This is a genomic window from Roseovarius sp. Pro17 (assembly GCF_035599575.1).
Taxonomy (GTDB): domain Bacteria; phylum Pseudomonadota; class Alphaproteobacteria; order Rhodobacterales; family Rhodobacteraceae; genus Roseovarius.
Genome location: NZ_CP141179.1, coordinates 2,174,782 through 2,287,257, shown reverse-complemented (window position 1 = coordinate 2,287,257; position 112,476 = coordinate 2,174,782). Strand labels below are relative to the sequence as shown.

Sequence of the window (112,476 nt, the reverse complement as noted above, 5' to 3'; positions counted from 1 at the left end):
AGGGACAGGTCATGGCCAACGCGCGTGATCGCAACGCGGGCGTCGAGGTGTTCGGCATCACGCTGGACGATCTCAAGGGCATCCCGCGCATCGCCGATCCCAGCACGGGGCAGGGTGATATCGAGCGCTTTGGCGAGGGGATTGCCATTGGCTCGGGCGTGGCGCGCGAATTGGGCGTGGGCATCGGCGACAAGGTCAAGATCATCTCGCCCGGCGGCGTCAAGACGGCGTTCGGCACAACCCCGCGCGTCAATGCCTATGACGTTGCCTATATATTCAGCGCCGGGCGCTATGACATTGATCGAACACGAGTTTACATGCCGTTTGGCGAGGCTCAGAGCTTCTTTAACCGCGAGGGCAAGGCGGACGAGCTGGAGGTCATGGTGACCGACCCTGAGCATCTGGACAATCTGGTGATGCCGCTGATGGAGGCGGCTGGGGACGGCGCGCTGCTGTGGACGTGGAAGGACCAGAGCGGAGGATTTTTGCGCGCGCTGGAGGTCGAGGACAACGTGATGTTCATCATCCTGTCGATCCTCGTGTTGATTGCGGCCATGAACATCACCAGTGGTCTGATCATGCTGGTCAAGAACAAGGGTCGCGATATCGGCATTCTGCGCACAATGGGCCTGACCGAAGGTTCGGTCCTGCGAGTATTTTTTATCTGCGGGGCGTTCACGGGCATCATCGGCACGGCGATGGGCGTGATCCTGGGCTGCCTCTTTGCCATCTATATTGACCCGCTCTTTGCCTTTGTGAACTGGGCAATGGGGGGTGAAATCTGGGATCCGTCGGTGCGCGGCATCTATTATCTACCTGCCAAGCTGCAATTCGGCGATGTCATGTCGGCAGTCGCACTGTCGCTGACGCTGTCGTTTATCGTGACGATTTTTCCTGCGCGCCGCGCCGCGCGCATGAACCCGGTGGAGGCGCTGCGCTATGAGTGATCCCGTGCTGCGCCTCAGGGGCATCGAGAAGATATATAATCGCGGCAAGGAGGCCGAGATCGTCGTTCTGCGCGGCGCGGATCTGGACATTGCGCGCGGCGAGATCGTGGCGCTGGTCGCGCCCTCTGGCGCGGGCAAATCCACGCTGCTGCACATTGCGGGCCTGTTGGACACTGCGGATGCGGGCGAGGTGGCGATTGGCGGTGAGGTGATGACCGGCCTTGGTGACCGACGGCGCACTATTGCGCGGCGACGCGACATTGGATTTGTCTATCAATTCCACCACTTGCTTCCAGAATTCACGGCGCTGGAAAACGTCGCGCTGCCGCAGTTGGCCGAAGGAGTGCGCCGCAGCGCTGCTGAGGCGCGCGCGCAGGAACTCTTGGATCATGTCGGCGTCGGGCCACGCGCGGGGCACCGTCCATCGACCATGTCGGGGGGCGAGCAGCAGCGTGTCGCTTTCTGCCGGGCCTTGGCGAACCAGCCGCGCCTTTTGCTGGCGGATGAGCCGACGGGCAATCTGGACCCTGCGACCTCTGATCAGGTCTTTGCCACGCTGATGGGGCTGGTACGCGAGACGGGGCTGTCGGCGCTGATCGCGACCCATAATCTGGAGCTGGCCGCACGGATGGACCGGGTGGTGCGTCTGGATCACGGGCGGCTTGTCGCAGAGTGATTGACGCGCGCAGTGACCGGCTGCAAAAGACGACACGCAACGAGGAGCCGCACCCATGCCCATGATCGAAACATCAGAAATCGAAGCCCTGTCCAAGGCCGCATTAATCCGTCATGGCGCTGAGGACTGGATTGCGGCCAGTGTCGCAGATGCCATCCGCGAGGCAGAGGCGACGGGCAACCGGATATGCGGGCTCTATTACCTCGAGAGCTATTGCCAGCAGTTGAAAACTGGCCGGGTCAAAGGGGACGTCGTCCCCGAGGTGACGCGCCCCCGCCCCGGTTCGGTCCGGGTGGATGCGAAGTTTGGATTTGCTCAGGCAGCGTTCGAGCGGGCGCTGCCCGACGCGATTGCGGCGACCAAGGAATGTGGCACTGCGTCACTGGCGGTCTGCCATGCGCATACCTGCACGTCGCTGGGCTACTTTACCGGCCAGATCGCGCGCGCGGGGCTGATCGGACTGGGCCTGACCAACGCGACGCCCGTCGTCGCGCCGCCGGGTGGCAAAAGCCGCATCATCGGCACAAACCCTATCGCATTTTCGGTGCCGGACGGGCAGGGCGGCATTGCGATGCAGTTCGACCAATCGACCACCACAACCGCAATGGGCAAGATCACGATGGCGAAAGCGGCGGGTGAGAGCATACCGGAGGGCTGGGCCGTCGATGCGGATGGCCGCCCGACGACCGATCCTGCGGCGGGGCTGGCCGGATCGATGGTCAGCCTTGGCGGCAGTGCGGCTGGATACAAAGGTTGGGGCTTTGGCCTGATGGCCGAGATACTGGCAGCGGGTATGACCGGTAGCCTGGCCAGTCAGGACTTGTCGCCGCTGAAGGTGCCGGAGGGCGCGCCGCACGATCTGGGCCAGTTCTACCTGCTGATTGATCCGGATATGTCGGATCATTTTGCCGCCCGGCTGGCCCGTGTGGCCGAAGGCATCGCCGCTGACGAGGGCGCGCGGATGCCGGGTCAGGGGCGTCGCGAGGCAACCAGCGTCGATGTGCCGGATGCGCTGTGGGAGCAGCTGCGTGGGTTGGCTGGGGCCACCTGAGCGGCGCTGCACTACCGCAAAGTTTGCTTTGCGCCATCGGCGACGTATCTTTCCCTGAGGGAAGGATACTCTGATGAGACATTTTATCTTGGCGCTTTGCGCCGCCGCCGCGCTAAGCCTTGCCCCTGCTGCGCGCGCGCAAGAGGGGCCGATCCGCGCTGTTATAGAAGCGCAGATCGAGGCGTTCGAGGCGGACGATTTCGACACCGCCTTTACCTACGCCAGCCCGACCATTCAGGGCATGTTCGGCACCGCCGAAAATTTTGGCGCGATGGTCAAAGGTGGCTATCCGATGGTCTGGCGACCCGATGAACTGCGCTACCTCGCGCTGGAGGAACGCGGCGGCCTTCTGTTTCAGGACGTTATGGTGCGCGACGACAAGGGCGCGCTGCACATCCTCGAATATCAGATGCAGGAGGGCGCGGGCGGCTGGAAGATCAACGGCGTGAACATTCGCCGTGCCAGCGCCGGTAGCGCCTGAAGACGCGACCACCGTCACGGTGCTGCCAAGAGCCGTTAACCTTGCGGCTATATTTCCCTCGACCATCCGGGCGCGCCCCGGGCTGGCGTCAATTGTGACATCTGCGGCCCTGAGCAGGGCGGCGTGGATGCGAAAGGGAAATCAAGATGAACAAGGCAGTAACTGACGGAATCCTCTTTATGCCGCCCGCTTTTTCAGGCGATCTGGGCGTCTGGTCCAGCGGCGACGGCACGCCCGGATCGGACACCTATCAGAACGCGCCGAACGCAGTGTTCGCCCCCGCCGATCAGGATTTCGGCGGCGCGTTGGAACTGCAAAAGGCGCAAGCTGTGCAGAAGATGCGCTATATGGGTCAAACGCCGATCCTGCCGGGCTGTTATCTGCGCATCAGCGCACGGGTCAAGGCGCTGTCCGGCAACCTGCCGACCGTGCGTATCGCTGGCTGGGCAGGTGGTCCGGGCGGCGCGCATGTGTCCGGTCTGACCGAAACCGGCCCTGAGGTGACACTTCAAAGCTATGGCGAAGTGGTCGAGATCAGCGCCATTGTTGGCACTGGGGATCGGCGCGGCGTAAATATGGTCTGGGGCCCTGAACCCGTCTATGGGCATTTCGGCCTTGATCTGATCGGCGCGAATGGGGGCATCCTGCGCATCGACGATCTGGTCATTGAGGACGTCACCGGCGTTTTCCTGCGCGATCTGATCGACACGGTCGATGTGCGTGACTATGGCGCGCTGGGCGACGGGGTGCATGACGACCAGCCGGCCTTTGAGGCCGCCGATGCCGCCGCCGCCGGGCGCGACGTGCTGGTGCCGGACGGGACGTATTTTCTGGGCGACAGCGTGACGATGCAATCCTCGGTGCGCTTTGACGGCACGGTCACGATGGCGACGCCGCATATCTTTACGCTGACGCGCAACTACAATCTGCCCGCCTATATCGACGCGTTCGGTGACGAAGAGCTGGCCTTTCGCAAGGCGTTTCAGGCATTGCTGAACAATGCGGGCCACGATTCTCTGGACATGCAGGGACGGATCATTTCGCTGACCGGACCGATCGACATGGCCGCAGCTGTGCCGGACAAGAGCAGCTATTCGCAGCGCCGCCTTATCAAGAACGGCCAGATCTATGCGCTGGATCGCGAGGCTTGGGCGACTGAGGTCGTCACATCCCGCGCCACCTATTCGCCCGGCAACAGCCTGACGCTGACGAATGTGCTGGACGTGGCCAACATCCCGATTGGCGCGGTTGTCGAGGGCAATGGCGTGGGGCGCGAAGTCTATGTCTCGGGTGTCGACATCGCGGCGCAGGAGGTGCGGCTGAGCCAGCAACTATACGATGCGGCGGGCACGCAGGTATTCACCTTTCGGCGATTCAAATACATGCTGGATTTCAGTGGTTTCGAGAAGCTTAGCAAATTCTCGATCTCCAACGTCGAGCTTCAATGCAGCGGTGTTTGCAGTGCCGTAATGCTACCGCGCACGGGCACCGGATTTCACTTTCGGGACTGTTTCTTTACCCGGCCCATGGATCGCGGGATATCCAGCCTTGCACTTGGCGATCAGGGCATGATCGTGGATCGCTGTCAGTTCCTGTCCGACGAGAGCGACCAGAACGTGGCCGACCGCGTCGCTATCGCGCTGAACGCCAACGCCAATGACGTCAAGCTGCGCGACAACCGCATCGTGCGGTTCCGCCACTTTGCGCTGCTGGCCGGCTCCAGCAACATCGTGTCTGGCAATCACTGGTTTCAGGGCGATACCTCTACCGACGGCACGCGCAGCGCGGGTTTGATCCTGACGCGGACCAACTGCCGCACGACCATAAACGCCAACTATGTCGACAATTGTTTCATCGAGTGGAGCAATGAACATGACAGCGCGCCTGAATATTCAAGCGAGTTTTCGTTCAGCGCGCTGAACATTGTCGACAACGTGTTTCTGGCCGGTAACGTGGCGCCGTGGTTCACCTTTTTGGTGGTCAAGCCACATGGCGCGGGGCACTTCCTGAATGGGGTGAATGTCAGCGGGAATTCCTTTCGCATCATCGACACTCCCGTCGACAGGATCGAAAGGATCGACACCAGCTTTGCCGATCTGGACTATAACCGGCTCAAGAATATCGCGTTTTCCGACAATACCTTCGGCAACATTTACCACCCCGTCTCTAGCCCACTCTTGCTGGAGTATCAGGAAAACTCGCCGCAAGCGACATGGACCATCGACGTGGGGCAAAGCCTGCCGTTCGGTGCGTATGCGCAGACGGTCACGTCTGTGATACCTGCGGGTCCGCTGACTGACAGTGGTGGCGATATCGTTTACGTCGCGCCCTATTATCAGGCCAAGCAAGGACCGGACCGCAACCAGATCCGCCTGCAGTTTGGCACCCCGGTCAGCGGAACGGTGACGGCAGTGGTGCGGATCGACGATCCATTCTGAGCTGATCTGTCGGATGTGAAATGAAGAAAGAGCGGGCCTGCGGGTCCGCTCTTTTTTGTGGCATGGCTCAACGCGTTGGATCGTCCGGCGCCGGGCTACCTATCAAAATGTCGGCGGCGTGCAGGCGCTGATGATCTCGCATGGCTCGGGGCCAACCTGGCGAAAGCGGTGCGGATTGCGACTGTCAAAGTAGTAGGCGTCACCCGGCCCCAGCACCTTGCGCTGATCGCCCACTGTTACCTCTACGCGGCCCTTGACCACGACGCCGCCCTCCTCTGCCTCGTGGCCGATCATGGTACGGCCCGTATCGGCGCCGATCTCGTAGGTTTCTGACAGAATCATCATCGCTCGGCCAAAGAGCGTCGTGCCGATCTGGCGCAGCGAAACGCCGTTCTTGCCGATCTGAGTTAGCTCCTCAGCGGCGTAGAACACCTTGCGTTCGGCTTCGGGCTGGTAGGCGAAAAATTCCGACAATGCGATGGGAATCCCTTCGAGGATGCGTTTCAGCGCCGAGACAGACGGGTTCACCTTGCCCGCCTCTATCAGCGAAATGGTCGAATTAGGCACGCCCGTCTTCTTGGCTAGTGCACGTTGTGACAGGCCCGCCTGCGCGCGCACCGCGCGCAGGCGCGGCCCTAGTTCCAGATCGGTATTATTCGCCACCATGTTCAGCACCTTGAACGTTTTCAATTGGTGGCCATATAAATCAATGGCTTGCCTCGCGCAAGAAACAGACTTTTGCACGCTGGCGAAACGGCGTACAGCAAGCTGAAATCCAAGGAGGCAAACCCGCCTTGGGTATTGTCATTATTTCTCGAAAGGATGCGTCATGTTGAACGCCGAGATCGCAGAACGCCGCGCAGGCGCCATTTCGCAGGGTGTGGGCATGATGACCCAGGTCTATGCTGACCATGCCAAGAACTCCGAAGTGTGGGACGTCGAGGGCAACCGCTATATTGATTTTGCCGCCGGGATCGCCGTGGTCAACACTGGCCATTGCCACCCCAAGGTGATGCAGGCGGTGTCGGATCAGATCGCCAAGTTCACGCATACCTGCCATCAGGTTCTGCCATATGAGAACTACGTCCGTCTCGCCGAGCGACTGAACGAAAAGGTGCCGGGCGATTTCGAGAAAAAGACCGTATTCGTCACCACTGGCGCTGAGGCAGTCGAGAACGCGATTAAGGTCGCGCGTATCCACACGGGCCGCTCGGCCGTCATCGCATTTGGCGGCGCGTTCCATGGCAGGACCTTTATGGGCATGTCACTGACGGGCAAGGTGGCACCCTATAAAAAGGGCTTTGGCGCGATGATGCCCGACGTCTATCACGTCCCGTTCCCGATCGAGTTGCACGGTATCAGCACCGAGGACGCAATGGCGTCGCTGAACAAGCTGTTCAAAGCTGATCTCGACCCCGAGCGTGTGGCGGCCATCATCATTGAGCCCGTGCAGGGCGAGGGCGGATTTTACCCTGCGCCCGCCGATCTGATGCGCGGCCTGCGCAAGCTTTGCGACGATCATGGCATCGTGCTGATCGCGGATGAGGTGCAGACCGGGTTCGCGCGCACCGGGCATTTGTTTGCGATGGAAGCCTACGGCGTCGCCGCTGATATCACGACCATGGCCAAGGGTCTGGCTGGCGGTCTGCCGCTGGCGGCGTTGACAGGTAAGGCTGAGATCATGGATGCGGCGCATCCCGGCGGTCTGGGCGGCACCTATGGTGGCAACCCGCTGGGCATCGCGGCATCCAACGCCGTGCTGGACGTGATTGAGGAAGAGGATCTGTGCAATCGTGCGAACGAGCTGGGCTCGCGCCTGAAGCAGCGGCTGGAATCGATCCGGGCCAACACGCCCGAGATGGTCGACGTGCGCGGCCCTGGCTTCATGATCGCGGCCGAGTTCAACACCACGGACGGCAGCGCGCCCAACCCCGACATGACCAACCGTATCCGCATGGAGGCGCTCAAGCGCGGTCTGATCCTGCTGACCTGCGGTATCTATGGCAACGTTATCCGCTTCCTCGCGCCGATCACCATTCAGGATGAGATCTTTGCCGAGGCGATGGATATCCTTGAGGAATCGATCGCGGCAGCGCGGGCGGCGTAAGCTCACAACGATATGCGAACCGAAACGGAGCGGGCCGAAATGGTCCGCTCCTTTTTTTATGGTTTTCAAGCCCGTACACCAGACATTTAAAGCTTCAGCGCTTGGGTCGACCCATCTGCCATGCGTCAGTGACAGTGGCATAGTCGGCGTATCCCATCCGCGCTATGGGCCGGGCGCCAACGGTGTCGAACCGGCCTTCCTTAACGTATTCGTCCCGGATATGGGTCTGCACGACCTCGCCGATCACCAAGAACCGCTCCAGCAGCGCGCCGTGGCGGTCGCTTAGCTGGCGCACGTCCAGCGTGACGCATTCCAGTGCGGCGGGGCTGGCAGCCACGAAGGGAGTCTGAATGACGACGGACGCGCCTTCCTCTAGCCCTGCAAGCTCAAACTCGTTCACGCCGGAGGGTTCAGGCCCGGACGAGATGTTCACCTGCTCAGCCAACGCCTCGGTCGCCAGAGAAAAGGTGAATTCCCCCCGCTCGCGCGCATAGGTAGCCGAATGTTTCGCCCCCTCGCTAGAGAACATGACCATGTCGGGATCCGATCCAATCCCGTTAAAGAACGAGTAGGGCGCAAGGTTTGCCTGCCCGCCGGGGTCGAGCGTGCCGATCCAGCCAATGGGGCGCGGCGCGATGATCGCCTTGAAGGGGTTGTAGCGCAGCTCGCGCGGTCGGTCGTCGCCGTAATTCATGGGTCTCTCCTGTTCTCGGGGGCGCAGATAGCCCGCCATGGGCCTGCGTCCAGCGCCAAACTGCCCTGCCGGCCGACGCCAGAATCGCAGGAATTCCGCCCGGTGCAATCTGTCGGCATGTGGCACTTTGGACCAAAGGAACTATTTGACCCCGCGTCAATCATGGTGCCGTGTCCATTGGCGCGGATCTGCCAGATCACGCAGAGCATCGGCCAGCAACGTCGCCCCCAGCGCGGCGATCGTGATCAACGCGCCGGGCCAGATCGCGCGACCCGGATAGGCGCCAAGATGCGGTGTGCCTTCGTATAGCAGCCGCCCCCAACTGGGCAGGTCGGGCGGAAAGCCGAGGCCGAGAAAGCTGAGCGCGCTCTCCATCAGGATCGCCGAGGCGATTCCCAGCGCTACCGACACGCCGAGGGGGGCGGCGATGGCGGGCAGGATGTGGCGCCAGATCATCGGCCCGGTCCGTGTGCCGGTGCTGCGCGCCGCGCGGATGAAATCGCGCTGCATCAGGCTGCGCACTTCGCCGCGCAGGATGCGCGCCGCGCTCATCCAACTGGTCGCGCCGATGGCGATGGTGATGAGTGCGAATATGCCCGCCTCAGGTCCGAACCGCGCAGCGAGCGGCGCACGAAACAGCGTGGTAGCAATCAGCAGCAGCGGCAAAAGCGGTAGCGCAAGGAATAGATCGGTCAGCCGCATCAGAGGTCCGTCCAGCCGCCGCGACATGCCCGCAATGATTCCGATGCCAGCCCCGAGGCTGAGCGCTAGCAGCATCGCCGCCAGCCCAACGGCCAGCGATAGCCGCCCGCCCGCCATCAGCCGCGCCAGCGTGTCGCGACCCAGCTGATCAGTGCCGAGAGGGTGCGCCCAACTGGTAGTTTGATTGCGCGCGGCAAGGTCCATCTGGCCGGGGCTGATGGACCAGACGAGCGGTCCGATCAGAACGAATGCCGCGATCCCTGCCAAAATGGCGATGCCAAAGAGGGGCAGGCGCCGCCTATTCATCACGCAGCCTTGGGTCGAGCCATGGCAGCGCCAGATCTGCGGCAAGGTTCGCCAGCACGATCAGCGCTGCGATGAGAACCGTGATCGTCTGCACCACAGGCAGATCGCCGGCCCTCAGCGACGTGATCAGCAGCTGGCCGATGCCGTTCACGCCGAATATGGCCTCGGTGATGATCGCCCCGGCAAAGATCTGCGGCGCCCCCAGCGCGATGACTGCCGTGACGGGGATCATCGAATTGCTGAGGGCGTGGACCCAAATAACCGTTCGTTCGGGCAGACCCTTGGCGCGGGCAGCGCGGATATAGTCCTGTCCCAGCGTGTCCAGCATCGCGGCGCGCATATAGCGGGTGATCTGGGCCGTGGTTTGCAGGCTGAGCACCGCGATGGGCAACGCCATCTGACGCAGCTGCGCGATCATGCTATCCCAGCCGGTGACGCGCAGTGTCGTGTCGTAGATGGTCGGAAACCACCCGAGGCGGATCGCAAAGACATAGATTAGCACCGCAGCGGTAAAAAAGGGCGGCAGCGCATAGCCCATAGCGGCCAGCCCGGTGCCCGCCCGGTCGATGCCGCCGCCACGTCGCTGCGCCGAGGACATACCCAGAAGGATGGCGGCGAGGATGCCGATTACATAGGCCGATCCCATCACGATCATTGTTTGCGGCAGGCGCTGTGCGATCAGCGCCATCACCGGCCCGCGTGTTTGCCAACTGAGGATGCGCGTGGCGTCCTCATCGACCAGCCCCAGCGCAACTCCCGGCTCGACCACCGTCATCTGCCATAGCCACTTGGCGTAGCGCACCGGCGCAGACTGGCCAAGGCCGAGCGCCTCGCGCATGTCGGCGCGCACGTCCGCTGGAATGCTGGCGGGCAGCTGCGCCATCGGGTCACCCGGCGCCAGCTCAAGCAGGGCGAATATCACGACCGAGATCACTAGCAATGTGGGGATCGCCATTAGCAAGCGGCGAAGGGCGTGGGATCGCATCAAATCGGAGCGCCTTGAGTAGGGGTCGGACAGACGCAGCATAGGGAAGCCACGACAGGAGGCAATGCGCGCTCTGCCACGCTTATTCAGGGATGCGATACCACTCGGCGATATTCCACAGCTCGCTGTCCCAGGCGTTGATGCGCACGCCACCCAGCGAATTGGCATGGGCCGACACGCGCCCGCGATCGACCAGCGGCACGACGACATATTGTTGCACCAGCATGTCGTTGAGCGTGCGTGCCAGAGCGGCGCGTTCGGCGTTGCCCGATGTGCCCGAAAGCTCGTTCAGCAACGCGTCATAGGCCGGATCGCACCATGCGCCGACATTGCGACCCTGCCAGCTATTTACCGCGCGTGGCACATCGTTGCAGGCCCAGCCTGACAGATACGCCTCGGGATCCGGCCCGTCCGACGCGCTGGCATACATCTGCATGTCGGCGTTGAATTTCGCTAGTGTGTCGGGGCTATCGGGATCGCTGCTAAAGAACACCGAGGCGTCGATCGCACGCAATTCCGTCAGCGCTCCGATCTGGCGCCACCATTCCTTGGCCAGAATCTGAAAGTCCTGGCGCACCGCGTTGGTCGAGGTTTGAAAGACAAATTCCAGCCGTTTGCCGTCGCGCTCACGCACGCCGTCGCCGTTGGTGTCGATCCAACCCGCCCCGTCCAGAAGGGCGCGCGCGCCTTCGATGTCCTGCGTCTCGCAACCCTCGTTGGCGTCCGACGCATAGGCAGGTGGGCCGGGCAGGATGTTGCAGGTGGCGCGTCCGGTAGGACCATATCCGATCTGGGCCATCGTGGCCCGATCCAGCGCCATGGTCAGGGCGTGGCGCACGTCGATATTGGCCAGCGCGGGATGCGGAATCGGTGCCAGTTTGCGCAGGGTGCCCGGATTTGGCGCAGGCTCACGCAGGTTAAAGGCCATCCGCTCAACCAGCGTGGAAAACGCCGTGACGATGTGCCCCTTGCCGCGCTCAACCATCGCACCCAGCACCTCGGGGCTGAGTTGCAAGTTCCAAGCGTAGTCGAACTCACCCGTTTCCAGAACCGCCCGCCCGGCCGAGATTGCATCGCCGCCGCCCTTGATCAGCACCTCTGAAAAAGCGGGGAGGCCCGACGTGCGATACGCTTCGTTCGCGACAAAGAGTGCGGCGTCGCCAGGGCGAAACTCGGTCGCCGTGAACGGTCCGGTGCCGATGGGCGCGAAATTCGCGTCCGTGCAGCCCGCCGCTTGCGCCCCCATGCATTCGGCGAATTGCGCCGCCTGCAAAAGTGGTGTCTGGGGGCCGACAAAGGCCCCATAGGGGAACGGTCTCGGACGCGAGAACCGCAGCACGGCGGTCAGCGGATCTGGTGTGTCGATACGCTCAACATCGCGAAACTTGGCCGCTTGGGCACAGCCTGCCCCGGGCGCAGTGCAATATCGAAAGGTAAAGTCGATATCTGCCGAGGTGACCGCGCTGCCGTCGGACCACGTCAATCCGGGAAGCAGCCGCCATCTGATGCTGCGCAGGTCGGCGGCCACGCCGCCATTGGCCAAGCTTGGTATCTCGCGTACCAGCCACGGGATCATCTCGCCTTCGGGCGACAGACGCGCCAGCGGCTCCAGCACCAGCGATGCGGCCTCGATATCCTTGACCCCACCCGAGAGGTAGGGGTTCAACGTCGTTGGTGCCTGCCAATAGAGAACACGCAGCGTCTTGTCGCTGCCGCGGCTTTGCGGTTCGCTAGAGTGGTTGGTCGCCGTCGCCGGGAGTGGGCTGAAAATGCCCATTGTTATCAGTGATATGATGTAGGCCAACGTAGCCGTGGCTCTGGTGGTCATGAAGGCTCCTCTGAACGCCGGGAGGGCGTGGATGGATGCGCTTGTCTCTGGCGTGTGACACTTAATGATACACGGTTTATGGGAGGGCATGTAGACGATACTTGCTGGTCTTGATGATAACTGGTGGCAGTCTCATTCAATTTCGTCGAACTTTCTAGAGTGATTCGCGACAATACAGGGGGGGCTGGCGCTGCCATCGTTTGCGTCAGGGGTCTTTGCCGAGGAGAGTTTCGATCCTGCCACTTTTGGACATTCACGATCTGTCGCTGCGCCATGCCGGCGCAGTGCGCAGCGCGGTGGACGGGGTATCGTTTAGCCTGATGCCGGGCGAGGCGCTTAACGTTGTCGGCCCGTCTGGCGCAGGCAAATCGGCGCTTGCTGCTGCACTGATGGGGCTGGAACCGGGCGCGCAGGTCTCGGGCCGCGCGCTTTGGTCCCGGCGGGATCAATCAGGGGCGGACGGCGCGGCGCGCGATTTGCTGGTACTGGCTCCAGCGGACATGCGCGCGCTGCGTGGGCGCGAGATCGCCATGATCTATCAGGACCCGGCGGCGGCGCTAAACCCGGTGCTCAGCACAGGACGGCAAGTAGGCGAGTCGATGCGCGCGCATCTCGGACTGGACGCGCGCACAGCGCGGGCGCGCAGCATCGCCTTGCTAAAGCGTGTCGGGATGCCGGACCCCGAGGGCTGCCTGACGGCCTATCCCCACCAGCTATCTGGGGGGCTGCGCCAGCGGGTGACGATCGCGGCGGCGCTGTCCTGCGGGCCGCGCCTGTTGATCGCGGACGAGCCGACGACGGCGCTGGATGCGCCGCTGCGCGCGGGAATCCTCGATCTGCTAAATGACTTGCGGCGCGAGACCGGGCTGGCGCTGCTGATGATCACGCATGACATGCGCGCAGTGCGGCGCATCGGCGGGCGGGTCGCGGTGATGGACGCGGGCCGCATCGTCGAAGATGGGCCGGTCGAGGATGTGCTGCATGCGCCGCGCCATGCCACAACCCGCGCGCTGATCGACGCCGCGCGGCCGGTGCCACCTCCGCAGGTGGGCGGCGTCGAACAGCGCGCACCACTCTTGCAGATGGAGCGCGTAAGCGTCCGCTACGGGCGCGCAACGCTCGCCGTGCGATCCATCGATCTGTCCGTCGCGCCCGGCGAGACGCTGGCGCTGGTCGGTGCATCGGGCTGTGGCAAATCCACACTCGCCCGCGCCGCGATGGGGCTGGAACGGGTGGCAGAAGGCAATGTGCGCCTTGGTAGTGAGGATATCGCACAGATGTCGGCGCGCGCGCTGCACCGCGCTCGTGCACGTATCCAGATGGTGTTTCAGGACCCGGTGACCGCGCTTGATCCGCGTCGCCGACTTGGTCGTCAGGTTGCGGACCCTCTGCGCAATTATGGCCACCCGGCGGGTGTGGCGCGCATTGCCGCGCTGTTCGCGCAGGTGGGTCTGGCGCCTGATCTGATGGAGCGATTTGCGCATGAGGTATCCGGTGGGCAGCGCCAGCGCGCCGCAATCGCCCGCGCGCTGGCGCTGGACCCGGATATCCTGGTGGTGGACGAAGGGCTGTCGGCGCTCGACTCCGTGCAGGCGGCGGGCATCCTCAGGCTGCTGAGGGCCGAGCAGGACCGGCGCGGCCTTGCCATGCTGTTCATCACGCATGATTTGCATGCCGCTCGCGCCGTGGCGCACCGTATCGCAGTGATGGATTCCGGCCGTATCGTCGAAACTGGAGGCGCTGCGCAAATCCTGACCACGCCCGCCCATCCACGCACCCGCGCGCTGATCGCGGCCAGCGAACTGGACGGCACGCCCGGCGCTGCGATGGCGCTGCAATAGTCCTTTACGCCGCCTGCCGTGAGGTTCATCCTTGGGCGCAACCCCATGCCCAAGGCTCCGCCCGCCAAAGGAGAGATGCCATGCCTATCAAGAACCGCTTTGCTGAAACCCATGCCGACATCACGGCATGGCGGCGCGATATCCACGCTCATCCCGAACTGATGTTCGACACCCACCGCACCAGCGCACTTGTTGCGGAAAAGCTGCGTGACTTTGGTTGCGACGAGGTGGTTACCGGCATGGGGCGCACCGGGGTTGTCGGCGTTATCAAGGGACGCGCGAGCGCATCGGGCAAGGTCGTTGGCCTGCGCGCCGATATGGATGCGCTGCCTATCCACGAGGCGACCGGGGCCGACCATGCCAGCACCGTGCCGGGCGCGATGCACGCCTGTGGCCATGACGGGCACACCGCCATGCTGCTGGGCGCGGCGCAATATCTGGCCGAAACGCGCAATTTCGACGGCACCGCCATCGTCATCTTCCAGCCCGCCGAAGAGGGCGGAGGTGGCGCCGCCGTCATGTGCAAGGACGGCCTGATGGAGCGGTTTGGCATTCAGGAGGTTTATGGCATGCACAATTGGCCGGGCGTGGCTGCGGGCAGCTTTGCGATCCGACCCGGCGCATTCTTTGCCTCGACGGACGAGTTTGAGATCATCCTGACTGGGCGCGGCGGCCATGCGGCCAAGCCACATGAGGGCGTCGATCCCATCGTCATGTCGGCGCAGCTGATCACGATGTTTCAGACGATCTCTAGCCGCAACGCTGACCCGACCGAGCAGTTGGTGGTGTCGGTCACGTCGATCGAATCGTCCTCAAAGGCGCTGAACGTGATCCCGGGCTCGGTCCACCTGAAGGGTACGGTGCGCACGCTGAACAACGCCATGCGCGATCTGGCCGAGGCGCGGTTGCGCGGCATCTGCACGCATCTGGGCGCGGCGATGGGCGGCGAGGCGGAGTTGCGCTATCAGCGCAACTACCCGGTAATGGTGAACCACCCCGATCAGACTGATTTTGCCGCCGATGTCGCGCGCGGCGTTTCTGGCGATTGCGCAGACGCGCCACTGGTGATGGGCGGCGAGGATTTCGCCTACATGCTTGAGGAACGTCCGGGCGCCTACATCCTGCTGGGCAATGGCGACAGCGCCCCAGTCCACAACGCTGAATACGATTTCGATGATGCGATCATCCCTATGGGATGCAGTTGGTGGGCCGAAATCATCGAACAGCGGATGCCGGTCTAGGCACCGCGCCAAAGCGCCTCATAGACAGCGCCGATTCCGTCGGCCTCGGCCTCGACGCTAAAGCGCGTCTGGGCGACCTTGCGCGCAGCATCGGCCATCGCCGTGTGACGCGCGGGATCGCTCAGGAGTGTGTCAAGCGCGCGCGCCGCCTCATCCGCATCGGCGACGATCCGGCCCGTGGCGCCGCCTTCGCTGAAATCGCGGTAATATCCGGCATCCGTGGCGACGAACGGCACACCACTGGCCATCCCCTCCAGCGGAGCCATGCCGTATCCTTCGTAGCGAGGCGTCTGAACTACCGCCGACAGGCTGCGGATCAATGCAGGCAGGGCCTGAGGCGCGATCTCACCGGGAAAGAGGATGCGATCTTGCAGGTCTGCACCGGCAATCCGGTTCTTCAATCCTTGTAAAAACGCAAGATCGCCACGCCCTGCGCGCCCGAGGATCAGCGCGGTTGTGCCCGGCTGATCTGGCAGCAGGCGCAGCATGGCATCAACGAAGCGGTCGGTGCCCTTCTCAGGCCGGATGCGCCCAATCGTGGCGATGCCGCGCGCGCCCGGATAGCCGGTGGCGGTCCAAGCGGCGGCGCGATTCGTTGCGGGCTGATAGACGCTGCAATCCACGCCATGCGGGACCACAGCGCGCACATGCGGCACGAATTCGGCAGCCTTTTGCGTGGTAGCGATCACCGCATCCATGCGCGAGATCAGCCAGCGGGGCAGCGCGGAATGGCGGCGCTGAGCGGCAGACGTGAACACGATTCGGATCGGCAGGCGCAGCACGTCCCGCGCCCAGAGCGCCGCGCGCATTTCGGTGTTGCGCCGCACATGCCAGATGACGAAATCCCGCCCAGCCGGCGCGCGGCGCGACATGCGGCGGGCCTCGGCCACGCTGACCGGCGCGGGGCAACCGGGCAGGGCGCGGCCAGCCAGTGCCAGATCGTAGCGCAAGGTTTGCGCGCGTAGCACACCGGCCGCCGTGGCGGACACGCCAGTAAAGTTGCGATTGAAATTGGTGACGACAAGCTCGGTCAACGCGGTCACTTTCAGATGGCGTGCGCCCGTCCTACCCCAGCTTTAGCGCTGCGCAAAGGTCTGTTGCCAGATCGGCCAGCCGATCGTCCTGCGCTGCGGCAAACCGCGCGGCATTGGCCTGCATGGCATCCAGATCGTCGGGTTCCTCAATCAGCGCTAGCAGCGCCGTCCCCAAAGCGTCCGCACCCGGCACCTGCCGTGCGGCACCTGCAGCATCCATCTGGGCGTAGGCCTGCGCGAAATTAGCATAGAGCGGCCCGTGCAACACAGCCGCGCCGCTATGGGCCGGCTCGTAAGGGTTGTGCCCACCCACGGGCACGAACGAGCCCCCAAGGCAAACAATCGGCGCAAGGCGATACCACAGCCCCATCTCGCCCAGCGTGTCGGCTAGATAGATCTGATCCGGCCCGATATCCTCGCCGACGCTGCGCCGGGTGTGGCTGAGGCCGCTTTGCGCGATCATCCGTGCAATGGTGTCCGCGCGCTCGGGGTGGCGGGGGATAAGGATCAGCAGCGTTTTCGGATGCTTGGCCAAGAGGGCGCGATGCGCTGTCAGCGCTACCTCGTCCTCGCCCGGATGGGTCGAGGCCATGGCCCAAACCGGACGCGCGCCGATTTGCGCGTTCAACGCGTCCAAGGCGGCTGCATCATGCGGCAGCGGCCCGGCCATCGCCTTGAGATTGGCGCCCATTGCCGCCTGCTCGCACCCAAGTGTGCGCAGATGATCTGCGGTGCGCGTATCCTGACAATGCACCGTTTTAAAATGGCCCAGAAGGTAGCGCGCCGTGCTGGCGATCCGCGCCCAACCGCGAGCGCTGCGATCCGAGATGCGCGCATTCAGCAAGGCCAGCGGGATATCCCGCGCCGCTGCGCCGCGCAGCATGTTCGGCCACAGCTCGCTCTCGACGAAAATACCGGCATCGGGACGCCAGTGATCCAGAAACCGCGCCACCGCAGCGGGGCTGTCGAGCGGGGAGAACTGGTGGCGGCAGCGCGACGGCATCCGCGCCGCGACGATTTGCGCCGAGGTGGCCGTGCCGGAAGTAATGAGGAAATTCAGACCCGGATGCGCCTCGCCCAGATGCTGGATCAGGCGCAGGATCGACAGGCTTTCGCCCACGCTGGCGGCGTGGAACCAGACCAGCGGGCCGTCTGGACGCGGCAGCGTTGCGCGGCCCATACGCTCGCCCATGCGCTCTGATGTCACGCCCTGCGCCGCCAGCTTGCGTCGCACGCGCCGCATGGCCAGCGGTGCCAGCGCCCTTGAGGCCAGCGCATAGGCGCGCACCAAGGGCGTTGGTCGGCCGGGCTGGTGGGGCATGCCCCTAGCCGCCCGTGTGGCTCATGTGGCGGGGCATTTTTCCGTCCACGCTCTGGCGGGAATAATCGAAATCATGGCCCTTTGGCTTGCGCGCGATGGCGGCGCGAATAGCTTCTTCCAGTGGGGCAATATCCTGAGGATGATTGCGCAGCGGCGGGCGCAGATCGGCCATATCCTCTTGGCCGAGGCACATATAAAGTTCTCCGGTGCAGGTCAGGCGCACGCGATTACAGCTTTCGCAGAAATTATGCGTGAGCGGCGTGATAAAGCCGATCTTCTGGCCCGTCTCCTCCAATCTCACATAGCGCGCGGGGCCGCCTGTGCGCTCGGGGAGGTCGGTGACGGTATAGCGCTCGGCCAAACGTGCGCGCAGGTCTTTGAGCGGCCAGTATTGCCCCAAGCGATCCTCGTTGCCGATATCGCCCATCGGCATCACCTCAATCCAGGTCAGGTCCATGTCGCGGCTGGCGCACCATTCCGTCAGGCTGAACAACTCACTCTCGTTGAATCCCTTCAGCGCCACGGCATTGATCTTGACCCTCAGGCCCGCGTTCTGCGCCGCGTCGATACCACGTAGCACCTGAGGCAAGCGGCCCCAGCGGGTGATATCCGCGAATTTCTGCTCGTCGGCGGTGTCCAGCGACACGTTCACGCGCCGCACGCCAGCGGCGTAAAGGTCATCGGCGAACCGCTCTAATTGCGATCCGTTGGTCGTCAGGGTCAGTTCGGCCAGTGCGCCGCTGTCCAGATGGCGGCTCATCGAGGCGAAAAACGACATGATTCCGCGCCGCACCAAAGGCTCTCCGCCGGTGATGCGCAGCTTGCGCACGCCCATGCCGATAAAGGTGGAGCACATACGGTCCAGCTCTTCCAGCGTCAGAAGCTCCTTTTTGGGTAGGAACGTCATGTTTTCAGACATGCAATAAACGCAGCGAAAATCGCAGCGGTCGGTGACCGAGACGCGCAGATAGTCAATAGCGCGCTGGAAGGGATCTATAAGGGGCATATTCATACCCAAAAGGTAAGGCCCACAGCGCGGCGGGGCAAGGGGCATATGACGCGGGCGGGGCTTTGCCGCATCCCGCAGCAAGGGATTGATCGGCGCGACCGCGCACCATAGGCTGACGGCATGAAACACATCATTCTCTTTGCAGCGGCGACGCTGCTCACAGGCTGCGCCGGAGCGGCTGATTGGCTCAAACCGCGCGGCGCGCCCGCGTCGTCGACGCCCCCGGTGGAGGCCGCGCAGCCCGCCTCTGCCACTGCGCCAAAAGTGCCGCCCAATGCGCGCACGGTCGAGCAATTCGATACGACCAGCGCAGAGGACAAGGCGAAAGCAGCGCAGCCGGCTGCAGGCGGCGCGGATTTGGGCGTTACCATTGCCAGCCTTGGCGCACCCGGTGAGCCGGGGTTCTGGCTGAAAACACCGCTGGTCAGTGCGCCGGGGCCGGGTCGCGTAGTCTATCCCGCGAACGGTAAGTCGGTAAAGGTGGACCTCATACCTTTGGGCGGCGATGCGGGCGCGGGCAGCCGCATGTCGCTGGCCGCCCTGCGCGTGATCGAGGCGCCCCTGACGGGGCTGCCCGAAGTGCAGGTTTTCTCGCTAAAATAGCGCTTATTCGACAGTAACCGACTTGGCCAGATTGCGCGGCTGATCCACATCCGTGCCCTTGGCGACGGCAGTGTGATAGGCGAGGAATTGCACCGGCAACGCATAGAGGATCGGCGCGAGATCGTCGTCGATATCGGGCATGACGATGGTCTGCCATACGCCGTCCGACGCCGCCTCGGCGCCCGCGTGATCGGTGATCAGAATCACCTTACCGCCGCGAGCCATCACCTCTTGCATGTTCGACACCGTCTTGTCGAAGAGGGCATCGCGCGGGGCCATTACCACCACCGGCATCTTTTCGTCGACCAGCGCGATCGGGCCATGTTTCAGCTCGCCGGCCGCATAAGCTTCGGCGTGTATATAGCTGATTTCCTTTAGTTTAAGAGCGCCTTCCAAAGCCATCGGAAACATCCGCCCGCGCCCCAGAAACAGCACGTCGCGCGCTTTTGCGAGGCGCAGCGATACCGCACGCACGGCCTCTTCGACACCCATCGCCTGATTGAGCGTTGCGGGCAGGCCGCGCAGCGCGGCAAGTTTGACCTTGAGCCCTTCGTCGCTGAGACGTCCGCGTGCATGGGCTGCCTTGAGCGCCAATAGCAGCAGCACGGTCAACTGGCAGGTGAATGCCTTGGTCGATGCCACGCCGATCTCGGCGCCCGCGTAAATGGGCATATTCAGATCGCTTTCGCGTGCGATCGAACTTTCGGGCACGTTGGTCACGGAGAGGATCGTCTGCGCCTTGCCCGCGCAGTAGCGCAGCGCGGCCAACGTGTCTGCCGTTTCGCCTGACTGGCTGACGAAAAGTGCGGCCGTCCCTTCGGTGATTGGCGGCTCGCGGTAGCGGAACTCGGAGGCGAAATCGACCTCGACCGGTATGCCAGCCAATTGCTCAAACCAGTATTTGGCGGTCAGGCAAGCGTAATAAGCGGTGCCGCACGACGCCATCGTGATCCTTCTTATGGATTTAAAATCAATACCTTCTCCGGGAAGGTTGATGTCGCTGGCATCGGGTGCGATGTATGCGGCCAGCGTTTCACTGACGACTGTGGGCTGCTCGGCGATTTCCTTGGACATGAAATGTTTGTGCCCGGCCTTGTCGATGCGCGCCGCGTCTATGCGGATTGTGCGCGCCTCGCGCTGGACGGCCTGACCTGCTGCGTCCGTAATCTTGATCGAGCTGCGCGTCAGAACCGCGCAATCGCCCTCTTCCAGATAGGTGACGCGGTCTGTCATCGGTGCCAGCGCGATCGCGTCCGAGCCGATATAGACCTCGCCCTCGCCATGGCCAATGGCCAGTGGGCTGCCCTTGCGTGCCGCGATCATCAAATCCGGCTCGCCGTCAAAGAGGAATGCGAGGGCATATGCCCCCTCCAGCCGCGCGACCGTGCAGCGCGCCGCCTCTTCCGGTGTCGCGCCCTCGTCTAGATAATGCTGCGCAAGCAGGGCGACGGTTTCGGTGTCGGTTTCGGTCTGGTAGGCGATACCGACCTTGGCCAGATAGGCGCGCAGTTCGCGGTAGTTTTCGATGATGCCGTTATGCACGACGGCAACGCGGCCCGCGCGATGCGGGTGCGTGTTGGTCAGAGTCGGTGCGCCATGCGTGGCCCAGCGGGTATGGCCGATGCCCGACTTGCCTGCCAGCGGTTCGTGCACCAGCAAATCGCTGAGGTTCACCAGCTTGCCGATGGCGCGGCGGCGGTCCAGCACGCCATCGTTGATCGTCGCGATTCCGGCGCTGTCATAGCCGCGATATTCCAAACGCTTTAGCGCTTCGACCAGCGTCGGAGCGACTTCGTGCTGGCCGAGCATCCCTACAATACCGCACATTATACTGCCCCTTTTTCGCGTTTATCTCTGGTTTGCTTTAACATTTCGAACAATTTGCGTGCGAGGCCTGGCCTATTCACCTGCCGCGAACGCGCAAGTGCCAACGCCCCCTCAGGCACATCCTGCGTGATGACCGAGCCTGACGCCGTCATCGCGTGATCGCCGATGCTGACCGGCGCTACCAGCATCGTGCTGGATCCGATGAAGGCGTGCGCGCCGATCTCTGTGTGATGCTTCATCACACCGTCATAGTTGCACGTGACCGTCCCCGCACCGACATTACTAGCTGCGCCCAGATGCGCGTCGCCTATGTAGCTGAGGTGGTTCACTTTGGCGCCGGTATCCAGCACAGCGTTCTTCAACTCAACGAAATTGCCGACGCGCACATCTTCGGCCAATTCGGTGCCGGGGCGCAGGCGGGCGTAAGGGCCCACAATGGCGCCGCGCGCGACATGGCATCCCTCAAGGTGGCTGAAAGCGCGTATATGCGCGCCACTTTCCACCGTGACGCCGGGGCCAAAGACGATGTTCTGTTCGAGCAGCGCATCGCGTCCGATGACGGTGTCGAATGAGAAATAGACGCTATCGGGGGCATAAAAGGTTACGCCGTCCTCGAACGCCTCGGCGCGGGCGCGGGCCTGAAACAGCATCTCGGCGGCGGCGAGTTCCTCACGCGAATTGACGCCCAGCGTCTCGGCCTCATCGCAGGCGATGGCGGTAGCGGTGAGGCCCCGTTCGCGGGCGATGCTGATGATGTCGGTTAGGTAATACTCGCCAGAGGCATTGTCGTTGCCGACCGCGTCGATCAGGTCGAAAAGAACATGGCTATCCGCCGCAATAACTCCAGAATTACAGAATGTTATGGCGCGCTCTTGATCTGACGCGTCCTTGAATTCGACGATTCGTTCCAGCGCGGAACCGTTCATTACCAGACGCCCATAGCGGCCCGGATCGGCGGCCTCGAATCCCAGCACGACCATGTCATGGTCGCGCCGCGCGTCAATCATCCGCTCTAGCGTTTCGGCCTGAATAAAGGGTGTGTCGCCATAGAGGATCAGCGCGTTGCCCTCATGGCCCGCTAATGCGCTGCGTGCTTGCGCGACAGCATGGGCAGTGCCCAGTTGCTGCTCCTGCCGGGCGGTTTGGATATCGGGGTCATGGTCTATTGCCGCCGCCTCGACCGCCTCAGCGCCGTGGCCGGTGATGACCACGATGCGCTGCGGCTCCAGCGCGGCGCCGGCGCGCAGGGCGTGGATCAGCATCGGCGCGCCCGCTATGGGGTGCAGAACCTTAGGCATTTCCGATTTCATGCGCGTGCCCTTACCGGCGGCAAGGACGATGAGGGCAGTGCTCATTGACAAGATTCCCTTTGTATCCGGAGCCTGCCCGTTTTATCTGGCTCAGGCGCAGGTGCAAGGCAGCGGGTGATCAAACTAGATTTCCGAATGTAACAGGGCGGGCGAAAAAGCGCCGCTGGGCACCGTCTGTAGTATAATAGTGGGAGTACCGCGATGCGCAGCGTTATCTTTGATCTGGATGGAACGCTGGCCGATACCAGCGGCGATCTGGTGGCCGCTGCCAATGTCTGCTTTCGCGATATGGGTGCAGGCGATCAATTGACCGTCGCAGATGCAGGCACCGCACTTTGCGGGGCGCGCGCGATGCTGTTGCTGGGACTCGAGAGGATGGGCCGCGCGCCTGACCCGGTGCTGCTGGATCGGTATTACCCTATGTTGCTGAATGCTTATGAGGATCAGATCGATACGCATACGGTGTTTTACCCCGGTGCGCTGAAGGCGGTTGCGGCACTTTACGATGCGGATTTCAAAGTCGCGATCTGCACAAATAAGCCGGAGTACCTAGCGCGCAAACTGTTGCAGAACATGGGGGCGTTGGATCTGTTCGGCGCTTTGATCGGCGCTGACACATTGGCTGTGCGCAAACCCGACCCCGAGCCGCTGCGCGAGGCTGCGCGCCGCGCTGGCGGCGATCCGGCGCGCTGTCTGCTGGTAGGTGACACGATCACGGATCACACGACCGCGCGCGCGGCTGGCGTGCCGTCGGTGCTGGTGACCTTTGGCCCCAATGGGTCGGACATGCGCGCACTCGCCCCTGATGCACTGCTGGAGGATTTCGCAGACCTGCCCGCCATTGCCGCGCGGCTGCTGCCATGAGCGGCGCGGGGCAGGAACGCTTCACCGGCAGCTTTACCCAGCAAGAGCCGATTCCCGAGGACGCCATTGAGGCGGCTGTCGCGGTCATGCGTTCGGGGCGGCTGCACCGATATAACACCGAAGATGGTGAGGTGGCCGCGCTGGAGCGTGAGTTTGCGTCCTACACCGGGGCCAAATACGCGCTGGCAGTGGCCTCGGGGGGCTATGCGATGGGCGCGGCCTTGCGCGCGGTTGGCATAGGGCCGGGCGACAAGGTGTTGACCAACGCATTCACCCTCGCGCCGGTGCCGGGGGCGATTGCGGGCGTTGGTGCCGTGCCGGTATTCGTCGGGGTGAGCGAGCATCTGACCATTGATCTGGACGACCTGGCCGCCAAGGCTGGCGAGGCGAAAGTGCTGATGCTTAGCCATATGCGTGGGCATCTGGCGGACATGGATCGGCTGATGCAGATTTGTAACGAAGCAGGCGTGATAGTTATCGAGGATTGCGCGCATACGATGGGCGCGGCGTGGCGCGGGCGCATGTCGGGGCGCGATGGGCTGATTGGCTGCTATTCGGTGCAGACCTACAAACATATGAATGCGGGCGAGGGTGGTCTGCTGATTACCGATGACGACGATGTGGCCGCGCGGGCGATCCTGCTGTCGGGGTCATACATGCTCTATTCCCGCCATGGCACCCAGCCGCCCGAAGAGGCATTTGAGCGGGCGAAATACGTCACGCCCAACGTGTCGGGGCGCATGGATAACCTGCGCGCCGCGATCCTACGGCCCCAGTTGCGGCGGTTGGAGGCACAATGCGCGGCCTGGACCGCGCGATACCGCGCCGTCGAGGATGGCTTGCACGGCACGCCCGGCCTGACAGTAGTCGAGCGGCCCGAGGAAGAGCGCTTTGTCGGCTCATCAATCCAGTTCCTGTTGCTGGACTGGTCGGACGAAGCTGTGGGCGAGGTGCTGTCCCGTTGCGCCGCGCGGGGCGTCCACCTGAAATGGTTCGGCGGGGCCGAGCCAGAGGGGTTCACCAGCCGCTATGATAGCTGGCACTACGCCCCCAGCGCGCGCATGCCGACCAGCGACAGGGTGCTGCGCGGGATTGTAGACATGCGCCTGCCTCTGACCTTTACCCTAGACGATTGCGCGCTGATCGCGCGTATAATTCGCGCCGAGGTGGGTGCGGTCTGGCAGGGGCATGGGCAGGATTGAACCCTACTGTGCAGCGTCCCCGATTGGCACCGTTGATATCGCCACCTTGGCCGAACCTTGGGTCAGCTCGCGCGCGTGCGCGACGTAGATCAGCGTGCGGTTGGCCTCGTCATAAATACGCTTGACCCTCAACGATTTCAGGATAATCGAGCGGCTGGCGCGAAACACGTCCTCGCCATCCTTTGAACGGTCGATATCACCCAGCTTGATCGGGCCAGTCTGTTGACATTCGATGGCGCTGTTCGACGGATCTTCGAACCAGTTACCATTGGCCAGCCTGTCGATCAGGCCACGCCGGAAATAGGCAAGGTGGCATGTGACGCCGGTGACCTCAGGGTCGGCGATTGCCTCGATCACGATGTCATTGCCAGCCCAGTCGACGCCAATCTCGCCGACCTCTTCGGCAATGGCTTGCGGCGCCTGAAATGTGAAAGGGGCCGCTAGCAGAGCGGCCCCGATGATGTGCGCGATGCGGCCCATCAAAAGGTGACCTTGCCATGATCGCCGAGATCCGCCGTGCCGTCCGTCACAGTGGATTTCGCCATCTCGTAGAACGCCTTGGCGCTGCTCTCATGTGCCCAGATTTCCGCCGACTTGGGGCTAAAGCGGACCAGCCGCACGGCAGGATCGGCCTTGCCTTCTTCGAACCATGCGGCGTCCATGGGCGACCACACCTGATCCAGCTTGGCGCGGTCGGTCTCAATGCTGAGCTTGCCGTCGAGAACTGCATATAGCTTGGCTTCGCCGCTGGCGATCTGGTAGCGCGCATCCTTGCCTGCTGCGGCATCCTCGCCGATATCGGTATGATCGGCGGTCAGGAACCACAGCGCGTTGTCTTCTTTGATCGCGTGATGCGCCATCGGGCGTGGAGCGGTGCCCTTGGCAGAGAGCATCCCGACATTGACGTCGGTGATACGGTCCCAGAAGGTGGATTTCAGGTTGTTCTCGCTCATGTCGATGCCTTTCGGTTCATGCGGTGTCTGGGCCTAAACGATGCGCGGCCCCGCACGGTTCCCCACTGTGGGGTATGAAGGCAGCGTATGAGGAACAAACGGAGGAATCATGCCGCGTTGGATGTTCTTTGCACCACTGATCGGCCTTGTCGCCGCAAGTGCCGTCATCGGGCTGTCGCTGGGCCGCAAAGCCGCGACCACGACCGAGGCGGAAGTGATCGAGCGGATCGCGGCAATGTACGTGACCGAGGCGGGGCGGGGCGCGGCGATCACCGACTGCACCGCGCGCCCGGCCACCTCTGATGTGCTTTGGCTGGTGGTGACTTGCACGCCGCCGGGGGCGGGGCCGCGCGCGTTTGAATATTTCATTGACCGTTTCGGCGGGCTAGAGCACCGAAGCGCGCCATGATTGTGCGGCTCCCACACAATTAACTTCGGGCGATAGAAATTTTCATTAGGCAAAATGCCGGGAAGGTTCCCAAATTTCGTCTGCGTCCGGTATGGCGAGCCCGATTGGCATGTGAATTTGCCGACCGCTGCGCTAGATCAGGGCTCAGGTGGGCCGGATTGGCTGCACTACCTTGGAGGATACCGATGATCACGCTCTATCATGTGCCGCAAAGCCGGTCGATGCGCGTGCTGTGGCTGCTGAACGAGCTGGATGTAGAATTCCGGCTGGTGGAAAAGCCGTTCGACGGATCGTTGCGCACTGAGGAATTTCTGATCCGATCCCCCGCAGGCCGCGTGCCTGCGCTGGAGATCGACGGCGAGCGCATGTTCGAGAGCGGCGCCATGGTGGAATACCTTTGCGAGCGGTTTCCAGAACGCGGCATCGGGCAACTGCCGGGTGCCATGGACCGCATGGCATGGCTGGTCTGGGTGCATTTTGCCGAAACGGTCAGCCAGCACGTCGCCGCCCTGACGCTACAGCATGTCGTGTTGGGCGCGGATGGCAGCGACCCCACCAAGCGGATCGAGGTGGCGCAGCTATTGAATTGCTACGCCGCGATCGAGGCGCGGCTGAGCACGCCGGTTGAGAACCGCGACTATTTGCTGACGGGGGGCTATTCGGCCGCTGATATCTGCGTGGGGCAAGCGGTCTATATGGCGCGCCACTTTGCCCCACTGGACGGCTTTCCCGAGGTGGCCGCATGGTTCGAGCGCATCACCGAGCGGCAGAGCTATCGGGACGCGCTGCCGCGCGAGGGCAGCAGCCGCATGTACGACCGTGATTTCTACCCGCCACCTGCTGGCTGACACCGGGTCGCAGGGGCAGAGCAGGGCGCGGCGGTCCGACGCACCTCTGGCGGTTTGACTGCCCGCGCCGCGCGGCCTAAATTCGGGATTGAGCCGTTGACCCTCATCGGGGGCGAGAGTAAACCGGACGCTAGTCAAACATGCCACTTGATCGCCCGCGCGCTGCGCCATGGCAGAAAAGGAGCCGCTCTTGGACGTGATGTTGAGGGAATACCTTCCCATCCTGATCTTTCTGGTCGTTGCAATCGGTCTTGGGGCCGTGCTGATCCTTGCCTCCCTCATTCTGGCCGGGCGTAACCCCGATCCGGAAAAGGTCAGCGCATATGAGTGTGGATTCAACGCCTTCGACGATGCGCGGATGAAGTTCGACGTGCGGTTCTACCTGGTGGCGATCCTTTTTATCATCTTCGATCTAGAGATCGCGATGTTGTTTCCGTGGGCTGTCGCGTTTCAGGACATCAGCATGGTGGCCTTCTGGTCAATGATGGTCTTTCTGGGCGTGCTGACCATCGGGTTCGCCTATGAGTGGAAAAAGGGAGCTCTGGAATGGGAGTGAGCACCGCCGCCAATCACGCGGGTGCCGACCGTGACGTCGCCACGCAGGATCTGAATGCTGAGTTGCAGGACAAGGGTTTCCTGCTGACCGCGTCCGAGGACATCATCAACTGGGCGCGCACAGGCAGCTTGCATTGGATGACCTTTGGCCTCGCGTGCTGCGCGGTCGAAATGATGCACACCTCTATGCCGCGCTATGACGCCGAGCGGTTCGGTATTGCGCCGCGCGCCAGCCCGCGCCAGTCGGACGTTATGATCGTCGCCGGCACGCTGACCAACAAGATGGCGCCGGCCCTGCGCAAAGTCTATGACCAGATGCCCGAGCCGCGCTACGTTATCTCGATGGGTAGCTGCGCCAATGGCGGCGGCTATTATCACTACAGCTATTCCGTCGTGCGCGGCTGCGACCGCATCGTGCCGGTCGATATCTACGTGCCAGGCTGCCCGCCGACCGCCGAGGCGCTGCTATACGGCATCCTTCAGCTGCAACGCAAAATTCGCCGCACGGGAACGATCGTCCGCTAAAGGCGGGCGATTGATGCAGGCAAGGGGAATGACATGACCGAAGCGCTCAAGGAACTGGGTTCGCATATCGAGACAAAGCGCACGGATTGCGTGCTGGGCTGGACTGTTACCAATGGCGAGTTGACCGTTGATGTGGCTCTCAGCAGCATTGCGGGACTGGTCGAATTTCTGAAAACCGACAGCACCTGCCGCTTTTCCACGCTGGTTGATATTACCGCTGTGGATTACCCCGAGCGGGCCAAGCGGTTCGACATGGTGTATCACTTCCTCAGCATGTATCAGAACCAGCGCATCCGCCTGCGCGTAGCCACGCGTGCCGAGGATATGGTGCCGTCGATCACCGCCATCCACCCCTCGGCCAACTGGTTCGAGCGTGAGGTGTTCGATATGTTCGGCATCCTGTTTTCGGGCCACCCTGATTTGCGCCGCATCCTGACTGATTACGGCTTTCGCGGGCATCCGCTGCGCAAGGATTTCCCGACTACAGGCTATACCGAAGTGCGCTATGACGAAACGCAGAAGCGCGTGGTTTATGAGCCTGTCAGCCTTGTGCAGGAGTACCGCCAGTTCGATTTCATGTCGCCATGGGAGGGGGCTGAATACATCCTGCCGGGTGATGACAAGGCTGGTGAGAAGAAAGAGGGGGCGAAGTGATGGATATTTTCATGATCCAGATGGTCACCTATGTTATTGCCTTCACTGCAATGCTGGCGACGCCCTGCTACTTTCTTTTGGTTCGGGCGTCACTGCCGAAGTATTATCTCGGATTAGCTGTCATCCCGTTTTTGGGTGTTATTCTACTGCTATGGGTAATCGCTATTTTGCCATGGCCTAATTCCGGCACTACGGAGACACGGACATGATGGACGGCGATATCCGCAACAATACCTATGACGACGGATCGCGCGACTACGAGTCGGGCGAGCAGCAGATTCGTAACTTCAACATCAACTTCGGCCCGCAACACCCTGCGGCACATGGCGTTTTGCGCCTTGTGCTGGAACTGGACGGCGAGATTGTCGAGCGGTGCGATCCCCATATCGGCCTGCTGCATCGCGGCACCGAAAAGCTGATGGAATCGCGTACTTATCTGCAAAACCTGCCCTACCTTGACCGCCTCGACTATGTAGCGCCGATGAATCAGGAACATGCCTGGTGCCTCGCGATTGAGCGTCTGTGCGACATCGAAGTGCCGCGCCGCGCCAGCCTGATCCGCGTGCTTTATTGCGAGATTGGCCGCATCCTCAGCCACCTGCTGAACGTGACCACGCAGGCGATGGACGTGGGCGCGCTGACGCCGCCACTCTGGGGCTTTGAAGAGCGTGAAAAACTGATGATTTTTTACGAGCGGGCCTGTGGCGCGCGCCTGCACGCGGCCTATTTTAGGCCCGGCGGCGTGCATCAGGACCTGCCCAGCGATCTGCTGGACGATATTGAGGCTTGGGCCAAACACTTCCCGAACGTCCTGAACGATATTGACGACCTGCTGACCGAAAACCGCGTTTTCAAGCAGCGTAACGCCGATATCGGTGTCATTAGTGAGCAGGAGGCGCTGGACTGGGGCTTTTCTGGTGTGATGGTGCGCGGCAGCGGCATGGCGTGGGATTTGCGCCGGGCGCAACCCTATGAGTGCTATGATGAATTCGAGTTCCAGATTCCCGTTGGCAAAAATGGTGATTGCTTTGACCGCTACCTGGTGCGGATGGAGGAAATGCGCCAGTCGACGCTCATCATCCACCAAGCCATCGAAAAGCTGCGCGCGCCAGAGGGCAAGGGCGATATCATGCACCGCGGCAAGATATCACCGCCCAGTCGCACCGACATGAAGACCTCGATGGAGGCGCTGATCCATCACTTCAAGCTCTATACCGAGGGCTTTCATGTTCCCGCCGGCGAAATTTACGCCGCCGTCGAGGCGCCCAAGGGCGAATTCGGCGTCTATCTGGTCAGCGATGGCACCAACAAGCCTTACCGGGCCAAGCTGCGCGCGCCGGGCTACTTGCATTTGCAGGCGATGGACTATGTCGCCAAGGGCCACCAACTGGCTGATGTCGCCGCGATCATCGGCACGATGGATGTCGTGTTCGGGGAGATTGACAGGTGAACGCTTGCCATTTTATCGTCCGCGCCGCCGCGCTGACCACCTTTAAGTTACGCACGAAAGAGAGCGCCTGATGCTACGTCGCCTCCACCCTGAACAGCCCGACAGCTTCGCCTTCACACCTGCCAATCAGGCGTGGGCCGAGGCGCAGATTACCAAGTTTCCCGAGGGTCGTCAGGCCAGCGCGATCATTCCGCTGATGTGGCGCGCCCACGAGCAAGAAGGCTGGTTGACCCGTCCCGCTATCGAGGGCATTGCCGACATGCTGGGTATGGCCTACATGCGCGCACTGGAAGTGGCGTCATTTTACTTTCAGTTCCAGTTGCAACCTGTTGGAAGTATTGCAAACATTCAAGTCTGCGGCACGACGTCCTGCATGATCTGCGGGGCCGAAGATCTTATGGCTGTTTGCCGTGAAAAGATCGCCGACAAGCCCCACACGGTCAGCGCCGATGGCAAGTTCAGCTGGGAAGAGGTCGAATGTCAGGGCGCCTGCGCGAACGCGCCGATGGCGATGATCGGCAAGGATTATTACGAGGATCTGACCGCTGAACGGCTGGGCGAGATCATCGACGAGCTGGCGGCAGGCAGCGTGCCCACACCCGGCCCGCAGAACGGACGCTTTGCCTCGGAACCGGCGAGCGGTCTGACCAGCCTCAAGGAATTCGACAGCGGTCACAAGAAATACAACGCCTCCGCACAGTTGGCCGCCGATCTGGGCGAGACCGTCAAGCGGATCGACGGCACCGAAGTGCCGCTGTTGTCGCCGTGGCAGGACAAGGGTGCGATGCACCAACCTGCCAAGCCGAACGTCAAAGTGCTGGATGCGCCGTTGGATATCGTCAAGGAGACCGGCCGTATCGCCCCGGCCAAGGCGGCCAAGGGTGATGCGGCAACGTCCAAGGCCAAGCCAAAGATCGACAACACCAACGCTCCCGCTGGCGAGCCCGGTCCGGACAACCCGGCGAGCATCGCCAAGACGTCCAAGGCATCGTCCAAGGCGCCTCAGGTCGAGGGCGATCCGACAGGCGTGCCCCGCACAAGCAAGGCTGGCCAGGACAAGGCTAGTCAGGGCAAGGCTGGTGATGAGGACAAGGCTGTTGCAACCGATGCGGCCGCGTCCGACGAAGGGCGCAAACCGGTCGCACTGGATGCTGCGCGCGATGGCGGGGCCGACAATCTGAAGATGATCAAGGGCGTCGGGCCCAAGCTGGAGAAGCTGCTGAACAGCCTTGGCATCTACCATTTCGACCAAATCGCGGCCTGGACCGGCGATGAGATTGCATGGGTGGACGCGCATCTTGAAGGCTTCAAGGGTCGCGCCACGCGCGATGAGTGGGTCCGGCAAGCGGGCACGCTGGCGTCTGGAAGCGAGACGGACTTTGCCAAACGCGTTAAGAAGGGCGATGTTTACGACTGAATCTTGGGCCTACGCGCCCGAAAATGAAGGGGACGTGAGATGATGACCGATTCTTCTGCCAAGAAATGTGCCAGCACCTGCTGGTATGTCGCCGTAGGGCTGGGCCTGTTGCTGGCGATCGTGCTGATCGTGGCGGATTGGTTCTTTCTCTGGGCGCTGTTGCTGGGGGTGATCGTGTTCCTGGTCCTCGGCTTTGTGCTACCGCAATTGGTCTGCACCGGCGGCCGGTCAGACCGCCCGATGACGGCGACCAGCACGCCCTCCAGCCATGTCGCGGGCGATTCGCCTGCACCTCTGCCGGGCGGCGCGCCTGCCTCTGCGGCAGCCGCTGCAGCAGCGACACCGCCGCCGATGCAAACACCGGCCGAGCCTGCACCGCAAGCGCACCCCGTAGCCACTGAGGCGAAGAAGCCGAAGGTGGACAAGGTGGACAAGGTGAAACCGGCCAAGGCCAAGAGCGCCCCGGCCGCCTCTGCCGCCAGCGCTAGCCCCGCTGCCAGCGCCGCATCTGCCACAGACAAAAAGCCAAGCTCCCTCAGCGCGCCGCGCCCGGGTGGAGCGGATGATTTGAAGTTGATCAAGGGCGTCGGACCCAAGCTGGAGAAGATGCTTAACGGGATGGGGTTTTACCATTTCGATCAGATCGCGAACTGGACAGATAGCGAGGTCGCGTGGGTTGATGAGAACCTTCAGGGCTTCAAGGGCCGTGCCACCCGCGACGACTGGACCGGGCAGGCCGCAACGCTTGCACGCGGCGGGTCGACCGAATTTTCGACCCGTGCCTCGAAGGGCGGGAAATAATAGGACTGCAGTGGCATGAGCGATACAGAACGCACTCAGGCTCAGGCAGGGCGCCGCGCCGCGCTGGTGATTGCGGGCACCGCCATCCTCTGGGTGGCGGCGTCCTATCTTGGCGATAAGTTGGAGCTTAGTCCGTCTACGCGGATTGCGCTCGATCTGATGGCCCTCGGGGGATTCCTCTGGGCGTTTTGGATGATCTACAATATCTGGCGTGCGCGCCGGGACAATCAGGGGCGTTGACGCAATGCTGAAAGACCAGGACCGTATTTTTACCAACCTTTACGGGATGCACGACCGCACGCTGAAGGGCGCGCAGGCGCGTGGCCATTGGGACGGCACGGCCAAGATTATGCAAAACGGGCGCGACTGGATCGTCGAGCAGATGAAGGCCAGTGGCCTGCGCGGACGTGGCGGTGCGGGCTTTCCCACCGGCCTCAAGTGGTCCTTCATGCCCAAGGAATCGGATGGCCGCCCCTCTTATCTGGTGGTCAACGCCGACGAGTCTGAGCCGGGCACCTGCAAGGACCGCGAGATCATGCGCCATGATCCGCACACCTTGATCGAGGGCTGCCTGATCGCCAGCTACGCCATGCAAGCCCATGCCTGCTACATCTATATTCGCGGCGAATATATCCGCGAGCGCGAGGCGCTTCAGGCTGCGATCGACGAATGCTACGATGCCGGGCTGATCGGCAGGAACGCCTGCAAGTCGGGCTATGATTTCGACCTCTACCTGACGCACGGCGCCGGCGCCTACATCTGCGGCGAAGAAACCGCGCTGCTGGAATCGCTTGAGGGCAAAAAGGGGATGCCGCGCATGAAGCCGCCATTCCCGGCGGGGGCGGGTCTTTATGGCTGCCCAACCACTGTCAACAACGTGGAATCCATCGCGGTCGTGCCGACGATCCTGCGGCGCGGGCCAGAGTGGTTTTCCAGCTTTGGCCGTCCGAACAATTCCGGCACCAAGCTGTTCGCGATCTCGGGCCACGTCAACAACCCCTGCGTTGTCGAAGAAGCGATGAGCGTCAATTTCGAAGAGCTGATCGAAAAGCATTGCGGCGGTATTCGCGGCGGCTGGGACAACCTCAAGGCCGTTATCCCCGGTGGCAGTTCCGTGCCGCTGATCCGGGGCGAGAATATGCGCGAGGCGATCATGGATTTCGACTATCTGCGCGATCAGCGCAGCGGTCTCGGCACTGCTGCCGTGATCGTGATGGATCAGTCGACCGACATCATCAAGGCGATCTGGCGGCTGTCAAAGTTCTACAAGCACGAATCCTGCGGCCAGTGCACGCCGTGCCGCGAAGGCACCGGCTGGATGATGCGCGTGATGGACCGACTCGTCACCGGCAACGCCGAACCCGAGGAAATTGATATGCTGCTGGACGTGACCAAGCAGGTCGAGGGCCACACGATCTGCGCGCTGGGGGATGCGGCGGCGTGGCCCATTCAGGGCCTCATCCGCAACTTCCGCGACGAGATCGAAGACCGCATCAAGCACAAGCGTGGCACGACAGTGCGCCCTGTGGCGGCGGAGTAGCAGTTTGATTCAATTTGCAGAATATGGCCACGCGATTTCCGCAATGGCGCTGATCGGGCTTCTGGCGCTGATCCTCAGCCCAATGTCGGCAATGCGCAAGCAGGCCGCCGGGCTGGCACCGGGCGCGACCCCGCCCGAGGACTATGCCGATGCGACTTACCGCTGGCATCGCGCCTACGCCAACCTCACCGAGGCGACCGGCAGTTTCGCGCTGGTCACGCTTGCGGCGATACTCGCGGGGGCCGCGCCGTTCTGGGTGAACCTCTTTGCAACGGTTTTCCTTGTCGCGCGGCTGGTGATGCTGGTGATTCATTTGCGTGGCGGCAAGCCGCATATGGGCGCGCGGTCTATCGTTTATGTGTTGGGCTGGGTGATGTGCATCCTGCTGGCTATTTTTGCCATCGTGGCAGCGTTCGGAGGTGCGGTATGAGTGTATTAAGGATGACAGGCACGCTTTTGGCGGCGGCGGTTGCCCTGTCCGCGTGTGGTAAACCGGGTGAACGGGTGCGCTTTGACGGTAATTACTTTCCTGCCCAGCTGAGCAAGGTAGGAGAGCGGCGCGAGAATTTCGTGGTCGCCGTGAGCGATCCCGGCCAAGGCATTGCCGGCGCGCGCGAGGCAGGCCGCTTTGAGGCGACGCGCCATTGCGTCGAAACCTTCGGCGACAGCGACATCACCTGGCTAGCGGGCTACGATCCCGACGCCGGCGCAGCAGTGATTGATGATGGCAAGCTGATTTTGCGCGGGAACTGTGTGATATGGTAAGTCTCGCGATGATTTCGGCGGCGTTCTGCGTATGTTATTGCATAACGGCCACCCTGATCTCCACTTGCGTGTTAAGTGAGCGTGCAGTTGCACCTCGCCCCACACGCATGAAAGGAGTGACACCATGCGCCTGATTTTGACCACGCTCATCGCGCTTTCCCTCGCGGGGACGGCAGGTGCCGCCCGCGCCGATCTGGCCGGGGAAAAGGATATCAACGCCGGCCTTCTGGCTGTTGCCGCCGCAGACAAGATTCGCCGCGAGTGCGGCGATCTGTCGGGACGCTTCTGGGCCGCGCGCAGCTATGCCAACCAGCTCAAGGACCTCGCAGCCAAGCGCGGCTACAGCGATGCGCAGATTGAGGCCTATGTGAACGACAGCGCCGAGAAGGCCAAGATGCGCGAGCGCCGCAACGCCTATTTCAAATCGAAAGGCGCCAGCAATCTGGACGCCGCCAGCCTGTGTCGATTAGGCCGGGACGAGATCAAGAACCGCAGCCGCATAGGCTCATTCCTGAAAGCAAAGTGAACACCATGACGAACCTTCGCAAAGTGAACATCGACGGAACCGAGATCGAAGTGGACGGGGCGATGACCCTGATCCAGGCGTGTGAGATTGCTGGCGTGGAAATCCCGCGTTTTTGCTATCACGAGCGTTTGTCGATCGCTGGTAACTGCCGCATGTGCCTTGTGGAGGTCGTCGGCGGCCCGCCGAAACCTGCGGCCAGCTGCGCCATGCAGGTGCGCGATCTGCGCCCCGGCAAGGATGGCGAAGCGCCGATGGTTAAAACCAACTCGCCGATGGTCAAGAAAGCCCGCGAGGGTGTGATGGAATTCCTGCTGATCAATCACCCGCTCGATTGCCCGATCTGCGATCAGGGCGGCGAGTGTGACTTGCAGGATCAGGCGATGGCCTATGGCGTTGATTTCTCGCGCTTTCGCGAGCCCAAGCGCGCGACCGAGGACCTAGATCTGGGTCCGCTGGTGGAAACGCACATGACGCGATGCATTTCCTGCACCCGCTGCGTGCGCTTTACCACCGAGGTCGCAGGCATCAGCCAGATGGGCCAGACCGGCCGGGGCGAGGATGCCGAGATCACGTCCTATCTGGGCGAAACGCTGGACAGCAATTTGCAGGGCAACATCATTGACCTCTGTCCCGTCGGCGCGCTGGTCAACAAGCCATACGCCTTTACCGCCCGCCCATGGGAGCTGACCAAGACCGAGTCCATTGACGTGATGGACGCGCTCGGCAGTAATATCCGGGTCGATACCAAGGGCCGCGAAGTCATGCGGATGCTGCCGCGCAACCATGACGGCGTGAACGAGGAATGGATCGCGGACAAGACCCGTTTCGTATGGGACGGCCTGCGTCGCCAGCGTCTGGATAAACCCTACATCCGCGAAAACGGCAAGCTGCGTGCAGCCACTTGGCCCGAGGCACTGAGCGTTGCTGCGGCTGCCATGAACGGCAAGAAGGTCACCGGTCTGGTCGGTGATCTGGTGCCGGTCGAGGCTGCATTTGCGCTGAAACAGCTGATCGAGGGGCAGGGCGGCCATGTCGAGTGCCGCACCGACGGCGCCAAGCTGCCCGCCGGCAATCGCTCGGGCTATGTCGGGACCGCGCGGGTCGAGGAGATCGACGCCGCCGACAAGGTGCTGCTCATTGGCACGAATCCTGCCGTCGAGGCGCCGGTTTTGAATGCGCGTATCCGCAAGGCATGGCTGCGTGGCGCGGATGTGGTGCTGGTCGGCGAGAAGGTCGATCTGACGTATGACTACGAGCATATGGGCGCGGACCGTGCGGCGCTGGCGCATGTGGCGGATCTGGATATGACCGAGCTGAAGGGCAAGAACTGTATCGTGATCGTCGGGCAGGGGGCTATTTCCGAGGCCGATGGCGAGGCTGTGCTGGCTATGGCGCAGGCGATCTGTGACAAATCCGGCGGCAAGCTGCTGGTGTTGCACACGGCGGCTGGCCGTGTCGGCGCGATGGATGCGGGCTGCACGACCGAGGGTGGGCTGAACGCTGCGCTGGACGGTGCCGAAGTGATCTACAACCTCGGTTCGGACGAGACCGAGATCGCGGCAGGCCCCTTCGTGATCTATCAGGGCAGCCATGGCGACCGGGGCGCGCACCGCGCCGACGTGATCCTGCCGGGTGCCGCCTATACCGAAGAGCAGGGCCTGTTCGTCAACACCGAGGGGCGGCCCCAGTTGGCCCTGCGCGCCAGCTTTGCGCCCGGCGAGGCCAAGGAAAACTGGGCGATCCTGCGCGCGCTGTCGGGTGAGATGGACGCAACCTTGCCATTTGATAGCCTGCCGCAACTGCGCAAGGCACTGATCGCCAAAGTGCCGCATCTGGCCGGAATCGATCAGGTGCCACAGAATGAATGGCAGCCGCTGGACGTCACAGCACTGGGCAAGGCCGCGTTCCGAAGCGCGATCAAGGATCACTACCTGACCAACCCGATCGCGCGCGCTAGCCAAGTGATGGCCGAGCTAAGCGCCAATGCCAAAGCGCGCCGCGCGCCCAAGATGGCTGCGGAATGATCATGCGCACGATGCGACATATCTCGGCCCTCGCCCTCGCGGCGCTGATCCTCGCGGGCTGCGCCACGACCAGCGAGATGGAGGGCTATGTCGGCCGCTCGATCTCGGAGGCGATGCTGGATTACGGGCCTCCTGACGACGTGTTCCTGTTGACGGATGGGCGCCGCGCCTATCAGTGGGAAATCAGGAAGGACAGCTTTCGCCCTGCGCCCCAGCCCACTATCGGGGTGGGCATCGGGATCGGCAGGGGTCGATGGGGCGGTGGAATCACGACCGTCAACACGTCCTACGTCCCTTACTCCAAGACATGCCGTTACACGCTGATCAGCGATAAGCGTGGCAATGATTGGGTCGTCAGCGGATATCGCAAGCCGACACCGGGATGTGCATGATGCACCGCTGTGCACCCATTGCGGCCCTCGCGATTGCGGGGGTGGTTTCGGGCTGCGACGAGGCGGTCAATGATGCCGAGACGGCGTTCGCACCCGAGTATCAAGGGATCAAGACCGACCTTCTGGACGGCGACCTTGTTAACTTCCACGTCGCCATGCGTGGCGCACGCGGTAGCGACGATGTGGCGCGCTATGCGGAATGCGCTGCGGCGCAGTACGCCTTGATCCGGGGATACGGGTTCGCGCGCCACGTGCGCACGAATATCGCGGATGAGGGTGGCATCTGGCGCGCCGATGCGGTTTATACGATCTCGCCTGCCCTGCCGCGCGGGCTAAAGACAATCGACGCCGAAGTCGTCGCCGCTGACTGCGCGGAAAACGGAATACCGATGGTATGAGGACCTGATGGCTGAATTCTTTACCACCCCTTTCGGAACTGTCCTTCTGATCTTTGCGCAATGTCTGGCGATGCTGGGCTTTGTGATGGTCTCGCTATTGTTCCTCGTCTATGGCGACCGGAAAATCTGGGCCGCCGTGCAGATGCGGCGCGGCCCTAACGTGGTGGGCGTTTTCGGCCTGCTGCAATCGGTAGCCGACGCGCTGAAATACGTGCTGAAAGAGATCGTGATTCCCGCCGGGTCGGATAAGGCGGTGTTCATTTTGGCCCCGCTGGTCAGCTTCGTGCTGGCTGTCATTGCGTGGTCGGTAATCCCGATGGCCGATGGCTGGGTCTTGTCGGATATCAACGTGGCGATCCTCTATGTCTTGGCGGTATCGTCGCTTGAGGTTTACGGCGTTATCATGGGTGGCTGGGCGTCGAACTCGAAATACGCGTTCCTCGGCTCGCTGCGTTCGGCCGCGCAGATGATCTCTTACGAGGTCAGCCTTGGCCTGATCATCATCGGTATCATCATCTCCACCGGCAGCCTTAATTTCGGCGATATCGTCGGTGCGCAGGATACCAAATACGGCTTCTTCGGCTGGTATTGGTTGCCGCATTTCCCGATGGTTTTCCTGTTTTTTATCTCTTGCCTCGCCGAGACGAACCGCCCGCCCTTCGATCTGCCCGAAGCCGAGTCTGAACTGGTCGCAGGCTATCAGGTCGAATACTCCGCGACGCTGTTCCTGCTCTTTATGGCGGGCGAATATATCGCGATTTTCCTCATGTGCGCGCTGACGTCGCTGCTGTTCTTCGGCGGTTGGCTGTCGCCCATTCCGGGCCTGCCCGATGGCGTGCTGTGGATGGTCGGCAAGATGGCGTTCTTCTTCTTCCTCTTCGCCATGGTCAAGGCGATCACGCCGCGCTACCGCTATGATCAGCTGATGCGCATCGGCTGGAAAGTGTTCCTGCCGCTGTCGTTGGCATGGGTTGTGATCATCGCCTTCCTCGCCAAGTTCGAAGTGCTGGGCGCGTTCTGGGCGCGCTTTGCGATGGGGGGCTAGAGCATTGGGAATCGACTACGTCCTGTTTGATCGGCTTGTCGAGCTGTCCACCCGGTTCAAACCGGCGGGGCGCTCGCTCATGCTGGGACGTCAGAAGTTTCCCATTCAGACCAAGTTTCGCGCCCTCTACGAGAAGTCGCTGGAGCAGCACGGAATTGCCGCGCGCCGGTTCGATTTCCTCCAAGAGGATGGCTATGCCGAAACCCTGCTGTCCAAGCTGGGATTCGGCGATGTCGAGACGATGGATTTTTCCGATTACGAGGGCGCGAGCGTCCTGCACGACCTGAACAAGAAGCCCAAGAAGAGCCTTGAGAACAAGTTCGATCTGATTTTCGACGGCGGCACGGTCGAACATGTATTCAACGTGCCGATGGCGCTGGAGGGGCTATTTCGCATGCTCAAACCCGGCGGCAGGCTGATTTCGGCCAACGGGCTGAACGGCTGGTATGGCCATGGCATGTATCAATTCAACCCCGAGCTGGTCTGGACCTTCTGGAAGAGGGCATGCAACTGCAACGTCATTGACTGTCGCGCAATCCCGGTCGAGCCGAACGATGATTTCGGGCATGTGGAATTTCAGGATCCCGCCCTTTCAGGCGTTCGTTTACGCCTGAAAAACCAGATTGGACCGGGGCGGACATACCTCTATTACGAGATCGAAAAAACCGAAGACTCGCACCTGCCCGATTTCGCACTGCAAAGCGATTACGAGACCCGCTGGAATGGCGCCGCGAATGCCGGTAAGACCCGGCTGGACGGCAAGACTCAGAGCGGCGAGATTTTGACCACCACGGATGCAAGGAGCTGACGCAATGGCGACCACAGATTACGGACGCGCCGCCTGGTATTTCCTGCTGGGCGACTACATTCTAGCCTTCAAGGTGGGATTTAAGTATTTCTTCGCCCCCAAGGCGACGCTGAACTATCCGCATGAAAAGGGCTATCTGTCCCCCCGTTTCCGGGGCGAACATGCGCTGCGCCGCTATCCCAACGGCGAAGAGCGTTGCATCGCGTGCAAACTCTGCGAAGCGATCTGCCCCGCGCAGGCCATCACCATCGACGCCGAGCCGCGCGATGACGGCAGCCGCCGCACCACGCGCTACGACATCGACATGACGAAATGCATCTATTGCGGCTTCTGCCAAGAGGCGTGCCCGGTTGATGCCATCGTCGAGGGGCCGAATTTCGAATTCTCGACCGAAACCCGCGAAGAGCTGTTCTATGACAAGGACAAGCTGCTGGAGAACGGCGACCGCTGGGAGGCCGAGATTGCCCGCAACCTCGAACTGGATGCACCCTACCGATGAGTGAGTCCGATACATATACCCGTGGCAAGGCCATGGCCGAAGCGACCAACCCCGGAATCGAGGATGCCTTGGCGGCGCGCTATGACGCGATCCTGCCGGGATTCTCGACCATGATGATGGACGTCGCTTTCGGGCATTTCTACACGCGCGACGGATTGGACGACAAAACCCGTTATCTGGCGACGGTCGCCGCGTTGGCCGCATTGGGTGGGCAGACGGGCCCGCAACTAAAAGTGCATATTCGCAATGCTTTGCGATCGGGTGCCACGCAGCGGGAAGTGGCGGAGGTCATAAACCAGATGGCGCTATATGGCGGGTTTCCGGCCATGATAAATGCGTTGAACGCAGCACTCGAAGTAGTCGAGGCAGAAGTAAAATGAGCAATCCAACCAACCCCTTCGAGCAGATGATGAAGCAGATGCAGGACATGGCGAAATCCATGGCCCCCGGCATGGATGCGTTTTCGCCCAAGGCGTTTGAGGCGATGTGGCAGACGATGCCAAAGGATATCATGGAGATGGCCTTCGGCAAGGGCTTGAACCCCGATGGGCTTGATGCCAAGACGCGGCTATTGCTGACGCTGGCAGGGCTGACGATGCAGGGCGCGCAGGCCGACACGGCGGTGCGCATGACTGTGCGCCACGCCCGCGAGGCCGGCGCCACCGACGCCGAGATTGCCGAGACTATCGCAAGCATGGCGATGTTCGCCGGCGTTCCGGCCACGACCCGCGCGATGGAACTTGCGCGCGAAGTGATGGGCGGGGAAACCGAAGAAGGAAAAGACACATGACCGCTATGGTTCTTGCGTTCTATCTCTTTGCACTATCGACGCTGATCGGTGGCCTGTTCACCGTCATCAGCCGCAATCCCGTGCATTCGGTGCTGTGGCTGATCCTGTCGTTCATCAGCGCGGCGGGCCTTTTCGTGCTGCTGGGCGCCGAGTTTGTCGCCATGTTGCTGGTCATCGTCTATGTCGGCGCGGTCGCGGTCCTGTTTCTCTTTGTCGTCATGATGCTGGACGTCGACTTCGCCGAGCTGAAGGCCGAGATGGCGCGGTACATGCCGCTGGCCCTGCTGATCGCGGTGATCCTGCTGATGCAGTTCGGCATCGCATTTGGCGCGTGGGAAACGAGCGCTGGCGCCGAGGCCGCCGTCGCGGCGGCTGCGCCGGTCGGCGTGCAGAACACCGAGGCGCTGGGTCTGTTGCTATATGACAAATACTTCCTGCTGTTCCAGTTGGCGGGTCTGATCCTGCTGGTCGCAATGATCGGCGCAATTGTCCTAACATTGCGCCACCGCGTCGACGTCAAGCGCCAGAACGTGCTGCACCAGATGTGGCGTGATCCGGCCAAGGCGATGGAGCTGAAGGACGTCAAGCCGGGGCAGGGCCTGTAAGGCCCCCCCCTGAGAATAAATGAAATGCGGGCCAATATGGACCTCGCGCAAAACCAAAGGAACGGGCTTATGTCGACGAATACAATCGTGGTTCTGATAGTCGTGCTGATTATTCTCTTTGGCGGTGGCTACACGCTTTTTGGCTGAGCGATCCGCAAGGACGCCGGGCACACGGCGCCAGACAAGAAAGACTGAGGGACAGACATGATCGGAATTGAACATTACCTGACGGTGGCGGCGACGCTGTTTGTCATCGGCATTTTCGGGCTATTCCTGAACCGCAAGAACGTGATCATTCTGCTCATGTCGATTGAGCTGATGCTGCTGGCGGTCAACATCAATCTTGTCGCCTTTTCCAGCTTTGCGAACGATCTGACCGGGCAGATTTTCACTCTGCTTGTGCTGACCGTCGCCGCCGCCGAGGCCGCTATCGGCCTTGCGATCCTCGTCTGCTTCTTCCGCAACCGCGGGACCATCGCGGTCGAAGACGTCAACGTGATGAAGGGCTGACGCCATGGAAAAGATTATCCTCCTTGCCCCGTTGGTGGGCGCCATCATCGCGGGCTTTGGCTGGCGGATTATCGGCGACAAGGGCGCGCAGGTCATCACGACCGCGCTGCTGTTTCTCGCCTGTCTGCTCAGCTGGGTCGTGTTTATCGGCCATGACGGCACCATGCAGCAGATCCACATCATGGACTGGGTGCAATCGGGTCATCTGAACGCAAGCTGGTCCATCCGCCTTGACCGGCTGACGGCGATCATGCTGATCGTGGTGACGACCGTGTCGGCGCTGGTTCACCTCTATTCGATGGGCTACATGGCCCATGACCATAATTTCGAAGAGGGTGCCAGCTATCGCCCCCGCTTCTTTGCTTACCTGTCGCTCTTTACCTTCGCGATGCTGGCTCTGGTGACGGCGGACAACATCCTACAGCTCTTCTTTGGCTGGGAGGGCGTTGGACTCGCCTCATATCTGCTGATTGGCTTTTACTATCGCAAGCCATCGGCCAACGCCGCCGCGATCAAGGCCTTTGTGGTCAACCGCATCGGCGATTTCGGGTTTCTCCTTGGCATTTTTGCGATTTTCATGCTGACCGACAGCCTCCTCTTTGAGGATATCTTTGCCTCTGGTCCCATGCTGGCCGAAACGAACCTGCGATTCTTGTGGGCCGACTGGAACGCGGCGAACCTGATCGCCTTCCTCCTGTTTATCGGCGCGATGGGCAAATCCGCACAGCTGGGTCTGCACACATGGCTGCCCGACGCGATGGAAGGCCCGACCCCGGTGTCGGCCCTGATCCACGCGGCGACGATGGTCACCGCTGGTGTGTTCCTCGTCTGCCGCATGTCGCCGCTGATGGAATACGCGCCCGAGGCGTTGCTGTTTGTCGTCTTTATCGGCGCAACCACGGCGTTTGTCGCCGCGACCATCGGCCTCGTGCAGAACGACATCAAGCGCGTCATTGCTTATTCCACCATGTCACAGCTGGGCTACATGTTCGTCGCCGCAGGCGTCGGCGCCTATTCGGTGGCGATGTTCCACCTGCTGACACACGCGTTTTTCAAAGCGATGCTGTTCCTTGGCGCGGGCTCGGTCATCACGGGGATGCATCACGAGCAGGACATGCGCAACTATGGCGGCTTGCGTAAAAAAATGCCCTACACCTTTTGGGCGATGATGATCGGCACGCTGGCCATCACGGGCGTCGGCATCCCGCTGACGCATATCGGATTTGCAGGGTTCCTCAGCAAGGACGCGGTGATCGAGAGCGCATGGGCCGGAACCGCAGGCGGCTATGCCTTCTGGATGCTGGTGATCGCGGCGGCACTGACCAGCTTTTACAGCTGGCGGCTGATGTTCATGACGTTCTTTGGCACTGCGCGCGGTGACAAGGCTACGCACCAGAACGCACATGAATCCTCCATGTTCATGCTGGTTCCCCTAGGAGTCCTGGCGCTGGGATCGGTGCTGGCGGGTATGGTCTGGTATGGCAGCTTCTTCGGCGATCATGCGCAAGTGAACAAGTTTTTCGGCATCCCCGCGCATCAGGCCGAGGCCAGCGAGGCCGGGCTTGGCGATGATAGTCACGGCGAAGGCGTCGTCGCAGCTGGTGAAAATCTGGCCGAAGGCGATGTCGCTGCCGCTGCCGATGCCGTCACCACCGACATTGAGACCGGCCAAGACACGACCGAAGCAGCCGAGGCGCAGCATGCGGCGACGCCCGGCATGGCCCCCGAGGGCGCGATTTACATGGGCGACGGGAACACTGTCATAGACGACGCGCATCACGCGCCAGTCTGGGTCAAGGTCAGCCCGTTCGTCGCCATGGTGCTCGGCCTTCTGACGGCCCTGTGGTTCTACGTCTGGAGCCCCGGCACACCGCGCAAGTTCGCAGACGCTCAGCGTCCGCTCTACAATTTCCTGCTGAACAAGTGGTATTTCGACGAAATCTACGATGTCCTCTTGGTGCGCCCGGCCAAACGCCTCGGCGGCTTTCTGTGGACGCGCGGTGATGGGTCAGTGATCGACGGCCTGATCAACGGCGTGGCGATGGGCATCGTGCCCTTCTTTACCCGGCTCGCAGGACGCGCGCAGTCTGGCTACATCTTTACCTATGCCTTCGCCATGGTGATCGGGATCGCGGTTCTCGTCACATGGATGACTATGGCCGGAGGGGCAAACTGATGGAAAACGTTCTGTCGATCACCACGTTCATCCCCCTCATCGCGGCGGCGATCCTCGCCATTTTCCTGCGCGGCGAGGATGAGGCGGCGCAGCGCAATGCCAAATGGGTGGCGCTGGCGGCGACGGTCGTGACGTTCCTCGTCTCGCTGTTCATTCTGTTCGATTTCGATCCCGGCAACACCGGCTTTCAATTCGTGGAAGAGCGCGAATGGCTGCTGGGCCTGAAGTACAAGATGGGCGTCGACGGGATCAGCGTTCTGTTCGTGCTGTTGACCACGTTCATGATGCCGCTGACGATCGCGGCGTCGTGGGGCGTGAAAAGCCGCGTCAAGGAATACATGATCGCGTTTCTCATCCTGGAAACGCTGATGCTGGGCGTGTTCATGGCGCTGGATCTGGTTCTGTTCTACGTCTTCTTTGAGGCCGGATTGATCCCGATGTTCCTGATCATCGGCATCTGGGGCGGCAAGGCGCGCATTTACGCGTCGTTCAAGTTCTTTCTCTACACCTTCCTCGGGTCGGTCCTGATGTTGGTCGCGATGGTCGCGATGTTCTCGGATGCAGGCACGACCGACATCCCGACCCTAATGCGCCACGGGTTCGACCATTCGACATTGACAGTGCTGGGCTTGACCATCACCGGCGGTATGCAAACGCTGCTGTTCCTTGCGTTCTTTGCCAGCTTTGCGGTCAAAATGCCGATGTGGCCGGTGCATACATGGCTGCCCGATGCGCATGTTCAGGCGCCCACGGCAGGATCGGTCGTACTGGCCGCGATCCTGCTTAAGATGGGTGGATACGGCTTCCTGCGGTTCAGTCTACCGATGTTCCCGATCGGAGCCGAGGTCATGACTCCGCTGGTGTTGTGGATGTCGGCCATCGCCATTGTCTATACCTCACTGGTCGCGCTGGCGCAGTCGGATATGAAAAAGCTGATCGCCTACTCGTCAGTCGCGCACATGGGCTATGTCACGATGGGCATTTTCGCCGCCAACCAGCAGGGCATCGACGGCGCGATTTTTCAGATGCTCAGCCACGGCTTTATCTCGGGCGCGCTTTTCCTCTGCGTCGGGGTTATCTATGACCGGATGCACACGCGCGACATCGATGCGTATGGTGGCCTTGTGAACCGGATGCCGGCCTATGCGCTGATCTTTCTGTTCTTTACCATGGCGAATGTCGGCCTGCCGGGTACATCCGGGTTTATCGGGGAATTCCTGACGCTCGTTGGCGTGTTCAAGGTTAATACCTGGGTCGCCGTCGTGGCCACGAGCGGCGTGATCCTGTCGGCGTCCTATGCGCTGTGGCTCTACCGCCGGGTCGTGCTGGGGGATCTGATCAAGGAAAGCCTCAAATCCATCACCGACATGAGCGGACGCGAGCGGGCCATCTTTGCCCCGCTGGTGGTGATGACGCTGCTATTGGGCGTCTATCCGTCGTTGGTGACCGACATTATCGGCCCCTCGACCGAGGCGCTGATTTCACACTATGACACCGCGCTGGCGCAGGGTGGCAGTGCTGCCGTCCAGACCGCCGAAACCGCGCATTGAGGAGGCTCAGATGATCCAGGCTGATCTGAATATTATCCTGCCCGAGATCGTCATCGCAGTTTACGCGATGCTGGCCCTTTTGGGCGCGGTCTTTACCGGCAAGGACAAGATGGCAGGCATGTTGATCTGGCTGACTGCCGCGCTTTTTGTGGCGTTGGCGTTCTGGATCGGCACCACCGGAAATGGCACGCAAAGCGCGTTCTCGGGGATGTTCATCGATGACGGATTCTCGCGCTTTGCCAAGGTGATGATCCTGCTCAGCGCCGCTGCTGTGATAGTGATGGGGCAGGACTACATGGCGCGCCGCGGAATGATGCGGTTCGAATATCCCGTTCTGGTGGCCCTTAGCGTTGTCGGAATGATGATGATGGTCAGCGCCGGGGATCTCATGTCGCTCTATATGGGGCTCGAACTGCAGTCGCTGGCGCTATACGTCATGGCGGCAATGCGTCGTGATAGCGTGAAATCAACAGAGGCGGGCCTTAAGTATTTTGTGCTGGGCGCGCTCAGCTCAGGTTTGCTGCTGTATGGCGCGTCGCTGGTCTATGGCTATGCGGGCACCACTGGGTTTGCCGGTATCATCCGCGCCGCCGAGGGACATGCGCCTGTCGGCTTGCTGTTTGGCCTCGTCTTTGTGATGTCGGGGCTTGCGTTCAAGGTGTCGGCCGTGCCGTTCCACATGTGGGCGCCGGACGTCTATGAGGGCTCCCCGACGCCGGTCACGGCCTTTTTCATCACGGCGCCCAAGGTGGCGGCTATGGGGCTGTTTGCCCGCGTGATGTTTGACGCCTTTGGCGGCATCGTCCTTGACTGGCAGCAGATCGTCGCGCTTCTGAGCGTCCTGTCGATCTTTTGGGGCAGTATCGCTGGCATCGGTCAGACGGATTTCAAACGCCTGATGGGCTATTCGACCATTGCGCATATGGGCTTTGCCTTGATGGGGCTTGCCTCGGGAACTGCCTTTGGCGTGCAGGCGATGCTGATCTATCTCGCGATCTATGTGACGATGAACATCGGCACCTTTGCGTTCATCCTATCGATGCAAAAAGATGGGCTGCCGGTCACGGACATTCGCAGTCTGCATCTTTATTCCAAGGCGCATCCGGGCCGGGCGCTGGCGATGCTGGTGCTGCTTTTTTCACTGGCGGGCGTACCGCCCTTGGTCGGCTTCTTTGGCAAGTTCTACGTTCTGCGCGCGGCTTATGAGGGCGGGCTGGTCTGGCTGGCGGTGCTGGGCGTCATTGGGTCAGTCATCGGCGCATTCTATTACCTGCGCATCGTGTTCTACATGTATTTCGGCGAAGAAGGCGAGGCGCTGGATCCGCCGGGGTCGCCCGTTTTGTGGGGGTTCCTCATGGTGTCTGCCGCGATTATCGGGCTGGCTTGGCTGCCGGGTGTAAACCTCTTTGGCATCGAAGGGGCGGCGCAGGCGGCGGCAGCGACGTTGGTCAACTGAGCGGCACGCCTTATATGATACGACAAGGTGACGCGCCACGGCGCGTCGCTTTTGTTTTTGGCGGCCCTGTGGGCCGCGCGCCTCCGGCGGGAGTATTTGAAGAACAATGAAAGCACCGGACTGGCCAGATGGGTATGCGCGGCGTGTGATGGCCGAGGTGGACAGCACCAACGCCGAAGGGCTGCGGTTGGCGCGGGATCTGGCTGGGCCAACGTGGATATTTGCCGCGCGGCAGGTTGCCGGACGGGGGCGGCGGGGGCGCGCGTGGCGCGATCCCGAGGGGAATTTTGCCGCATCCTTGGTGCTCAAGCCCATTGAGGCGCCGGGGCAGGCGGCGCTGCGGTCCTTCGTTGCGGCGCTGGCATTGGTTGACGCGCTGAGCACGCTGGCACCTGCGGCAAAGCTGGCCTTGAAATGGCCCAATGACGTGTTGTTGAGCGGTGGTAAGCTGGCCGGAATATTACTGGAGGGCGCGGGTGCTGGGGCGCATCTGGATCATCTGGTGATCGGGTTTGGTGTGAACCTTGCGGGCGTACCTGAACAGGGCGATGCGGCGGTGGCACCAGTTTCGCTGTTGTCCGGTGCAGGGGTGGATGTGCACGCTGAAACATTGCTGGACCATCTGGCCGCTGCCTATGCACGGCGCGAGGCGGTGTTCGTGACCGATGGCTTTGCCCCGATACGCGCTGCCTGGCTGGACCGCGCGGCGCGGCTGGGTCAGGACGTGACAGCGCGCACCATGCGGGATGAAATCCGGGGCCGGTTTGATACGGTGGACGAGAGCGGCAATCTTGTTCTATCTACCCCGGATGGGCGGCGGGCGATCCCCGCGGCGGACGTGTTTTTCGAAAATGAGGCCGAATGATGCTGCTGGCGATAGATTGTGGGAACACCAATACTGTCTTTTCGATCTGGGACGGGACGGAGTTCCTGTGCACGCTGCGCACCTCGACCCATCATGCGCGCACGGCAGATGCCTATTTCACGTGGTTTTCCACACTGGTCAAACATTACGGGATCGACGTGGACATCACGGATGTCATCATCTCGTCTACGGTGCCGCGCGTGGTGTACAATCTTCGGGTCTTTGCTGATCGGTTCTTTGGCTGCCGACCTATGGTGGTGGGCAAACCGGAATGCGCGCTACCGGTCCCGCCGCGCGTTGATCCGGGCACTTTGGTCGGATCGGACCGCTTGGTGAATACCGCCGGGGCGTATGATCGCCATGGCGGCGATTTGATCGTGGTGGATTTCGGCACTGCGACCACTTTTGACGTGGTGGCGCGCGATGGCGCTTATGTCGGCGGGGTAATTGCGCCGGGGGTGAACCTTAGCCTTGAGGCGCTGCATGCCGCCGCTGCTGCGCTGCCGCACATAGATGTGACCACGCCGCCGCGCGTGATCGGTACGAACACGGTCGACTGTATGCAGTCGGGCGTCTACTGGGGGTATATCGGGCTGGTGCAGGGCCTGTGCGCGCAAATCAAGGCGGAATATGCACAGCCCATGACAGTGATCGGCACTGGCGGGCTTGCCCCGCTTTTTGCCCAAGGCGCGAACCTGTTCGACAAAATTGAAGATGATCTGACGATGCACGGCCTGACCGTGATTCATGACTATAACAAGAAAGGCTGAGGCCGAATGAGCAATGAACGAGTAATCTACCTGCCCCTCGGAGGGGCGGGTGAAATTGGCATGAATGCCTATGTCTATGGGTATGGCAAACCCGGCAAGGAAAAGCTGATCCTAGTGGATCTGGGGCTGACTTTCCCTGATATGGATACCAGCCCCGGTGTGGATTTGATCCTGCCGGACATGTCGTGGCTGGTGGCGCGCAAGGATGATCTGGAGGCGATTTTCGTCACCCATGCGCATGAGGACCATGTGGGCGCGATTGCGCACTACTATGGCGCGCTGGACGTTCCCGTCTATACGCGCGTCTTTACCGCCAACATCACGCGGCGCAAATTGGCCGAGCACGGGCATCCTGAAAAGGCGGTCAAGGTTGTCTCGCCCTGGCCCGAAACAGTCAAGGTGGGGCCGTTTAAAGTAGGTTTTGTGCCCATCTCGCATTCCATACCTGAAAGCTCGTCACTGGTGATCGACACCCCAATGGGGCGGATCGTGCATACTGGTGATTTCAAGATCGACACCGATCCGGGCGTTGGCGAGCCATTTGACCACGCGATGTTCGAAGATATCGGCAAGGACGGCGTGCTGGCGTTGATGTGCGATTCTACAAACGTGTTCAGCCAGCACGAAGGCCGCTCCGAGGCGACTGTCGGCCCCGAGATCGAAAAGCTGGTAGCCTCTGCCAAGGGGATGGTCGCCGCTACTACCTTTGCCAGCAACGTGGCACGGGTGAAAACGCTGGCCGAGGCCGGCGAGCGAGCCGGGCGCAGCGTGTGCCTGATGGGCCGCGCCATGCGTCGTATGATCGAGGCGTCGGTCGAGACCGGGGTGTTGAAGAACTTCCCGGCCACCGTCAGCCCCGAGGATGCCAAGAACCTACCGCGCGAGAAGCTGATGCTGATCGTGACCGGATCGCAGGGCGAGCGACGCGCCGCGTCGGCGCAGCTGGCAAATGGCAAGTATCAGGGGATCAAGCTAAAGGAGGGGGATCTGTTCCTCTTTTCCTCCAAGACGATCCCCGGAAATGAGCGCGGCGTCATTCGCATCATGAACCAGTTTTCCGAAAAGGGCGTCGATATCGTCGATGACGATTCTGGGCGCTATCACGTCTCGGGCCACGCGAACCGACCCGATATCGAAAAGATGCATGAGTTAATCAAGCCCCAGATGGTTGTGCCCATGCATGGCGAGCATCGTCACCTGCGCGAGCATGTCAAGATTTGCGAGGCCAAGCGTCTGCGTGGTATTCTCGCCGTGAACGGCATGATGATTGACCTCACGGCCCAGACGCCAGTCGTTGCCGAACATGTCGAGACCGGGCGCACATATCTGGACGGTTCGGTTCAGGTAGGGGCGCTGGACGGTGTCGTGCGCGATAGAATCCGCATGGCGCTGAATGGGCATATCACGGTCAATATCATCCTCGACGAGGACAACGAGAGCCTTGGCGATCCTTGGTGCGAAACCAAGGGCTTGGCCGAAACCGGCACATCTGGCGCGCCGTTGCTGGACGTTCTGGAAGAGGATCTGAGCCAATTTCTTGGCCGCTCGGCGGACCGGCTGCGCGCCGACGACGACAAGCTGGAAGAAGAGTTGCGCCGTGTCGCGCGTCAGTCGGCCAATGCCGAAATAGGCAAGAAGCCTGAGGTGACCGTGATTATCAGCCGCATGAGCTGACACTCGGCACTATTGCGCAACGCTATAAACGACGCGCGTTTTGGCGAAAACAGGCAAGACGGCGCGGCCCTCCTTCAGGTCAGATGACCAAAAGGGGGGCCGCGTCATGGAGTCCAAAGACCTGATTAACCTCGCTGAGCGGCCGATTAATCAACCGGGCGAGGCGCGGGACGCGCTGCTGGCGCAGGTGCGCGCCGACTTGGCCAAAGATGGCTGTGCGGTAATCAAGCGCTTTTTGACACCGGCGGGGATCATCGCCCTGACGGCCGAGGCTGAAAGTGTGGCGGACAAGGGCTACAAGTCCTTTAGCCGGACCAACGCTTATTTTACCAAGGACGATCCAAGCCTGCCCAAGAGCGATCCGCGCCGCCAGTTCTATGAGCGCTCCAATGCATTCATCCCGGCGGATAACTTTGCGCCCGGCGCGCCGTTGCGCGCAATCTATGATTTTCCAGGGTTTGACGGGTTTATTCAGGACTGTTTGCAAGAGGGCGCGTTTTATCGTTATGCCGACCCGCTGGCCGATGTGATTGTGAACATGGCCGAGGCGGGCAATGGCTTTCCTTGGCATTTTGACACCAACAATTTCACCGTCACACTGGCAATCCAGACTGCAACCGGAGGCGGGGCGTTCGAGTATGCGCCGGGGATTCGTGCTGGCGGCGAAAATTTTGAAGAGGTGGCGCGCGTGTTGAACGGTACGTCAGACCGGGTCGTGCGTCTGGAATTGGAGCCAGGTGATCTGCAACTGTTCCGAGGCCGCTATTCGCTGCACCGCGTGGCTCCGCTGACGGGGGATCGTCCGCGCTATGTGGCGATATTTTCCTACGTGCAGGAGCCGGGAATGGTCGGCGCGCCAGAACGCACGATGCAGCTATATGGCCGGACGTTGCCGATCCACCACGAGCGGGCCGGACAACGTGCGGACGCGTATATTGACTGACACGCCCGCAATGTATCGAGGCCCACGCGCGTGCCGAATGTCAGTTGTGTCCCAACTTAGACTCGAAACGCTTTAGCCAGTGCGGCGATCGTCGAAGCTGAGCGCGATGAAGCTGGGCATATGATCGCCCATGCCGACAACCTTGTTATTATCGCCTCCACCGCCATTGCCACCGCCGCCAGAACGACCACGTCCGCCACGTCCGCGCGACCGCGAGGATTTGTTTTCGGTCACGGCGTCGTGCTGAGGCGCGGTTTCATTCCGGGCATCATCCTGGGGCGCTGTTTCGATAGCCTTTGCGGGCTCGGCCTGCTGTGGTGCGATCTCTTGCACCACATTCGTCTCGGGTGCCTCGTTGGGCGCTTCTTCGGGCTTTTTGCGGCTACGCGAGCGGCGCGGCTTGGCTGGCGCGTCGCCGGACTGGTCATGGCGGGGCGTCTCGGAGGGGGCCGGAGCCTGCGCACCGGCCTCTGCGGTGGTGCCACCCAGCGGGCTCTCCAGACGCGGGATTTCCCTCTGGATCAGCGCCTCGATGGCAGCCATGTTTTTTTCATCCTTGGGGGTGCAGATCATCATCGCCTTGCCGTCACGACCTGCGCGGCCGGTGCGACCGATGCGATGGACGTAATCCTCGGGATGGGACGGCACGTCGAAGTTGAAGACATGGCTGACCGCCGGCACATCAAGGCCACGCGCTGCAACATCCGAAGCGACCAGCAGGCGCAGATCGCCCGCGCGAAAGCCATCTAGGGTGCGGGTTCGCTGGCTCTGGTCCAGATCGCCATGGATGGGCGCCGCGTCATAGCCATGCTTATTCAGCGACTTGGCCACAGCATCGACGTCAATCTTGCGGTTGCAGAACACGATGGCGTTGGTGCATTTTTCACCCTCGCCGTCGATCATCATGCGCAGAATATTGCGCTTCTCGCTGGCCTCGCGAGCGCGACCAGTGCTTTTGAACATGACGACGCCCTGCTCGATCGTCTCGCTGGCCGTGGCTTGGCGTGCGACCTCGACCCGCTCGGGCGAGCTGAGGAAGGTATTGGTGATCCGTTCGATTTCGGGCGCCATGGTGGCGGAGAAAAACAGCGTCTGACGGGTAAAGGGCGTCAGGCTGAAGATGCGTTCGATGTCGGGGATGAAACCCATGTCGAGCATGCGATCAGCCTCGTCCACGACCATTATCTGGACGCCGGTCAGCAACAGCTTGCCGCGCTCGAAATGGTCCAGCAGTCTTCCCGGTGTGGCAATCAGCACGTCGACGCCCTTGTCGATCAGCTTGTCCTGCTCCTTGAACGACACGCCGCCGATCAGCAGCGCCTTGGTCAGCTTCACATGCTTGGAATAGGTGTCGAAATTCTCGGCGACCTGTGCAGCCAGTTCGCGTGTGGGGCACAGCACCAGAGACCGCGGCATGCGCGCCCGCGCCCGGCCGCGTGCCAGAAGCGTGATCATCGGCAGCACGAATCCAGCGGTCTTACCGGTGCCGGTCTGGGCGATGCCCAAAACGTCGCGGCCTTCCAATGCCGGGGGAATCGCGCCGGCCTGAATGGGGGTGGGGGTGGTATACCCGGCCTCGTCGATGGCCTTAAGTACTTTAGGATTCAGGTTGAGATCGGAAAATTTTGTCATGGGTATCCGTATGTTACGGACACGACTTGGCCCGCACGTCTGATTGGGTCCGGGTCCGTATGACCCCGTGGTTCTCCACATATGCGGACCCCTGACGCGCGTTTATCCCAAGATTGGGGTAATGGTCAATCAACTGCGTTAGTTTGCAAGCTATGCGCGGTATTTGGCCACGATTGTTGCGGCTTGGGCATCAATCTGGCGCGGCGGGCCGCTTTAGTAGAAATCCGGAAAATGGCGCGCGCGTTTGGCGTTCAGATCCAGATCAATCCTATGCAGCAGCCCGCGCGCCTCAAGCCGCGCGCACAAGGCAGCTGTAGCAGTGCAGACCTCGTCATAGAAGGCGCGCAGCGCGGCCTCGCCGCCATCCTGCTCGATCGCGTTAAAGAGGGCGTGCATCGTCGTCGGGATGCTGGGCGCGCCCTTCAGGTCCGGGCGGTACGAGCCACGGGCGAGTCGGAAGCGATAGGCGCTTTGCCATGCCTCCCAACTGGGCGCGTGAAGATGGCACAGGTGCGTTTCGGTGAGGTCGTGATCGTTGGCGATCTGGCCCGCCTCATCAAAGGCGTTGTGGATGCGCAGACTGACCTTTTCCTGACCTGTCCGCACAAATATCTTGCCCGCCACATGGCTGAGAAAGCCGCCGTTTAGCAGTGCGCCGTAGGTCGGATAAATCTCTTCGGTCTGGGTGTTGCGGGGGCTTTGGCGCGGATGGCAGCCTTTGAATAATCCGGGCGCGTCGCCGTTGATCGGGGCGAGTGCCTCGATCGGGCGCACGCGGGCGGTGCGCGCGGATTGGGGCAGGGCGGCCAGTTGTTCGACCAGTGGCGCGCCATCGGGATGCAGGAATTCATCCACGTCGATATGAGCCAGCCAATCCACACCTGGTCTGCGGCGATAGGCGCGGGTCGCGTTTATCGTCTGGCGCGCCTGATGTTTGTCCGGGCGCTCGCGGCGTTTGGTCCAATAGGCATCGTCGGTCACGGTGACTGTGCAACGCGGATGGGCCGCGAGGGCGCGGCGCGCCTTGGGGCAATCCTCGTCTAGGAAAATGTGGATGCGGTGCGCGCCGATATCGAGGTGGTGGGCGGCGAAATTCAGGATCGCGCCTGTCGGGGCCTTGATCGTCGACACGAGGCCCCATGTGGTCTTCTGTGTCATGTGGTCTGCCCGATGATACCTAAGGCGCAGAATGGCGCGCAACGCCGCCGGACGCAAGCGGTGAGCGCCGGGTGTGGATCGATGGGTGGATCGGCAGGTTTTTGAGTAAAATTTTACACAGCAAGTTGATTGGCGCACCTATCGGGTGGCAGGGTCGCGGGGTACGGCGTGAGGGAGAATATATGTCGCTCACCAGAAAGGCGCTGATCGGCGCCGCTATCGCGATCATCGCGGCCGGTGCCGTTTGGGCGCAGGACATATCAGCCGGGGATACCCCGCCCGATGCGCCGGTCTCATCGGGTGCTGATTGCATGAGCATTGATCGGCTGGGCCAGATCTTGCACGCTCTGGATCCGCAGGCGGTGCGGCAGGGCCACGGCTGGCGGCTGCGCATCGGCGCGCAGGTCGTTCTGGTTGTCGCCGACACAGATGCTGGGCGTCTGCGCGCCATGGTGCCGGTCCGCATCACAGCCGGTCTGGACGCCGATGATCTGGCGCGCATGCTGCAGGCCAATTTCGATAGCGCGCTGGATGGTCGCTATGCGATCGCGCAGGGGCTGGTCTGGTCGGTCTTTGTGCATCCACTGGAGGGGCTGGACAAGGCGCATCTGATTTCGGGGCTGGCGCAGGTCGTGACGCTGGCGCGCAGCTATGGTACTGACTATTCCAGCGGCGAACTGCGCTTTGGCGGGGGCGATGGCCCCGCGTCGGGTGGCGCGTTGATCGAGGAATTGCTGCGCAGGGGCGAGGATACCTGAACCCTGCCCATCTGTCGGGCGTCGCGCGAGGTTCGCGAAACGCTTTGGGCAGGCCGCATCTTGCACTCGCGTGGGCGGGCCTTTACATCCGTTGATGCAAACCGACTTTGCACCGAACCATGGGGAGCACGCAGATGGCCATTCTTGCCAGCGATATCGAAGCGATGATCCGCGAGGCGTTCCCGGACGCGCAGGTCAACGTCCAAGGCAATGACGGCGCGCATTTCGCCGCCGAGGTAGTCGATCCCTCCTTCAAGGGCATGAACCGCGTGCAACAGCAGCGCGCCGTCTATGCAGCGCTTAAGGGCCGGATGGACGGACCGGCGGGCGAATTGCACGCTCTGGCGCTGACCACCCGCGCGCCGGACTAGCGCGATTGCGCGCCAAAGTTCACAGACATCAGATCACAAGGATATGACATGACCGACGCCAAGACCCGTATCGAAGAGACCGTCAAAGCCTCAGACGTCGTGCTTTTCATGAAAGGCACCAGAGAGCAGCCCCAATGCGGGTTCTCCAGCCGCGTGGCGGGGGTGCTGAACTTCATGGGCATCGACTATAGCGATGTGAACGTGCTGGAGGATGAGGACATCCGTCAGGGCATCAAGGATTATTCCGACTGGCCGACCATTCCGCAACTTTACGTCAAAGGCGAATTCGTCGGCGGTTGCGACATTATCACCGAGATGACCCTGTCGGGCGAATTGGACACTTTGCTGGAGCAGAACGGCGTTACCTACGACAAGGCCGCCGCAGATAAGATCCGCGAAGCCAACGCCTGATTATCCTGCGCCGTGCATTTTGCAGGGTAGGATCGGGATGTTTGGATCTAGAAATAGCAGGGCGTGCCGCGTAGTTGGCACGCCTATTTCTTTTCGGCGACGCCTTCGAGAGCGCCTGCCAGATCGCCATATCCAGTAAAGCGATATTCGAAGTCAAGCTTGAGGCGGCGCGCGCACTCCTCGGCCTTGACGCGCAGAGCCGGATCCTCGGTCTGGGCCTGATAGACCAGCTTGGTATAGTTGCCGAATATCATTTCCAGCAGCTCGGGGTGGCGATCTAGGCCCATGGGCCGCCAGACGAAGGCGTCGAACTGCTTGACCAGAAAATCGGTGAGGTAGAAGGCCGTGATTTCGTCCTCGTGGCGGCCAAAGGCGTCATTGCCCTCAAAGAAGCTGTAGCAATGGGGGCCTGCGATCATCTCGACCCCCAGCGCATCGCATTTGGCCTGCAAGAGCCCACCAGTGCCGCAATCGGCATAGGCTACAAATATGCGATCGAACTGCGCGCGATGCTTTTCCACAGCCTCCTCGACGGCCTCTGTGATCTTGTCGGGATAAAGATGCAGCTTGGCCGGAAGGCAGGCGAGGGTCATGTGATCCCAGCCATTGAGGCGGACCAGCGCCAAAATCTCGCGCGCCAGAGCGCCGCAGGCGAGGATGAGGATGCTGCCGCTGTTGCCATCCGGTGCAAGGCCTTGTTCGGTCAGGGTGTGCGCATCGGGCAAATTGGTGGTTAGGTCAGTGGGGGACGCGGTCATATCAGTCGCTCCTGCGGTGGCAGGCGAGGCGCAGCACCATGAGCGCGGCCAGCCCGCCAGACATAGCGGCAAAGCCCAATGTCGGAACTGCTTGAGCCATGATTAAAACGGTCGCTCCGGCGGCAACGATCACGCAGGCAAGAAGCAGTAGAAATCTGATTGTTGGCACGTGCAAATCCTCCTACCTTTCAAGGCGTTCCAAGATCAAGTTGATCCATGACTTTAACGCGAAACCAGCGTAACATTTGTTCGCCGTGGGCGTATCGAAATGTTGTCCTGATCCAACACCATCTCGATACGCTTTAGATAGTGATGCACGGCCCGTAAAAAAGGCCCCACGCACGCGCAGGGCCTTTGGCTGTGTGCCACTAGGCAAGCGCTCAGGCGGTAACGGCCTGATTGTGCTTGCGGGCCATCCATTCCTTGGCCGTCTCGACCGCGACGGCGGCGTCGCGGCAGTAGGCGTCGGCGCCGATGGCTTTGCCGAATTCCTCGTTGAGGGGCGCTCCGCCGACGAGAACGATGAAATCGTCGCGGATACCCTGTTCGATCATCGTGTCGATGACGACCTTCATGTAGGGCATCGTCGTGGTCAGCAGGGCGGACATGCCGAGGATGTCCGCGCCTTCGCTTTCCAGTGCCGAGAGGTAGTTGTCGACAGGGTTGTTGATGCCCAGATCGACCACCTCGAAACCGGCGCCCTCCATCATCATACCGACTAGGTTCTTGCCAATGTCGTGGATGTCGCCTTTGACCGTGCCGATCACCATCTTGCCGACGCGGGGCGCGCCCGTCTCGGCCAGAAGCGGCTTGAGAATAAACATGCCACCCTTCATCGCGTTGGCGGCCAGCAGCACTTCGGGGACAAAAAGGATGCCGTCGCGAAAGTCCTTGCCGACGATGGTCATGCCGCCGACCAGCGCCTTGGTCAGCACGTCGTAGGGGGCCCAGCCACGGCCAAGAAGGATATTCACGCCCTCTTCGATCTCTTCCTTGAGACCGTCATAGAGGTCGTCGAACATCTGCTGGACAAGCTCATCGTCGTCCAGTTCGGACAGGATGATGTCGTCTTGGTTTTCCGACATGGTGCAATCCCCTGAGTTGGAGGGCGCAGCGGCCCCCTTTGTTACCTGTCTCACGTTTCGCCAATTTGCGCCCTGTGCACTTGGCGAATTGCGACACTGGCCGCGTCTGAACCGACTTACACCGAGTAATTCGGTGCGGGAAGGGTCGAAATATGCATGTTGATTATGGTGTTCTTGCATATGTTCTGTTTTTGTTCTATATATTGACGTATGAGCCAGCATCAAACATTCCCTCTCGGCATGGAGCGACGCGCACGCGGCGCGGGCAGCAACGCTGCGGGCCGCTATGAGGCGGTGCAGCGCGCGTATGAGGCTGACGGCTGGACGCCGCAGGATGAGGCGCCGCTACGCACGCAAACGACGCTGGAGGTGCCGCGCCGCGTCATCAGTTACAACCGCTCGCCCGATCTGCCATTCGATCGCTCGATCAATCCCTATCGCGGCTGCGAGCATGGCTGTATCTATTGCTTTGCCCGCCCTACGCACGCGTGGTTGGGCATGTCGGCAGGTCTTGATTTCGAAACCCGGCTGATTGCGCGCCCCGAGGCGCCTCAAGTGCTGGCGCGCGAGCTGCGCCACCGCGCCTATACCCCGCGCACTATCGCCATAGGCACCAATACCGACCCTTATCAGCCGATTGAGAAAAAGCATGAAATCATGCGCGAATGCCTCAAGGTGCTGCGCGATTTCCGCCACCCGGTCGCGATCGTGACCAAGGGTACGCTAATTGAGCGCGACATCGATATCCTCAGCGATATGGCGCGTCAGGGGCTGGTGCGCGTCGGCATTTCGGTAACGTCGCTTGATGCGGGCCTCTCGCGCAAGCTGGAACCGCGCGCGCCCACGCCGCACCGGCGGCTGGCAACCATTCGCGCGCTCAGCGAGGCGGGGATCGAGACACGCATCATGACGTCGCCGATCATTCCGGGTCTGACAGATCACGAGGTCGAAGCGCTGCTAAAGGCGGGGCGCGAGGCGGGGGCCATCGCCGCCAGTTGGATAATGCTGCGCCTGCCGCTGGAAGTGGCGCCGCTGTTTCGCGAATGGCTGGAGGCGCATTATCCGGACCGGGCTGGCCGCGTCATGGGCCATGTGCGCGACATGCAGGGTGGCAAGGATTACGACAGCACATTCGGTACACGGATGCGCGGAACTGGTCCTTACGCCGAGATGATCGCGCAGCGATTCGAGGTCGCGCTGAGGCGCAATGGATATGCGCGTAAATTGCCGGATCTGCGCTGTGATCTCTTTCGGCCACCCGCTGAGGCGGGCGACCAGCTATCGCTGTTTTAAACGGGCTCAGCCGCCCCGACGACGGGTGCGACGCGGTGCAGGGGCATCGTCGCCGGTGCCGTCCACAGCAGATGAGAACGCACCAAGGGTTTCGGTAATCTGATCCAGCGTCGGGCGCGGTCCACGCTCGCGTGTTTCCAGCGCCTCACGCATCTTCGACAGATGCTCGCCCATGGTGCCGCAGCAGCCGCCGATGATTGTCGCACCTGCATCGCGTGCGAGACAGGCGTATTCTGCCATCAATTCGGGCGTGCCGTCATAGTGGATATGGCCGTCGACGAATTTCGGGATGCCTGCGTTACCCTTGGCGATCACGGGACGCTCGGTCCCCTGCGCGACAAAGCCCAAAATCGTGCGCATCAGGTCAGACGCGCCTACGCCGCAATTCGCGCCGTAGGCCAGCGGCTTGTGATCCAGCGTTTCAACCATGTCGGCCATATCCGAGGAGGTCATGCCCATCATGGTGCGCCCGGCTGTGTCAAAACTCATCGTGCCGCACCATGGCATATCGGCGAGGCCAAACGCCTCGGCGGCGGCCTTGTATTCTTCGGGGGCAGAGATGGTTTCCAGCCACAAAACGTCTGCGCCGCCTTCCTTGAGGCCTTCGGCCTGCTCGTGGAACATCTCGACGGCCAATTCATGGGTCAGGGTGCCCATCGGCTTCATGATTTCGCCCGTCGGCCCGACCGATCCCGCGACGATCACCTCGCGGCCCGACTTGTCGGCGACCTCGCGCCCGATCTCGGCGGACATGCGCGACAATTCGCGCGCCCTCTTTTGCGCGCCGTGCAGTTTCAGGCGCGAGGCGTTGCCACCGAAGCTGTTTGTCAGGAACAGATCGCTGCCCGCATCCACCGCCATCTGGTAAAGCGTGGTGATCCGGTCCGGGTGCTTGTCGTTCCAGAATTCGGGCGCATCGCCCGATTCCAGCCCCATGTTGAAAAGGTTGGTGCCGGTGGCGCCATCGGCCAAGATCCAGTCGCGCTGCGACATCATCCGGGAAAGTGCGTTGCTCATCAAATCATCCAGATTGGGTTTCGAACACTTGTGCCACGCGCGGCGCCGCGCCGCAAATCCATAACACTCATGAGGATCATGCGGCGCACGTGAAAACCTAGTTTTCGGCGACCAGCTGCGCCTTGGCGGCGGCCATCATCTCGGCGCGCTTGGCGCGGATTGTGTCGGGGTCGGCCTTGTCGCCCAGATCGCCTGCGACCTTGCGGATCACATCCTCAAATCCTGCCTCTTCAAAGTCGGCCTTGATGACCTCGCGCGCATAGGCGTCTGCCTCGTCTCCGGATTTGCCCATCAACTCGGCCGCCCAGAGGCCCAGCAGCTTGTTGCAGCGCGCCTCGGCCTTGAACTTCATCTCTTCATCATGGGCGTACTTGTTTTCAAATGCGTTTTCGCGGTCTTTGAACGTGCTCATGGGCGTGGTTCCCTCCCGTTTGTGTTGACTGTGTCGCTGATGCTTCCTGTCCAGATATGGCCGCTCAGACGCGTGACCGCAAGGGCCGGGCCTGCACGCTTGCGGCAGGGCGGGGCATGAACTACATAAGGCGCAAGTCAATTTGGGGTCGCATCCCCATAGGCAAAGGCAGTAATATCATGGCACGTCGCAAAAAGATCTACGAAGGCAAGGCCAAGACTCTCTATGAGGGTCCTGAGCCGGGCACGATCGTCCAGTATTTCAAGGACGACGCGACCGCTTTTAACGCTGAAAAGAAGGCCGTGATCGAGGGCAAGGGTGTGCTGAACAACATCCTGTCCGAATATTTCATGGTCGGTCTGGGCAATATCGGCGTGCCGACCCACTTCATGAAGCGACTCAACATGCGCGAGCAACTGGTACGCCAGGTCGAGATCATCCCACTAGAGGTTATCGTGCGCAACTACGCCGCCGGGACGATGGCCAAGCGTCTGGGTCTGGAAGAGGGCTTTCAATTGCCACGCCCGATCGTGGAATACTGCCTCAAGGACGACAAGCTGGGCGATCCGCTGGTGACAGAGGAGCATATCGCCGCCTTTGGATGGGCCAGCCAGCAGGATCTGGACGATATGCTGAGCCTCGCGCTGCGCGTGAATGATTTTCTGGCGGGCGTCATGTATGGCGTCGGGATCAAGCTGATCGACTTCAAGATCGAGATTGGCCGCGTTTACGATGGCGATTTCCAGCGCCTTATTATTGCGGACGAGATCAGCCCCGATAGCTGCCGCCTGTGGGACATCGAGACCGGTCAGAAGCTGGACAAGGACGTGTTCCGCCGCGATCTGGGCAGTCTGACCGATGCCTATACCGAGGTTGCCAAGCGCCTCGGCGTGCTGCCCAAGGGCGCGACGCCGATGGCGCGCCCGACGCTGATAAACTGATTTGATACCCCCAAGTTCCGATCCCAAGGCCGAAGGAATCCGCCAATGAAAGCCCGCGTTCACATCATGCTTAAATCCGGCGTTCTGGACCCGCAGGGCGAGGCGGTGCGCCACGCGCTCGGCTCGCTGGGGTTTGAAGGCGTCAATTCGGTGCGTCAGGGAAAGGTGATTGAACTGGACCTCGCAGACGGCACGGATGAGGCCTCAGTCAATGACATGTGCGAGCGTCTGCTGGCGAACACCGTGATCGAAAGCTACAAGGTGGAGATCCTCTGATGCATGCTGCTGTCGTCGTTTTCCCCGGATCAAACTGTGATCGCGATCTGGCCGTCGCGCTCGAGCGTGCGGGGGCCAAGGTCAGCATGGTCTGGCACAAGGATACTGCGATGCCGGACGGCGTGGACCTGATCGGCGTGCCGGGCGGGTTCTCGTTCGGTGATTATCTGCGGTGCGGCGCTATCGCCGCCAATTCGCCGATTTGCCGTGCGGTCACGGCCCATGCGAACCGGGGCGGATATGTGCTGGGCGTGTGCAACGGCTTTCAGATACTGACCGAAACGCGGGTCTTGCCCGGCACGCTGCTACGCAACGCGGGGCTGAAATATATCTGCCGCACCGTGCCGCTGACTGTTGTGACAACCGACAGCGTCTTTACCACGCGCTACGACGCGGGCCAGACGATCACGGTGCCGATCGCGCATCATGACGGAAATTATCACGCCGATAGCGAGACGCTGAAAGCGCTGGCCGCCGAGGACCGGATCGCATTCCGCTATGGCGACAATCCTAACGGGTCTGCCGATGATATCGCCGGTATCCTGTCGCAAAACCGCCGTGTGCTGGGTATGATGCCCCACCCCGAGCGGATGGCCGAGGAGGCTCATGGTGGCACGGATGGCGCGGCGATGTTCGCCGGGCTCGTCGATCAGCTACAGCACGCTTAATTGGGCGGGGTGCGGCCTTGGGGGTTGAGGCAGTCCCGCCGCCGCCGTAGCGTGAAAAGATGAGCAATCCCGATCCCACGCCACCGCAGGGACGATCCAGCCCAAAACCCGCGCCCCCACGACGTGCGCGGCCCGAGCCCCGGACGCGCACGACCGGCTGGCGGGTGCGCATGGCGCTGATCATGCTGACTGCGCTGGCCGTCGGCGTTGTCTTTGTCACCAACCGGCTGCTGACCGACCGCTTTACCCAGAATACTCGCAACCGAGCCGAACTACGGTTGGTCCTCTATTCCGGTAACCTGCTCAGCGAGCTGCGTCAGAACGCTATCGTTCCGCAGCTCTTGGCACGTGATCCGGCGCTGATCTCGGCGCTGAACTCAAACAACTACTCGCAATCTACCCAGCGACTGATCTCCTTCGTGGAGGAGATCGGCGCAGCCTCGCTGACGCTACTGGACAAGGAAGGCCGCACCGTGGCCTCGACCGACCGCAACACGATTGGCGAATCGCACCGCGCACAGCCTTATTATGTTGATGCACTGCGCTCAAAGGACACCGTGTTTTCGCTGATCCAACACGAAACCGGGCGCTTTGATTTCTTCTATTCGCGCCGCGTCGAAAGTCAGGGCACGCTCATCGGTGTCATTCTGGTCGCCGTCGATCTGCACAAGTACGAGCGTGCCTGGGCGGGTATTGCCGATGCCGTCGTTGTCACCGATACCGAGGGACGCATTATCCTGTCGACCGAGCCGCGCTGGCGCGGCCTGAGTGAGGCCGAGGCGCTGTCCCAACAGCCGGTCACCAGCGCGCTGGAACGCGCACTTCAGGCCACCGCCGATTGGACGGCACTACCGGCCGATGCCTACCTGGGCGGCGAGGCGGTGATGCGCGTCGAGGGGCGCGTCGCATTTCGCGGCTGGCGCATCGCGAACTTCACCACCTTCGATTCTGTGCGCGAAAAAGTGAACGGGGTTCTGGCGCTCGAAATCATGGCTTTTGCGATTCTGCTGGCGCTGGCGTTCTATTTTCTCAGTCGCAAGACGGCGGTGCGCGCCGCACTTTTTCAGCGTGAGTCGGCAGAGCTTCGCGCATTGAACCTAAGGTTACAGCGGGAAATCGCCGAGCGTGAAAGGGTGCAAGAGACCCTCGCCGTGGCCGAATTGACGCTGGCGCAGAGTTCCAAACTGGCCGCCTTGGGCGAGATGTCGGCCGCCGTCAGTCATGAGCTGAACCAGCCGCTGGCGGCGATGAAAACCTACCTCGCCGGCGCGCGCCTTTTGCTGATCCGCAATCGACCGGATGAGACGTTGTCGTCCTTCCAGCGCATCGATGATCTGATCGAACGGATGGGCGCGATCACCAAGCAGTTGAAATCCTATGCGCGCCGCACCGGCGACACGTTCGAGCCTGTAAACATGGGCGATGCGCTGGCATCGTCCCTGTCCATGATGGAACCGCAGCTGCGCCAGCGGCGCGTTACTATCAACCGCACCCTACCGGATGATCCCGTTATGGTCATGGGTGATCGTGTGCGCATCGAGCAGGTGATGATCAACCTGCTGCGCAATGCGCTTGACGCCACGCAGGGGGTAGATGAGGCGCAGATCGACATCCTGCTAGCGGCGGGTTCGACTGCACTTTTGACGGTGCGCGACAACGGCCACGGCATCAAGGATCTCGAGAATTTGTTCGAGCCATTTCATACCACGAAACAGCCGGGCGAGGGGGTCGGACTGGGCCTTGCCATTTCTTCGGGTATCGTGAACGACCTTGGTGGTAGACTGACCGCGCGAGATGCAGCGTCAGGGGGGGCTGTATTTGAGATGCGCCTGCCTATCTTAAACGAAGAAACCCGTGCAGCGGAGTGACCAGAGAATGGCCAATGCGATGAAGATTGCGATCGTCGACGACGAAAAGGACATGCGCCAGTCGATCAGCCAATGGCTGGCTCTTTCTGGCTATGACACCGAAACGTTCCCCAGCGCCGAGGACGCGCTGAAGAAACTGGGCGCCGATTATCCCGGCATCGTGGTGACCGATATCCGGATGCCCGGCATGGACGGGATGCAATTCCTGAAAAAGCTGATGGGCACCGACAGCACGCTGCCCGTGATCATGATCACCGGCCATGGCGACGTGCCGATGGCCGTCGAGGCGATGCGCGTTGGCGCGTATGATTTCCTGGAAAAGCCGTTCAACCCGGACCGCATGACCGAGCTGGCGAAAAAGGCCACGCATGCCCGCCGCCTGACGCTGGACAACCGCGCCCTGCGCCGTGAGTTATCTGATGGCGGCCAACTGATGAAGAAACTCATCGGCTCCAGCCCCGTGATGGAACGGCTGAAAGAGGACATTCTCGATTTGGGACAGGCCGACGGCCATGTGCTGATCGATGGCGAAACGGGGACCGGCAAGACGCTTGTGGCCCACGCCCTTCATGCTGTCGGCGCGCGCGCGGGCAAGAAATTTGTGCTGGTGTCATGCGCCGCCTTCGAGCAGGAGCAGTTGGCCACCCGCCTCTTTGGTCCGATGAACCCCGACGACAGCCGCCTGCCTGCCGTAGAAGAGGCGCGTGGCGGCACCCTGGTGCTAGAGGATATCGAGGCTCTGAGCGACGCCTTGCAAGCGCGTCTGCTGACTTGGCTGAACGAGGAAGGCACACCGCCCGAGACGCGGCTGGTCGCCATCAGCAACCTTCAGGATGAGGGCAAGACGTCCGAGGACGCGCTGCGCCCGGATCTGTTTTACCGTTTGGCCAGTTTGCGGATTACCGTTCCGCCGTTGCGCCAGCGCGGCGAGGATATTCTGACGCTGTTCACTCGCTTTGCCGACCAGTTTGCCGACGATTACGGTTGCGACGCGCCGCAGGTCAGCGCGCAGGAGGCCGCGCAATTGCTACAGGCGCCATGGCCGGGAAATGTGCGTCAGCTCTTTAACGTAGCTGAACGCGCGGTGCTTCAATCGCGGCGCGGATCGGGTACCATCGTTTCGCTACTCATGTCGGATCATCAGGACATGCAGCCCGTGATGACGACCGAAGGCAAGCCGTTGAAGGAGTATGTCGAAGCGTTCGAGCGGATGCTGATCGACAACACCATGCGCCGCCACAAGGGTAGTATTGCCGCCGTCATGGACGAACTGTGCCTGCCGCGTCGGACCCTGAACGAGAAGATGGCAAAATACGCGCTTCAGCGATCGGATTACCTGTAAGAGGCCAGCTCTCTTTTCACCCGACGCCCAGTCAAAGCCGTCGGCTGCACGACTGCCTCTCCCGGTATCTGGCGTTTGGCCAATCACGGGAGCCTCAGTGGTGATAAGGGGTTTTTGGAGGGCCAAAAACATATCGGCTGTCGTCGTAACGCCACCTGTGACACCAAAGGCACGCCGTGTATTTTCGCCACGTCTTTGGCCTGACGGGCAAGCGTGTGACCGGCCTGCTCATCACCCTCTATCCTTCCAATTGGCATTTTGCCCATTGTCATTATGCCCCCCCGCGCTTTAGTGTAGCTTATGGATTGCGCGCTAAAAATCGCGCCTCTCCATATGAGTTTCGCTGCTTCGGACACTTGTGTAGGCATTCATGCTGGCACGTTCGGGCAGACCGATCAGGTCCCTCGCAAGGGGGGCCGCATTAACGCCGGGCCTCCCTTTGGGAGTGCATCGGATATATCATGGGCGCCGCATATGGCGCCGGAGAAGAAACGCGATGACGCGCGCTACACAGGATTTTAGTCCGACGGGGGGCCGATACGGCACCGCCGCCAGCGCGCCTGACTTCGCCTCAATCAGACATCCCCTGCACGACGCCGCCCCACCGGGGTGGGCGCGCGTGCCCGGATGCGAACGGACAACATGGCCAAGAAAATGCTTATCGATGCCACCCACGCCGAGGAAACTCGCGTTGTGGTGGTGGACGGAAACAAAGTCGAAGAATTTGATTTCGAATCCGAAAACAGACGGCAACTCGCCGGAAATATCTATCTCGCCAAGGTAACACGCGTCGAGCCGTCACTTCAGGCGGCGTTCATCGACTACGGCGGAAATCGCCACGGTTTCCTGGCGTTTTCGGAAATTCATCCCGATTATTACCAGATCCCCATCGCCGACCGTGAGGCGTTGATGGAGGAAGAGCGCGCCTATGCTGAGGCCCAGGAGGCCGAGGATGAGGAACGCTCCCAGCCCAAAGGCCGCTCGCGCGGTGGGCGCGGCCGTTCAAAGGCAGAGAACACGTCATCCGATGACGCCGTGACCAGCGCAGACGTGTCTGGCACCGACGTGGCGGGCATGGAGATGATCGACCACAGCGATGGCGACAGCGACAACGACGAAGAAGGCAGTTCGCCGATGGAGCGGGTGGCTGAAACGCCCGTGGAAGAGCCTGATGGCGACGCCTCGGACAACAATGACACCGACAACGGAGATGACGCGCCCAAGCCGCGTCGCACCCGCACACGCACGCGAACACGTTCAAAGTCAACGGGCGACGACGACGCTGATGAAGGCGTGGACGCCGCCGATAAGGACGACGATATCGAAACCGTCGCCGACGAGGACAGCCAGGACGACATCCGCCCCCCGCGCAAGCCGCGTCCGCGCAAGTACAAGATCCAGGAAGTCGTCAAGGTCCGCCAGATCCTGTTGGTTCAGGTCGTCAAGGAAGAGCGTGGCAACAAGGGCGCCGCACTGACCACTTACCTGTCGCTCGCTGGTCGCTACTGCGTCCTGATGCCCAACACAGCGCGCGGCGGTGGCATCAGTCGCAAGATCACTAATGCGCCGGACCGCAAGAAGCTGAAAGAGATCGCCAGCGAGATCGACGTGCCCAAGGGCGCTGGCCTGATCGTGCGCACGGCAGGCGCCAAGCGCACAAAGCCCGAGATCAAGCGCGACTACGAATACCTCCAGCGCATGTGGGAACAGATCCGCGAGTTGACGCTGAAATCCATCGCGCCCGCCAATATTTACGAAGAGGGCGATCTGATCAAACGCTCGATCCGCGACCTCTATAACCGCGAGATCGACGAGGTGCTGGTCGAGGGTGAGCGTGGTTACCGCATCGCCAAGGACTTCATGAAGATGATCATGCCGTCCCACGCGAAAAACGTGCGCAATTATGTGGACACGATGCCATTGTTCGCGCGGTTCCAAGTGGAATCTTACCTTAACTCGATGTTCAACCCCACGGTTCAGCTGAAATCCGGCGGCTACATTGTGATCGGCGTGACCGAGGCGCTTGTCGCCATTGACGTCAACTCGGGCCGCGCCACCAAAGAGGGCTCGATCGAGGAAACCGCGACCAAGACCAACCTTGAGGCCGCCGAAGAGGTTGCCCGCCAGCTACGCCTGCGTGACCTTGCGGGTCTTATCGTCATCGACTTTATCGACATGGACGAGCGCAAGAATAACGCCGCCGTCGAAAAGCGTATGAAAGACAAGCTGAAAACCGACCGCGCGCGCATTCAGGTCAGCCGCATTTCGGGCTTTGGTCTGATGGAGATGTCGCGCCAGCGCCTGCGTCCCGGCATGATCGAGGCGACGACGCAGCCTTGCCCATCCTGCCACGGTACGGGCCTTATCCGCTCGGACGACAACCTCGCGCTCAGTATCCTGCGCCAGATCGAAGAGGAGGGGACCAAGGGCCGCTCGCTCGAAGTGCTGGTACGTGCGCCGGTTGGCATAGCCAACTTTTTGATGAACCAGAAACGCGAACATATCGGTCAGATCGAGGCCCGCTATGGCCTGTCTGTGCGCATCGAGGGTGATCCGTCCCTGATCAGCCCGGACTTCGCGCTGGAAAAGTTCAAAACTGCCACTCGCGCCGTGCCCGAACAGATCGCACGCGTCGTGTCGGTCGACAGCGCGCTGATGGACGATATCGACAGCGAGACCGAGGCAGATCCCGATGAACTGCCCTCCGAAGAGGATGAGGAGCGCGAGCAGCAAAGTCGCCGCAGCGATGATGAAAACAATGGCGAAGGTGACGACGGCAAGCCGAAAAAGCGCCGCCGGCGGCGGCGTCGCAAGTCCTCTAAATCTCGCGAGAATGGCGAGAACGGCGACAATGGCGATGATGATGGCAATTCCGACAGCGATCAGTCCGATGCAAGCGGTTTTGGCAATGACGGAGCCGACAAGCGTAGCGAGGACAAGGTAGAAGAGGTGGCGAGTGCTGACGCGCTCAATCAAGATGCGACCACTCAAGATGCGTCCGAGGACAAGCCGAAGCCCAAACGCACCCGCAAGCCGCGTGCCAAGAAGGTCGAAGAAGGCGCCGAGGCTGTCGAGGCTCCTGTAGCGGACGCCGAGACCGAAGAGGCACCCAAGCCCAAGCGCACCCGCAAACCGCGCGCAAAGAAGAGCGACGACGCGGCGCCCCTGCCTGCCGCAGACATCGCACCTGAGGTCGTGCTCCCGCCCGCGCCTGCGCCTGCGCCACAAGCTGCGCCCGAACCGCAACCGGCTGCGGCACCCTCGCCGCAACCCGCGCCCGAACCCGCTCCAGTTGCTCAGGCCGCGCCTGAACCAGCCGAGGCAGAGGTGGACTCGGCCAAGCCCAAGCGGAAGGGCTGGTGGTCATTGGGCCGCTAAAGCCCTTTGCGTTTTTGCTGAAGTCAGCCCTCATAGCCGGAGTATTACGACGGCTATGAGGGCGTATGTCGCCAGAAGCGCGTTGGGTTATCGGTCCTAGCGCATTGCAGCCGTCACCAGTCATTGAGGCACGCAAAACCGTGCTGGATTGGTGGCGGTTTTTTTTACAGAGCTTCGCGTCATGCGGGATCGGTAACTTGCGCGGTCGAATGCATGGCGCGATCTGTACATTCTCCAAGGGCTTCGCGGAACCTATCCGCGTCATAGCCGCGATCTAACATCAGGGCTCGCGCTTTTGGTAGCTCGCCCACAAGGGCGCTTGCACCGACGTAATCGCTTTTCTGGCCGTCACTCCGGAATGTCCGTCACGGCATGAAGTTCGGAGTTCGGGCGGCCCCTTGTCCACGCGCCCGTCTTAGTGCGCTTCTAGGAAGAGAGCGGGAGTAAAAGCCCCACGCTCAGCAACCAGTGGAACAAGCTGGCGCGCTCTGGTCTCGGATCCAAGTCGGCCAAGCCTCGCTGACAGCAATGTGGCGCACTCACTGCGCCACATCGCCGTGAGAAATAGGGGCGGCTGTCTGAAACAGCACTTGTCAGAGTTACCGCCCCTTGGTTCCTCAGCAAATCAGAACAGGAGGCTGGGCAACCACAGGGCAATCTGCGGAAACAAAAAGACCAGTGCCAGGCCAAGAATTTGCAGCCCGACAAATGGAAGCGCCGCCCAGTAGATATCTATGATTGTCACATCCTTCGGCGCAACCGACCTCATATAGAACAGATTGTAGCCAAACGGCGGCGTGAGATAGGCCGACTGCATGCTAAGGATGAACAGAACGGCAAACCAGGTGGTGTCGAACCCCAGGTCCCGCACGATCGGGACAAACAGCGGCACCGTGATGAACACGATGGCGAAATCGTCCAGAAACATGCCGAGCACGAAATAGGCTACGAGCATCGCGATAATCACAAGGTTCGGCGACAGATCGTAGTCCTCGATCAGCTCGCCGACGACCATGCCGGCACCGACGCCAACATAGATCTTGGAAAAGAATACGGCCGCGATGGTGATCCACATCAACATGCCCATAAGCTTGGTCGTGGACAGCATGACATAGCGCAGCGTGTCCCAACTTAGGCGACGTTGGATTGCGGCGATCAGCAGGGCCCCGAATGCCCCAATGGCTGACGCCTCGGAGGGCGAGGTAATGCCACCGATAATGCAACCTAGCACGGTAAAGATCAGCAGGCCGGGCGCGATCAGAAAGCGCAGGGATTTAAGTTTTTCGGTGGTGGTGAACTGCTCTTCTGCAGGGGGGCCGAGCGTTGGATTAATACGGCAGCGGATCAGAATGTAGAGAATATAGATCGCCGCAAGCATCAGCCCCGGCATCAACCCGGCGGCAAAAAGCTTGCCCACGGAATCGCGGCTGAGGAAGGCGTAGATGATCATCAGCACACTGGGCGGGATCAAAAAGCCAAGTGCGCCGCCAGCCATGATCGTGCCTGTCACCAGCCGCTTGTCGTAGCCGCGATTCAACATCGCGGGCAGGGCAATAATGCCAAGGCTGACGGTCGCCGCGCCCGACACGCCCGCCATTGCGGCGATCAGGGCGCAGATGATGACCGTTCCGATACCAAGGCCACCGGGCAACCGCCCCATCAGCTTGTGTATCATTTCGAACAGATCGTCGGTAATGCCCGAGCGTTGCAGCACCAGACCCATGAAGATGAACAGCGGCAAGGCCACCAGCAGGAAGTTGTCCATGGCGCTGAAGGTCGAAGAGATCAGCAGGTCGAGCCCGCCGTCGCCATAGATCGCCAAGGCACTGCCGATGCCGCAGATCGTCAGCGCCCAGGCCAACGGTGCCCCAAGGGCCATAAGCAACAGCATGGATGCGAACATGATGCCCGTGATGGCAAGCGGGTCCAAGTTTTCCATTTTTCGAGATCCTTGAAATATCAGCGGCGCGGTGCGTCCGACGCGTCAGCGTTTGCCCAATGTGTCAGTATCGACGGCTTCATCAACATCACCGTCCAAAATCACCGGCAACAACTCAGGATCGATGTCGGATTTGAACTCCCGTTCGCGGGGATCGTCATAGTCGATCTTGAACAGGGTCAGCGCGGCACGCAGCAATTCGGCAATGTTCTGCAACAGAATTAGGCCAACAGCTATCGGAATGACGGTTTTGATCGGGTAAAGCGGCGGCTGCCACATGCTCTTGTTGGAGTATTCAAGCACAGCCCAGCTTTCGGCGGCGAACACGATTGCCAACTTTAGAAACATGGCCAGAACGACAAAACCCATCGAAAAGATCAAAACATCGCAAAAGGCCTGCCCGCGTTTGGGCAGCGCGCCCCAGATCACTTCGCTGCGGACATGGCCGCGGTGACGCAACGTGTAGCATCCTGCCAGCATGCAAAAGGCGCCATACAGCATCGTGCTGGTTTCATGCGCCCACAGGGTCGGGGAATTGAGGAAATATCGAAAGATGATCTCGATCATCAGAACCCCGATCATCCCCAGCGTAAGCCAGGAAATGGCCCGCCCGACAAACTCGGACAGGCCATCCTGAGCGACAAGATATCTTGTCACCCAAGTCATCAGAGACGCCCTTGTGCCTTGGCGTTTTCAACGAGCAGTTCGATCAGCTTTGCATTGCGCTCGGAACGTGCGGCCTCTTCCTGCCAGACGACCTGCGCCGCGACCGTCAGTTCCTTGGAATCCGCCTCGGGCAGTGCGGAGAATTCGAAAACGCCGCCCTTGTCCTCGACAGACTGGTTGCCTGCGGCAAGCCATTCGCTGATGTCCGCAGAATACTGCGCAATCGCGTCTTTCATGATTGTTTTGTGTTCATCAGACAGGGCATTCCACGTTTCTGGATTCGCCAGAAACGTATCGGTCCAACCGGGCATCAGCATGTTCAGGCGCGTATAGTACTTTGCCGCCTCGTTCAGCTTCAGCTGCTCGTATTCGATGGGGCCACCATAGATTGCCCCGTCGATCACGCCTGTCGACAGGCCGATATACAGCTCACCCGCAGGGAGATAAACGGTCGGAATATCGAAATGTTCCAGCACCTTGGCGACGGCTGATGTGGCGCGGATTTTACGCGTTTTCAAATCTTCCAGCGAGGCGACAGGCTCTTTGGTCAGCAGATCATATGCATCGCCATAGCCCTTGCCCAGATAGACAACGCCGGCTTCGTCATAGGCTTCTCTTAGCAACGCATCGACAGGCTCGCTGTCAAAAAATGCTGCGGCTTCATCGACGCTGGTCCAACCGCCGGGCAATCCGGCCTCGATGTTGCCGATGTCAACCTGACCGGACCAATAGCCGCCAGTGCCGTGCGCAATGTCGATGGACCCTTTTGATGCCGCTTCCAGCAGTTGGTCACTGGCAACCAATTCGCCACCATGAAAGACCTGAACGCGCAGATCGCCGCCCGACGCCTCTTTGACCGCGTCGCGGAATTTTTTGATGATTGGATCAATTTCAGTGCCATAATAGGTGTGAAACCGCAGACGCGTGGTTTCGGCAGTCGCCGCCGTGGCCATCGCGCCCAGTGCGACAGCACCGGTCATAGCGGCAAGCGCAACGCGGCGTGTGAGCAGACTAACATTCATAGATTAAACCCTCCAGGTTGGGCGTCGATGCGCCAATGTTTCGAGAACCTTGCCGATCACGCTCAGCGGTCCTTTATTGTCACCCCGCAAGGCGGGGCCTGATTACGGAGCCTACGACATGGATCATGATGTCAGCAACATTAATGTTGGAATTCCGTACCCAAGCCGCTAAAACCGTCGTTCAGGGGCACGTTCCGGTAATAGATGCAAAGGTGGCGCAGAATTTGTTAGCAACCAGACTAAAGATCATTTGGCGTCGGGCCTTCGCCTCGGCCAAGCTGCGGATGCCGTCGAGACTGTCTGCCGCCGACCCGATACCTGACGAATCCCCGATGCCCGCCGCCGACCCGATACCTGACAGATCCCCGATGCCAGACAAATCAATGCCTCACGTTCCTGCAGTCAAGCCACCGCGCAAACGGACTTCTACCAATGGGAGACAGCCAAAAATGGCCAAGACAAAAGAAAAGAAGAAAGCCAAGCCAAGCGGGCCGAAAAAGGAAAAGCTGGTCGGCTTGACGGAAATCTATCGTTATCTGAGGCGCAACAAGCGGCCGATCTATGTCGTTATGCCAACGCCATTTAACCTGATGGGGCTGGACCAATGGGTCGGTGGGCTGGAATTCGTCAATTATTTCGATGTGTTCGACGGTCAGCATCCGCGTGTTTTCAAACCTACACAGCTCGGCGCGCCGATTTTCCAGTCGATGGAAGATGTCGGAAACTACTTGGTGGACCACCCCGAATTCCGTGACCGGGTAAAGCAGCGCGACCCCGGACTGGCGGTCTTTGTGATGTTTGACGAAAAGACCGAGGATCTCTGCAAGGAAATCGGCCTCGAGATTGCGCTGCCCTCGAACGAGTTGCGCCACCGGCTGGACAGCAAGATCGAGACGACCAGGCTGGGCAACGAGGCCGGTGTCGAAAGCGCGCCCAACGTGATGGGCGAGGCCGACACCTACGCCAAGCTGAACAAGCTGGCGACCAGCGCCAAGCTGGGCAAGGATCTGGTGGTGCAGACGCCTTATGGCGACAGCGGACGCACGACATTCTTTATCAAGTCGAAAAAGGACTGGGACAAGTTTTCCAGCAAGATCATCGGCGAGAAGCTGAAGGTGATGAAGCGCATCAATCACCTGCCCGGCACGATTGAGGGCTGCGCCACCAAGCATGGCACGCTGGTTGGTCCGGTGATGACCGACATCACCGGATTTGAGGAGATCACGCCCTACAAAGGCGGCTGGTGTGGCAATGACATTTCGCCCGCAATTCTGCCCGACGGCGTGCCTGACAAGGTGCGCGAGATGGCGCGTAAACTAGGCGATCGGCTTTATCAGGAAGGTTATAAGGGCGTTTTCTGTACTGATTTCCTTCTCGATACCGACACCAACGAGGTTTACCTCGGCGAGATCAATCCGCGGGTTTCCGGTGCGTCCCCGCCAACCAACCTAATCACCTCCACCTATGGGGGCTGTCCGATGTTCCTGTTCCACCTGCTGGAATTCATGGATGTCGACTACGAGATTGATATCGAAGAGGTTCAGAGCCGCTGGAACCACTATGATTATTGGACCCAACTGATCCTCAAGCAGACCGAGGACAAGGTCGAACTGATCACTCAGGCTCCGCAGTCGGGGATTTGGGCGATGGACGATGACGGCGCCATCAGCTTCCAGCGCGCGGGGCACAACATCAACGCGCTCGGGGATGAACACGAGGCGTTCTACCTGCGGGTCTATGGTGTGGGTGAATACTGTTATCACGGCGCCGATCTGGGCTGTATACTGGCCCGTGGTCGGATGCAGTCGGACGATCGCGAGCTGCTGGAACGTGCCAAGCAGTGGAACAGCGCGATCAAGGCCGAATTTAAAAGCGTGCCTCTGACCTCTCAAACCGAAGTCGCCATGCCCGCGGACATGACCGCAGGTAAATGGTTTTAAGCAGGCCCCGAACGGGGGATCATTCTGATTCCCCGTTCGGCTCTCCGACGGCGTCGATATCATTTCTGACCCAGAAGAACGCGAAACCCTGTCCGCGCAGCCAGATTTCGAGCTTGTCCAGGCTGCCCCATTGCCGCGCTATGCCACGGGCGCTTACCAATGACATCCATTGGCCATCGACCAAAAAGAACACTGTCCATGTAAATGGATTGCGATCCTGATCGCCAAAACCGCCGCCTTGGGTCGTCCGCCGTACGCGGACAACAGCCGGATATTGCGTAATTCTGTAGCTTGCGACGAGTTCCGCGATGTCGGTCTGACGTATCGTGCCGGTGGGAACGGGTGATGGAAGCATGGTGGCGATCTTGACAATGTGACATTGAATGTCAATATCGTTACACCATGCACTATGGTGTTCCATGCCCGCTGAGAGGTAAGGAGAGCTTCGTGCAAAATGCACGTATCTCATCCACTGGATAGTCACGGACACACCATGCAGCTTAATTTCAGAAGCCTCGCAGAAGACAAGCCTTCTGACGTCTTGCGGGACGTGTTTTCGCATGGTTGGCCGGGCTGGTCCGACTGGTTGCGCACACGCCAGACGACCAGCGACACCGACGTGCGTGACGCGCGCCTTGCTCTACGTCGCCATATGCCCGAGTTCGAGACGCTGTGGGACAAGTGGGTTGAGGCCTGCGGCGATGATCGTGACGTTGCCCTGTTCCTCAGCTTTTGGTCGCCGCCCCGTTATCTGGTGAACTGCTCACAGGCTGTTCTATTGGACGCTGATGGTCCGGTCCTGATCCGCAATTATGATCTGGACCCCCAGTTGAACGAATCCACACTATTTTCGACGAACTGGCGCGGGCGGCGGGTGGCGGGCATGGTCGAGGGTATCGTCGGTCTGGCCGACGGTATGAACGACGTCGGTCTCGCGGCGTCCCTGACGTTCGGGGGCCGCTCAATCAGCGGCGCCGGCTTCGGCATTCCAATGATTATTCGCTATGTGCTGGAAATGTGCGCGGATGTTGCGCAGGCCATCGAAGCGCTGCGCGCCATTCCTTCGCATATGTCCTATAATGTCACGGTGGCCGATGCGTCTGGCGACTGGGCGACCGTATATCTGTCCCCCGACAGGCCAGCTATCGTGACGCGCACACCATTCACGACCAATCACCAGATTGGTATAGAATGGCCGCGCCATGGCAGGTTCTCGAATACGCAGGGGCGCTCGGATCACTTGGAACAGTTGCTTCAGGATCCCACATTGACCGCTGATAGGTTGATTGGTGAGTTTCTGACCAGTCCCCTTGCCAGCACCGGATACGACAAGGGGTTTGGTACGGTCTATACCGCCGCCTATCGCCCTGTGTCGCAGACGATTTCATTGAACTGGATGGATGGCACGGGGGAGGCGTGGAACCTGGGGTCAGTCGACCGGCGTGAACGGTTGGTCAATTTTTCTGCTGCTGGATCTAAGAGCATATCCAGCGGGTCGGGGCAGGCTGTAGCTTCGGGGTCAAAAACCTTCGCTCACGCGCCGCAGGGCGCGCTTAACAGCGGTCTTTTGCATCGTCCAAGCATGGGCTGACACCTGCAAAGTCCGCTTTGACGACCAGCTTTGTGGATCGCCCTGCTGATCTGGCAATCGCGCAGGGATCTGCGGCGATGTCCCAGAGCAGTATTTTCACATCAATCGGCTGCTCGCGATCGGCAACGGCTTTGCCATGGTGATCGACCCTGCGGGCCCGATACTGCACCGCGGAAGCGTTAAGTAAGAAGTGATCCCCATTGAGGTCGATTTCGAAATGGTGCGCTGCCAGCGCCGCGAGGGGATCCTGCGCATGGATCAACCGCACAAGAGCTTTCATGACAAACAGGTGCCATTTCAGCTAGTTGTCCCGGTTGCACCAAGAGGCGTCTCAATCCCAATGGCTCTGCTGCGGAAAACACCTTCTTTGATGGGGGCTGGCGTAGGGGATCAGATCAGCTTGTGGCGGGTCAGCAGCTTTGCGGTGGGTTTACCTGAACGCTTCCCCTCCTAATCCCGGACCAAACCACGGCGCCTTCGTCTTGTCCTTATGATGAGATTAAAGTTTGTCAAGCTTGACACGACATCACTTTTTGGTGCTTCCTGCCGAGACAAAAATTTCACCTTCAGGCAAATCGGCCCTCCGATGCGCTTTCGAAGGCAAATCCAAAACTAACAAAAGCAGGGAGAAATTTATTGTCAGACTTATCCAAAAGAATCGAAACCATGCACAGGCGTGACATCATCATCGCTTGGGCCTTTGTCGTGGGTTTGTGGGTTGCGATTATCTTTGTCGCCATTGCAACCTGGTCGCTCGCGCCCAGTGTCGCCGCGCGAACTCTGCTGCTGATTGGTGGGGCCATCATACTGCTGTTCAACACAGCCGCCATTCTGGCCATGCTGCGTCACTACCGCGAAGATCGTGATTTCATGTATGGGCTCGATATCAAGTTTCTTGATCTCGCCCGTGCGCAGAAAAACCGCTGAGAGGAGGTCAGGACATGGCAGATTACATTCCCCCCGTCCAAAGCAAGTTTAGCCAGATCATCGACGTTATCGTGTTGTTGGTGCTGGCGATCGGCGCGCTTTACTTTCCGCTCTGGATGAACCTTGCAGGCAGTTCGCAAACCTCCAACGTGCCCGAAAATGCCACGTGGGAGAGTTTGGGGCAGAATGCCACCATGGTCGAGAAGTGGAACCAACTGGGCTACGCCGAAGCTGCCGACGCGGCCGAGCTGATAACGGCGCGCTTTGACTATTCGTTTTCGATCCTCAGCCTGCTGGTGATGATCGTGGTCGTGGTCGGCTATTACACTATCATTCTGCGGTTTTCGGAAAAGGAATATCGCGACGTGATTTCTGAAAAATTCGGCTCGAAGTAAGAAAGGCACGCAAATGGATATGTGGAATATACTGGAATACGCCGCTTGGGGCCTTTCGATCATCTTTGGGCTTTATATCGTCATCGACTGGATCAAAACCGACAGCACCTACAGCGAAGAGGAACTCATGTCCTCCCGCGAGGGTGAGCTTGAGGCGATGACCGAAGAACATACACTTTAAAGGGGTAAGTAGATGTCTGATACGGATATCACATCCAAGGAAATGGATGGAATGGGCCCCGGTGGGACCAAAATAGGCCTAGCGCGGGTTCTGGGGCCGGCGCATATCTGGGGCCTTGGCGTCGGGATCGTCCTCGTGGGCGAATACATGGGCTGGAACTTTGCCGTAGGCAAGGGTGGTGCATACGCGGCGCTGCTGGCCTGCTGGTTCGCCGGCATCCTCTATTCTTGCGTCGCCATGATCGACAGCGAGGTGACATCGACCGTTGCCGCGGCTGGTGGTCAATATACGCAGGCCAAGCACATTATCGGCCCGCTGATGGCCTTTAATGTCGGTCTATATCTGGTCCTCGCCTACACGATGCTGGAGGCGGCGAATGCTATCACCTTTGGTTTCCTGATAGACACGGTGGCCGGGATGACAGGCCATGAAGGACTTGATGAGAGGCCATTCATCGTTCTGGCAATCATGTTTCTTGCGTGGCTGAACTATCGCGGCGTTCTGGCGACGCTGACGTTCAGCCTGATCATCACGGCCGTCGCTTTCTGCGCTATCATCATCCTGTTCCTGTCGACAGCTGTCTTTATGGGCGACAGCCCGTTGCGGCACACTGAACTGATGACTGACCTGCCTTATGGATGGCTAGGCGTTTTGGCGGCGATGCATTTCGGGCTGTGGTATTACCTCGGGATCGAAGGCACTTGCCAGGCCGCCGAAGAGGTCCGCTCGCCCGCGCGCTCGCTGCCTTTCGGCACGCTCGCAGGGGTCATGACACTGCTGATCGCGGCGACGCTGACATGGTATGTCTGTGTGGGCCTCATGCCGTGGGAATATCTGGGCCAGGCAGGCGTTCCGCTGTTCGACGCGGCACGTATGTCGGGATCTATGGCGCTGATGATCCTCTTGGGTGTCGGCACCATGTTCGCCACTCTGGCCTCGGCCAACGGCTGTATCAACGATGCCAGCCGCGCATGGTTCGCCATGGGGCGCGATCACTACCTGCCCGACTGGTTTGGCGCGGTGCATCCCAAGTTCCGCACACCCTACCGCTCAATTATCTTCCTCGTACCGATCGCGCTGATCTTTGCTCTGGGCGCGCCACTGGATCAGGTGATCACCTTCTCGATCCTATCAGGTCTGCTGGGCTATACGTTCATGCCGCTGAACGTGATCCTGTTCCGGCGCAAATGGCCACTCGACTCGATCAAGCGGGGGTATGAACACCCGTTCCACCCGATCCCGGCGATCGTACTGCTGTTCCTCTGCGGTGTGACCTATTTTGCGGTATTCCTCGGATATGGCTCGCAGTTGGTGGCGATGATCTCATTCTACATCATCGTGTCGCTGTGGTTCCACTTCTGGCGCTACCGCTTTGTGCGCCGGGCGGCGCAGTTCACCATGCCATGGCCGCGCCCGCGCGGTTACTAAGACCCCGGACCGGCCCGCCAAATGGCGGGCCGGTTCATTACTAGGGAAGAGCGGGACGTATGGACAGATTTCTGCTGATGGCGATGATCGTCGCGCTTGGGGCTATTGTCGCTCTTCTGGCGATGAACATGCGACGGGCCGCCGCTGCGCGCGGGCGTACGCGGGCTGCCTACTTTGACGATTGTCAGGCGCTGCTGGATCAGCCGCGCACACGCATCGGTCCTACGGGATTTCCCCGGCTGGCCGGCACCTATCGCGGGCATGAGGCCGACATTCAGGTGATGCCCGACACGCTGACCTTTCGTAAATTGCCAGCGCTTTGGGTGCTGGTCACACTACCCGGTCCTTTGCCGGTGGGCGCCACGCTGGATCTGATGATCCGCCCGACCGGTGTCGAGCCGTTCTCGCGCTTTCATAAGTTGAACAACCAGATGAATTTGCCCGACGGCTTTCCCGAGGATTGCGCTCTGCGCACCGACAGCCCCGCCCTCGTCTCACCCGAAGCGTTGGTGCGCCCGCATCTGCACCTGTTCGATGATCCGACAATCAAGGAACTGGTGATTTCGCCTAAAGGAGTGCGTCTGGTGTTTCTGGCCGAAGAGGCGCAGCGCAGCCGCTATCTGATCTATCGTGATTGTGAGATGGGCCTGATCCCGCTGTCCGCAGAACGGCTCAAGCGGAGGTTGGACGCGCTCGTGGCTCTTCGTGCAGATGTGCTGGACATGGCCATCCCCGAAAGGCATGAAATACCTGCATGAGCATTGTTACACGTCCCCCGATTCATCCGCGTCTGGTTTTGGTCAGCGCTATCATTCTGCCCGCATCGGGACAGGTGCTGAACCGGCAGCCGTTTCGCGGATTGTTGTTCCTGTTCTTTATCTTGCTTTTGGGTGGATACACCCTCAAGACCGCCGCGCCGGATGTGTCGATGATCGGCAAGCTGTCAGGCGGGATTTTTGTCTATGCGATGGCGATCTACGACGCCTACAAAACCGCACGCGTCCGCCACGAGGTATGGCGCGCGGCCAAGCGCTAGCGCGCGCTGAGCCATATTGTCTGACGTCAGCGCCTGTGGGACAGATTTGAGGAATTGAACAACGGAGGATTTCTGGTTCATCGTAACCTTCATGGAGTGAAGATGAACAAGAAATCCGGAACGTCTAAGGACGCAGCTGACAAGCTGGTCAAGAACATCCGCCGCAAGACCCGTCAGACCTATTCGGCTGAGGAGAAGATCCGCATCGTCTTGGCGGGTCTGCGAGGCGAAGAGAGCATTTCGGTGCTCTGTCGCCGTGAAGGCATCGCCGAAAGCCTATATTACAGCTGGTCGAAGGAATTCCTTGAGGCTGGCAAGCGGCGATTGTCCGGCGACACGGCCCGGCAGGCAACGTCGCCAGAAGTCAAAGATCTGCGCTCGGAGTCACTTGCCCTGAAGGAATGCGTGGCAGACCTGACCCTTGAGAACCGTCTGCTCAAAAAAAGCATGACAGGGGCTGGGGAGGCAGAGAAATGAGGTATCCCGCGTCCGAGAAGCTGGAAATCATCCGAACGGTTGAAGGCTCACATCTACCGGCCAGGCAGACCCTCGACATGCTGGGCATCCCGCGCGCGACCTTCTACCGTTGGTATGATCGTTATGTCGACGGCGGCCTTGATGCCCTGGCGGACCACGCACCCCGTCCAGGTTCTGTCTGGAACCGTATTCCACAGGATCGGCGCGATGATTTGATCGAGTTCGCGCTGGAATTTGAGGCCCTGACGACACGGGAGCTGGCGGTGAAATACACCGACGAGAAGCGGTATTTTATATCTGAATCATCAGCATATCGTATTCTGAAGGAAGCTGACCTGATCACGGCGCCCGCGCATGTGGTGATCAAGGCGGCCGACGAGTTTAAAGACAAAACCACGGCAATCAACCAGATGTGGCAGACCGATTTCACCTACTTCAAGATCATCGGGTGGGGCTGGTATTACCTCAGCACGATCCTGGACGATTACAGCCGCTACATCATTGCGTGGAAGCTCTGCAGCACCATGCGTGCTGCCGATGTGACCGACACTATCGAGTTGGCTCTGGCGGAATCGGGTTGCGACCAGGCGGTCGTGCGCCACAAGCCGCGGCTGCTCAGCGACAACGGCTCATGCTATATCTCTGGCGATCTGGCCGATTGGCTGGAGGATCACAAAATGACGCACGTCCGCGGGGCGCCATTCCACCCACAGACACAAGGCAAGATCGAACGCTGGCACCAAACTATGAAGAACCGGGTTCTGCTGGAGAATTACTACCTGCCCGGCGATCTCGAGCAGCAGATCGGGGCCTTCGTCGAATATTACAATAACCAACGATACCACGAGAGTCTGAACAACGTCACACCCGCCGACGTCTACTTCGGCCGCGATAAAGCCATTCTCAGGGAAAGGGAGAAGATCAAGAAACAGACAATCCGACAGCGCCGCTTGCAACACCAGAAACAAGCCGCATAATCAATCACACGAACGAGCCAGAGCCTCCAATGCTCAAGCCGCTCTGATGTCCCATTTTATTTGACGACGGACAGCCATATCGTTCAGACCCTCGCAGCTATGCCATTAGATGAGGCGGCCTAGCCGATGGCGGCGGCCTTCACGTCCTCGTCGATATGCGGCAGGTACTGCTCAAAGTTCTTGGCAAACATGTCGACCAGCTTGGCTGCCTGTCGGTCGTAGCTGTCCGGCTTGTCCCATGTGCGACGCGGGTCCAGCAGAACCGTCGGCACGCCGGGCGCATCGATGGGCACCTCAAAGCCGAAATTAGCGTCGGTGCGGAACTTCACGTCACCCAGCGATCCGTTGAGCGCGGCGGTCAGCAGGGCGCGCGTCGCCTTGATCGGCATCCGCGATCCCGTGCCATAGGCGCCGCCAGTCCAGCCGGTGTTGACCAGCCAGCATGTCGCGCCATGCTTAGCAATTTTCGAGCGCAAGAGGTTGCCGTAGACCTCGGGACGGCGCGGCATGAAGGGCGCGCCGAAGCAGGTCGAGAATGTCGGCTCGGGCTCGGTCACGCCGCGTTCGGTGCCTGCGACCTTGGAGGTGAAGCCCGACAGGAAATGATACATCGCCTGCGCCGGCGTCAGCCGCGCGATGGGCGGCAGCACGCCAAATGCGTCGCAGGTCAGCATGATGATGTTCTTTGGATGCCCGCCCATCGCCGTCTCGGACGCGTTCGAGATATAGTCCAGCGGGTAGGCGCAGCGCATATTCGCTGTAAGCGAGTCATCGTCGAAGTCCAACTCGCGGGTTTCGGCGTCAAACACCATGTTCTCGATCACGGTCCCGAATTTGCTGGTCGTCGCGTAGATTTCGGGTTCGGCTTCGGGGTTGAGGTTGATGGTTTTGGCATAGCAGCCACCCTCGAAGTTGAACGTGCCGCGATCGGACCAGCCATGTTCATCATCACCGATCAGGGTGCGGTCCGGATCGGCCGACAGCGTCGTCTTGCCGGTGCCGGACAGGCCAAAAAAGATGGCCGTATCGACTGGATTTCCCTTGGCATGGTTGGCCGAGCAGTGCATCGGCATGATGTCTTTCTCGGGCAGCAAATAGTTCAGCAGAGAAAAGACCGATTTCTTGTTCTCACCCGCGTATTCGGTGCCGCCGATCAGGATGATCTTGCGGTCAAAATTCATCGCGATGACGGTTTCCGAGCGGCAATTGTGCTTTGCCGGGTCAGCCTGAAAGCTGGGGCAGTTGATGACGGTGAAGTCGGCGACGAAATTCTCCAGTGCATCGCGGTCGGGGCGGCGCAGCAAGTGGCGAATAAAGAGGCCGTGCCACGCCAGCTCTGTCACCATGCGCACCTTGATCGCGTGCGCGGGATCGGCCCCGCCTACGAGGTCCTGCACATAGTAAGTGCCGCCGGCCATATGCGCGACCATATCGTCATAGAGCGCGTCGAACCCTTCGGGCGACATCTCGGCGTTGTTTTCCCACCAGATGTTGTCGGCGACGCTGTCCGTCTTGACCACATGTTTATCAAGTGGCGAGCGACCCGTGAACTTGCCGGTCGAGACCAGGAATGCACCGCCGCGCCCCAACGTGCCTTCGCCGTTTTTTAGCGCGGCCTCGATCAGCGCGGGCTCGATCAGATTGTAATAGACGCTCTCCAGCCCGGTGATCCCTTGATCTTCAAGGCGGAATTTCGGGTTTACCTGTCCCAATGTCATGACAATCTCTCTTTGATATCTAATCGTGGCCAGCGTCGGGCCATGGCACGCTGGCCTCATAGCATGGGGTTTCGGGGCCGAACAGGCGGCTCCGGGTCAGTTAGCGCAACCAAATCGTAGTTAGCGCAATCAGCGATGCTAATGTCGGTCATCGCCGGATTGCAAAGGATGTAATATATAAAGGTGAGTCATATTAGCCATTGGTTATGTAAATCGGCGTCAAATGATCCCGCAAAGCAGGGTGATTCGCGAATTAGGATTGATCGGTATGCGAAAACAACACCATAATGATGGAAAAAATTAGGCAATCTGAGCAGTACAAGGAATAACGACATGTCCAAAATCGCGCTTGTGGACGATGACAGGAATATTCTGACATCCGTTTCCATGACCCTCGAGGCCGAAGGCTTTGAGGTCGAAACGTATAATGATGGCCAGCAGGCCCTCGACGCATTTTCCAAGAAACTTCCCGATTTGGCCGTGCTGGACATCAAGATGCCGCGCATGGACGGAATGGACCTGTTGCAGCGGTTGCGGTTGAAGTCGCAGCTGCCGGTGATCTTTCTCACGTCCAAGGATGACGAGATCGACGAAGTGTTGGGCCTGCGCATGGGTGCAGACGATTACGTGAAAAAGCCGTTTTCCCAACGCCTTCTGGTCGAACGTATCCGCTCGCTACTGCGTCGGCAGGACGCGCTGGACGGCATCATAACGCCTGCTGACGCCGAAGAGGGCAAAGTAATCGACCGCGGTGAACTGCGAATGGACCCGCTGCGCCATGCGGTCAGCTGGAAGGGGGCGGACGTGTCGTTGACCGTCACCGAATTCCTGCTGCTCCAGGCCCTAGCGCAGCGTCCCGGTTTCGTCAAAAGCCGCGATCAGCTGATGGACGTCGCTTATGACGATCAGGTTTATGTCGATGACCGAACGATCGACAGCCACGTCAAGCGTTTGCGCAAGAAACTGCGCCAAGTCGACCCAGAATTCTCGGCGATTGAGACGCTCTACGGGATCGGTTACAGGTATAACGAAGAGTAAACGTGGCACTGGCCGAGAGGATTAACGTGCGCGATTCGGCACTGGGACGAGATGGCGACGTTGTCCTGGGCGATGATTTTGTCGCGCCCGATAACGTGGTTGAGGACGAGGTGCGTGCGCGCCGGGCGCGGCGCAGCTTTTTCTCACTGCGCGAGTCGCCTCTGACTCGCAAGATCATTATCTTCAATTTGATAGCGTTGAATATTCTGGTCGCGGGTATCCTCTATCTGAACTCGTCTCGGGACGGTCTGGCACTTCAGCGCATGAGCGGTCTGGTCGGCGAGGCCGAACTGGTGGCGAACGTGTTCGAGGCACAGATACCCGGCCACTCGCCCGTCAACTTGGTAACCGGCGACGGGATCGACGTGGCCGCAACCTTGTCCGCGCTCGATGTTCAGGCGGGTGCAGAAGTGTTCGTCTTCGACACGAGTGGGGCTCTTGCAGGGCAGATGACTGGAACCGCGACGCGCCCCGGCGACGACGCACGCCGCAAACCTACGATCATTACTGATGCCCTCAGCCGGTTCTGGAACTGGCTTTCGACACCGTTCACATCGACTACTGACGCGGCCGCACCCAGCGGTGAAGATTTGGCGCGCAGCCAGATCGCCGTTGCGCTGGAACAGGGCACGCAGGTCATCACCGGAATGGTCGACGGGGGCGCGGTCTTTTCCGTAGCCACGCCGGTTTTGCAGGACGGCACTCCTATCGCTGTCGTCGCCGTGATCAGCGCCACGGGAGAGATCGACAATCTTGTCATGTCCGAGCATGAGCGCGTGCTTCAGATGTTTCTCATCGCGACTCTGGTGTCCATCGGCCTCAGCCTGATTCTGGCATCGACCATTGCACATCCTCTTGCGGACCTTGCGGCCGCCGCTGAAGTCGGCGGCGCGCGAAATCGGGGTACGCAAGGGGCAGGGCGCATCCGGATACCGGATCTGACCGCGCGCCCAGACGAAATCGGGCGCCTGTCCGGTGCGCTGCGCGGCATGGTGTCTGCCCTCTACGATCGCATTGACGGAAATGAGCAGTTCGCCGCAGACGTCGCGCATGAGATCAAGAACCCGCTCGCCAGCCTGCGTAGTGCCGTCGGCACCATGCGCGTCGCCAAGCGCGAGGATCAGCGCGATAAATTGCTGGACGTCATCGATCACGACGTTCGACGATTGGATCGGCTGGTCAGTGACATATCGAATGCGTCCCGCCTCGACAGCGAGTTGGTCAAAGAGGAAGAGGAATCCTTTGATTTGCTGAGCACGATGCGCAATCTGGGCCAGTATCTGGGCGAGCAGGCCGGCGAGAAAGGAATTGAATTCATCACTGATTTTCCGGACCGCCCCATCGTGATCAGTGGCCTTGAGGCGCGCCTTGCGCAGGTTTTTGTCAATCTTATTTCCAACGCCACCAGTTTTTGTGAAGATGGCGATGCGATCCGGATCTGGGCTCGACGCCGTGAGAATCGCGTGCTGATCGTGGTAGAGGACACTGGACCCGGCATTCCCGATCAGGCTTTGACCAAGATCTTCCAGCGTTTCTACTCGCAGCGTGACGCAAGTGATTTCGGCAACAATTCCGGACTCGGACTCGCCATTTCCAAGCAGATCGTCGAGGCGCATGGCGGCGTCATCTGGGCCGAAAATATTCGCCCTACCGACGCCGATATCACGTCCGATCCGCTTGGCGCGCGGTTCGTCGTCGGCCTGCCGGTCTAGGCTGATGCCGGACGACACGCCGGATGCGGTGACATTGCATGCAACCAGCGTCGCAGTCGCGGGCCGCGCGGTGCTGATCCGGGGTGCGTCGGGCAGCGGCAAATCGGCACTGGCGTTGCAATTGATTGCGCTGGGGGCCGTTCTGGTCGCAGATGACCAGACCTGCCTGACGCGTGACGGAGATAATTTGATGCTTGATGCACCTGAGGCGATACGCGGCCAGATCGAGGCGCGGGGTGTCGGCATCCTGAATACGCCCTCTGCCGGACCGACGCCCGCCGCGCTGATCGTGGATATGGACGCGTCCGCCGCACCCCGTCTGCCTTTGGATGAGCGGACGAGTGTGCTGGGTGTTTCACTCCCTTTGGTGCGGGGCAGTGGAGCATCGCATTTTCCAGCGGCGCTCCACCTTTATCTCAAGCATGGACGCAGAGCGTGAAAGGATTGAATGACAGGATGTCCCGATGAGCCATGAGATGACAGATACGCAGCACGGCGCCGCCCCCCCCCTGGTGTTGGTCACTGGCCCCTCTGGCGCGGGTCGCAGCACGGCAATTCGCGCGCTGGAAGACATGGGATACGAAGCGATCGACAATTTGCCGCTTAGCCTGCTGCCCCGCCTGCTGAGCGCACCCGCAGGTGCGGGCGCCATGCCCGAGAGGCCGATGGCGCTGGGTGTCGATCCGCGCAACCGCGATTTTTCCGCCGAGGCGCTGATCGACGCGGTCGAGCGGCTTGGCGCGCTCAGTGACCGGCCTGTTCAGCTGCTGTTCGTCGATTGCCGCCCCGACGTGCTGCTGCGCCGCTTTTCCGAGACGCGCCGCCGCCATCCGCTGGCCCCCGCCGAAAGCGCGCAGATCGGCATCGCGCGCGAGATGGACCTCCTGCGCGCCGTGCGCACCCGCGCCGATATCCTGATCGACACCTCCGAACTCAGCCCGCAGGAGCTGCGCGCGGAGTTGGAGCAATGGATCGGCCCCGGCGGGGCAGGGCGCATGGCCGTTTCGATCCATTCGTTTTCCTATAAGCGCGGCCTGCCGCGCGGGGTCGACATGGTTTTCGACTGCCGCTTCTTGCGTAATCCTTATTGGGAGCCGTCCTTGCGTGCGCTCGACGGGCGTGCGCCTGCGGTGGCGGCCTTTGTCGCAGCCGATCCCCGGTTCGAGGCATTTCATGCGCAATTGTCGCAAATGGTGCAGTTGTTGTTGCCCGCCTACGAGGCGGAGGGCAAATCGTATCTGTCGATCGCGCTGGGCTGTACCGGGGGGCAGCATCGCTCGGTCGCAATGGCGGAATCTTTGGCGCGTACCCTTGCAGAAGGTGGCCAGCAGGTGTCAATTAGGCACCGGGAACTGGAGCGCCGCGCAAGCGATACGCTCGCACGGTGACAGGCACCGGAAGATAAGGAATTCAAGGCGTTGATCGGGATCGTCATAGTCGCCCACGGGGGCCTTGCACGCGAGTATCTGGCCGCGGTCGAACATGTCGTCGGGCCGCAGCAGGGCATCCGCGCCATTTCGGTCGACAGCGGCGATGACCGCGAGGCCAAGGCGGCCGAGATCACGCAGGCCGCCCATGACGTTGATCGTGGATCAGGCGTCGCGGTGGTGACCGACATGTTCGGCGGATCGCCGTCGAACCTTTCGTTGCCGGCCTGCCGCACCGGAGATCGCCGGATGCTCTATGGTGCGAACCTGCCGATGCTGATCAAGCTGGCGAAAAGCCGGGACAAGGCGCTGCCCGACGCGGTGCGCGAAGCTCTTTACGCCGCGCGCAAATATACCGACAGCCAGAACATTTCAGTGGAAGATTGAACTTATGTCCGCAACTGTGACGCGCAAGTTGAAGATCGTGAACGTCAAGGGCCTGCACGCACGCGCCTCGGCCAAGCTGGTTGAGGTGGTCGAGGGGTTCGACGCGACCGCCGAAGTCTCGCATGATGGGCAGTCGGCCAGCGGCGACAGCATCATGGGCCTTTTGATGTTGGCAGCCGCGATGGGAACCACTATTGACGTCGAAACGCGCGGCCCCGACGCCGAGGCGCTGGCCGATGCCATGGCCGCCCTTGTCGCGGCCAGGTTCGGCGAAGACATGTAGCGCGCCCGCACGCGCGCTGAGCTACGGATTGGAACGGTCCAAGTTGGCAATCGAGCAACGCGATGAGGGCGATCAGCTATCCGACCGTATCGGCGCGGAGGGGCCCGATCACGGCACGCCTGCGAGTCAGACCATGACCTTTCCCAAATATGACCGGCGCAGCCTGACGTATTCCAATTCGTTCGACGCGCCGCTGACTGCGGCCATCATTCGGGGGATCGAATGGATGACAGGCAAGCTGTCGATCATCCGCATGATCCGCGATTTCGAGCGGCGCGGCGCGCCCACCGGCCAGCCCTTCTGGCGTGCCTCACTCGACACGATGGGCATTGATCTGCTGACGCCCGAGGACGAGTTAAGCAACATTCCGGTGGATGGCCCGGTCGTGGCGGTCGCCAACCATCCTCACGGTCTGGTCGATGGCATGATCCTGGCCGATCTGATCGGCCGGCGCCGAACCGACTACAAGATCCTGACCCGCGCGCTGCTAACTGGCATCGACGAGGTAGCGGCCAGCTATATGATCCCGGTGCCGTTTCCGCACGAGCCTGACGCACAGCGCAAATCGGTCGAGATGCGGGCCAAGGCGATGGCCCATCTGAAGGAGGGCGGGCTGATCAGCGTCTTTCCCTCGGGCGTGGTGGCGTCGTCGGATACGATGTTCGGCCCGACTGTCGAGCGGGAGTGGAACGTCTTTACCGCGCAGATGATCCGACGTTCGGGCGCCAAGGTGGTGCCGATTTATTTTCCCGGTTCCAACAGTCGGTGGTATCAGATCGCCAACCGCCTGTCGTCTACGCTACGGCAAGGGTTGCTGCTGCATGAGGTCGTGCACAGTTGTAATCGCCCGCAGAAGCCGGTCGTCGGTGCGCCCGTTAGCGACGAGCGCATGAAGATGCTAGAGAGCGACCCGCGCGGCTTCATGACATGGCTGCGCGTGCATACCTTGTCGCTTGGCGACAAGGGCTGAGGCCCGCGCGAATAGCCGCGATGGACCCGCGCGCCCGGTTGCGGTATCAGTGCCGCGACGAAACATCGACGAAGGCGCGCCCATGTCCGGCCACGGCAATCCCATCCCAATGAGTTCGGCCAAATGCGGCCCGCTGACCGGCACCGCGAACGTGCCGGGTGATAAATCCATCTCGCATCGCGCACTGATTCTGGGCGCAATGGCGGTGGGCGAGACGCGCATCACCGGCCTGCTGGAGGGCGAGGATGTGCTGGACACAGCGCGCGCCATGCGTGCCTTTGGTGCCGAGGTGACGGACCATGGCGGCGGCGCTTGGTCCGTGCATGGCGTCGGCGTCGGTGGCTTTGCCGAACCCGAAAATGTCATTGACTGCGGCAATTCCGGCACCGGCGTGCGCCTGATCATGGGCGCGATGGCCACGTCGCCGATCACTGTGACCTTCACCGGCGATGCCTCGCTGAATATGCGTCCCATGGCGCGTGTGACCGACCCGCTGGCGTTGTTCGGCGCGCAGACGGTGGGTCGCGTGGGCGGGCGCCTGCCTATGACCATCGTTGGCGCGAGGGATCCTGTGCCGGTTCGCTACACCGTGCCGGTCCCTTCGGCGCAGGTGAAATCCGCGGTTTTGCTGGCGGGCCTCAATGCCCCCGGCCAGACCGTGGTGATCGAACGTGAGGCGACACGCGACCATAGCGAGCGGATGCTGGCAGGCTTTGGTGCGGTCGTCACCAGCGAGGACACGGATGAGGGCCGCGTCATCACCCTGACGGGCCAGCCGGAATTGACGCCTCAAACCATCACTGTGCCGCGCGATCCCAGTTCGGCGGCGTTTGCGGTCTGCGCCGCGTTGATCGTGCCCGGCTCGGACGTGTTGGTGCCGAATATCGGTCTGAATCCCACGCGCGCCGGCCTCTTTACTACGCTGCGTGAAATGGGCGCCGATCTCAGCTATGAGAACGAGCGGCTTGAGGGCGGCGAGCCTGTGGCCGACCTGCGCGCCAGATTCTCGCAGGACCTAAAGGGGATCGAGGTGGACCCGGCCCGCGCCGCGTCGATGATCGACGAATACCCAATTCTGTCCGTCGTCGCCGCCTTCGCGACGGGCGCGACAATTATGCGCGGCGTCGCCGAATTGAGGGTCAAGGAATCCGACCGAATCGACGCGATGGCCACCGGCTTGCGCGCCAACGGGGTCGAGGTCGAAGAGGGCGAGGATTGGTGGATTGTCCATGGACGCGGTCACGGCGCGGTGCCGGGCGGCGCGACCTGCGCCAGCCATCTTGACCACCGCATCGCAATGTCGTTTCTCATCCTTGGCATGGCTGCAAATGCAGATGTCGGCGTCGATGACGGCGGCCCGATCGCTACATCCTTCCCGATTTTTGAGCCGTTGATGGCGGGCCTCGGTGCAAATATCAGCCGTGGCGCCTGAGGCTTTGAGTATTTTGAGAACGGTGAAAGAATGGACGCGCGCTGCTGCCTCTAATGGCTGAAATTACCCTTTTGCGAAGACTTCCACATTTACCGTATGCCGTGGGCATAAAAAAAGGGGCGCGTCCATCACTGGACGCGCCCCCATTCAGGTGTGGCAAAGGCTTAGTTCAGTGCCTTGTCTGTCACCGCGTGGGTCCAAGCAGCGTCGCCTGGATCTTTGGTAATGACGGGGTCGGAGCCGCCTGAGAGCAACGAAGAAATCGTCCGCTGGAAATCGGTAGGGTCCAGCGCGCCGTCGCTACCGGCCGTCAGCTTGGCGACTTCCTTCATCATGCGCACCTGATGTTCTTCGGTTTGCGCGCCGCTGGCATCGTTATCCAGCACGATTAACGCGGCCTCTTCGGGGTTTTCCTCGGCCCATTTCCAGCCTTTCATCGAGGCGCGCACAAAGCGGGCCATGCGGTCAACGAAGTCCGGGTCTTCGAGGTTTTCCCCCAGCACATATAGTCCATCCTCCAGCGTCGAGACGCCCTGATCCTCGTACTTGAAGACGACCAGCTCTTCGGGGGTAAGGCCCGCGTCCAGCACTTGACCATACTCGTTATAGGTCATGGTCGAAATGCAGGCGGCCTGCCCTTGCAGTAACGGATCGACGTTAAAGCCCTGCTTGAGAACGGTCACGCCGCCATCCGAGCCATCCGTCGCAAGGCCCAGTTTATTCATCCAGCTGAGGAACGGGTATTCATTGCCGCTGAACCAGACGCCCAACGTCTTGCCGGGGAAATCCTCTGGCGTCTCGACGCCGGTATCCTTACGGCAGGTCAGCATCATGCCCGACGATTTAAATGGCTGGGCGATGTTCACCAGATCCAGCCCCTTTTCGCGGCTTGCCATGGCCGAGGGCATCCAATCGACGACCACGTCAGCGCCGCCGCCAGCGATAACCTGAGCGGGGGCGATGTCTGGCCCACCTGGCTTGATCGTGACGTTCAGGTTCTCTCCGTCGTAGAATCCCTGATCCTGCGCTACGTAATATCCGGCGAATTGCGCCTGCGTGACCCATTTCAGTTGCAACGTGACGTTATCCGCCGCCTGCGCGGCGCCCGCGCCCATCAGTGCGAGGCCGGCAAGGCCGAATGTGGTTTTCATGTTTTTCATGGTTGGTTTCCCCTGTTGTTGATTTTTCGTTTCATGATCGGCTCCGCTGCGACGGGTGCCAAAAGGTCAGTGCCCGCTCGGCCAGCGCGATAGCGCCGTAAAAGGCCGATCCGGCCAGCGCGGCCACGACGATCTCGGCCCAGACCAGATCCATGGCCAGTTGGCCCACCGAGATCGAGATGCGAAACCCCATCCCCCGCGTGGGCGAGCCAAAGAATTCGGCCACGATAGCACCGATCAGAGCCAGCGTCGTCGCGATCTTGAGCCCGTTAAAGATGAAAGGCAACGCGGCGGGTAGGCGCAGCTTAACCAATGTCTGCCAATAGCTGGCGCCATAAGTGCGCATTAGATCGCGCTGCATTTCGCTGGCTTCCTGCAATCCCTGCGAGGTGTTCACCAGCATCGGAAAGAAAACCATCACGACAACCACTGCCGCCTTGGATTGCCAGTCAAAGCCGAACCACATCACCAGGATCGGCGCGAGGCCGATGATCGGTAGGGCGGCCGCGAAATTGCCAACGGGCAACAGACCCCGCTGAAGGAATGGAAAGCGATCAATCGCGACGGCGATGGCGACCGCGCTGGCGCAACCGATCAGGTAACCCGTCATCGCCCCCTTGACCGCCGTCTGCACGAAGTCCTGCCATAGCAGCCCTGTCGACGCTGCAAAGGTCGCGGCGATTGCCGAAGGAGGGGGCAAGAGGATCGGGCTGATAGCGAATGCGTTGACCGCCACCTCCCACAGCACGAGGATCGTTGCGCCAAAGATCACCGGCACCGCCAGCCGCGCCGCGCGCGTTGTGAAACCGGAAAGCCAGACGTTTATGCGCCACGCGATTATCCAGATGGCGAGCAGCAGCGCGAGGTTCATGCTGATCGCAGCGGCAGCGGCGAGCGTGACCAGCAGGATCACCAAGCCCTTGACGCCGCTCAACATCGACGCCGTGCCGTCCATCTCAAGTTCGCGATCAGCCATCACGTCATCCCCATGCGGCGCAGTGTGACGCGCTGCAAGATGCCGATTATCCCGACCAGCGTGGCGGCCAGAACAGCGGCCATCAACAGCGCGCTCCAGATCTGGATCGTCTGGCCGTAGTAGCTTCCAGCCAAGAGGCGCGCGCCCAAGCCCGCTACCGCGCCTGTCGGCAGCTCGCCGATGATCGCGCCGACCAGGCTGGCTGCCATTGCGACCTTTAGCGAGGCAAAGAGGTAGGGCATCGACGATGGCAGCCGCAGACGCCAGAACGTCTGAGCCTTACTGGCGTTCCATGTACGCATCTGATCCAGTTGCATCGCGTCGGGGCTGCGCAACCCTTTGACCATGCCCACGACGACCGGAAAGAACGACAGATACATCGAGATCATCGCCTTGGGCAGCAGGCCCGATATGCCCACCGCGTTCAGCACTACGATGATCATCGGTGCGATCGCGATGATCGGCACCGTTTGACTGGCGATGACCCACGGCATGACGCTCATGTCCATCGTCCGATTGTGAACAATCCCCACCGCCAGCGCGATTCCCAAAGCAGTGCCGAGGGCAAAGCCGAGAATGGTCGCGCTGAATGTAACCCAGCTGTGATAGATCAGCGAGCGCTTGGAAAACCCGCGCCCCTTCAGGACCATGGCGCCAGTCGTGTCCCACATCTCGGACGCGACCTGATGAGGTACCGGCAGCTTCGGCTTTTTCTGGCTCCAGGTATCGGCCACAAGCTGGGTCGCGCTTAGCTGGACGTCTGCCCGCTTGGCCTTGTCATAAGCCCAATGCGCGTTCAGCGGAATCGCGGCAATGTACCAAAATGCGAGGATGGCCACGACGACGGTGAGGATGGGCAGGACGTTTCTCATCCGGCCACTCCGCCTTTCATTGTTCCAAAAATACTCGGCTGGCACGCCCGCTTTCGCCAGATTGTTTTGAGTATTTTAAGAACAACGAAAGATTCAAGTGGCCTACTGGTCACACGGTACAGGCTGGAGAGCCGATGACCGTGAACGATGAAAGTTCCCCGCCTGATTGAAAGGGTGGGGGCATTCAATGTTTCTCGCCGCTCACTCATGGTCGTACCCCGCACGCAGTCCTTCGCGGACGCGGTGGGCGACGTCGATGAATTCGGGTGTATCGCGGATGTCGAGAGGGCGATGCCGGGGCAGGGGGCTGTCGATGATATCGGCGATGCGGCCCGGCCGGGGTGACATGACAACGATGCGCGTGCTGAGATAGACCGCTTCGGGGATCGAATGGGTGACAAAGCAGATGGTCTTGCCGGTGCGGTCCAATAGTTGCAACAGCTGCTCGTTCAGATGATCCCGCACGATCTCATCCAGTGCGCCGAATGGCTCGTCCATCAGCAGAATGTCGGCGTCGAAGGCCAAGGCGCGCGCGATCGAGGCGCGTTGCTGCATTCCGCCGGATAGCTGCCATGGGAATTTCTTTTCGAACCCGGCAAGCTCGACCAGTTCCAGAACTTCGGCGACGCGTCGCGCCCGTTCGGCCTTGGAATACCCCATGATTTCCAGCGGCAGACGAATGTTGCCGTCGATAGTGCGCCACGGATAGAGGCCCGCAGCCTGAAACACATAGCCGTAGGCGCGGGCGCGGCGTGCCTCTTCGGGGGAGGTGCCGTTGATAGTAATGGTGCCCGCTGTCTGCTGCTCAAGATCTGCCATGACCCGTAGGAACGTCGTCTTGCCGCAGCCCGAGGGACCGATGAAGCTGACGAATTCGCCGCGTTTCACGGCCAGCGACACGTCTTTGAGCGCATGTACCGGACCATCGTTGGTCTGGAAGGTCAGGCTGAGGTTCTTGGCTGAGATGATCGTATCGCTCACGCGTCGAACCCCCACAGTTTTGCTTCGGCGAATTCGACGGAATTGCCTGCCGGGTCGCGCACGTAGATCGAACGCGCACCGCCGGGCCAATAGAAATCCGTTTCAATCTCGACGCCCTCGGCCACCAGATGCGCGGCCCATGCGTCCATTTCGCCCGGCGCGGCGCAAAAGCAGACGTGGCCCGCACCTGTTGCGCCATGCGGAGGGACAGGCAGTTTACCGCTGCTCTCGCCTGTTGCCTCGGGGTTGAACAATAGCACCATCGACGTCTCGCAGCGCAGGAAGATGTGTCTATTGGGCACGCGGCTGTCCTCCTTTAGGCCGACCACATCCCTGTAGAAGGCCGCCGCTGCGTCCAGATCCGACGCGTAGAGGGCCGTCTCTAGGACGGATCGAGGGGCGTGGGGTCTGCCAGGCATGTCGATTTAGATCCCCGCCGGGATGTTCAACGGATCGCGCTTAATCATTTTGGGCGCGGTCAGCGCCTTCCACTTGCTGAGGGCTGTATGCGCGGATGGAAAGGCGGGGCGTGGCACGAACCGGCCACGGCCCGGTTGGGGCTGCGAATTCTGGCCCCAGGCCCAGATAACCTCGCCGCGCGAGATCGTGTAGCGGCTGTTTGCCGTGACTTCGAACCCCTCGAAAACGTTGTAATCGAGGATCGAATGGTGATTGGTCGGGCTGATCGTCTTGGTGATCTTGGGATCCCATACCGTAATGTCGGCGTCGGCGCCCTCAACTATGGCGCCTTTTTTCGGGTAGATATTCAGTATCTTGGCGACGTTTGTTGATGTGACTGCGACGAATTCGTTCGGCGTCAGGCGTCCGGTTTCGACGCCGGTTGTCCAAAGCACCGGCAGCCGCTCCTCCAGCCCGTTCGAGCCGTTGGGGATGATGCGGAAATCATCGCGACCAGCGCGTTTTTGCTCGGTCGAAAAAGCGGCGTGATCGGTCGCGACGACTTGTAGCGATCCAGCCTGAAGGCCTGCCCAGAGTCCATTCTGATGCTCTTTGGAGCGGAACGGGGGCGACATGACGCGGCGCGCGGCATGGTCCCAATCCTTGTTGAAATACTCGGACTCGTCCAGCGTCAGAAACTGCACCAGCGGCTCGCCGTAAACGCGCATCCCCTTCTGGCGTGCGCGACGGATCGCCTCGTGTGCCTGTTCGCAACTGACATGCACGATATAGAGCGGCACGCCCGCCGCGTCGGCGATACATATCGCGCGGTTCGCCGCCTCGCCCTCGAACTCGGGGGGGCGGGAATAGGCGTGGCCTTCGGGGCCGGTGATGCCTTGGTCAAAGTATTTCTGCTGCATTTCAGCAACCAGATCGCCGTTTTCAGCATGGACCATCGGCAGCGCGCCCAGTTCGGCGCAGCGCTTGAACGAGGCGAACATCTCGTCGTCCTCAATCATCAGCGCGCCTTTGTAGGCCATGAAATGCTTGAAGGAATTGACGCCCATGTCGACGGCGTCCTGCATCTCATTGAAAACGTTCTCATTCCAGCCGGTGATCGCCATGTGATAGCCGATATCGCTGCAAATCTGCGGCGCGGATTTGCGGTGCCATTCATTGATCGCGTTCTTGATGCTGCCATCGGCGCCGGGCAAGCAGAAATCGACCAGCATCGTAGTGCCGCCGCAGGCCGCAGCCCATGTGCCGGTCTCGAAGGTTTCCGCCGCCGTGGTGCCCATGAAGGGCATTTCCAGATGCGTGTGCGGGTCGATGCCGCCGGGGATGACATAGGCGCCTGAGGCGTCGATATACTCGTCGCCCTTGAGATCTTCGCCGATCTGTTTGATCGTCTCGCCTTCGATCAGGACGTCCGCTTTCCACGTGCGGTCGGCGGTGCAGACGGTGCCGCCCTTGATGACTTTGGTGGTCATTGGTTTTCTCCCATCTCAATCCATCGTTTCATAAAGTCGGTTTAGGACGCTGCTGCTGATTTCCGCATCTGGACTGTCGTCGCAAATCTCGCGCACCACGTGGCTCAAATTGGCTACGTCGGCTCCGACTGTGTCAGCTAAGTCGGGATCTGTCATAATGACACCGGCCGCATAGCCATGCAGCCATAGGGCAACAGAATCAGAGCCTACGTAATCCGCATCACGCTCCGTTTGGAAACCACAAGGAATTGTAGGGAGACTGTCAAATGGGTTCGCCATAGCAAGGCCTGTCAGCAGAAAGGTGAATAGAGCGCTGGTCAAGACACCTTTCAACCCTCAATCCCCGCCGTTTCCACCACCGCGTGCAGCAGAACGTCCGCCCCGGCGCGCGCCCATTCCAGCGTGATTTCCTCCGCCTCATTGTGCGACAGACCGTCCACGCAGGGGCACATCACCATCGCGGTGGGGGCAACCTGATTGATCCAGCAGGCATCGTGACCCGCGCCGGAAATTATATCCTTATGCGAATACCCCAGCCGCTCGGCGGCGGATCGGATCGCAGTCACGCAGCCCTCGTCGAATTCGACCGGATCGAAACCGCCGACCTTTTCGAACTCGACCTGCAATTCCATATCGTCGCAGATCTTTTGCGCGGCTTCCTTCATCTGGCCGACCATTTCCGCCAGCTTATTGATATCGGGCGAGCGGAAATCGACGGTGAAGACCGCCTTGCCAGGGATGACGTTGCGCGAGTTGGGGAATACCTGCAACGCGCCGACTGCGCCCACGGCATTTGGCGCGTGCGCGAGGGCGATCTCGTTTACCTTCTCCAGCACGCGCGCCATGCCAAGGCCCGCGTTGCGCCGCATCGGCATGGGGGTCGAACCGGTATGCGCGTCCTTGCCCGTGATCGTGAGTTCGGTCCAGTCAAGGCCCTGACCGTGCGTTACCACGCCGATATCCTTGCCCTCGGCCTCAAGGATCGGGCCTTGTTCGATGTGCAGCTCAAAGAACGCGTGCATCTTGCGCTCGCCCACAGGCTCGTCGCCCTTCCAGCCGATGCGCTTTAGCTCATCGCCAAAGGTTTTGCCCTCGGCATCCTTGCGCGAATAGGCGAAATCCTGATCGAAGAGGCCTGCGAACACGCCCGAGGATAGCATGGCAGGGGCGAACCGCGTGCCCTCCTCGTTGGTCCAGTTGGTGACGACGATGGGGTGCTTGGTCTTGATATCGAGGTCGTTCAGCGTACGGATCAGCTCTAGCCCGGCCAGAACGCCAAGGACGCCGTCATACTTGCCGCCCGTCGGCTGCGTATCCAGATGCGAGCCGACGTAGACGGGCAGGGCATCGGGGTCGGTCCCGTCGCGACGCGCGAACATGTTGCCCATCGTGTCGAGGCCCATGGTGGCGCCGGCGTCCTCGCACCATTTCTGGAACAGGGCGCGGCCCTCGGCATCGGAATCGGTTAAGGTCTGGCGATTGTTACCACCAGCCACGCCGGGGCCGATTTTGGCCATCTCCATCAGGCTGTCCCAAAGGCGCTGGCCGTCTATCCTGAGGTTTTGTCCGGGTGCTGACATTGAAATCGCCTTCCTTGCGTTATGACGCGGGGTCGCATTTTTACCATTTGGTCAAGTAAACGATTGCGGAGCGCGCCGTGCCTGTCAAGAATTGTGTTGGGCCATTGGCGCGCTGGCGATAGGTTGCGCCGTGGCACATGGATGCGAAAGGGGCAAGATGAGCGATACCAAGGCACCCGCAGATCCCGCGCCCAGCCGAATCCAGCGGCGTAATCGCAAGCGTATTCTCGAGGCCGCGCTGGACGTGTTTTCGCAGCATGGCTATCGCGGCGCGACGCTGGACCAGATCGCCGAGCAGGCGGGCCTGAGCAAGCCGAACCTGCTGTATTATTTCGCGGGCAAGGAAGAGATCCATGTCACGCTGTTGCACACCCTGATGGACCGCTGGCTGGACCCTTTGCGCCGGCTTGATCCGCATGGTGCGCCGCTGGACGAGATATTAACCTATGTACGACGCAAGCTGGAGATGAGCGAGGCGTTCCCCCGCGAAAGCCGCCTGTTCGCCAACGAGATTTTGCAGGGCGCACCGCGTATCGCGCCGTTGCTGGAGGGCGATCTGAAGCCGCTCTTTGACGACGCCGTGGCGTTGATAGAGGGCTGGATGGACGCAGGCGCGATTGCTGTGTCAGATGCGCGGCATTTGATCTTTTCGATCTGGGCGACGACGCAACATTACGCCGATTTCGAGGCGCAGATCAGCGTGCTGATGCCGGGCGCGCCAGCGCGTGAGGGTGCAGGCCCCTATCTGGTCGAACTCTACCGCAAGGCGCTGACGCCGGGCGAGGGTTAGGACCGCGTTAATCCTCTGTCGCGATGGCGCTTGGGCCCAAGGCCGGAAACGGGGTAGAGTGCATGCGGGTGGCGGGCCTTTGGTGAGGGCTTCATGGTGGAGTTTTTATATCGGGAACTTGGCGCTGAGGGTGCCGGGCATGACGATGAAACCTTGGCGCGGTTGCGCACAGATCAAATGTTGCGCGCGGTTCGCGTGGCGAGCGGTTTTGGAGTGCGGCCACGGGCGCAGGCGGTGTCGGGGCAGCTCTTGGGCGATGACGAGCCGGGCGGAGACGGCGCGCGGGTTATCGACACGAGCGGCGCTGAGGCGTGGGAGGATCTGGGCAAGCGTCGGGGCGGCGTCAAACATGAGCGCAGGTGTTAACCCGTCCATTTGCAACAGCTTGGCAGGCTGGTCGCCATGCAGAAGGTGACGCTGAATTGGAATCCTGATTTCTGGCCGGACGATCCGGTGGCTCGATGCGACCGTATCTAAAGTGGTGGACCGCTAGGTCGAGCGGGACAGATTTACGACGACAGCGTGGACGCGACGTTTGCCCTGATACGCTGTGGCGATCAGCTTGTGGTCATCTGCCCCGGCAGGCAGGCCCAACTTTTGTTCTAAAAATACTCGCGAATTTTCTCTGGGCAGATATTTCTGCGAAAAATCCCACTATTCTGCTGCGCATTTTCCCGGATTGTTGGGGTGGGTCGTCCAATTTGCGTACTCCGCCTCGACCACCTTGCCAGTGCGCGGATCGGTCTGACCCGGCATCATTTGCTCCATCGTGATGCAGCCTTCGACGGGGCAGACGTTGACGCAGAGATTGCAGGCGACGCATTCGGCATCGATCACTTCGAACACGCGGTCCGCAGACATTGAAATCGCCTGATGCGACGTATCCTCGCAGGCCGCATAGCAGCGGCCGCATTTGATGCACTCGTCCTGATTGATGACCGCCTTGGCGACGTAATTGAGGTTCAAATCCTGCCAGTTGACGGTATTTGGCACTGCGCGCCCAACGATTTCGGCGGTGCTGGTCATCCCCTTTTCGTCCATCCACTGGCTAAGACCCGAGATCATCTCCTCCACTATCTTGAAGCCGTAGGTCATCGCGGCTGTGCAGACTTGCACGTTCCCGGCCCCCAGTGCCATGAATTCGGCCGCATCGCGCCATGTGGTGATGCCGCCGATGCCACTGATCGGCAGGCCGCGCGTGGCCGGATCGCGGGCGATCTCGGCGACCATGTTCAGCGCGATGGGTTTCACCGCCGGGCCGCAATAACCGCCATGCGCGCCTTGCCCGTCGATTGTGGGTTCCGGCGCAAAGAGGTCCAGATCGACCGAGGTGATCGAGTTGATCGTATTGATGAGGCTGACGGCATCCGCGCCCCCCTCCATCGCCGCCTGCGCGGGCTTGCGGATGTCGGTGATGTTCGGCGTCAGCTTGACGATTACCGGCAGATCGCTGTGCTTCTTGCACCAATGCGCGACTTGTCCGACATATTCGGGAACCTGTCCCATGGCGCTGCCCATGCCGCGCTCGCTCATCCCGTGCGGGCAACCGAAGTTCAGCTCGACCCCGTCGCAGCCGGTATCCTCGACGCGGCGCAGGATCTCCTGCCACGCGTCCTCGTTCATGGGCACCATCAGCGATGCGATCAGCGCGTGATCCGGATAGTCGCGCTTGACGCGCTTCATTTCCTCGAGGTTCACCTCCAGCGGGCGATCGGTGATCAGCTCGATATTGTTGAGGCCCAGCAGGCGTCTGTCTGCGCCGTAGATCGCGCCGTAGCGCGGGCCGTTGACATTGACTACCGGCGGGCCTGCCTCGCCCAGCGTCTTCCATACCGCGCCGCCCCAGCCCGCCTCAAACGCGCGGCGGACGTTGTATTCCTTGTCCGTCGGCGGCGCCGAAGCTAGCCAGAAGGGATTTGGGGATTTGATCCCGATAAAGTCGCTGGTGAGGTCTGCCATGTGTTTGCTCCCTTCGCAGGCTGTTCAGCCCTGCTGCGCCATCAGGCTGGCGTGAATGTCCATCGCGGCGTCGCGGCCTTCGGCCACTGCGGTCACGGTCAGGTCGTCGCCGCCCGCCGCGCAATCGCCACCCGCCCAAACGCCCGGAATCGACGTGCGACCAACGCTGGTGACAGCAATCTTGCGCCCGTCCAGATCGGGAAGGCTGGCGCCTTCGAGCGTCTGGCCGATGGCGCGGAATACCTGATCGGCAGCGAGGCGAAATGTCTGACCTGTAGGCTGCAGGTCATCATCGGTATACTCAAACTCGACCTCCCGCACGGCACCATTACCGATCACACAGCGGGGGCTGGCGTTGGTTATGATCCGCACGCCCGAGGACGCGGCCAGATCCTGCTCAAACGCGCTTGCATTCATCCGCTCGCGCCCGCGCCGGTAAACCAGCGTGACGTTCAGCGCGCCTAGCAGCTTGGCCTGCACGGCCGCATCCACGGCGGTCATTCCGCCGCCAATCACCACCACATCGCGCCCTATGGGCAGGGCTGCCACATCGCTGGCCTGTCGCAGATCGGCGATGAAATCGACCGCGTCGCGCACCCCATCCTTGTCCTCGCCGTCCAGCCCCAGCGCGTTGACGCCGCCCAGACCGATGCCAAGAAAGACGGTGTCATGATCGGATTTCAGCTGGTCTAGTGTCAGCGTGTCACCCAGGCTTTGGCCCGTCTTAATCGTGATTCCACCGATCTGCAGCAGCCACTCCACCTCGCGCGCGGCGAAGTCATCGGGCGTCTTGTAACTGGCGATACCGTATTCGTTCAGCCCGCCGGGCTTGGGCCGGGCATCATAGACGGTCACGTCATGCCCCAGCATCGCCAGTCGGTGCGCGCAGGAAAGGCCCGCAGGTCCGGCGCCGACGACCGCTACACGCTTGCCCGTTGGCTCGGCGCGTGTGAACGGATGCACGCCGGCCTCCATCAACGTGTCGGTGGCGTAGCGTTGAAGCTGGCCGATCAGCACCGGCTTGCCCTCGGCCACCTCGCGCACACAGACCTCTTCGCAAAGCGTTTCGGTCGGGCAGACGCGGGCACACATGCCGCCCATGATGTTCTGGCTGAGGATCGTTTTTGCCGCTGCCTCGGGCGTGCCGGTGGCGATCTGGCGGATGAATAGCGGGATGTCGATATCCGTGGGGCAGGCCGTGATGCAGGGCGCATCATGGCAAAAGTAACAGCGATCCGCCGCGACCAGCGCCTCGTGCCGGTCCAGTTTCGGGTGCAGATCCGAGAAGTTCTCGGCGTAGTCTTCGGCAGGCAGTCGGCCTGCAACGATGCCGGGGGTCAGTGCGGTGTCCGTCATGGCGTCCTCCTCAGAAGGGGGTGGCTGACGCCCAGTAAAGCACGTTTCGAAATTTTATCAACTGGTAAAAATTTGGATGTGATTGACGTTGTTTAGCGCTGCGCGGGCGTTTCCTTGTCGCCAGGTAACCCTCTGTTAACCCTTCGCCTGCCAGAGTGGGGGCATGAAATATGCCCAACGCCTTTTTGCGGCGACAGCTCTGCTTTTCGTCGTTGCGTGCAATACGCCCGGCCCGGCATTTCGCGGGGTCGAGCCGGTTCGCATCACTGTGCAGGGCGACACATTCGATGTGCGCGTCGATGGCCTGCAGGCCGAGGCGATGCGCCTGAATACAAGGTGGGCGCCGCGCCTTGATGCTGTCGCGCCGCAGGGCACTGCCGCGATTGAGCAGGTGTCGGGCTGCCGTGTGCGCAAGCTGGACGGCGACGCGGCGCTGATGACGGCGCGACTCGATTGTGGGCAGAGGCTGGCACCGCTGCCGCGCGGAAATACCTACGATTGCGACGTCTACGAGATTGTGGGTGGTCTGGCCGAATTGACGTGCGAGGCGGTGCGCGCGTAATCCGAGGCGCTTGTATATCGCGCCACTTTGGGGCAAGAGCAGGCGCAGGGGGCAGCTACGCCCACCAAGGATGATCGCCATGAACTACAAGGCACAAGGAGCCCCCAAAATGGGCCGCAACGCACCGCGCCATTCAGAGCATAACGAGCCGGGATCGGACAAGGATCCGTTCGGCAAACGCTCGGGCAAGCGCCCCGGCAAGGCTGAACTTCTGGCACGCATGAAGGCCGCGCAGGAGAAGGCCGCTCAAGAAACGGGCGAGCAGGACAAGACCGAAGAGCCGAAGGGCTAGAGCGCCTTTTCCATGTAGACGCTGACGTCATTCGCCTCGTAGGTGCCGAACCGGTCGCAGCGGCGAAAGCCGTACCTTTCGTATAGGCGAATCGCAGCGAGTAGCGCCTCGCCTGTCTCAAGTCGCAGGATAGTCAGGCCCAATCCGCGTGCGTGATCTTCGAGCGCACGCAGGATTGCGGCCGCTACGCCGCGTCCGCGCGCATTCGGTCCGGTGAACATCGACTTCACCTCGCCGTACCCGTCCATCTGCACCAGCGCACCGGTACCCAGAATTTCGGTGCCACTGCGTGCGAGGACAAAGTGCACGTTCGGCGCGCAAAGCGCTTCGAAACCGAGGAAATAGTTTTCTTCGGGCTCGAACAACTCCTGCATCAACGCGTGGCTTTGTTCCAGCAGCGCGTGGGGGCCGGGGTCCAGAGGGCTGCAGGGCTCAACAATTAACATGCGCCTGATCTGCGCCGCCAGAGCGCGCTAAGTCAAGGGTGCGCGCCCATGCACCCTTTCCGTCGCGTCAATATCTTGTGGATAACTGCACCGCGGCCGCCAGATACGGGGGTTTGACCGTTGACAGGACGCCATTAGCACCGCCACATTGCCCCAAACCCGGAATCACGCGAAACCTTAAGGGAGCGAGACACCCTCTTGCGCTTCTCCAAGCTCAAACTGACCGGCTTCAAAAGCTTTGTCGATCCGACCGATCTGATCATCGGCAGCGGGCTGACAGGCGTGGTCGGCCCAAATGGCTGCGGCAAGTCGAACCTTTTGGAGGCGCTGCGCTGGGTCATGGGCGAAAACCGACCGACCGCCATGCGCGGCGGCGGGATGGAGGATGTGATCTTTGCCGGCGCCGCCTCGCGCGGCGCGCGCAACTTTGCCGAGGTGACGATCCATATCGACAATGCCGACCGCCTTGCGCCCGCAGGGTTCAACGACGCTGATCATATCGAGATTATTCGCCGCATCACCCGCGACGTCGGCAGCGCCTATCAGGTCAACGGCAAGGACGTGCGCGCCCGCGATGTGCAGATGCTATTCGCCGATGCCTCGACCGGCGCGCATTCGCCCGCATTGGTGCGGCAAGGCCAGATTTCCGAGCTGATCAACGCCAAGCCCAAGGCGCGCCGTCGTATTCTGGAGGAGGCGGCCGGCATTTCGGGCCTTTACCAGCGCCGCCACGAGGCCGAGCTAAAATTAAGGGGCGCCGAGGCGAACCTGACCCGCGTCGATGACACGGTCGATCAACTGGCTGCGCAGCTCGCCACGCTGGCGCGCCAAGCCCGGCAGGCTGCCCGCTACCGCGCCATCGGGGACGAGCTGCGCAGCGCCGAGGGGCTATTGCTCTACCGTCGCTGGCGCGAGGCGGACGAGGCGTTGAACGTTGCCCGCGCTGAGTTGCGCGAGCGTACAGCGACCACCGCGCGGGCCGAAACGGCCGCGCGCGAGGCGGCGAAAATCCGCACCGCAGCCGATGACGCCTTGCCGTCCCTACGTGAGGAAGAGGCGATCGCCGCCGCCGTCCTGCAGCGGTTGAGCGTCCATCAGGCCAGCCTTGCCGATCAGGAAACCGCCGCGCGTACCCGGATCGAAACGCTGGAAGGGCGCATCACGCAGCTCGCCCGAGACATGGAGCGGGAGGCAGGCCTGAACCGCGACGCGGGCGATACGATGCAGCGCCTTGAGTGGGAATTGGCCGAGCTGACGAAGGCCAGCGAGGGCCACGAGGACCGGTTGGAGGCAGCAGCTGAGGCCGCACGCGAGGCCTCTCAGGTCTTGCAGGCGCGCGAGAGCGATCTGGCCACGCTGACCGAAGATGTTGCGCGCCTGTCGGCGCGGTATCAGTCGGCCCAGCGGCTTTTGCAGGACAGCCGCAAGACGCTGGAGCGCAGCGAAGGCGAGGCGACCCGCGCGCGTGTTGCGGTGGAAAATAGCCGCAACGCGATGAAGCAGGCGGGGCATGATTTCGACGCAGCAGGCAAGGCCGAAAAGGACGCGCAAGCCGCTGCCGAAGCTGCCGAGGCCGCGCTGATAACCGCTGACGAGGCACGCGGCGATACCCAGTCGCGCGAAGCGGATGCCCGCGCCGAACGTAGCGAGGCCGAGGGCGAACTGAGCGCGCTCAGCGCCGAGGTGTCCGCACTGGCGCGTCTGCTCGAGCGCGACACTGCCGAGGGCGGCCAAATTCTGGACCGCCTACAAGTCCAGCAGGGCTATGAAAAGGCGCTGGGCGCCGCGCTCGCCGACGATCTGCGCGCACCGCAGGTCGACGCGGACGGCCCCTCGGGCTGGACAGAACTGCCCGGATACGACGCGCCGCAAGCCTTGCCAGAAGGCATTCCGGACCTGACGCAGAACGTATCGGTGCCAGACGTGCTGATCCGCCGCATGAGTCAGATCGGCCTCGTCGATTCCGACGATGGACCGCGCCTGCAACCGCTGCTGAAGCCCGGTCAACGCCTTGTCAGCGTCGAGGGCGATCTTTGGCGCTGGGACGGTTATCGCGCTTGGGCCGAGGACGCGCCGTCGGCCGCTGCGCTGCGGCTGGAGCAGCTGAACCGGCTGGAACAGCTCAAGCAGATGATGGCCCACGCCACGGCTCGTGCTGATGGTGCGCGCGCCGCGCACGAAACGCTGGGCCGCCAGTTGGCGGAGCGGACCGAAGCAGACAAAGCCGCCCGCGCCGCCCGCCGCGCCGCCGATAGCGCGGTAAACGATGCTGCCCGCGCCCTCAGCCGGGCCGAGGCGGATCGTAATCTGGCGGCCTCCCGGCTCGAGTCCCTAGGGCTCGCAGTGACGCGGCACGAGGACGAGGCGACGGGGGCGCGCGCGCAGTTGGCAGAGGCCGAAAAGGGGCTGGCGGACCTGGGCGATCTGGACGCCGAGCGCGCCCGCGCCGAGGATATCAAGATGACCGTCGAGGCCGCGCGCATCACGATGATGACGCGCCGGTCGTCCCATGACGAGCGGCGCCGCGAGGGCGAGGCCCGTGTGCGCCGTCGCCAAGAAGTGACGAAGGAAATCAGCGGCTGGCGGCACCGTCTGGAGACGGCAGAAAAACGAAGTGCCGAACTGGCTGAGCGCAAGGAGACGTCGGAGGCCGAGCTGAAGGACGCCACAGCAGTCCCCGAACGCCTGGCCGAAGAGCGCGGCACCTTGGCGGCCAAGATCACCGAGGCCGAGGCGCGCCAAGCGTCGGCGCGCGATGCGCTTAGCACCGGCGAAGGCGCGCTGCGCAATGCGACCGAGGCCGAACGCACCGCCGAGCGCGCCGCAGGCGAGGCCCGCGAGGCCCGCGCGCGCAGTGAGGCGCGCACCGACGGAGCCAGCGAGGCGCGCCGCGCCGCGCATCAACGCATCGCCGATGAACTGGAGGTGACGCCCGAGGCACTACTAGAGACGCTCGAAGTCGACGTCGACCGGATGCCGTCATCTGACGCGATTGAGGCCGATGTGAACCGGCTGAAACGTCAGCGCGACGCGCTGGGCGCTGTCAACCTGCGCGCCGAGGAGGACGCCAAGGAAATCGAGGAAGAGCACGGCACGCTGATCGCGGAAAAGACCGATCTGGAAGAAGCGATCAAGGCACTGCGCAGTGGGATAGCCGGCCTCAACCGCGAAGGGCGAGAGCGACTTCTGACCGCATTCGAGCAGGTCAATTCCAACTTTTCCATGCTGTTCAAACACCTCTTTGGCGGCGGCGAGGCAAGCCTCGTGCTGGTCGAAAGCGACGATCCCCTCGAGGCGGGCCTCGAGATCATGTGTCAGCCGCCGGGCAAGAAACTGGCGACGCTCAGCCTGCTGTCGGGCGGCGAGCAGACGCTGACTGCGCTGGCGCTGATATTTGGCGTGTTCCTCGCTAATCCCGCGCCAATCTGCGTGCTGGACGAGGTCGACGCGCCACTGGACGACGCCAATGTGGCGCGGTTCTGCGATCTGCTGGACGAGATGTGCCGCCGCACCGAAACGCGGTTTTTGATCATCACGCACAACGCGGTGACAATGAGCCGGATGGACCGCCTGTTCGGCGTGACCATGGCCGAGCAGGGCGTATCGCAACTGGTGTCGGTCGACCTCAAGAAGGCCGAGACGCTGGTGGCGTGAGACAACAGCGCTTCATTTGTGTCAGACGTGTTGGCCGCCGTTCAAGCCGACGCGATTTTTACAGCCGTCCCAACAATTCGCGCGTCGGCCACGCATCCGCGGCCATCCCCAGTTTTTGCTGCGCGTCCTGCACAGCCGCGCGCGTTCCGGCACCTAGAATGCCGTCGACCTTTCCCACGTCATAGCCATGCGCGGCCAGCTTTTCCTGCAGCTGCTTCATTTGTGACGACGACAGCCCCGGATCGGGGTTGCCGAGGGCCATGACCGGCGCGCCTTCCAGCCTCGTGGCGAAATAGGCGGCGGTCAGAACGTAGGTATAGCTTTGATTCCATTCGAAAAGAACGCGAAAATTCGGATAGGCGATAAAGGCCGGCCCACCGCGTCCTTGGGGCAGCAGGATGTTAGCGGGCAGGTTTTGCGCCAGTCGGCCATCCCGCGATCGCACGCCCATCGCAGCCCACTCCGCGCCGGTTTTTGTGGTGCGCAGCCCGGTCATCGACCAGTCCAGCCCGTCGGGCACAGTGACCTCATGCAGCCACGGTTCGCCTGCGCGCCAGCCCAGATGACGCAACATCCGGCCTCCCGACATCAGCGCATCGGGGGCGGATGTTTTTAGCGATACACGCCCATCACCATCGCCATCAACGCCATTGTCCAGAATGTCCTGCGGCAACATCTGCACCATTCCTATCTCGCCGGCCCAGGCGCCGGTGGTGCGGGCCGGATCGAAATTACCCTGCTCAAATAGCTTCAGCGCGGCAAATATCTGGGGGCGGAACAGCGCCGGGCGGCGGCAGTCATGCGCCAGCGTGACCAAGGCGCTGAGCGTGTTGAAATCGCCCTGAAAGCCACCGAAGTCGGTCTCAAACGCCCAAAAGGCCAGCAGGATGCCCCGGCTCACGCCATGCTCCACCTCGATTTGGTCAAAAACCGCGTCGTAGGATTGCCCCTTGGACCGTCCGGTGTTGAGGCGGTTGGATGAGATCAGATGCTGCGCAAAGTTGGTAAACGGCTTTTGAAAGACGCCCTGTGCGCGATCCGCCTTCAGGACTGCCGGGTCGCGCCGCACCGGGTCGAAAAAGCGATCGACATCGGCACTGTCGTGGCCCCCGCTCACTGCCTCCTGTTTGAGATCGGCTATGAAACCGCCGAAATTGCCGCCGCAGGGCGCGGCGAGCGCTGGCGCGGTGCCAAGCAGCAGTGTGGCGAAAAGGGGCAGAAAACGCATGAAGGGCCTCGTCGGTGTTTGTAGATTTTCGGCACACTACGGGATTTTAGTGGGGGTCTGAAACCGGAAGTTAAGGAAATTGCAGCAGGATCGCATGGTTACACAAGGAGGGCTGCGAGAGTTGCCAGAATCAGGACGGCGCCCCAGGCGCGCCACAGAACCGTGATCGCGGCGTCGATCTGTGCCGGGCCGGCGCGGCGCAGGCCGGCGGGGTTGACGAAAGGATAGTCTTGCGTCTGCCCTGCGTAGGCGCGCGGTCCCGATAGGGCCACGCCAATGCTACGTGCCATCGTGGCTTCGGGCCAGCCCCCGTTGGGCGAGCGGTGCTGGCGGGCATCCGATGCGATGTCCTGCCAGCGGGGGCGCGGGCGGGCAAGCAGAGCGATCAGCGCAGCACTGGCGCGGGCAGGAACAAAGTTCATCACGTCATCCAACCGTGCTGCCGCCCAGCCGAACTGCGCGTGACGCGCTGTGCGGTGCCCGATCATGCTGTCGGCAGTATTTATTGTCTTGTAGAGGACGAGGCCGGGCAGCCCGGCGATAGCCAACCAGAACAGAGGGGCGATGACGCCGTCGCTGAAATTCTCGGATGCCGATTCGATCGCGGCGCGGGTGACCGTCGCCTGATCCATGCCGTTGGTGTCTCGCCCGACGATCATTGCGACTGCGCTGCGCCCTGCTTCAGTTGATTGGCGCAGGCCGGCCGCGACGGCCGCGACATGATCCACCAGTGAGCGCTGCGCGATCAGGATGGCGGCGGCTATGGCAACAATCAGCGTGCCCAACTGGGCCAGCACCACCCCGATGGTCAGAGCGCCAACAGCCAACATTGCCACGGCAAGAACGCCCTTGGCCCGCCGAAACGCCCCCGCGTTTAGACGCATGTCCAGCGCGTCGATTGCGCGACCCATCAGGACCGCAGGGTGAGGCAGGCGGGACCACAGCCAGCGTGGCTCACCCAAAGCGGCGTCCAGCAGCATGGCCAGCGCGAGGATGGCTGGGATGCTCATCGGAGGCCTCCTTTCCGGGGTATTCGCCTGACTTTATGTTCAATCGGATAAATGTGCGCCGCGCAAGGAGGCTAGAGGTTCGGCGGTGTAGATCGGTTGGCAAACCGGCAACGCTAGACCATTTCGAAAATTCTTAACTTGATCGGAATGATTTTCGGCGCATCCTAGTAAGGCGACGACAGCCGGAGGGGATCACCATGGAAATGCACTTGCCGCGCGATGTGCAGGACGGCTTGGATGCCGCCCGCAAGGCTGCGCAACTCAAAAGTCATCGCCTGAGGGTCGAGGCGGGCGGTGTGTTCTACCGAATTCTGCGCGCCTGGCCTGGCGGTTTTGCAGTGGACGCAGCGGATGCGCCGCATCTTGGCGGGCTGGTGGACCTCTACGACGGCTCCCGGCATCTGTCGCGCGGCCTGATAGTCGCAGCCGTCGAGGAGGCGGGCGAGTGGCATTTTGACTACAAGCGCATGACCGACGCGTCGGCGAGTCAGCCAGCCGACTTCGCGCGCGCGCCAGATGCGCCTGCGGGCCTGCTGGAACATGTCGCGCGGCGTCCAGACGACGCCGCATAGCCGGGGCCGGGCGCGCAGACGCCCCAGCCCCGTCACAACCTTATTGAAGATCGGAGAACGCTTTGGTCAAACGCTCGACAGCCTCTTGCACGCGGGCGCGGGGAGTGGCGATGTTGAAGCGCAGATAGTTCTCGCCACCGGCGCCGAAGGTCGGCCCATGACTCACCGCGATGCGCGCCGTCTGCTCAACCCGGCTGGTGAATTCCTCGCGGGTCATGCCGGTGCCGGAAAAATCCACCCATGCCAGATAGGTCGATTCTAGTGGCATCGACGTCACCCCCGGTATCGCGTTTACCCCTGCGTCAAAGATCTGCCTGTTGCCATCGAGGTAGGCGCAGACGGCATCGACCCATGCGGCACCTTCGGGGGAATAGGCGGCCTCGGCCATGAAAAGGCCAAAGGAGTTCGCCGAAAGGCCCAACGCCACCATCCGCGTTGCAAAGCGCGTGCGCAAACCCTCGTCGGGGATGATGACGTTACCGGTATGCGAGCCGGCGATGTTGAACGTCTTGGTCGTCGCGGTCAGCATCGCGAGGCGATCCTCGATCCCGTCGATATTCGCCATCGGGATGTGGCGGTGTCCCGGCATGATCAGATCGTGGTGAATTTCATCCGAGACCAGTATCAGGTCGTGTCGCCGCGCGAAATCGGCGACGCCCTGCAGTTCGTCTCGGGTCCAGACGCGCCCGCCGGGATTGTGCGGTGAGCAGAGGATCACCATCGTCTCGCGCCCGGTCATTTGGGCGTCGTAGGCTGCGAAATCCATCTGATATTTGCCCGACTCCAACGTCAGCGGGCATTCCACCACCTTGCGCCCTGCCGCTTTGATCACTCTTGCGAAGGCGTGATAGACGGGCGTGAACAGGACCACGCCGTCGCCGGGTGCCGTAAAGGCGTCGACGCACATCGCCGTGCCGTTGACGAGGCCATGAGTGGTGAAAATCGCGTCCCTGTCGACGCTCCAGCCATGCCGCTCTTTCATCCACCACTGGATCGCGGCACGGTACGCTCCCTCGTCGCCAAAATACCCGTAAATGCCATGATCGTGCATCGCCGCGATGGCGTTCGAGACGCAGGCAGGGGGGCGGAAATCCATGTCGGCCACCCACATCGCGATCCCATCCTTGGGGCTGACGCCGTATATCGGCTCCATCATGTCCCATTTGCTGGAATGGGTGCCGACGCGGTCGATGATTTCGTCGAAGTTCATGCAGGGTCTCCCTTTTGCGGCCTGCTGCGCAAGCTACCCGACGCAGCGTCGGGTGCAAGGACCGTTGCACCGCGCGTTCGCATCACCTACATGCAAGCCCATGAAAATGCCGATCCTCATACACCCCGATCCCCGCCTGAAAAAAATCTGCGAGGCCGTCACGGACGTCACCGGCGATATGCACCGGCTGGCCGAGGATATGCTGGAGACGATGTATGATGCGCCAGGCATCGGCCTTGCTGCGCCGCAGGTTGGCGTGCTGAGCCGTCTGATCGTCATGGATTGCATCAAGGAAGAGGGCGCGACACCCCGACCCATGGTGATGTTCAACCCCGAGGTAACGGCCAGTTCCGAGGCAATGAACGTCTATGAGGAAGGGTGTCTGTCGATCCCGGATCAATTTGCCGACGTGACCCGGCCCGCCGAGGTCGAAGTGCGTTGGGTCGATATGGACGGAAATGAGCAGAGCGCCGGTTTTGACGGCCTCTGGGCGACCTGCGTGCAGCACGAGATTGACCACCTGAACGGCAAACTCTTTATCGACCATATCGGCCCGATGAAGCGGCAGCTGATCACCCGCCGGATGCAGAAGCTGAAACGCGAAATGGCGCGGGGCTAGCGGATGGTCGTGCGTCGCTGCATTCCTTGGCCGGACAAGCGGCTGCGCAGCGCCGCAACGCCGGTCGATGCGATCACCGACAAGATCCGCGCCCATTGGGACGATATGATTGACACGATGGAGGCGATGCCGGGCGTCGGCCTGGCCGCGCCTCAGATCGGCGTGATGCTGCGCCTTGCCGTGGTCGATGCGAGCGACGTGCGGGGGCAGGCGATCCGCATGGCGAACCCCGAGGTATTGCACGCCAGCGCCCAGATGCGCCCGCATGAAGAGGCAAGCCCGAACCTGCCGGGCCTGTCGGCGCTGGTCGCGCGGCCGCGTGCGGTGACGGTGCGGTTTATGAACGACTTAGGCGAGATCGAAGAGCGTGATTTTGTCAGCCTTTGGGCCACGTCTGTGCAGCACCAGATCGACCATCTGAATGGGCGCATGTATTTTGACCGCCTGACCAAGCTGCGCCGCGATATGTTTCTGCGCAAGGCACGTAAGGTAAAGGATTAGCAATGCGCGTTATCTTTATGGGAACACCTGATTTTTCGGCTCCCACACTCGACGCGCTGATCGCCGCTGGGCATGATATCGCCGCTGTCTATAGCCAACCGCCGCGCCCGGCGGGGCGGGGCAAAAAGGATCGCCCGACGCCGGTTCATGCGCGCGCGCGTGCGCTGGGCCTCGAGGTGCGGCATCCGGTCAGCCTGAGGGATGCAGATGTGCAGGCGGCCTATCGGGCGCTGAACGCCGATGTCGCCGTCGTTGTGGCTTTCGGCCTGATTCTGCCGCAGGCGGTGCTGGATGCGCCAACGCATGGCTGTCTGAACATTCATGCCTCGCTGCTGCCGCGCTGGCGTGGGGCGGCGCCAATCCACCGCGCGATCATGGCTGGCGATGCCGTGACAGGCGTATGCATCATGCAGATGGAGGCCGGGCTGGACACCGGCCCGGTCCTATTGCGCGAGGAGGCGCAGATTGGGGCCGAGGACACGACTGGGCA

The 112,476-nt window shown here is 61.3% G+C and carries 115 protein-coding genes and 1 pseudogene (2 of these 116 cut by a window edge); 78 read left to right on the top strand and 38 right to left on the bottom strand.

Annotated features, from left to right (window positions below; translation table 11 throughout):
* The 5 genes from U3654_RS11100 to U3654_RS11080 form a co-directional block, all read left to right on the top strand.
* On the top strand, nt 1–947 hold the 3' portion of the coding sequence (locus tag U3654_RS11100) for a lipoprotein-releasing ABC transporter permease subunit (protein ID WP_324755272.1). It extends 304 nt beyond the left edge of the window; the window shows 947 of its 1,251 coding nt (coding positions 305–1,251); the start codon falls outside the window, past its left edge; its stop codon occupies nt 945–947.
* Complete coding sequence (locus U3654_RS11095; protein ID WP_324751612.1) at nt 940–1,623, top strand: ABC transporter ATP-binding protein; 684 nt, start codon at nt 940–942, stop codon at nt 1,621–1,623. Before U3654_RS11100 ends, U3654_RS11095 begins: the two co-directional genes overlap by 8 nt.
* Before the next feature lie 55 nt (nt 1,624–1,678).
* Complete coding sequence (locus U3654_RS11090; protein ID WP_324751611.1) at nt 1,679–2,674, top strand: Ldh family oxidoreductase; 996 nt, start codon at nt 1,679–1,681, stop codon at nt 2,672–2,674.
* A gap of 73 nt (nt 2,675–2,747) precedes the next feature.
* Entirely contained in the window at nt 2,748–3,155 is a 408-nt protein-coding gene (locus U3654_RS11085; protein WP_324751610.1) for a DUF4864 domain-containing protein, read from the top strand.
* Between the two features lie 146 nt (nt 3,156–3,301).
* Nucleotides 3,302–5,593 (top strand): glycosyl hydrolase family 28-related protein, encoded by a 2,292-nt coding sequence (locus tag U3654_RS11080; RefSeq protein WP_324751609.1) that lies wholly within the window; start codon nt 3,302–3,304, stop codon nt 5,591–5,593.
* Between the two features lie 102 nt (nt 5,594–5,695).
* Here the strand turns inward: U3654_RS11080 and U3654_RS11075 are convergent, their stop codons facing one another.
* Nucleotides 5,696–6,259 carry a cupin domain-containing protein gene (locus U3654_RS11075; protein WP_324755271.1) on the bottom strand — a complete coding sequence of 188 codons (564 nt, stop codon included), beginning with the start codon at nt 6,257–6,259 and terminating at the stop codon, nt 5,696–5,698.
* A gap of 163 nt (nt 6,260–6,422) precedes the next feature.
* On the opposite strand from U3654_RS11075, the gene U3654_RS11070 reads away from it, so the two are divergent.
* Nucleotides 6,423–7,700 (top strand): 4-aminobutyrate--2-oxoglutarate transaminase, encoded by a 1,278-nt coding sequence (locus U3654_RS11070; protein WP_324751608.1) that lies wholly within the window; start codon nt 6,423–6,425, stop codon nt 7,698–7,700.
* A 94-nt stretch (nt 7,701–7,794) separates the two neighbouring features.
* Here U3654_RS11070 and U3654_RS11065 read toward each other — a convergent pair whose 3' ends face one another.
* The 4 genes from U3654_RS11065 to U3654_RS11050 all read right to left on the bottom strand — a co-directional run bounded on the left by U3654_RS11065 (nt 7,795) and on the right by U3654_RS11050 (nt 12,215).
* Entirely contained in the window at nt 7,795–8,394 is a 600-nt protein-coding gene (locus U3654_RS11065; protein WP_324751607.1) for a flavin reductase family protein, read from the bottom strand.
* Nucleotides 8,395–8,550: 156 nt separating this feature from the next.
* The gene (locus U3654_RS11060) at nt 8,551–9,402 is read right to left on the bottom strand and encodes an ABC transporter permease (RefSeq protein WP_324751606.1); all 852 of its coding nucleotides are present in this window, start codon (nt 9,400–9,402) and stop codon (nt 8,551–8,553) included.
* Complete coding sequence (locus tag U3654_RS11055; RefSeq protein ID WP_324751605.1) at nt 9,395–10,387, bottom strand: ABC transporter permease; 993 nt, start codon at nt 10,385–10,387, stop codon at nt 9,395–9,397. The genes U3654_RS11060 and U3654_RS11055 overlap by 8 nt, the downstream gene beginning before the upstream one ends.
* A gap of 82 nt (nt 10,388–10,469) precedes the next feature.
* Nucleotides 10,470–12,215 carry a peptide ABC transporter substrate-binding protein gene (locus U3654_RS11050; RefSeq protein WP_324751604.1) on the bottom strand — a complete coding sequence of 582 codons (1,746 nt, stop codon included), beginning with the start codon at nt 12,213–12,215 and terminating at the stop codon, nt 10,470–10,472.
* 215 nt (nt 12,216–12,430) lie between these two features.
* Between U3654_RS11050 and nikE the strand changes: the two genes are divergently transcribed.
* Together nikE and U3654_RS11040 are read left to right on the top strand one after the other, a co-directional pair.
* Complete coding sequence (nikE, locus tag U3654_RS11045; RefSeq protein WP_324751602.1) at nt 12,431–14,056, top strand: ABC transporter ATP-binding protein; 1,626 nt, start codon at nt 12,431–12,433, stop codon at nt 14,054–14,056.
* 80 nt (nt 14,057–14,136) lie between these two features.
* Nucleotides 14,137–15,297, top strand: a complete 1,161-nt coding sequence (locus tag U3654_RS11040) for a M20 aminoacylase family protein (protein WP_324751601.1) — start codon at nt 14,137–14,139, stop codon at nt 15,295–15,297.
* Here the strand turns inward: U3654_RS11040 and U3654_RS11035 are convergent.
* Genes U3654_RS11035 through moaA form a run of 3 tightly spaced genes read right to left on the bottom strand, consistent with a single transcriptional unit; the run spans nt 15,294 to nt 18,664 of the window.
* Entirely contained in the window at nt 15,294–16,331 is a 1,038-nt protein-coding gene (locus U3654_RS11035; protein WP_324751600.1) for a glycosyltransferase family 4 protein, read from the bottom strand. The two genes, U3654_RS11040 and U3654_RS11035, sit on opposite strands and share 4 nt — an antisense overlap.
* 31 nt (nt 16,332–16,362) lie before the next feature.
* On the bottom strand, nt 16,363–17,652 hold the full coding sequence (locus U3654_RS11030) for a 3-deoxy-D-manno-octulosonic acid transferase (protein ID WP_324751599.1): 1,290 nt from the start codon (nt 17,650–17,652) through the stop codon (nt 16,363–16,365).
* Between the two features lie 4 nt (nt 17,653–17,656).
* The gene (gene moaA / locus U3654_RS11025; protein ID WP_324751598.1) at nt 17,657–18,664 is read right to left on the bottom strand and encodes a GTP 3',8-cyclase MoaA; all 1,008 of its coding nucleotides are present in this window, start codon (nt 18,662–18,664) and stop codon (nt 17,657–17,659) included.
* Nucleotides 18,665–18,781: 117 nt separating this feature from the next.
* Between moaA and U3654_RS11020 the strand changes: the two genes are divergently transcribed.
* Nucleotides 18,782–19,264: a hypothetical protein gene (locus U3654_RS11020; protein ID WP_324751597.1), complete on the top strand. Its 483-nt coding sequence runs from the start codon at nt 18,782–18,784 to the stop codon at nt 19,262–19,264.
* A gap of 3 nt (nt 19,265–19,267) precedes the next feature.
* On the opposite strand, the gene glmS is transcribed toward U3654_RS11020, so the two are convergent.
* Entirely contained in the window at nt 19,268–21,091 is a 1,824-nt protein-coding gene (glmS, locus tag U3654_RS11015) for a glutamine--fructose-6-phosphate transaminase (isomerizing) (protein WP_324751596.1), read from the bottom strand.
* On the bottom strand, nt 21,091–22,446 hold the full coding sequence (gene glmU, locus U3654_RS11010) for a bifunctional UDP-N-acetylglucosamine diphosphorylase/glucosamine-1-phosphate N-acetyltransferase GlmU (RefSeq protein WP_324751595.1): 1,356 nt from the start codon (nt 22,444–22,446) through the stop codon (nt 21,091–21,093). The genes glmS and glmU overlap by 1 nt, the downstream gene beginning before the upstream one ends.
* A gap of 156 nt (nt 22,447–22,602) precedes the next feature.
* Between glmU and U3654_RS11005 the strand changes: the two genes are divergently transcribed.
* Together U3654_RS11005 and U3654_RS11000 are read left to right on the top strand one after the other, a co-directional pair.
* Nucleotides 22,603–23,265 carry an HAD-IA family hydrolase gene (locus tag U3654_RS11005; protein ID WP_324751594.1) on the top strand — a complete coding sequence of 221 codons (663 nt, stop codon included), beginning with the start codon at nt 22,603–22,605 and terminating at the stop codon, nt 23,263–23,265.
* Nucleotides 23,262–24,467 carry a DegT/DnrJ/EryC1/StrS family aminotransferase gene (locus U3654_RS11000; protein ID WP_324751593.1) on the top strand — a complete coding sequence of 402 codons (1,206 nt, stop codon included), beginning with the start codon at nt 23,262–23,264 and terminating at the stop codon, nt 24,465–24,467. Before U3654_RS11005 ends, U3654_RS11000 begins: the two co-directional genes overlap by 4 nt.
* A gap of 3 nt (nt 24,468–24,470) precedes the next feature.
* Here U3654_RS11000 and U3654_RS10995 read toward each other — a convergent pair whose 3' ends face one another.
* Together U3654_RS10995 and U3654_RS10990 are read right to left on the bottom strand one after the other, a co-directional pair.
* Nucleotides 24,471–24,947 (bottom strand): CreA family protein, encoded by a 477-nt coding sequence (locus tag U3654_RS10995; protein WP_324751592.1) that lies wholly within the window; start codon nt 24,945–24,947, stop codon nt 24,471–24,473.
* Nucleotides 24,947–25,420 (bottom strand): pyridoxamine 5'-phosphate oxidase family protein, encoded by a 474-nt coding sequence (locus U3654_RS10990; RefSeq protein WP_324751591.1) that lies wholly within the window; start codon nt 25,418–25,420, stop codon nt 24,947–24,949. The genes U3654_RS10995 and U3654_RS10990 overlap by 1 nt, the downstream gene beginning before the upstream one ends.
* A gap of 109 nt (nt 25,421–25,529) precedes the next feature.
* Between U3654_RS10990 and U3654_RS10985 the strand changes: the two genes are divergently transcribed.
* From U3654_RS10985 to U3654_RS10835, 31 genes are all read left to right on the top strand, one after another.
* Nucleotides 25,530–25,829: a hypothetical protein gene (locus U3654_RS10985; protein ID WP_324751590.1), complete on the top strand. Its 300-nt coding sequence runs from the start codon at nt 25,530–25,532 to the stop codon at nt 25,827–25,829.
* Between the two features lie 185 nt (nt 25,830–26,014).
* Nucleotides 26,015–26,677, top strand: a complete 663-nt coding sequence (locus U3654_RS10980) for a glutathione S-transferase family protein (protein WP_324751589.1) — start codon at nt 26,015–26,017, stop codon at nt 26,675–26,677.
* Between the two features lie 190 nt (nt 26,678–26,867).
* Nucleotides 26,868–27,233, top strand: a complete 366-nt coding sequence (locus U3654_RS10975; protein ID WP_324755270.1) for an NADH-quinone oxidoreductase subunit A — start codon at nt 26,868–26,870, stop codon at nt 27,231–27,233.
* Nucleotides 27,224–27,757 (top strand): NADH-quinone oxidoreductase subunit B family protein, encoded by a 534-nt coding sequence (locus tag U3654_RS10970; protein WP_324751588.1) that lies wholly within the window; start codon nt 27,224–27,226, stop codon nt 27,755–27,757. Before U3654_RS10975 ends, U3654_RS10970 begins: the two co-directional genes overlap by 10 nt.
* Before the next feature lie 33 nt (nt 27,758–27,790).
* Nucleotides 27,791–28,411 carry an NADH-quinone oxidoreductase subunit C gene (locus U3654_RS10965; RefSeq protein WP_324751587.1) on the top strand — a complete coding sequence of 207 codons (621 nt, stop codon included), beginning with the start codon at nt 27,791–27,793 and terminating at the stop codon, nt 28,409–28,411.
* Nucleotides 28,411–28,620: a hypothetical protein gene (locus tag U3654_RS10960; protein ID WP_324751586.1), complete on the top strand. Its 210-nt coding sequence runs from the start codon at nt 28,411–28,413 to the stop codon at nt 28,618–28,620. Before U3654_RS10965 ends, U3654_RS10960 begins: the two co-directional genes overlap by 1 nt.
* Nucleotides 28,617–29,861: an NADH-quinone oxidoreductase subunit D gene (locus U3654_RS10955; protein WP_324751585.1), complete on the top strand. Its 1,245-nt coding sequence runs from the start codon at nt 28,617–28,619 to the stop codon at nt 29,859–29,861. The genes U3654_RS10960 and U3654_RS10955 overlap by 4 nt, the downstream gene beginning before the upstream one ends.
* A gap of 70 nt (nt 29,862–29,931) precedes the next feature.
* A complete protein-coding gene (locus U3654_RS10950) occupies nt 29,932–31,278 on the top strand; it encodes an NADH-quinone oxidoreductase subunit E (protein WP_324751584.1) in 1,347 nt (448 codons plus the stop codon).
* 39 nt (nt 31,279–31,317) lie between these two features.
* On the top strand, nt 31,318–32,079 hold the full coding sequence (locus tag U3654_RS10945; RefSeq protein ID WP_324751583.1) for an endonuclease: 762 nt from the start codon (nt 31,318–31,320) through the stop codon (nt 32,077–32,079).
* A 15-nt stretch (nt 32,080–32,094) separates the two neighbouring features.
* The gene (locus U3654_RS10940; RefSeq protein WP_324751582.1) at nt 32,095–32,319 is read left to right on the top strand and encodes a DUF5337 domain-containing protein; all 225 of its coding nucleotides are present in this window, start codon (nt 32,095–32,097) and stop codon (nt 32,317–32,319) included.
* Nucleotides 32,320–32,323: 4 nt separating this feature from the next.
* Complete coding sequence (nuoF, locus tag U3654_RS10935; RefSeq protein ID WP_324751581.1) at nt 32,324–33,619, top strand: NADH-quinone oxidoreductase subunit NuoF; 1,296 nt, start codon at nt 32,324–32,326, stop codon at nt 33,617–33,619.
* Between the two features lie 4 nt (nt 33,620–33,623).
* Nucleotides 33,624–34,049, top strand: a complete 426-nt coding sequence (locus U3654_RS10930) for an MAPEG family protein (RefSeq protein WP_324751580.1) — start codon at nt 33,624–33,626, stop codon at nt 34,047–34,049.
* Complete coding sequence (locus tag U3654_RS10925) at nt 34,046–34,384, top strand: hypothetical protein (protein WP_324751579.1); 339 nt, start codon at nt 34,046–34,048, stop codon at nt 34,382–34,384. The genes U3654_RS10930 and U3654_RS10925 overlap by 4 nt, the downstream gene beginning before the upstream one ends.
* A gap of 124 nt (nt 34,385–34,508) precedes the next feature.
* Entirely contained in the window at nt 34,509–34,910 is a 402-nt protein-coding gene (locus U3654_RS10920) for a DUF5333 domain-containing protein (protein WP_324751578.1), read from the top strand.
* A gap of 5 nt (nt 34,911–34,915) precedes the next feature.
* Nucleotides 34,916–36,934: an NADH-quinone oxidoreductase subunit NuoG gene (gene nuoG, locus U3654_RS10915; protein ID WP_324751577.1), complete on the top strand. Its 2,019-nt coding sequence runs from the start codon at nt 34,916–34,918 to the stop codon at nt 36,932–36,934.
* 2 nt (nt 36,935–36,936) lie between these two features.
* Nucleotides 36,937–37,326 (top strand): hypothetical protein, encoded by a 390-nt coding sequence (locus tag U3654_RS10910; protein WP_324751576.1) that lies wholly within the window; start codon nt 36,937–36,939, stop codon nt 37,324–37,326.
* Nucleotides 37,326–37,724: a hypothetical protein gene (locus tag U3654_RS10905; protein WP_324755269.1), complete on the top strand. Its 399-nt coding sequence runs from the start codon at nt 37,326–37,328 to the stop codon at nt 37,722–37,724. The genes U3654_RS10910 and U3654_RS10905 overlap by 1 nt, the downstream gene beginning before the upstream one ends.
* A gap of 7 nt (nt 37,725–37,731) precedes the next feature.
* Nucleotides 37,732–38,769 carry an NADH-quinone oxidoreductase subunit NuoH gene (gene nuoH / locus U3654_RS10900; protein ID WP_324751575.1) on the top strand — a complete coding sequence of 346 codons (1,038 nt, stop codon included), beginning with the start codon at nt 37,732–37,734 and terminating at the stop codon, nt 38,767–38,769.
* Between the two features lie 4 nt (nt 38,770–38,773).
* Entirely contained in the window at nt 38,774–39,577 is an 804-nt protein-coding gene (locus U3654_RS10895) for a methyltransferase domain-containing protein (RefSeq protein ID WP_324751574.1), read from the top strand.
* Nucleotides 39,578–39,581: 4 nt separating this feature from the next.
* A complete protein-coding gene (nuoI, locus tag U3654_RS10890; protein ID WP_324751573.1) occupies nt 39,582–40,076 on the top strand; it encodes an NADH-quinone oxidoreductase subunit NuoI in 495 nt (164 codons plus the stop codon).
* Nucleotides 40,073–40,456, top strand: a complete 384-nt coding sequence (locus tag U3654_RS10885; RefSeq protein WP_324751572.1) for a carboxymuconolactone decarboxylase family protein — start codon at nt 40,073–40,075, stop codon at nt 40,454–40,456. The genes nuoI and U3654_RS10885 overlap by 4 nt, the downstream gene beginning before the upstream one ends.
* On the top strand, nt 40,453–40,866 hold the full coding sequence (locus U3654_RS10880) for a carboxymuconolactone decarboxylase family protein (RefSeq protein ID WP_324751571.1): 414 nt from the start codon (nt 40,453–40,455) through the stop codon (nt 40,864–40,866). The genes U3654_RS10885 and U3654_RS10880 overlap by 4 nt, the downstream gene beginning before the upstream one ends.
* A complete protein-coding gene (locus tag U3654_RS10875; RefSeq protein WP_324751570.1) occupies nt 40,863–41,471 on the top strand; it encodes an NADH-quinone oxidoreductase subunit J in 609 nt (202 codons plus the stop codon). Before U3654_RS10880 ends, U3654_RS10875 begins: the two co-directional genes overlap by 4 nt.
* Before the next feature lie 204 nt (nt 41,472–41,675).
* The gene (nuoK, locus tag U3654_RS10870; RefSeq protein WP_324751569.1) at nt 41,676–41,981 is read left to right on the top strand and encodes an NADH-quinone oxidoreductase subunit NuoK; all 306 of its coding nucleotides are present in this window, start codon (nt 41,676–41,678) and stop codon (nt 41,979–41,981) included.
* Nucleotides 41,982–41,985: 4 nt separating this feature from the next.
* Nucleotides 41,986–44,157, top strand: a complete 2,172-nt coding sequence (gene nuoL, locus U3654_RS10865) for an NADH-quinone oxidoreductase subunit L (protein ID WP_324751568.1) — start codon at nt 41,986–41,988, stop codon at nt 44,155–44,157.
* The gene (locus tag U3654_RS10860) at nt 44,157–45,707 is read left to right on the top strand and encodes an NADH-quinone oxidoreductase subunit M (protein WP_324751567.1); all 1,551 of its coding nucleotides are present in this window, start codon (nt 44,157–44,159) and stop codon (nt 45,705–45,707) included. The genes nuoL and U3654_RS10860 overlap by 1 nt, the downstream gene beginning before the upstream one ends.
* Nucleotides 45,708–45,717: 10 nt before the next feature.
* Complete coding sequence (nuoN, locus tag U3654_RS10855; protein ID WP_324751566.1) at nt 45,718–47,163, top strand: NADH-quinone oxidoreductase subunit NuoN; 1,446 nt, start codon at nt 45,718–45,720, stop codon at nt 47,161–47,163.
* 106 nt (nt 47,164–47,269) lie between these two features.
* A complete protein-coding gene (locus U3654_RS10850; protein ID WP_324751565.1) occupies nt 47,270–48,028 on the top strand; it encodes a biotin--[acetyl-CoA-carboxylase] ligase in 759 nt (252 codons plus the stop codon).
* Complete coding sequence (locus U3654_RS10845; RefSeq protein WP_324755268.1) at nt 48,028–48,798, top strand: type III pantothenate kinase; 771 nt, start codon at nt 48,028–48,030, stop codon at nt 48,796–48,798. The genes U3654_RS10850 and U3654_RS10845 overlap by 1 nt, the downstream gene beginning before the upstream one ends.
* A 6-nt stretch (nt 48,799–48,804) precedes the next feature.
* The gene (locus tag U3654_RS10840) at nt 48,805–50,472 is read left to right on the top strand and encodes a ribonuclease J (protein WP_324751564.1); all 1,668 of its coding nucleotides are present in this window, start codon (nt 48,805–48,807) and stop codon (nt 50,470–50,472) included.
* A 106-nt stretch (nt 50,473–50,578) separates the two neighbouring features.
* On the top strand, nt 50,579–51,415 hold the full coding sequence (locus U3654_RS10835; RefSeq protein WP_324751563.1) for a hypothetical protein: 837 nt from the start codon (nt 50,579–50,581) through the stop codon (nt 51,413–51,415).
* A gap of 72 nt (nt 51,416–51,487) precedes the next feature.
* Here the strand turns inward: U3654_RS10835 and U3654_RS10830 are convergent, their stop codons facing one another.
* Both U3654_RS10830 and U3654_RS10825 read right to left on the bottom strand, forming a co-directional pair.
* Nucleotides 51,488–53,047, bottom strand: a complete 1,560-nt coding sequence (locus U3654_RS10830) for a DEAD/DEAH box helicase (protein WP_324751562.1) — start codon at nt 53,045–53,047, stop codon at nt 51,488–51,490.
* A 213-nt stretch (nt 53,048–53,260) separates the two neighbouring features.
* Nucleotides 53,261–54,205 carry a glycosyltransferase family 2 protein gene (locus U3654_RS10825; protein WP_324751561.1) on the bottom strand — a complete coding sequence of 315 codons (945 nt, stop codon included), beginning with the start codon at nt 54,203–54,205 and terminating at the stop codon, nt 53,261–53,263.
* A 182-nt stretch (nt 54,206–54,387) separates the two neighbouring features.
* Between U3654_RS10825 and U3654_RS10820 the strand changes: the two genes are divergently transcribed.
* The 3 genes from U3654_RS10820 to grxD all read left to right on the top strand — a co-directional run bounded on the left by U3654_RS10820 (nt 54,388) and on the right by grxD (nt 55,745).
* On the top strand, nt 54,388–54,963 hold the full coding sequence (locus tag U3654_RS10820) for a hypothetical protein (protein ID WP_324751560.1): 576 nt from the start codon (nt 54,388–54,390) through the stop codon (nt 54,961–54,963).
* A gap of 134 nt (nt 54,964–55,097) precedes the next feature.
* The gene (locus U3654_RS10815) at nt 55,098–55,334 is read left to right on the top strand and encodes a BolA family protein (protein ID WP_324751559.1); all 237 of its coding nucleotides are present in this window, start codon (nt 55,098–55,100) and stop codon (nt 55,332–55,334) included.
* A 48-nt stretch (nt 55,335–55,382) separates the two neighbouring features.
* On the top strand, nt 55,383–55,745 hold the full coding sequence (grxD, locus tag U3654_RS10810; RefSeq protein ID WP_324751558.1) for a Grx4 family monothiol glutaredoxin: 363 nt from the start codon (nt 55,383–55,385) through the stop codon (nt 55,743–55,745).
* An 83-nt stretch (nt 55,746–55,828) separates the two neighbouring features.
* Here the strand turns inward: grxD and U3654_RS10805 are convergent, their stop codons facing one another.
* Nucleotides 55,829–56,503, bottom strand: coding sequence for a DUF1638 domain-containing protein (locus U3654_RS10805; RefSeq protein WP_324751557.1), 675 nt, complete (start codon nt 56,501–56,503; stop codon nt 55,829–55,831).
* Between the two features lie 380 nt (nt 56,504–56,883).
* Nucleotides 56,884–57,588 carry a B12-binding domain-containing protein gene (locus U3654_RS10800; RefSeq protein WP_324751556.1) on the bottom strand — a complete coding sequence of 235 codons (705 nt, stop codon included), beginning with the start codon at nt 57,586–57,588 and terminating at the stop codon, nt 56,884–56,886.
* A gap of 210 nt (nt 57,589–57,798) precedes the next feature.
* Here U3654_RS10800 and U3654_RS10795 point away from each other — a divergent pair, with 210 nt between their 5' ends.
* Entirely contained in the window at nt 57,799–58,881 is a 1,083-nt protein-coding gene (locus tag U3654_RS10795) for a PA0069 family radical SAM protein (RefSeq protein ID WP_324751555.1), read from the top strand.
* A 6-nt stretch (nt 58,882–58,887) separates the two neighbouring features.
* Here U3654_RS10795 and bmt read toward each other — a convergent pair whose 3' ends face one another.
* The gene (bmt, locus tag U3654_RS10790; RefSeq protein ID WP_324751554.1) at nt 58,888–59,898 is read right to left on the bottom strand and encodes a betaine--homocysteine S-methyltransferase; all 1,011 of its coding nucleotides are present in this window, start codon (nt 59,896–59,898) and stop codon (nt 58,888–58,890) included.
* A gap of 97 nt (nt 59,899–59,995) precedes the next feature.
* Nucleotides 59,996–60,310 (bottom strand): DUF1476 domain-containing protein, encoded by a 315-nt coding sequence (locus tag U3654_RS10785; protein WP_324751553.1) that lies wholly within the window; start codon nt 60,308–60,310, stop codon nt 59,996–59,998.
* Between the two features lie 179 nt (nt 60,311–60,489).
* Between U3654_RS10785 and purC the strand changes: the two genes are divergently transcribed.
* The 6 genes from purC (at nt 60,490) to U3654_RS10755 (ending at nt 68,783) form a co-directional block, all read left to right on the top strand.
* Nucleotides 60,490–61,251: a phosphoribosylaminoimidazolesuccinocarboxamide synthase gene (gene purC, locus U3654_RS10780; protein WP_324751552.1), complete on the top strand. Its 762-nt coding sequence runs from the start codon at nt 60,490–60,492 to the stop codon at nt 61,249–61,251.
* Between the two features lie 45 nt (nt 61,252–61,296).
* The gene (gene purS, locus U3654_RS10775; RefSeq protein WP_324751551.1) at nt 61,297–61,527 is read left to right on the top strand and encodes a phosphoribosylformylglycinamidine synthase subunit PurS; all 231 of its coding nucleotides are present in this window, start codon (nt 61,297–61,299) and stop codon (nt 61,525–61,527) included.
* Nucleotides 61,527–62,195 carry a phosphoribosylformylglycinamidine synthase subunit PurQ gene (gene purQ, locus U3654_RS10770; RefSeq protein WP_324751550.1) on the top strand — a complete coding sequence of 223 codons (669 nt, stop codon included), beginning with the start codon at nt 61,527–61,529 and terminating at the stop codon, nt 62,193–62,195. Before purS ends, purQ begins: the two co-directional genes overlap by 1 nt.
* Nucleotides 62,196–62,365: 170 nt before the next feature.
* Complete coding sequence (locus U3654_RS10765) at nt 62,366–64,063, top strand: sensor histidine kinase (RefSeq protein WP_324755267.1); 1,698 nt, start codon at nt 62,366–62,368, stop codon at nt 64,061–64,063.
* Between the two features lie 7 nt (nt 64,064–64,070).
* Nucleotides 64,071–65,405 (top strand): sigma-54 dependent transcriptional regulator, encoded by a 1,335-nt coding sequence (locus tag U3654_RS10760; RefSeq protein WP_324751549.1) that lies wholly within the window; start codon nt 64,071–64,073, stop codon nt 65,403–65,405.
* Between the two features lie 642 nt (nt 65,406–66,047).
* Nucleotides 66,048–68,783, top strand: coding sequence for an Rne/Rng family ribonuclease (locus tag U3654_RS10755; RefSeq protein WP_324751548.1), 2,736 nt, complete (start codon nt 66,048–66,050; stop codon nt 68,781–68,783).
* Nucleotides 68,784–69,019: 236 nt separating this feature from the next.
* Here the strand turns inward: U3654_RS10755 and U3654_RS10750 are convergent.
* The 4 genes and pseudogenes from U3654_RS10750 to U3654_RS10735 all read right to left on the bottom strand — a co-directional run.
* Nucleotides 69,020–69,185, bottom strand: a pseudogene (locus tag U3654_RS10750) (IS5/IS1182 family transposase); the annotation flags it as partial.
* Nucleotides 69,186–69,408: 223 nt separating this feature from the next.
* Nucleotides 69,409–70,722, bottom strand: a complete 1,314-nt coding sequence (locus tag U3654_RS10745) for a TRAP transporter large permease subunit (protein ID WP_324751547.1) — start codon at nt 70,720–70,722, stop codon at nt 69,409–69,411.
* 45 nt (nt 70,723–70,767) lie between these two features.
* Nucleotides 70,768–71,388, bottom strand: coding sequence for a TRAP transporter small permease subunit (locus U3654_RS10740; RefSeq protein ID WP_324751546.1), 621 nt, complete (start codon nt 71,386–71,388; stop codon nt 70,768–70,770).
* A complete protein-coding gene (locus U3654_RS10735; protein ID WP_324751545.1) occupies nt 71,388–72,410 on the bottom strand; it encodes a TRAP transporter substrate-binding protein in 1,023 nt (340 codons plus the stop codon). The genes U3654_RS10740 and U3654_RS10735 overlap by 1 nt, the downstream gene beginning before the upstream one ends.
* A gap of 449 nt (nt 72,411–72,859) precedes the next feature.
* On the opposite strand from U3654_RS10735, the gene U3654_RS10730 reads away from it, so the two are divergent.
* Nucleotides 72,860–74,350, top strand: coding sequence for a biotin carboxylase (locus U3654_RS10730; protein WP_324751544.1), 1,491 nt, complete (start codon nt 72,860–72,862; stop codon nt 74,348–74,350).
* A 19-nt stretch (nt 74,351–74,369) separates the two neighbouring features.
* On the opposite strand, the gene U3654_RS10725 is transcribed toward U3654_RS10730, so the two are convergent.
* A complete protein-coding gene (locus U3654_RS10725; protein ID WP_324751543.1) occupies nt 74,370–74,834 on the bottom strand; it encodes a hypothetical protein in 465 nt (154 codons plus the stop codon).
* 9 nt (nt 74,835–74,843) lie between these two features.
* Between U3654_RS10725 and U3654_RS10720 the strand changes: the two genes are divergently transcribed.
* Entirely contained in the window at nt 74,844–75,941 is a 1,098-nt protein-coding gene (locus U3654_RS10720; protein ID WP_324751542.1) for a C45 family peptidase, read from the top strand.
* Here U3654_RS10720 and U3654_RS10715 read toward each other — a convergent pair.
* Nucleotides 75,904–76,221 (bottom strand): hypothetical protein, encoded by a 318-nt coding sequence (locus U3654_RS10715; RefSeq protein ID WP_324751541.1) that lies wholly within the window; start codon nt 76,219–76,221, stop codon nt 75,904–75,906. The genes U3654_RS10720 and U3654_RS10715 overlap by 38 nt on opposite strands.
* Before the next feature lie 386 nt (nt 76,222–76,607).
* Between U3654_RS10715 and U3654_RS10710 the strand changes: the two genes are divergently transcribed.
* From U3654_RS10710 to U3654_RS10680, 7 genes are all read left to right on the top strand, one after another.
* Nucleotides 76,608–76,868 (top strand): hypothetical protein, encoded by a 261-nt coding sequence (locus U3654_RS10710; RefSeq protein ID WP_324751540.1) that lies wholly within the window; start codon nt 76,608–76,610, stop codon nt 76,866–76,868.
* Between the two features lie 14 nt (nt 76,869–76,882).
* Nucleotides 76,883–77,263: a hypothetical protein gene (locus U3654_RS10705; protein ID WP_324751538.1), complete on the top strand. Its 381-nt coding sequence runs from the start codon at nt 76,883–76,885 to the stop codon at nt 77,261–77,263.
* A 13-nt stretch (nt 77,264–77,276) separates the two neighbouring features.
* Complete coding sequence (locus U3654_RS10700) at nt 77,277–77,444, top strand: hypothetical protein (RefSeq protein WP_324751537.1); 168 nt, start codon at nt 77,277–77,279, stop codon at nt 77,442–77,444.
* A gap of 12 nt (nt 77,445–77,456) precedes the next feature.
* Nucleotides 77,457–78,872: an APC family permease gene (locus U3654_RS10695; protein WP_324751536.1), complete on the top strand. Its 1,416-nt coding sequence runs from the start codon at nt 77,457–77,459 to the stop codon at nt 78,870–78,872.
* Between the two features lie 59 nt (nt 78,873–78,931).
* A complete protein-coding gene (locus U3654_RS10690; RefSeq protein ID WP_324751535.1) occupies nt 78,932–79,630 on the top strand; it encodes a hypothetical protein in 699 nt (232 codons plus the stop codon).
* Entirely contained in the window at nt 79,627–79,908 is a 282-nt protein-coding gene (locus U3654_RS10685) for a hypothetical protein (protein ID WP_324751534.1), read from the top strand. Before U3654_RS10690 ends, U3654_RS10685 begins: the two co-directional genes overlap by 4 nt.
* A 102-nt stretch (nt 79,909–80,010) precedes the next feature.
* A protein-coding gene (locus U3654_RS10680; protein ID WP_324751533.1) for an IS3 family transposase occupies nt 80,011–81,362 on the top strand; the annotation gives its coding sequence in 2 pieces (ribosomal slippage) (nt 80,011–80,347 and nt 80,347–81,362; 1,353 coding nt in all).
* Between the two features lie 119 nt (nt 81,363–81,481).
* On the opposite strand, the gene U3654_RS10675 is transcribed toward U3654_RS10680, so the two are convergent.
* Nucleotides 81,482–83,080, bottom strand: a complete 1,599-nt coding sequence (locus tag U3654_RS10675) for a phosphoenolpyruvate carboxykinase (protein WP_324751532.1) — start codon at nt 83,078–83,080, stop codon at nt 81,482–81,484.
* Between the two features lie 333 nt (nt 83,081–83,413).
* Between U3654_RS10675 and U3654_RS10670 the strand changes: the two genes are divergently transcribed.
* The 8 genes from U3654_RS10670 to aroA all read left to right on the top strand — a co-directional run bounded on the left by U3654_RS10670 (nt 83,414) and on the right by aroA (nt 90,329).
* Nucleotides 83,414–84,118 carry a response regulator transcription factor gene (locus U3654_RS10670; RefSeq protein WP_324751531.1) on the top strand — a complete coding sequence of 235 codons (705 nt, stop codon included), beginning with the start codon at nt 83,414–83,416 and terminating at the stop codon, nt 84,116–84,118.
* A 2-nt stretch (nt 84,119–84,120) separates the two neighbouring features.
* On the top strand, nt 84,121–85,830 hold the full coding sequence (locus U3654_RS10665) for a sensor histidine kinase (protein ID WP_324751530.1): 1,710 nt from the start codon (nt 84,121–84,123) through the stop codon (nt 85,828–85,830).
* Between the two features lie 4 nt (nt 85,831–85,834).
* A complete protein-coding gene (locus tag U3654_RS10660; RefSeq protein ID WP_324751529.1) occupies nt 85,835–86,269 on the top strand; it encodes an HPr kinase/phosphatase C-terminal domain-containing protein in 435 nt (144 codons plus the stop codon).
* Between the two features lie 25 nt (nt 86,270–86,294).
* Complete coding sequence (rapZ, locus tag U3654_RS10655; protein ID WP_324751528.1) at nt 86,295–87,218, top strand: RNase adapter RapZ; 924 nt, start codon at nt 86,295–86,297, stop codon at nt 87,216–87,218.
* 30 nt (nt 87,219–87,248) lie between these two features.
* Nucleotides 87,249–87,644 carry a PTS fructose transporter subunit IIA gene (locus U3654_RS10650; RefSeq protein ID WP_324751527.1) on the top strand — a complete coding sequence of 132 codons (396 nt, stop codon included), beginning with the start codon at nt 87,249–87,251 and terminating at the stop codon, nt 87,642–87,644.
* 4 nt (nt 87,645–87,648) lie between these two features.
* Nucleotides 87,649–87,927: an HPr family phosphocarrier protein gene (locus U3654_RS10645; protein ID WP_324751526.1), complete on the top strand. Its 279-nt coding sequence runs from the start codon at nt 87,649–87,651 to the stop codon at nt 87,925–87,927.
* A gap of 133 nt (nt 87,928–88,060) precedes the next feature.
* Complete coding sequence (locus U3654_RS10640) at nt 88,061–88,897, top strand: lysophospholipid acyltransferase family protein (protein ID WP_324755266.1); 837 nt, start codon at nt 88,061–88,063, stop codon at nt 88,895–88,897.
* 82 nt (nt 88,898–88,979) lie between these two features.
* The gene (gene aroA, locus U3654_RS10635; protein WP_324751525.1) at nt 88,980–90,329 is read left to right on the top strand and encodes a 3-phosphoshikimate 1-carboxyvinyltransferase; all 1,350 of its coding nucleotides are present in this window, start codon (nt 88,980–88,982) and stop codon (nt 90,327–90,329) included.
* 164 nt (nt 90,330–90,493) lie between these two features.
* Here aroA and U3654_RS10630 read toward each other — a convergent pair whose 3' ends face one another.
* The 7 genes from U3654_RS10630 to U3654_RS10600 all read right to left on the bottom strand — a co-directional run bounded on the left by U3654_RS10630 (nt 90,494) and on the right by U3654_RS10600 (nt 97,787).
* Entirely contained in the window at nt 90,494–91,480 is a 987-nt protein-coding gene (locus U3654_RS10630) for an ABC transporter substrate-binding protein (RefSeq protein ID WP_324755265.1), read from the bottom strand.
* 40 nt (nt 91,481–91,520) lie between these two features.
* A complete protein-coding gene (locus U3654_RS10625; protein WP_324755264.1) occupies nt 91,521–92,360 on the bottom strand; it encodes an ABC transporter permease in 840 nt (279 codons plus the stop codon).
* 104 nt (nt 92,361–92,464) lie between these two features.
* Nucleotides 92,465–93,337 carry an ABC transporter permease gene (locus U3654_RS10620; protein WP_324751524.1) on the bottom strand — a complete coding sequence of 291 codons (873 nt, stop codon included), beginning with the start codon at nt 93,335–93,337 and terminating at the stop codon, nt 92,465–92,467.
* 201 nt (nt 93,338–93,538) lie between these two features.
* A complete protein-coding gene (locus tag U3654_RS10615) occupies nt 93,539–94,318 on the bottom strand; it encodes an ABC transporter ATP-binding protein (RefSeq protein ID WP_324751523.1) in 780 nt (259 codons plus the stop codon).
* On the bottom strand, nt 94,315–94,737 hold the full coding sequence (locus U3654_RS10610; RefSeq protein WP_324751522.1) for a VOC family protein: 423 nt from the start codon (nt 94,735–94,737) through the stop codon (nt 94,315–94,317). The genes U3654_RS10615 and U3654_RS10610 overlap by 4 nt, the downstream gene beginning before the upstream one ends.
* A 6-nt stretch (nt 94,738–94,743) precedes the next feature.
* Nucleotides 94,744–96,207: a dihydropyrimidinase gene (gene hydA / locus U3654_RS10605; RefSeq protein WP_324751521.1), complete on the bottom strand. Its 1,464-nt coding sequence runs from the start codon at nt 96,205–96,207 to the stop codon at nt 94,744–94,746.
* A gap of 329 nt (nt 96,208–96,536) precedes the next feature.
* Nucleotides 96,537–97,787 (bottom strand): Zn-dependent hydrolase, encoded by a 1,251-nt coding sequence (locus U3654_RS10600; protein WP_324751520.1) that lies wholly within the window; start codon nt 97,785–97,787, stop codon nt 96,537–96,539.
* A 157-nt stretch (nt 97,788–97,944) separates the two neighbouring features.
* Here U3654_RS10600 and U3654_RS10595 point away from each other — a divergent pair, with 157 nt between their 5' ends.
* Nucleotides 97,945–98,577: a TetR family transcriptional regulator C-terminal domain-containing protein gene (locus U3654_RS10595; RefSeq protein ID WP_324751519.1), complete on the top strand. Its 633-nt coding sequence runs from the start codon at nt 97,945–97,947 to the stop codon at nt 98,575–98,577.
* 93 nt (nt 98,578–98,670) lie between these two features.
* The gene (locus tag U3654_RS10590) at nt 98,671–98,943 is read left to right on the top strand and encodes a hypothetical protein (RefSeq protein WP_324751518.1); all 273 of its coding nucleotides are present in this window, start codon (nt 98,671–98,673) and stop codon (nt 98,941–98,943) included.
* A gap of 288 nt (nt 98,944–99,231) precedes the next feature.
* On the opposite strand, the gene preA is transcribed toward U3654_RS10590, so the two are convergent.
* Both preA and U3654_RS10580 read right to left on the bottom strand, forming a co-directional pair.
* Complete coding sequence (gene preA / locus U3654_RS10585) at nt 99,232–100,536, bottom strand: NAD-dependent dihydropyrimidine dehydrogenase subunit PreA (protein WP_324751517.1); 1,305 nt, start codon at nt 100,534–100,536, stop codon at nt 99,232–99,234.
* 24 nt (nt 100,537–100,560) lie between these two features.
* Nucleotides 100,561–101,892 (bottom strand): NAD(P)-dependent oxidoreductase, encoded by a 1,332-nt coding sequence (locus U3654_RS10580; protein ID WP_324751516.1) that lies wholly within the window; start codon nt 101,890–101,892, stop codon nt 100,561–100,563.
* Between the two features lie 163 nt (nt 101,893–102,055).
* On the opposite strand from U3654_RS10580, the gene U3654_RS10575 reads away from it, so the two are divergent.
* Nucleotides 102,056–102,454, top strand: coding sequence for a hypothetical protein (locus U3654_RS10575; protein ID WP_324751515.1), 399 nt, complete (start codon nt 102,056–102,058; stop codon nt 102,452–102,454).
* Between the two features lie 79 nt (nt 102,455–102,533).
* On the top strand, nt 102,534–102,746 hold the full coding sequence (locus tag U3654_RS10570) for a hypothetical protein (RefSeq protein WP_324751514.1): 213 nt from the start codon (nt 102,534–102,536) through the stop codon (nt 102,744–102,746).
* Here the strand turns inward: U3654_RS10570 and U3654_RS10565 are convergent.
* Nucleotides 102,743–103,192, bottom strand: a complete 450-nt coding sequence (locus U3654_RS10565; protein ID WP_324751513.1) for a GNAT family N-acetyltransferase — start codon at nt 103,190–103,192, stop codon at nt 102,743–102,745. The genes U3654_RS10570 and U3654_RS10565 overlap by 4 nt on opposite strands.
* Before the next feature lie 198 nt (nt 103,193–103,390).
* On the opposite strand from U3654_RS10565, the gene U3654_RS10560 reads away from it, so the two are divergent.
* Complete coding sequence (locus U3654_RS10560) at nt 103,391–106,846, top strand: chromosome segregation SMC family protein (protein WP_324751512.1); 3,456 nt, start codon at nt 103,391–103,393, stop codon at nt 106,844–106,846.
* A 58-nt stretch (nt 106,847–106,904) separates the two neighbouring features.
* Here U3654_RS10560 and U3654_RS10555 read toward each other — a convergent pair whose 3' ends face one another.
* Together U3654_RS10555 and cbiB are read right to left on the bottom strand one after the other, a co-directional pair.
* On the bottom strand, nt 106,905–108,074 hold the full coding sequence (locus U3654_RS10555; RefSeq protein ID WP_324751511.1) for a lytic murein transglycosylase: 1,170 nt from the start codon (nt 108,072–108,074) through the stop codon (nt 106,905–106,907).
* 98 nt (nt 108,075–108,172) lie between these two features.
* Nucleotides 108,173–109,084 (bottom strand): adenosylcobinamide-phosphate synthase CbiB, encoded by a 912-nt coding sequence (cbiB, locus tag U3654_RS10550; RefSeq protein WP_324751510.1) that lies wholly within the window; start codon nt 109,082–109,084, stop codon nt 108,173–108,175.
* Nucleotides 109,085–109,281: 197 nt separating this feature from the next.
* Here cbiB and U3654_RS10545 point away from each other — a divergent pair, with 197 nt between their 5' ends.
* A complete protein-coding gene (locus U3654_RS10545) occupies nt 109,282–109,656 on the top strand; it encodes a hypothetical protein (RefSeq protein ID WP_324751509.1) in 375 nt (124 codons plus the stop codon).
* A gap of 40 nt (nt 109,657–109,696) precedes the next feature.
* Here U3654_RS10545 and U3654_RS10540 read toward each other — a convergent pair whose 3' ends face one another.
* Nucleotides 109,697–110,866: a MalY/PatB family protein gene (locus U3654_RS10540; RefSeq protein ID WP_324751508.1), complete on the bottom strand. Its 1,170-nt coding sequence runs from the start codon at nt 110,864–110,866 to the stop codon at nt 109,697–109,699.
* A 100-nt stretch (nt 110,867–110,966) separates the two neighbouring features.
* Between U3654_RS10540 and def (U3654_RS10535) the strand changes: the two genes are divergently transcribed.
* The 3 genes in view from def (U3654_RS10535) to fmt are tightly spaced (at most 3 nt apart) and all read left to right on the top strand, a layout consistent with a single transcriptional unit that may run on beyond the window.
* The gene (gene def, locus U3654_RS10535) at nt 110,967–111,485 is read left to right on the top strand and encodes a peptide deformylase (protein ID WP_324751507.1); all 519 of its coding nucleotides are present in this window, start codon (nt 110,967–110,969) and stop codon (nt 111,483–111,485) included.
* A gap of 3 nt (nt 111,486–111,488) precedes the next feature.
* Complete coding sequence (def, locus tag U3654_RS10530) at nt 111,489–111,986, top strand: peptide deformylase (protein ID WP_324751506.1); 498 nt, start codon at nt 111,489–111,491, stop codon at nt 111,984–111,986.
* A gap of 2 nt (nt 111,987–111,988) precedes the next feature.
* On the top strand, nt 111,989–112,476 hold the 5' portion of the coding sequence (gene fmt, locus U3654_RS10525; RefSeq protein WP_324751505.1) for a methionyl-tRNA formyltransferase. It continues 418 nt past the right edge of the window; only the first 488 of its 906 coding nucleotides appear in the window; it begins with the start codon at nt 111,989–111,991; the stop codon falls past the right edge of the window.

Bases quoted from the DNA above. Each gene is read 5' to 3' on its own strand.
- U3654_RS10825 (WP_324751561.1), bottom strand. From the start codon at position 54,205: ATGACACAGAAGACCACATGGGGCCTCGTGTCGACGATCAAGGCCCCG.
- bmt (WP_324751554.1), bottom strand. From the start codon at position 59,898: ATGAGCAACGCACTTTCCCGGATGATGTCGCAGCGCGACTGGATCTTG.
- U3654_RS11060 (WP_324751606.1), bottom strand. From the start codon at position 9,402: ATGAATAGGCGGCGCCTGCCCCTCTTTGGCATCGCCATTTTGGCAGGG.
- grxD (WP_324751558.1), top strand. From the start codon at position 55,383: ATGACCGACGCCAAGACCCGTATCGAAGAGACCGTCAAAGCCTCAGAC.
- U3654_RS10735 (WP_324751545.1), bottom strand. From the start codon at position 72,410: ATGAATGTTAGTCTGCTCACACGCCGCGTTGCGCTTGCCGCTATGACC.
- cbiB (WP_324751510.1), bottom strand. From the start codon at position 109,084: ATGAGCATCCCAGCCATCCTCGCGCTGGCCATGCTGCTGGACGCCGCT.
- U3654_RS10760 (WP_324751549.1), top strand. From the start codon at position 64,071: ATGGCCAATGCGATGAAGATTGCGATCGTCGACGACGAAAAGGACATG.
- def (WP_324751507.1), top strand. From the start codon at position 110,967: ATGAAAATGCCGATCCTCATACACCCCGATCCCCGCCTGAAAAAAATC.
- U3654_RS10640 (WP_324755266.1), top strand. From the start codon at position 88,061: ATGACCTTTCCCAAATATGACCGGCGCAGCCTGACGTATTCCAATTCG.
- U3654_RS11055 (WP_324751605.1), bottom strand. From the start codon at position 10,387: ATGCGATCCCACGCCCTTCGCCGCTTGCTAATGGCGATCCCCACATTG.
- U3654_RS10980 (WP_324751589.1), top strand. From the start codon at position 26,015: ATGATCACGCTCTATCATGTGCCGCAAAGCCGGTCGATGCGCGTGCTG.
- U3654_RS10965 (WP_324751587.1), top strand. From the start codon at position 27,791: ATGACCGAAGCGCTCAAGGAACTGGGTTCGCATATCGAGACAAAGCGC.
- U3654_RS11040 (WP_324751601.1), top strand. From the start codon at position 14,137: ATGCCTATCAAGAACCGCTTTGCTGAAACCCATGCCGACATCACGGCA.
- hydA (WP_324751521.1), bottom strand. From the start codon at position 96,207: ATGACCACCAAAGTCATCAAGGGCGGCACCGTCTGCACCGCCGACCGC.
- def (WP_324751506.1), top strand. From the start codon at position 111,489: ATGGTCGTGCGTCGCTGCATTCCTTGGCCGGACAAGCGGCTGCGCAGC.
- U3654_RS10985 (WP_324751590.1), top strand. From the start codon at position 25,530: ATGCCGCGTTGGATGTTCTTTGCACCACTGATCGGCCTTGTCGCCGCA.
- U3654_RS10610 (WP_324751522.1), bottom strand. From the start codon at position 94,737: ATGCCTGGCAGACCCCACGCCCCTCGATCCGTCCTAGAGACGGCCCTC.
- U3654_RS10820 (WP_324751560.1), top strand. From the start codon at position 54,388: ATGTCGCTCACCAGAAAGGCGCTGATCGGCGCCGCTATCGCGATCATC.
- U3654_RS10590 (WP_324751518.1), top strand. From the start codon at position 98,671: ATGGTGGAGTTTTTATATCGGGAACTTGGCGCTGAGGGTGCCGGGCAT.
- U3654_RS11020 (WP_324751597.1), top strand. From the start codon at position 18,782: ATGAAACACATCATTCTCTTTGCAGCGGCGACGCTGCTCACAGGCTGC.
- U3654_RS11080 (WP_324751609.1), top strand. From the start codon at position 3,302: ATGAACAAGGCAGTAACTGACGGAATCCTCTTTATGCCGCCCGCTTTT.
- U3654_RS10620 (WP_324751524.1), bottom strand. From the start codon at position 93,337: ATGAGAAACGTCCTGCCCATCCTCACCGTCGTCGTGGCCATCCTCGCA.
- moaA (WP_324751598.1), bottom strand. From the start codon at position 18,664: ATGAATATGCCCCTTATAGATCCCTTCCAGCGCGCTATTGACTATCTG.
- U3654_RS10755 (WP_324751548.1), top strand. From the start codon at position 66,048: ATGGCCAAGAAAATGCTTATCGATGCCACCCACGCCGAGGAAACTCGC.
- U3654_RS10995 (WP_324751592.1), bottom strand. From the start codon at position 24,947: ATGGGCCGCATCGCGCACATCATCGGGGCCGCTCTGCTAGCGGCCCCT.
- U3654_RS10625 (WP_324755264.1), bottom strand. From the start codon at position 92,360: ATGAACCTCGCGCTGCTGCTCGCCATCTGGATAATCGCGTGGCGCATA.
- aroA (WP_324751525.1), top strand. From the start codon at position 88,980: ATGTCCGGCCACGGCAATCCCATCCCAATGAGTTCGGCCAAATGCGGC.
- U3654_RS11095 (WP_324751612.1), top strand. From the start codon at position 940: ATGAGTGATCCCGTGCTGCGCCTCAGGGGCATCGAGAAGATATATAAT.
- U3654_RS10730 (WP_324751544.1), top strand. From the start codon at position 72,860: ATGGCCAAGACAAAAGAAAAGAAGAAAGCCAAGCCAAGCGGGCCGAAA.
- U3654_RS10690 (WP_324751535.1), top strand. From the start codon at position 78,932: ATGGACAGATTTCTGCTGATGGCGATGATCGTCGCGCTTGGGGCTATT.
- nuoK (WP_324751569.1), top strand. From the start codon at position 41,676: ATGATCGGAATTGAACATTACCTGACGGTGGCGGCGACGCTGTTTGTC.
- U3654_RS10570 (WP_324751514.1), top strand. From the start codon at position 102,534: ATGAACTACAAGGCACAAGGAGCCCCCAAAATGGGCCGCAACGCACCG.
- U3654_RS10945 (WP_324751583.1), top strand. From the start codon at position 31,318: ATGATGACCGATTCTTCTGCCAAGAAATGTGCCAGCACCTGCTGGTAT.
- U3654_RS10545 (WP_324751509.1), top strand. From the start codon at position 109,282: ATGGAAATGCACTTGCCGCGCGATGTGCAGGACGGCTTGGATGCCGCC.
- nuoH (WP_324751575.1), top strand. From the start codon at position 37,732: ATGGCTGAATTCTTTACCACCCCTTTCGGAACTGTCCTTCTGATCTTT.
- U3654_RS10955 (WP_324751585.1), top strand. From the start codon at position 28,617: ATGATGGACGGCGATATCCGCAACAATACCTATGACGACGGATCGCGC.
- U3654_RS10765 (WP_324755267.1), top strand. From the start codon at position 62,366: ATGGCGCTGATCATGCTGACTGCGCTGGCCGTCGGCGTTGTCTTTGTC.
- U3654_RS10910 (WP_324751576.1), top strand. From the start codon at position 36,937: ATGCGCACGATGCGACATATCTCGGCCCTCGCCCTCGCGGCGCTGATC.
- U3654_RS10705 (WP_324751538.1), top strand. From the start codon at position 76,883: ATGGCAGATTACATTCCCCCCGTCCAAAGCAAGTTTAGCCAGATCATC.
- nuoG (WP_324751577.1), top strand. From the start codon at position 34,916: ATGACGAACCTTCGCAAAGTGAACATCGACGGAACCGAGATCGAAGTG.
- U3654_RS10785 (WP_324751553.1), bottom strand. From the start codon at position 60,310: ATGAGCACGTTCAAAGACCGCGAAAACGCATTTGAAAACAAGTACGCC.
- U3654_RS10925 (WP_324751579.1), top strand. From the start codon at position 34,046: ATGAGTGTATTAAGGATGACAGGCACGCTTTTGGCGGCGGCGGTTGCC.
- U3654_RS10795 (WP_324751555.1), top strand. From the start codon at position 57,799: ATGAGCCAGCATCAAACATTCCCTCTCGGCATGGAGCGACGCGCACGC.
- purQ (WP_324751550.1), top strand. From the start codon at position 61,527: ATGCATGCTGCTGTCGTCGTTTTCCCCGGATCAAACTGTGATCGCGAT.
- nuoL (WP_324751568.1), top strand. From the start codon at position 41,986: ATGGAAAAGATTATCCTCCTTGCCCCGTTGGTGGGCGCCATCATCGCG.
- U3654_RS10875 (WP_324751570.1), top strand. From the start codon at position 40,863: ATGACCGCTATGGTTCTTGCGTTCTATCTCTTTGCACTATCGACGCTG.
- glmS (WP_324751596.1), bottom strand. From the start codon at position 21,091: ATGTGCGGTATTGTAGGGATGCTCGGCCAGCACGAAGTCGCTCCGACG.
- U3654_RS11075 (WP_324755271.1), bottom strand. From the start codon at position 6,259: ATGGTGGCGAATAATACCGATCTGGAACTAGGGCCGCGCCTGCGCGCG.
- U3654_RS11030 (WP_324751599.1), bottom strand. From the start codon at position 17,652: ATGCCCCACCAGCCCGGCCGACCAACGCCCTTGGTGCGCGCCTATGCG.
- preA (WP_324751517.1), bottom strand. From the start codon at position 100,536: ATGGCAGACCTCACCAGCGACTTTATCGGGATCAAATCCCCAAATCCC.
- U3654_RS10845 (WP_324755268.1), top strand. From the start codon at position 48,028: ATGCTGCTGGCGATAGATTGTGGGAACACCAATACTGTCTTTTCGATC.
- U3654_RS10675 (WP_324751532.1), bottom strand. From the start codon at position 83,080: ATGACATTGGGACAGGTAAACCCGAAATTCCGCCTTGAAGATCAAGGG.
- U3654_RS10565 (WP_324751513.1), bottom strand. From the start codon at position 103,192: ATGTTAATTGTTGAGCCCTGCAGCCCTCTGGACCCCGGCCCCCACGCG.
- U3654_RS10800 (WP_324751556.1), bottom strand. From the start codon at position 57,588: ATGTCGGAAAACCAAGACGACATCATCCTGTCCGAACTGGACGACGAT.
- U3654_RS10715 (WP_324751541.1), bottom strand. From the start codon at position 76,221: ATGAAAGCTCTTGTGCGGTTGATCCATGCGCAGGATCCCCTCGCGGCG.
- U3654_RS10670 (WP_324751531.1), top strand. From the start codon at position 83,414: ATGTCCAAAATCGCGCTTGTGGACGATGACAGGAATATTCTGACATCC.
- glmU (WP_324751595.1), bottom strand. From the start codon at position 22,446: ATGAGCACTGCCCTCATCGTCCTTGCCGCCGGTAAGGGCACGCGCATG.
- U3654_RS10885 (WP_324751572.1), top strand. From the start codon at position 40,073: ATGAGTGAGTCCGATACATATACCCGTGGCAAGGCCATGGCCGAAGCG.
- U3654_RS10940 (WP_324751582.1), top strand. From the start codon at position 32,095: ATGAGCGATACAGAACGCACTCAGGCTCAGGCAGGGCGCCGCGCCGCG.
- U3654_RS10595 (WP_324751519.1), top strand. From the start codon at position 97,945: ATGAGCGATACCAAGGCACCCGCAGATCCCGCGCCCAGCCGAATCCAG.
- U3654_RS10575 (WP_324751515.1), top strand. From the start codon at position 102,056: ATGAAATATGCCCAACGCCTTTTTGCGGCGACAGCTCTGCTTTTCGTC.
- U3654_RS11090 (WP_324751611.1), top strand. From the start codon at position 1,679: ATGCCCATGATCGAAACATCAGAAATCGAAGCCCTGTCCAAGGCCGCA.
- U3654_RS10990 (WP_324751591.1), bottom strand. From the start codon at position 25,420: ATGAGCGAGAACAACCTGAAATCCACCTTCTGGGACCGTATCACCGAC.
- U3654_RS10830 (WP_324751562.1), bottom strand. From the start codon at position 53,047: ATGACAAAATTTTCCGATCTCAACCTGAATCCTAAAGTACTTAAGGCC.
- U3654_RS10745 (WP_324751547.1), bottom strand. From the start codon at position 70,722: ATGGAAAACTTGGACCCGCTTGCCATCACGGGCATCATGTTCGCATCC.
- U3654_RS10720 (WP_324751542.1), top strand. From the start codon at position 74,844: ATGCAGCTTAATTTCAGAAGCCTCGCAGAAGACAAGCCTTCTGACGTC.
- U3654_RS10840 (WP_324751564.1), top strand. From the start codon at position 48,805: ATGAGCAATGAACGAGTAATCTACCTGCCCCTCGGAGGGGCGGGTGAA.
- U3654_RS10835 (WP_324751563.1), top strand. From the start codon at position 50,579: ATGGAGTCCAAAGACCTGATTAACCTCGCTGAGCGGCCGATTAATCAA.
- U3654_RS10740 (WP_324751546.1), bottom strand. From the start codon at position 71,388: ATGACTTGGGTGACAAGATATCTTGTCGCTCAGGATGGCCTGTCCGAG.
- U3654_RS10880 (WP_324751571.1), top strand. From the start codon at position 40,453: ATGAGCAATCCAACCAACCCCTTCGAGCAGATGATGAAGCAGATGCAG.
- U3654_RS10805 (WP_324751557.1), bottom strand. From the start codon at position 56,503: ATGACCGCGTCCCCCACTGACCTAACCACCAATTTGCCCGATGCGCAC.
- U3654_RS10645 (WP_324751526.1), top strand. From the start codon at position 87,649: ATGTCCGCAACTGTGACGCGCAAGTTGAAGATCGTGAACGTCAAGGGC.
- U3654_RS10920 (WP_324751578.1), top strand. From the start codon at position 34,509: ATGCGCCTGATTTTGACCACGCTCATCGCGCTTTCCCTCGCGGGGACG.
- U3654_RS10685 (WP_324751534.1), top strand. From the start codon at position 79,627: ATGAGCATTGTTACACGTCCCCCGATTCATCCGCGTCTGGTTTTGGTC.
- U3654_RS11070 (WP_324751608.1), top strand. From the start codon at position 6,423: ATGTTGAACGCCGAGATCGCAGAACGCCGCGCAGGCGCCATTTCGCAG.
- nuoF (WP_324751581.1), top strand. From the start codon at position 32,324: ATGCTGAAAGACCAGGACCGTATTTTTACCAACCTTTACGGGATGCAC.
- U3654_RS11085 (WP_324751610.1), top strand. From the start codon at position 2,748: ATGAGACATTTTATCTTGGCGCTTTGCGCCGCCGCCGCGCTAAGCCTT.
- nuoI (WP_324751573.1), top strand. From the start codon at position 39,582: ATGGCGACCACAGATTACGGACGCGCCGCCTGGTATTTCCTGCTGGGC.
- U3654_RS10860 (WP_324751567.1), top strand. From the start codon at position 44,157: ATGGAAAACGTTCTGTCGATCACCACGTTCATCCCCCTCATCGCGGCG.
- U3654_RS10950 (WP_324751584.1), top strand. From the start codon at position 29,932: ATGCTACGTCGCCTCCACCCTGAACAGCCCGACAGCTTCGCCTTCACA.
- U3654_RS10970 (WP_324751588.1), top strand. From the start codon at position 27,224: ATGGGAGTGAGCACCGCCGCCAATCACGCGGGTGCCGACCGTGACGTC.
- U3654_RS10710 (WP_324751540.1), top strand. From the start codon at position 76,608: ATGCACAGGCGTGACATCATCATCGCTTGGGCCTTTGTCGTGGGTTTG.
- U3654_RS10660 (WP_324751529.1), top strand. From the start codon at position 85,835: ATGCCGGACGACACGCCGGATGCGGTGACATTGCATGCAACCAGCGTC.
- U3654_RS10600 (WP_324751520.1), bottom strand. From the start codon at position 97,787: ATGTCAGCACCCGGACAAAACCTCAGGATAGACGGCCAGCGCCTTTGG.
- U3654_RS10905 (WP_324755269.1), top strand. From the start codon at position 37,326: ATGCACCGCTGTGCACCCATTGCGGCCCTCGCGATTGCGGGGGTGGTT.
- purC (WP_324751552.1), top strand. From the start codon at position 60,490: ATGGCACGTCGCAAAAAGATCTACGAAGGCAAGGCCAAGACTCTCTAT.
- purS (WP_324751551.1), top strand. From the start codon at position 61,297: ATGAAAGCCCGCGTTCACATCATGCTTAAATCCGGCGTTCTGGACCCG.
- U3654_RS11065 (WP_324751607.1), bottom strand. From the start codon at position 8,394: ATGAATTACGGCGACGACCGACCGCGCGAGCTGCGCTACAACCCCTTC.
- U3654_RS10960 (WP_324751586.1), top strand. From the start codon at position 28,411: ATGGATATTTTCATGATCCAGATGGTCACCTATGTTATTGCCTTCACT.
- U3654_RS10695 (WP_324751536.1), top strand. From the start codon at position 77,457: ATGTCTGATACGGATATCACATCCAAGGAAATGGATGGAATGGGCCCC.
- U3654_RS11000 (WP_324751593.1), top strand. From the start codon at position 23,262: ATGAGCGGCGCGGGGCAGGAACGCTTCACCGGCAGCTTTACCCAGCAA.
- U3654_RS10630 (WP_324755265.1), bottom strand. From the start codon at position 91,480: ATGAAAACCACATTCGGCCTTGCCGGCCTCGCACTGATGGGCGCGGGC.
- U3654_RS10540 (WP_324751508.1), bottom strand. From the start codon at position 110,866: ATGAACTTCGACGAAATCATCGACCGCGTCGGCACCCATTCCAGCAAA.
- U3654_RS10580 (WP_324751516.1), bottom strand. From the start codon at position 101,892: ATGACGGACACCGCACTGACCCCCGGCATCGTTGCAGGCCGACTGCCT.
- U3654_RS11050 (WP_324751604.1), bottom strand. From the start codon at position 12,215: ATGACCACCAGAGCCACGGCTACGTTGGCCTACATCATATCACTGATA.
- nuoN (WP_324751566.1), top strand. From the start codon at position 45,718: ATGATCCAGGCTGATCTGAATATTATCCTGCCCGAGATCGTCATCGCA.
- U3654_RS10850 (WP_324751565.1), top strand. From the start codon at position 47,270: ATGAAAGCACCGGACTGGCCAGATGGGTATGCGCGGCGTGTGATGGCC.
- U3654_RS10700 (WP_324751537.1), top strand. From the start codon at position 77,277: ATGGATATGTGGAATATACTGGAATACGCCGCTTGGGGCCTTTCGATC.
- U3654_RS11005 (WP_324751594.1), top strand. From the start codon at position 22,603: ATGCGCAGCGTTATCTTTGATCTGGATGGAACGCTGGCCGATACCAGC.
- U3654_RS10555 (WP_324751511.1), bottom strand. From the start codon at position 108,074: ATGCGTTTTCTGCCCCTTTTCGCCACACTGCTGCTTGGCACCGCGCCA.
- rapZ (WP_324751528.1), top strand. From the start codon at position 86,295: ATGAGCCATGAGATGACAGATACGCAGCACGGCGCCGCCCCCCCCCTG.
- U3654_RS10815 (WP_324751559.1), top strand. From the start codon at position 55,098: ATGGCCATTCTTGCCAGCGATATCGAAGCGATGATCCGCGAGGCGTTC.